75 protein-coding genes and 4 tRNA genes are annotated in these 88,890 nt (G+C 72.0%); 16 read left to right on the top strand and 63 right to left on the bottom strand.

Features of this window, described 5'->3' with window-relative positions:
- Positions 1 to 22: 22 nt before the first annotated feature.
- The 8 genes from ACIO5D_RS33260 to ACIO5D_RS33295 form a co-directional block, all read right to left on the bottom strand.
- Positions 23 to 95, bottom strand: a tRNA-Ala gene (locus ACIO5D_RS33260).
- A gap of 37 nt (positions 96 to 132) precedes the next feature.
- Positions 133 to 205 (bottom strand) — tRNA-Ala (locus ACIO5D_RS33265).
- 139 nt (positions 206 to 344) lie between these two features.
- Positions 345 to 992: a histidine phosphatase family protein gene (locus ACIO5D_RS33270; protein ID WP_400652329.1), complete on the bottom strand. Its 648-nt coding sequence runs from the start codon at positions 990 to 992 to the stop codon at positions 345 to 347.
- Entirely contained in the window at positions 989 to 1,462 is a 474-nt protein-coding gene (rsfS, locus tag ACIO5D_RS33275) for a ribosome silencing factor (protein WP_363607529.1), read from the bottom strand. The genes ACIO5D_RS33270 and rsfS overlap by 4 nt, the downstream gene beginning before the upstream one ends.
- 125 nt (positions 1,463 to 1,587) lie before the next feature.
- Positions 1,588 to 3,273 (bottom strand): LCP family protein, encoded by a 1,686-nt coding sequence (locus tag ACIO5D_RS33280; RefSeq protein WP_400799709.1) that lies wholly within the window; start codon positions 3,271 to 3,273, stop codon positions 1,588 to 1,590.
- A gap of 45 nt (positions 3,274 to 3,318) precedes the next feature.
- Positions 3,319 to 3,951, bottom strand: a complete 633-nt coding sequence (nadD, locus tag ACIO5D_RS33285; RefSeq protein WP_363607531.1) for a nicotinate-nucleotide adenylyltransferase — start codon at positions 3,949 to 3,951, stop codon at positions 3,319 to 3,321.
- Between the two features lie 134 nt (positions 3,952 to 4,085).
- A complete protein-coding gene (locus ACIO5D_RS33290; protein WP_400651971.1) occupies positions 4,086 to 4,244 on the bottom strand; it encodes a hypothetical protein in 159 nt (52 codons plus the stop codon).
- A 150-nt stretch (positions 4,245 to 4,394) separates the two neighbouring features.
- Positions 4,395 to 4,541: a hypothetical protein gene (locus ACIO5D_RS33295; RefSeq protein WP_363607533.1), complete on the bottom strand. Its 147-nt coding sequence runs from the start codon at positions 4,539 to 4,541 to the stop codon at positions 4,395 to 4,397.
- Between the two features lie 246 nt (positions 4,542 to 4,787).
- Between ACIO5D_RS33295 and ACIO5D_RS33300 the strand changes: the two genes are divergently transcribed.
- The gene (locus ACIO5D_RS33300; RefSeq protein ID WP_363607534.1) at positions 4,788 to 5,852 is read left to right on the top strand and encodes a M48 family metallopeptidase; all 1,065 of its coding nucleotides are present in this window, start codon (positions 4,788 to 4,790) and stop codon (positions 5,850 to 5,852) included.
- Between the two features lie 71 nt (positions 5,853 to 5,923).
- Here ACIO5D_RS33300 and ACIO5D_RS33305 read toward each other — a convergent pair whose 3' ends face one another.
- The 13 genes from ACIO5D_RS33305 to ACIO5D_RS33365 all read right to left on the bottom strand — a co-directional run bounded on the left by ACIO5D_RS33305 (position 5,924) and on the right by ACIO5D_RS33365 (position 21,358).
- Positions 5,924 to 6,985, bottom strand: coding sequence for a hypothetical protein (locus tag ACIO5D_RS33305; RefSeq protein ID WP_363607535.1), 1,062 nt, complete (start codon positions 6,983 to 6,985; stop codon positions 5,924 to 5,926).
- A 134-nt stretch (positions 6,986 to 7,119) separates the two neighbouring features.
- Positions 7,120 to 7,704, bottom strand: coding sequence for a hypothetical protein (locus ACIO5D_RS33310; RefSeq protein WP_400651969.1), 585 nt, complete (start codon positions 7,702 to 7,704; stop codon positions 7,120 to 7,122).
- A gap of 89 nt (positions 7,705 to 7,793) precedes the next feature.
- Positions 7,794 to 9,116 carry a glutamate-5-semialdehyde dehydrogenase gene (locus ACIO5D_RS33315; RefSeq protein WP_400651967.1) on the bottom strand — a complete coding sequence of 441 codons (1,323 nt, stop codon included), beginning with the start codon at positions 9,114 to 9,116 and terminating at the stop codon, positions 7,794 to 7,796.
- A gap of 77 nt (positions 9,117 to 9,193) precedes the next feature.
- A complete protein-coding gene (locus tag ACIO5D_RS33320; RefSeq protein WP_400651965.1) occupies positions 9,194 to 9,721 on the bottom strand; it encodes a hypothetical protein in 528 nt (175 codons plus the stop codon).
- Positions 9,722 to 9,853: 132 nt separating this feature from the next.
- On the bottom strand, positions 9,854 to 10,990 hold the full coding sequence (proB, locus tag ACIO5D_RS33325) for a glutamate 5-kinase (RefSeq protein ID WP_363607539.1): 1,137 nt from the start codon (positions 10,988 to 10,990) through the stop codon (positions 9,854 to 9,856).
- A 263-nt stretch (positions 10,991 to 11,253) separates the two neighbouring features.
- Positions 11,254 to 12,732: a GTPase ObgE gene (gene obgE, locus ACIO5D_RS33330; RefSeq protein WP_363607540.1), complete on the bottom strand. Its 1,479-nt coding sequence runs from the start codon at positions 12,730 to 12,732 to the stop codon at positions 11,254 to 11,256.
- A gap of 106 nt (positions 12,733 to 12,838) precedes the next feature.
- On the bottom strand, positions 12,839 to 13,096 hold the full coding sequence (gene rpmA, locus ACIO5D_RS33335; protein WP_209416555.1) for a 50S ribosomal protein L27: 258 nt from the start codon (positions 13,094 to 13,096) through the stop codon (positions 12,839 to 12,841).
- Positions 13,097 to 13,108: 12 nt separating this feature from the next.
- On the bottom strand, positions 13,109 to 13,426 hold the full coding sequence (gene rplU, locus ACIO5D_RS33340) for a 50S ribosomal protein L21 (RefSeq protein ID WP_030058249.1): 318 nt from the start codon (positions 13,424 to 13,426) through the stop codon (positions 13,109 to 13,111).
- Between the two features lie 224 nt (positions 13,427 to 13,650).
- A complete protein-coding gene (locus ACIO5D_RS33345) occupies positions 13,651 to 17,265 on the bottom strand; it encodes a ribonuclease E/G (protein ID WP_400799712.1) in 3,615 nt (1,204 codons plus the stop codon).
- Between the two features lie 397 nt (positions 17,266 to 17,662).
- A complete protein-coding gene (locus tag ACIO5D_RS33350) occupies positions 17,663 to 18,463 on the bottom strand; it encodes a TIGR03936 family radical SAM-associated protein (protein ID WP_363607542.1) in 801 nt (266 codons plus the stop codon).
- A gap of 173 nt (positions 18,464 to 18,636) precedes the next feature.
- Entirely contained in the window at positions 18,637 to 19,062 is a 426-nt protein-coding gene (locus tag ACIO5D_RS33355; RefSeq protein WP_363607543.1) for a PIN domain nuclease, read from the bottom strand.
- Positions 19,063 to 19,269, bottom strand: coding sequence for a hypothetical protein (locus tag ACIO5D_RS33360; protein WP_400651955.1), 207 nt, complete (start codon positions 19,267 to 19,269; stop codon positions 19,063 to 19,065).
- A 163-nt stretch (positions 19,270 to 19,432) separates the two neighbouring features.
- Positions 19,433 to 21,358, bottom strand: a complete 1,926-nt coding sequence (locus tag ACIO5D_RS33365; RefSeq protein WP_363607545.1) for a TIGR03960 family B12-binding radical SAM protein — start codon at positions 21,356 to 21,358, stop codon at positions 19,433 to 19,435.
- A 419-nt stretch (positions 21,359 to 21,777) separates the two neighbouring features.
- On the opposite strand from ACIO5D_RS33365, the gene ACIO5D_RS33370 reads away from it, so the two are divergent.
- Positions 21,778 to 23,088, top strand: a complete 1,311-nt coding sequence (locus ACIO5D_RS33370; protein ID WP_400799714.1) for a M14 family zinc carboxypeptidase — start codon at positions 21,778 to 21,780, stop codon at positions 23,086 to 23,088.
- Positions 23,089 to 23,210: 122 nt separating this feature from the next.
- On the opposite strand, the gene rodA is transcribed toward ACIO5D_RS33370, so the two are convergent.
- The 8 genes from rodA to ACIO5D_RS33410 form a co-directional block, all read right to left on the bottom strand.
- The gene (rodA, locus tag ACIO5D_RS33375) at positions 23,211 to 24,410 is read right to left on the bottom strand and encodes a rod shape-determining protein RodA (RefSeq protein ID WP_363607547.1); all 1,200 of its coding nucleotides are present in this window, start codon (positions 24,408 to 24,410) and stop codon (positions 23,211 to 23,213) included.
- Positions 24,407 to 26,662 (bottom strand): penicillin-binding protein 2, encoded by a 2,256-nt coding sequence (mrdA, locus tag ACIO5D_RS33380; RefSeq protein ID WP_400799717.1) that lies wholly within the window; start codon positions 26,660 to 26,662, stop codon positions 24,407 to 24,409. Before mrdA ends, rodA begins: the two co-directional genes overlap by 4 nt.
- 49 nt (positions 26,663 to 26,711) lie before the next feature.
- Entirely contained in the window at positions 26,712 to 27,353 is a 642-nt protein-coding gene (gene mreD / locus ACIO5D_RS33385) for a rod shape-determining protein MreD (RefSeq protein WP_363607549.1), read from the bottom strand.
- Positions 27,354 to 27,356: 3 nt separating this feature from the next.
- Positions 27,357 to 28,298 (bottom strand): rod shape-determining protein MreC, encoded by a 942-nt coding sequence (mreC, locus tag ACIO5D_RS33390; RefSeq protein ID WP_363607550.1) that lies wholly within the window; start codon positions 28,296 to 28,298, stop codon positions 27,357 to 27,359.
- Positions 28,299 to 28,396: 98 nt separating this feature from the next.
- Positions 28,397 to 29,422 (bottom strand): rod shape-determining protein, encoded by a 1,026-nt coding sequence (locus ACIO5D_RS33395; RefSeq protein ID WP_030256393.1) that lies wholly within the window; start codon positions 29,420 to 29,422, stop codon positions 28,397 to 28,399.
- A gap of 293 nt (positions 29,423 to 29,715) precedes the next feature.
- Entirely contained in the window at positions 29,716 to 30,129 is a 414-nt protein-coding gene (gene ndk, locus ACIO5D_RS33400) for a nucleoside-diphosphate kinase (RefSeq protein ID WP_400651945.1), read from the bottom strand.
- A 103-nt stretch (positions 30,130 to 30,232) separates the two neighbouring features.
- Positions 30,233 to 30,577: a DUF4233 domain-containing protein gene (locus ACIO5D_RS33405; protein ID WP_400651943.1), complete on the bottom strand. Its 345-nt coding sequence runs from the start codon at positions 30,575 to 30,577 to the stop codon at positions 30,233 to 30,235.
- 1 nt (position 30,578) lies between these two features.
- Complete coding sequence (locus ACIO5D_RS33410; RefSeq protein ID WP_400799719.1) at positions 30,579 to 31,970, bottom strand: bifunctional folylpolyglutamate synthase/dihydrofolate synthase; 1,392 nt, start codon at positions 31,968 to 31,970, stop codon at positions 30,579 to 30,581.
- 174 nt (positions 31,971 to 32,144) lie between these two features.
- On the opposite strand from ACIO5D_RS33410, the gene ACIO5D_RS33415 reads away from it, so the two are divergent.
- From ACIO5D_RS33415 to ACIO5D_RS33425, 3 genes are all read left to right on the top strand, one after another.
- Entirely contained in the window at positions 32,145 to 33,578 is a 1,434-nt protein-coding gene (locus ACIO5D_RS33415; RefSeq protein WP_400651940.1) for a glycosyltransferase, read from the top strand.
- Between the two features lie 25 nt (positions 33,579 to 33,603).
- Complete coding sequence (gene wecB, locus ACIO5D_RS33420) at positions 33,604 to 34,740, top strand: non-hydrolyzing UDP-N-acetylglucosamine 2-epimerase (protein ID WP_400799722.1); 1,137 nt, start codon at positions 33,604 to 33,606, stop codon at positions 34,738 to 34,740.
- Positions 34,741 to 34,908: 168 nt separating this feature from the next.
- Positions 34,909 to 36,432, top strand: a complete 1,524-nt coding sequence (locus tag ACIO5D_RS33425; protein WP_363607556.1) for a glycosyl hydrolase family 18 protein — start codon at positions 34,909 to 34,911, stop codon at positions 36,430 to 36,432.
- Positions 36,433 to 36,464: 32 nt separating this feature from the next.
- Here ACIO5D_RS33425 and ACIO5D_RS33430 read toward each other — a convergent pair whose 3' ends face one another.
- From ACIO5D_RS33430 to ACIO5D_RS33465, 8 genes are all read right to left on the bottom strand, one after another.
- Positions 36,465 to 36,992, bottom strand: coding sequence for a hypothetical protein (locus ACIO5D_RS33430; RefSeq protein ID WP_400651934.1), 528 nt, complete (start codon positions 36,990 to 36,992; stop codon positions 36,465 to 36,467).
- 260 nt (positions 36,993 to 37,252) lie between these two features.
- Positions 37,253 to 39,892, bottom strand: a complete 2,640-nt coding sequence (locus ACIO5D_RS33435; protein ID WP_363607558.1) for a valine--tRNA ligase — start codon at positions 39,890 to 39,892, stop codon at positions 37,253 to 37,255.
- Between the two features lie 171 nt (positions 39,893 to 40,063).
- Entirely contained in the window at positions 40,064 to 41,353 is a 1,290-nt protein-coding gene (clpX, locus tag ACIO5D_RS33440) for an ATP-dependent Clp protease ATP-binding subunit ClpX (protein ID WP_063347569.1), read from the bottom strand.
- A gap of 281 nt (positions 41,354 to 41,634) precedes the next feature.
- Positions 41,635 to 42,297: an ATP-dependent Clp protease proteolytic subunit gene (locus ACIO5D_RS33445; protein WP_363607559.1), complete on the bottom strand. Its 663-nt coding sequence runs from the start codon at positions 42,295 to 42,297 to the stop codon at positions 41,635 to 41,637.
- A gap of 56 nt (positions 42,298 to 42,353) precedes the next feature.
- Positions 42,354 to 42,971 carry an ATP-dependent Clp protease proteolytic subunit gene (locus tag ACIO5D_RS33450; protein WP_305067940.1) on the bottom strand — a complete coding sequence of 206 codons (618 nt, stop codon included), beginning with the start codon at positions 42,969 to 42,971 and terminating at the stop codon, positions 42,354 to 42,356.
- A gap of 269 nt (positions 42,972 to 43,240) precedes the next feature.
- Entirely contained in the window at positions 43,241 to 44,653 is a 1,413-nt protein-coding gene (gene tig / locus ACIO5D_RS33455) for a trigger factor (RefSeq protein ID WP_363607560.1), read from the bottom strand.
- 255 nt (positions 44,654 to 44,908) lie between these two features.
- Entirely contained in the window at positions 44,909 to 46,363 is a 1,455-nt protein-coding gene (locus ACIO5D_RS33460) for an MDR family MFS transporter (RefSeq protein ID WP_363607561.1), read from the bottom strand.
- 109 nt (positions 46,364 to 46,472) lie between these two features.
- Positions 46,473 to 46,546 (bottom strand) — tRNA-Pro (locus tag ACIO5D_RS33465).
- Between the two features lie 145 nt (positions 46,547 to 46,691).
- On the opposite strand from ACIO5D_RS33465, the gene ACIO5D_RS33470 reads away from it, so the two are divergent.
- Positions 46,692 to 46,765 (top strand) — tRNA-Gly (locus ACIO5D_RS33470).
- 92 nt (positions 46,766 to 46,857) lie between these two features.
- Here ACIO5D_RS33470 and ACIO5D_RS33475 read toward each other — a convergent pair.
- Positions 46,858 to 47,472, bottom strand: coding sequence for a hypothetical protein (locus tag ACIO5D_RS33475; protein ID WP_363607562.1), 615 nt, complete (start codon positions 47,470 to 47,472; stop codon positions 46,858 to 46,860).
- 186 nt (positions 47,473 to 47,658) lie between these two features.
- On the opposite strand from ACIO5D_RS33475, the gene ACIO5D_RS33480 reads away from it, so the two are divergent.
- On the top strand, positions 47,659 to 48,456 hold the full coding sequence (locus tag ACIO5D_RS33480; protein ID WP_400651925.1) for a DUF6348 family protein: 798 nt from the start codon (positions 47,659 to 47,661) through the stop codon (positions 48,454 to 48,456).
- 50 nt (positions 48,457 to 48,506) lie between these two features.
- On the opposite strand, the gene ACIO5D_RS33485 is transcribed toward ACIO5D_RS33480, so the two are convergent.
- The 4 genes from ACIO5D_RS33485 to ACIO5D_RS33500 form a co-directional block, all read right to left on the bottom strand.
- Positions 48,507 to 48,701: a hypothetical protein gene (locus ACIO5D_RS33485; RefSeq protein WP_363607564.1), complete on the bottom strand. Its 195-nt coding sequence runs from the start codon at positions 48,699 to 48,701 to the stop codon at positions 48,507 to 48,509.
- Positions 48,702 to 49,193: 492 nt separating this feature from the next.
- Positions 49,194 to 50,348 carry a PP2C family protein-serine/threonine phosphatase gene (locus ACIO5D_RS33490; RefSeq protein ID WP_363607565.1) on the bottom strand — a complete coding sequence of 385 codons (1,155 nt, stop codon included), beginning with the start codon at positions 50,346 to 50,348 and terminating at the stop codon, positions 49,194 to 49,196.
- Positions 50,349 to 50,808: 460 nt separating this feature from the next.
- Positions 50,809 to 51,294, bottom strand: a complete 486-nt coding sequence (locus ACIO5D_RS33495; protein ID WP_363607566.1) for a ribose-5-phosphate isomerase — start codon at positions 51,292 to 51,294, stop codon at positions 50,809 to 50,811.
- Between the two features lie 47 nt (positions 51,295 to 51,341).
- Positions 51,342 to 51,941 carry a biotin transporter BioY gene (locus tag ACIO5D_RS33500; RefSeq protein ID WP_363607567.1) on the bottom strand — a complete coding sequence of 200 codons (600 nt, stop codon included), beginning with the start codon at positions 51,939 to 51,941 and terminating at the stop codon, positions 51,342 to 51,344.
- A gap of 289 nt (positions 51,942 to 52,230) precedes the next feature.
- Between ACIO5D_RS33500 and ACIO5D_RS33505 the strand changes: the two genes are divergently transcribed.
- On the top strand, positions 52,231 to 53,640 hold the full coding sequence (locus ACIO5D_RS33505) for an amino acid permease (RefSeq protein ID WP_400799724.1): 1,410 nt from the start codon (positions 52,231 to 52,233) through the stop codon (positions 53,638 to 53,640).
- Positions 53,641 to 53,710: 70 nt separating this feature from the next.
- Here ACIO5D_RS33505 and ACIO5D_RS33510 read toward each other — a convergent pair whose 3' ends face one another.
- The gene (locus ACIO5D_RS33510) at positions 53,711 to 54,343 is read right to left on the bottom strand and encodes a DsbA family protein (protein WP_363607569.1); all 633 of its coding nucleotides are present in this window, start codon (positions 54,341 to 54,343) and stop codon (positions 53,711 to 53,713) included.
- Between the two features lie 221 nt (positions 54,344 to 54,564).
- Here ACIO5D_RS33510 and pepN point away from each other — a divergent pair, with 221 nt between their 5' ends.
- Entirely contained in the window at positions 54,565 to 57,129 is a 2,565-nt protein-coding gene (gene pepN, locus ACIO5D_RS33515; protein ID WP_400761730.1) for an aminopeptidase N, read from the top strand.
- 85 nt (positions 57,130 to 57,214) lie between these two features.
- Here pepN and ACIO5D_RS33520 read toward each other — a convergent pair whose 3' ends face one another.
- Both ACIO5D_RS33520 and acnA read right to left on the bottom strand, forming a co-directional pair.
- Positions 57,215 to 58,516, bottom strand: coding sequence for a glycoside hydrolase family 18 protein (locus tag ACIO5D_RS33520; protein WP_400799726.1), 1,302 nt, complete (start codon positions 58,514 to 58,516; stop codon positions 57,215 to 57,217).
- Positions 58,517 to 58,692: 176 nt separating this feature from the next.
- Complete coding sequence (acnA, locus tag ACIO5D_RS33525; RefSeq protein WP_400799730.1) at positions 58,693 to 61,350, bottom strand: aconitate hydratase AcnA; 2,658 nt, start codon at positions 61,348 to 61,350, stop codon at positions 58,693 to 58,695.
- 405 nt (positions 61,351 to 61,755) lie between these two features.
- Here acnA and ACIO5D_RS33530 point away from each other — a divergent pair, with 405 nt between their 5' ends.
- Complete coding sequence (locus ACIO5D_RS33530) at positions 61,756 to 62,163, top strand: type II toxin-antitoxin system VapC family toxin (RefSeq protein ID WP_400651912.1); 408 nt, start codon at positions 61,756 to 61,758, stop codon at positions 62,161 to 62,163.
- Between the two features lie 133 nt (positions 62,164 to 62,296).
- Positions 62,297 to 62,863, top strand: a complete 567-nt coding sequence (locus ACIO5D_RS33535; protein ID WP_363607574.1) for a superoxide dismutase family protein — start codon at positions 62,297 to 62,299, stop codon at positions 62,861 to 62,863.
- A 1-nt stretch (position 62,864) separates the two neighbouring features.
- Here ACIO5D_RS33535 and argF read toward each other — a convergent pair whose 3' ends face one another.
- The 3 genes from argF to ACIO5D_RS33550 all read right to left on the bottom strand — a co-directional run bounded on the left by argF (position 62,865) and on the right by ACIO5D_RS33550 (position 68,371).
- Entirely contained in the window at positions 62,865 to 63,866 is a 1,002-nt protein-coding gene (argF, locus tag ACIO5D_RS33540) for an ornithine carbamoyltransferase (protein ID WP_363607575.1), read from the bottom strand.
- A gap of 126 nt (positions 63,867 to 63,992) precedes the next feature.
- A complete protein-coding gene (locus ACIO5D_RS33545; RefSeq protein WP_400799733.1) occupies positions 63,993 to 66,716 on the bottom strand; it encodes a polynucleotide kinase-phosphatase in 2,724 nt (907 codons plus the stop codon).
- Positions 66,713 to 68,371 carry a 3' terminal RNA ribose 2'-O-methyltransferase Hen1 gene (locus ACIO5D_RS33550; protein ID WP_400799736.1) on the bottom strand — a complete coding sequence of 553 codons (1,659 nt, stop codon included), beginning with the start codon at positions 68,369 to 68,371 and terminating at the stop codon, positions 66,713 to 66,715. The genes ACIO5D_RS33545 and ACIO5D_RS33550 overlap by 4 nt, the downstream gene beginning before the upstream one ends.
- A gap of 163 nt (positions 68,372 to 68,534) precedes the next feature.
- Here ACIO5D_RS33550 and dapD point away from each other — a divergent pair, with 163 nt between their 5' ends.
- Complete coding sequence (gene dapD / locus ACIO5D_RS33555) at positions 68,535 to 69,524, top strand: 2,3,4,5-tetrahydropyridine-2,6-dicarboxylate N-succinyltransferase (protein WP_400651904.1); 990 nt, start codon at positions 68,535 to 68,537, stop codon at positions 69,522 to 69,524.
- A gap of 161 nt (positions 69,525 to 69,685) precedes the next feature.
- Here dapD and ACIO5D_RS33560 read toward each other — a convergent pair whose 3' ends face one another.
- The 6 genes from ACIO5D_RS33560 to ACIO5D_RS33585 form a co-directional block, all read right to left on the bottom strand.
- Entirely contained in the window at positions 69,686 to 70,426 is a 741-nt protein-coding gene (locus ACIO5D_RS33560) for a DUF6099 family protein (protein ID WP_400651902.1), read from the bottom strand.
- A gap of 167 nt (positions 70,427 to 70,593) precedes the next feature.
- Positions 70,594 to 70,977, bottom strand: a complete 384-nt coding sequence (locus ACIO5D_RS33565) for a nucleotide pyrophosphohydrolase (RefSeq protein WP_400799744.1) — start codon at positions 70,975 to 70,977, stop codon at positions 70,594 to 70,596.
- An 83-nt stretch (positions 70,978 to 71,060) separates the two neighbouring features.
- Positions 71,061 to 72,467: an AAA family ATPase gene (locus ACIO5D_RS33570; RefSeq protein ID WP_400799739.1), complete on the bottom strand. Its 1,407-nt coding sequence runs from the start codon at positions 72,465 to 72,467 to the stop codon at positions 71,061 to 71,063.
- A 117-nt stretch (positions 72,468 to 72,584) separates the two neighbouring features.
- Positions 72,585 to 73,415, bottom strand: a complete 831-nt coding sequence (locus tag ACIO5D_RS33575) for a putative RNA methyltransferase (protein ID WP_400651896.1) — start codon at positions 73,413 to 73,415, stop codon at positions 72,585 to 72,587.
- A gap of 50 nt (positions 73,416 to 73,465) precedes the next feature.
- Positions 73,466 to 74,377 carry a RimK family alpha-L-glutamate ligase gene (locus tag ACIO5D_RS33580; protein WP_400651893.1) on the bottom strand — a complete coding sequence of 304 codons (912 nt, stop codon included), beginning with the start codon at positions 74,375 to 74,377 and terminating at the stop codon, positions 73,466 to 73,468.
- Positions 74,374 to 75,363 carry an ATP-grasp domain-containing protein gene (locus tag ACIO5D_RS33585; protein ID WP_363607583.1) on the bottom strand — a complete coding sequence of 330 codons (990 nt, stop codon included), beginning with the start codon at positions 75,361 to 75,363 and terminating at the stop codon, positions 74,374 to 74,376. Before ACIO5D_RS33585 ends, ACIO5D_RS33580 begins: the two co-directional genes overlap by 4 nt.
- Positions 75,364 to 75,614: 251 nt before the next feature.
- On the opposite strand from ACIO5D_RS33585, the gene ACIO5D_RS33590 reads away from it, so the two are divergent.
- Positions 75,615 to 76,508 carry a GNAT family N-acetyltransferase gene (locus ACIO5D_RS33590; RefSeq protein ID WP_400799742.1) on the top strand — a complete coding sequence of 298 codons (894 nt, stop codon included), beginning with the start codon at positions 75,615 to 75,617 and terminating at the stop codon, positions 76,506 to 76,508.
- 45 nt (positions 76,509 to 76,553) lie between these two features.
- Here the strand turns inward: ACIO5D_RS33590 and ACIO5D_RS33595 are convergent, their stop codons facing one another.
- From ACIO5D_RS33595 to ACIO5D_RS33605, 3 genes are all read right to left on the bottom strand, one after another.
- A complete protein-coding gene (locus ACIO5D_RS33595) occupies positions 76,554 to 76,976 on the bottom strand; it encodes a fic family toxin-antitoxin system, toxin component (RefSeq protein ID WP_363607585.1) in 423 nt (140 codons plus the stop codon).
- Entirely contained in the window at positions 76,973 to 77,215 is a 243-nt protein-coding gene (locus ACIO5D_RS33600) for a toxin-antitoxin system HicB family antitoxin (RefSeq protein WP_363607586.1), read from the bottom strand. The genes ACIO5D_RS33595 and ACIO5D_RS33600 overlap by 4 nt, the downstream gene beginning before the upstream one ends.
- Positions 77,216 to 77,423: 208 nt before the next feature.
- Positions 77,424 to 78,005: a hypothetical protein gene (locus ACIO5D_RS33605; RefSeq protein WP_400651885.1), complete on the bottom strand. Its 582-nt coding sequence runs from the start codon at positions 78,003 to 78,005 to the stop codon at positions 77,424 to 77,426.
- Positions 78,006 to 78,355: 350 nt separating this feature from the next.
- Between ACIO5D_RS33605 and ACIO5D_RS33610 the strand changes: the two genes are divergently transcribed.
- Positions 78,356 to 78,553, top strand: a complete 198-nt coding sequence (locus ACIO5D_RS33610; RefSeq protein ID WP_363607588.1) for a hypothetical protein — start codon at positions 78,356 to 78,358, stop codon at positions 78,551 to 78,553.
- Positions 78,554 to 78,646: 93 nt separating this feature from the next.
- Here the strand turns inward: ACIO5D_RS33610 and ACIO5D_RS33615 are convergent, their stop codons facing one another.
- On the bottom strand, positions 78,647 to 79,951 hold the full coding sequence (locus ACIO5D_RS33615) for a class I SAM-dependent RNA methyltransferase (protein ID WP_363607597.1): 1,305 nt from the start codon (positions 79,949 to 79,951) through the stop codon (positions 78,647 to 78,649).
- Positions 79,952 to 80,307: 356 nt separating this feature from the next.
- On the bottom strand, positions 80,308 to 82,371 hold the full coding sequence (locus tag ACIO5D_RS33620; protein ID WP_400761719.1) for an APC family permease: 2,064 nt from the start codon (positions 82,369 to 82,371) through the stop codon (positions 80,308 to 80,310).
- A gap of 236 nt (positions 82,372 to 82,607) precedes the next feature.
- Here ACIO5D_RS33620 and ACIO5D_RS33625 point away from each other — a divergent pair, with 236 nt between their 5' ends.
- The gene (locus ACIO5D_RS33625; protein ID WP_400651883.1) at positions 82,608 to 83,276 is read left to right on the top strand and encodes a potassium channel family protein; all 669 of its coding nucleotides are present in this window, start codon (positions 82,608 to 82,610) and stop codon (positions 83,274 to 83,276) included.
- Positions 83,276 to 83,947, top strand: coding sequence for a TrkA family potassium uptake protein (locus ACIO5D_RS33630; protein ID WP_363607591.1), 672 nt, complete (start codon positions 83,276 to 83,278; stop codon positions 83,945 to 83,947). Before ACIO5D_RS33625 ends, ACIO5D_RS33630 begins: the two co-directional genes overlap by 1 nt.
- 71 nt (positions 83,948 to 84,018) lie before the next feature.
- On the opposite strand, the gene ACIO5D_RS33635 is transcribed toward ACIO5D_RS33630, so the two are convergent.
- From ACIO5D_RS33635 to ACIO5D_RS33650, 4 genes are all read right to left on the bottom strand, one after another.
- Positions 84,019 to 84,762, bottom strand: a complete 744-nt coding sequence (locus tag ACIO5D_RS33635; RefSeq protein WP_363615271.1) for a DUF3159 domain-containing protein — start codon at positions 84,760 to 84,762, stop codon at positions 84,019 to 84,021.
- Between the two features lie 2 nt (positions 84,763 to 84,764).
- Complete coding sequence (locus ACIO5D_RS33640; RefSeq protein WP_363615269.1) at positions 84,765 to 85,172, bottom strand: OB-fold nucleic acid binding domain-containing protein; 408 nt, start codon at positions 85,170 to 85,172, stop codon at positions 84,765 to 84,767.
- Between the two features lie 65 nt (positions 85,173 to 85,237).
- Positions 85,238 to 85,918: a response regulator gene (locus ACIO5D_RS33645; protein ID WP_363615267.1), complete on the bottom strand. Its 681-nt coding sequence runs from the start codon at positions 85,916 to 85,918 to the stop codon at positions 85,238 to 85,240.
- A gap of 46 nt (positions 85,919 to 85,964) precedes the next feature.
- Positions 85,965 to 88,571 (bottom strand): sensor histidine kinase KdpD, encoded by a 2,607-nt coding sequence (locus ACIO5D_RS33650; protein WP_363615265.1) that lies wholly within the window; start codon positions 88,569 to 88,571, stop codon positions 85,965 to 85,967.
- Positions 88,572 to 88,890: the final 319 nt, after the last annotated feature.

Here is an 88,890-nt window from a genome sequence, read left to right on the forward strand (position 1 = left end):
GGGAGGCGGCCCTCGACTGCTGTGGAGCTACGGGGAATTGAACCCCGGACCTCTTGCATGCCATGCAAGCGCTCTACCAACTGAGCTACAGCCCCGCGACACGCACGGCCCTCGCGGACCGCAGGTGCGGAGTGGAGCTACGGGGAATTGAACCCCGGACCTCTTGCATGCCATGCAAGCGCTCTACCAACTGAGCTACAGCCCCGCACTTCACCGGATTTTCCGCTTCCCTTCCGGGCCGCGTTTTCCTCCGTGCGAACGAGGAAGACTCTAACTGGTCAGGCCCGGAACTGCGAAATCCGTCCCCGCCGGCCGCTCGGCGGATCACCGCCGGCAGCCCCCACTCAGGTGTCGTCGCCGATCACCGGCTGCGGCAGCGTGCCCGCGTTGTGCTCCAGCAGGCGCCAGCCGCGCACGCCCCGGCCCAGAACGGACCAGCAGCAGTTGGACAGGCCGCCGAAGCACTCCCAGAGCGCCGGCTCCAGGCCGAGCAGCCGCCCGAGCATGGTCCTGATGGTGCCGCCGTGGCTGACCACCACCAGGGTGCCGTCCTCCGGCAGCTTCCCGACCGTGTCCAGCACGACCGGCACCGAGCGGTCGGCCACCTCGGTGGACAGCTCACCGCCACCGCGCCGGACCGGTTCGCCCTGCGCCCAGGCCGCGTACTCCCCCGGGAAGCGGGCGCGGATCTCGGCGTTGGTCAGCCCCTGCCAGGTGCCCGCGTAGGTCTCACGCAGGCCGTCGTGGTGCTGCACGTCCAGGCCGGTGATCTTCGCCAGCTCCTCGGCGGTGCGCCGGGCGCGCTGGAGGTCCGAGGAGATCAGCAGGTCGGGGTGGAGGCCGGCGAGCAGCCTGGCGGCCCGCTGGGCCTGCTGGACGCCCTGCCCGGTCAGCTCGATGTCCGTGCTGCCCTGGAACCGCGATTCGAGGTTCCAGGACGTCTGGCCGTGCCGCCAGAAGACGATGCGCGGACCTCGCGCGTCCCCGCTCAGCTGTAGTCCTCGGCGCCGAAGTCGTCGGCCGGGGCGACCTCGGCCGGGGCGACGGCGTTGCCGGCCGCATCGGTCCGCACGTCCTCGGGGCGGTTGCGGGTGGCCAGCGCGTCGGCCGGCAGCGGGAGTTCGGGGCAGTCCTTCCAGAGCCGGTCGAGCGAGTAGAAGGAGCGCTCCTCGGAGTGCTGGATGTGCACCACGATGTCCAGGTAGTCGAGCAGGATCCAGCGGCCCTCGCGCTCGCCCTCCCGGCGCACCGGCTTGACGTCCAGCTTCTCGCGGAGCTGGTCCTCGATCTCCTCGGCGATGGACTTGACCTGGCGGTCGTTGTTCGCGGAGGCGATCACGAAGGCGTCGGTGATCGACAGCACCTCGCTGACGTCGAACGCGATGATGTTGTGGGCCAGCTTGTCGGCCGCCGCCTGGGCGGCGACGGTGATGAGTTCCTGGCTGTGCTCGGTGACGGTCACGGTGTTCTTCCGGCTCGACGGCTTGGGGGCGGTCCCCGGCACCCGGCCGGGGATCGCCTTCCAGGATCTCACGCCGCCCGGGCGGCCCCGGAACCGTTTTCCGGGGCCGCCGCGCACACCCGGGGCTACTGCGTCTTCGGCGCCTGGTAGTCCTTGCCCAGCACGACCACCAGATCCGCGTTCTGGGCGTCGGTGACCTTCTTCGCCGCCGTCTCCGGCAGGTTGAGGCTGAGCGCCAGCGACTTCGCCGCGGCCTGCCGGGCGTCGTCGGTGTAGCGGATCTCACTGACGGCCTGCGGGGCGGTCTTCGACCCGCCGGGGATGAAGGTGAGGCCCGCGTTCATCACCTGGACCTGGGCGGCGGCCGCCGCCTGGTCGTTGCCGCTGGCGTCCTGGATGCTGACCCGGGCCGGGGCGTCGCCCGAGGCGGCGGACTTCACGGTGCCGCCCAGCACGTCCTTGACCTGCTTGCCGGCCGTGGCGTCGTCCAGGGTGCCGTCCGGCTTGACCGTCAGTGCGGTGGTGCCGAAGTGGCCGTCCTTGGCCTGCTGGGAGAGCTGGACGAGCACCCCCGCCAGGGCGTCCTCGGGCAGCGACGGGTCGAGCACCGCGTTCATCCGGTGCACATCGTCCTTGGCGTCCTTGAACTCGGTCGGCATGGTGCGCACCACCGCGTCCATCACCTGTCCGAACCGGGCCAGTTGGGCGTCCCGGTTCTCGGTGGGCGCCTGGTAGGTGGCGTAGGCGACCGCGGCCTTGCCGTTCAGCAGGGTGTTCTTGCCCGCGGCGGCGAGCAGCTTGCCGTCCGGCTTGCCGCCCTCGTGGGCCTCGGCGTTGGTGTCCACCCGGACCCCGCCGAGCTGGGCGACCAGCAGTTCCAGGTACGGGGTGTCCAGCCGCCAGGTGCCGGCCACCGGGGCACCCAGCACGGTGGTCAGGCCTTCCCTGGTGGCGGACGGCCCGATGCTGTCCATCGCCTGGCCGACCGTGGTGACCGGCGGGTCGCCCGGGCCGGGCAGCCGGAGGGTGTCGGGCAGCAGCAGCACGGTGCCCTTGTGCCCGGAGGAGTCGTTGACCAGCAGCGCGCTGGAGACCTTGCCCTGCAGGTCGCGCAGGTGCACCACGTTGACCTGGCGCGGACCGGCCGCGGTCGCCGCGGTCTGCTTGTCCCCGGTGAACCAGAGGTAGCCGCCGGCCCCGGCCGCCGCGAGCGCCACCACCACGCCGGCGCCGATCAGCCGGTTGCGCAGCTTGCGGCGGCGCTCGGCCCGCACCTCGCTGCGGGACTCGGCGAACTTCAGCCAGTCGATGACGTCCTCGGACTCCTCCGCCTCCTCGTCGACGAAGGTGAACTCGTCCGTGGGGTAGTCGTCCTTGGACGTCTTCCCGGCGCCCGCACCGGACTTGCCCGCACCCGGCTTGCCGGCGGCGGACCTGCCCGCACGGCCCCCGCCGACCTGCTCGGACGGCGGCTCCGGTTTGGCCGGAGCCGCCTCGGTGGCGGCGGGCCGGGCCGCGCGCGGACGCGGCGGCGCGGGCGCCGGCGCGGCCGGAACGGGCTCGGGCTCGGTGACCACCGGCTGCGGCGCGGTGGCGTACTGCTGCTGGGGGTACGGGTCGTAGGCCTGCTGGTACTGCTGCTGCTCCTGGTAGCCGTACCCGCCCTGCTGCGGGTACGCCGACGGCACCGGCTGCCCGTACTGGTCGTACTGCTGCGGCTGTTGCTGCTGCGGGGCCTGCTCCTGGTAGGGCTGGTACTGCTGGTACTGGCCGGTGGACCAGTCGTCCTGGCCGCCCGTGCGCTCGCTCATGCGCCCACCTCGCTCCGCTCGCTCATGCGCCCGCCCCTCCGGGATTCAGATCCGGTGCGGCGCGTAGAGCGCACGCTTGTCGATGTAGCGGACCACGCCGTCCGGGACGAGGTACCAGACCGGCTCGCCCTTGGCGACCCGGTTGCGGCAGTCCGTGGAGGAGATGGCCAGGGCCGGGACCTCCACCAGGGAGACCCCGCCCACCGGAAGCCCGGCGTCCGAAAGAGTGTGCCCCGGGCGGGTACAGCCGATGAAGTGCGCGAGCGAGAAAAGCTCGTCGGAGTCCCGCCAGGAGAGGATCTGGGCAAGCGCGTCGGCACCGGTGATGAAGAAGAGGTCGGCGTCCGGGTGCAGTGCGTGCAGGTCGCGCAGGGTGTCGACGGTGTACGTCGGACCCTCGCGGTCGATGTCGATCCGGCTGACCGAGAACTGCGGGTTCTCCGCGGTGGCGATGACCGTCATCAGGTAGCGGTCCTCGGCCGGGGTGACATGGCGGTCGCTCTTCTGCCACGGCTGCCCGGTCGGCACGAAGATCACCTCATCGAGGTGGAACGCGCTCGCCACCTCACTGGCGGCGACCAGGTGCCCGTGGTGGATCGGGTCGAAGGTGCCACCCATGACGCCGAGGCGCTTCTTCACCGGTACCGGTCCGCCGGGATTCCCGGCCTGCTCTCCCATGGCGCCACACCTTACGCGACACGCGTTACGGTGCGGGAACGCCCGGGTGGGGGCCGCCCCGGACACGCGCGAGGGAGCGGCCGGCACTCACACCGGACGCTCCCCTGGCCACCACCGGGACGGCTCGGCGGGACTCAGCGGTCCCGGTTGAAGCGGGTGGTGACGTAGAGCAGCAGCAGCAGGATGAACAGCGCGGCGCCGCCCGTCAGGTACGGGTTGAGGCTCTCGTGGTTGCCCCCCTCGCCCTCGGAGGCGAGCAGGTTCAGAACGGGAAGTGCGGCGGCAGTGTTCATGGTCGGCGGGACCTTCTCGGCTCGGGTGACGGACCAGGGTGTCGGGCCGGTGAGGGCCCCACCCGCCATCGTACGGGTGGTTACACGGCAACCGCTCGGCGGCCCACCGCGTCTGATCAGGCGTGAGCCGGGTGCCCGGCGGGGGTGTGCTCAGTTGTTGCGGCCGGCCCGCAGCAGGATCCAGGCGAGCAGTCCGACGCCCACGAAGGAGGCCACCACGATGATGCGCAGGAACAGCCCCGGGCCGTCCTCCGTGGAGATCGGGCCGGCCAGGCTGACAAGGGCGTCGGTGGACATCTGCGGGCTCCTCGAACTGCTCGGTACCGCGGCCAGGTCTGGTCTCGGCTATCCAGGACATTCAGGGTAGACCGGCTTCACATCCGCGCCGCCCACCGCCCCCTGCGGCGCGGCCCGCACCGCGCGTAGGGTGGCCGCGGGGACGAGTACGCAACCACGGACGTTGCACAGACAGTCGTTGCAGACGAAGAGCAGCGGGGGCCGGCCAGCGGCCGGGGCCGCCGTCGAGCAGGAGGTACTCACACCATGACCGATACGACCGAGAAGACCCCGAGCCGGCGCCGCCAGCGCTTCCCGGAGATCTCCACCCGGGCCTGGGAGCACCCCGCGGACCGCTCCGCCCTGGTCGCGCTGCGCAAGCTGACCGGCTTCGACGACGTGCTCAGGAAGCTCGCCGGTCTGGTCTCCGAGCGTTCGATCCGGCTGATGTTCCTGGCCACCGCCGTGAAGACGTCCGAGCGCCAGTTCCCCGAGCTCTACAACATGGTGCGCGACGCCGGCTACGTGCTCGACCTGGAGCGGATCCCGGACCTCTACGTCACCCAGGACCCGACGGTCAACGCGTACTGCATCGGCATCGACACCCCGATCATCGTGGTCACCAGCGGCCTGGTCGAGCTGCTGGACGAGGAGGAGCTGCGCTCGGTCATCGGCCATGAGGTCGGTCACGCGATGTCCGGCCACGCGGTCTACCGGACGATGCTGCTGATCCTCACCAACATCGCCACCCGGATCGCCTGGGTGCCGCTCGGCAACCTGGCGATCATGGCGATCGTCACCGCGCTCAAGGAGTGGTTCCGCAAGGCCGAGCTCTCCAGCGACCGGGCCGGCCTGCTCGCCGGGCAGGACCTCCAGGCGTCCATGCGGGCCCTGATGAAGCTGGCCGGTGGCCACAACCTCGCCGAGATGAACGTCGACGCCTTCCTGGAGCAGGCCGCGGAGTACGACAAGGCCGGCGACCTGCGCGACGGCGTGCTGAAGCTGCTCCAGGTGCTGCCGCAGAGCCACCCCTTCGCGGTGGTACGGGTCGCCCAGCTGAAGAAGTGGTCGGAGAGCGACGAGTACCGCTCGATCCTGGCGGGCGCCTACCCGCGCCGCGGCGAGGACCCGGAGACCTCGGTCGGCGACCAGTGGAGGGCCGCCGCCGACCACTACACCACCTCGGTGAAGGAGAGCAAGGACCCGCTGATGGGCCTGATCCGCGATGTCGCCGGCGGCGCCGCGACCGTCGGCGGCAAGCTCCGCGACACCTTCACCGGCGCCTCGCGCGGCAACGGATCCACCGGCGGCCCGACCCGCGACGACGACTGACCCCACCGGTACCGCCCCGGCGGACGGCTCCCGGCTCCCCGCCGGGGGCCGTCGGCGGGCCCGGGGAGCGGTCAGCCTCCCGCCAGCACCCCGCAGACCTGCCAGGCGGGCTGGGCGTGGTTGCCCGGGTCGATCCCGGGCGGGGCGGGCACCGAGGTGCCGCCCGCCGTGGCGAGCACCGGCTGGAGGAACCCGGCCATCGAGCCGGTGCACGGGGCCGGACCGGCCTGGAGCACCGAGTCCACCAGCCGCAGCTGGGTGGCGGCCAGGTCGACCCGGTCGAAGTCGAACGTCAGCTGCCGCCGGACGGTCTCCAGGGTGACCGGTGCGCCGCTCGACGCGCCGGCCGGCTTCAGCGCGTAGACGAAGGTGTGGTCGGTGGCGATCTGCAGCGTGCCGCTGTCCGCCTCGTCGATCCGCATCGCGCCCGCGACCTTGACGGTGCCCGAGGCCAGCGCGACCTGGCCGGGGTCGAAGCGGACCAGCCAGCCGGTCAGCGCGTGGTGCCGGTCGTCGGCCGGCTGGGCCACGCTCGTATCGAACTGGGCCTGCTCACCCGGGGTGACGAAGGCCCGCACATCGCCGGTCGCCCCCTGGATCAGGGCCGCGGGCGCCAGCGAGGAGGCGACCAGATAGCGCTGGACGGTGTCGAGCGCCTTGGTCACCTCGGCCTTGCTGAAGTGCTCGGTGGCCGCTCCGGCGGGCGTCCCGAGACCGATCGCGCCGTCGCTGTAGCCGGGCGGCAGCGAGGCGAAGGGGCCGGCCGGGTCGGCGACCGGCCTGACCGCCGAAGCCGGGCTCAACGCCACCAGACTGGTGGTCAGTTGACTGCCCGAGGGCTGGGCCGACTGCCGTTCGGGCGAGCTGATGCCGAAGTACACCGCGGCCGCGAAGGCCACCAGGATGAGCAGCAGCAGGGCGAGCGCCTGCCGGGGCACGGTGCCCAGCGGGCCGAGCCGTACGCGCGGGCGGGTGGCCCGGCCGAAGGAGCCGGCCAGCCGCTCCCGGGCGGAGAGCTCCTGGATCCGGGCAGCCCGGACGAAGGATTCGTCGAAGACGACGGACCGGTACTCGTCCTCATTTCCGGAACCACCGTCGGGCGCACCCTCCGGAGGCTCTCGCGGGTCACCCATAACACCAGGGTAAGCCGCACCCCGGCCCCGCCACGAGAGTCCTGCCACAGATTCCCGGGGCCGCTCCGTGACCGCCCGGAGCGCCCCCGTACGGCCCCGGGCACACCGGCCCCCGGCTCCGCCGGATCAGCGGCTCAGCCCGCCGGAGCGGTGACCACGAGCGACGGTTCGGCCGGCGAGGGCACCGGATCGGCCCCCACACTGCTGTTGCCGGACTCGGGCCGGGGCGCCGGTCCTCCGTCGGCCCCGCCCACGCCCTGGTAGACCGCCGCGACGGCCACCGCGACCAGGCTCACGCCCATGATCACGGCGAGCACCCAGGCCACCGGCCGGTGCCAGCGCTGCTGGGCGACATAGCGCCCGCGCCCGGCCCGGACCGGGTCGTAGACGCCGCTCCGGCCCCACCGGCGCCCAGTCGCCCGGCCGGGCGCCGACCACGGGTCGGAATAGAGGCGGTCGTCGTCCAGCCCGCTCGGGTGCGGGCGCAGCTCCAGCGGCAACCCGTCACCGGCCGGAATGTCATAGCCCCAGCCCGGTCCCACCGTGTCCGGCTCGAACCGGGCCTCGGCGGCGGCGAGCTGCCGCTCCTTGGCCGTCGGCTCGTGCACGGCGGCGGACCGCACGAAGGCCTCATCGAAGACCACGGTGGCGAACTCGTCGTCCGCACCACCGTGGTCGGCGCCGTCGGGGTACGGCGAGCCCCCCACATCGTCAGCCACGGATTCAGCGTATTACCGGGCGGCCGTTTTGTCTGTGGCTCCTCCCAGTTGGTTCGTCACCCGTGTGAAGCGAGCCGTCCCGGGCGCGCTCAGCCGGCGTCGGCGGCCCCGCCCACGGTCTGCGTCGCCTCGCCCCGGACATGCCCGTCACCGGTGACGATGTACTTGGTGCTGGTCAGCTCGGGCAGGCCCATCGGGCCGCGGGCGTGCAGCTTCTGGGTGGAGATGCCGATCTCGGCACCGAAGCCGAACTCACCGCCGTCGGTGAACCGGGTGGACGCGTTGACGGCCACCGTGGTCGCGTCGACCAGTTGCGTGAAGCGGCGGGCGGCCGCCTGCGAGGTGGTGACGATCGCCTCGGTGTGGCCGGAGGACCAGCGGCGGATGTGCTCGACGGCGGCGTCCAGCGAGGGCACCACGGCGGCCGCCAGGTCGTAGGAGAGGTATTCCGTCCCCCAGTCCTCCTCGGTGGCCGGCACCACCGTCGCCGCCGTGCCCTCGGCGGCCTTGAGCACCGCGTCGTCGCCGTGCACGGTCACCCCGGCCTCGGCGAGCGCGGCCAGCGCCAACGGCAGGAAGGCGTCCGCGACGTCCTGGTGGACCAGCAGCGTCTCGGCCGAGTTGCAGACGCTGACCCGCTGGGCCTTGGAGTTCAGCAGGATGCCGACGGCCATCGCGAGGTCGGTCCGGGCGTCCACGTAGACATGGCAGTTGCCGGTGCCGGTCTCGATCACCGGGACGGTCGAGCCCTCGACCACGGTCCGGATCAACGAGGCGCCGCCGCGCGGGATCAGCACGTCCACCAGACCGCGGGCGCGCATCAGCTCCCGCACCGAGTCCCGGCTCTCACCGGGGACGAGCTGGATCGCGTCGGCGGGCAGCCCGGCCGCCTCGACCGCGTCGCGCAACACCGTGATCAGCGCGGTGTTGGAGCGGTAGGCGGAGGCCGAGCCGCGCAGCAGCACGGCGTTGCCGGACTTCAGGCAGAGCGCGGCGGCGTCCACCGTGACGTTGGGACGGGCCTCGTAGATGATGCCGACGACGCCGAGCGGCACCCGTACCTGGCGCACGTCCAGACCGTTGGGCAGGGTGTAGCCGCGCACCACCTCGCCGACCGGATCGGGCAGCCCGGCCACGTCGCGGACGTCGGAGGCGATCGCGGCGATCCGCTCGTGGTCGAGGGTCAGCCGGTCGACCACCGACTCGGCGGTGCCGGCCGCGCGGGCCCGCGCGACGTCCTCGGCGTTGGCGGCGGTGATCTCGGCGCTGCGGGCCACCAGGGCGTCCGCGATCGCCAGCAGCGCGGTGTCCTTCGCCCGGCGCGGCAGCGGGGCGAGCGCGGCGGCGGCCTCCCGGGCTCGGCGCGCTACGGCGAGGACGGGGCTGTCGGCGGTGGCGAGGTCGCTGGTCATGTGCCAAGGGTAGCGACTGCGCGGGCGGCGTCCGGCGGGCATTTCGCCCGGTGAGACGGAGCCCGCGGCAGGGCGGCTCAGTACGGGTGGACCCCGCCCAGGTGCGGGGGCGGATCGCCGAAGCCCTCGGCCACCCGCTTGTGGTACGTCGCGCGGTCGACCACCTCCAGGCCGACGATCTCCCACGCCGGCAGGCTCGCCGTCACCTTGTGCTCGCCCCACAGCCGCAGCGCGATCGCCGCCGCGTCGTGCAGGTCCCGCGCCTGCTCCCAGTAGCGGATCTCGGCGTGGTCGGCGGCGTAGCGGGCGGTCAGGAAGAACGAGTGGTCGTGCGCCAGCCGCTCCAGCCCGGCCCGCAGCTCCGACAGCGGGGTGACCTGCCCGGCGACGCTCAGCACCACGTGCCAGAGCCGGGCCTGCTCGGGCACCGTGGGCGGGTCGCCCGCGTCCCGCCGGTCCGGCCGCAGCCTGCGCACCCCGCCGGGCCCCTGCGGCGGCGGGCCTGACGGCCCGGCGGGGCCGTCGCCACCGCGTCCGCCGTCGATGCTGGTCAGCCGCCGGCCCGCCGGCCCTCCGGTCAGCGCTGCCTCGCGCCTGCGTTCCACCGGCGGCCTCCTGTTCGGCGATGTCGTGTCGTCGTACCCGCCGGCCCGGCCCGACGCGTAAGGCTGCGTGCCTCCCCGCCCGCGGCCGGGCGTGAACCCCGTGCGGAGTGGCCCGCCGCCCGCGCTGGCCGGTCAGCCGCGCAGGACGACCAGGTCGTCGCGGTGAACGACCTCACGCTCGTACGCGGCGCCGAACTCCTGGGCCAGGTCTCGGGTGGACCGGCCGAGCAGGCGGGGCAACTCCCTCGCATCAAAGTTGACCAGTCCGCGCGCCACGATGTGGCCGTTTTCACCAAGAAGGTCCACCGGATCACCCGCGGCGAACTCCCCGTCGACCTTGGTGACCCCGGCCGGCAGCAGCGAGGCGCCACCGGAGACCACCGCCGCGACCGCGCCCTCGTCCAGGTGCAGGGCGCCGCGCGGGCTGCTCGCGTGGGCCAGCCAGAGCAGCCGGTCGGAGGAGCGGCTGCCGGTGCGCAGGAACAGCGTGCCGGTGGGCCGGCCGGCCAGCGCGTCGGCGGCGTGGCTGGCGGCGGTGAGCACCACCGGGATGCCCGCGCCGGTGGCGATCCGGGCCGCCTCGACCTTGGTGACCATGCCGCCGGTGCCGACACCGGCCTTGCCCGCGCTGCCGATCTGGATGCCGTCCAGGTCGTGCGGTCCGGCCACCTGGGCGATCCGGCTGGTGCCGGGGCGGCTCGGGTCGCCGTCGTAGAGGCCGTCCACGTCGGAGAGCAGCACCAGCAGGTCGGCCCGGACCAGATGGGCGACCAGCGCGGCCAGCCGGTCGTTGTCACCGAACTTGATTTCGGCGGTGGCGACGGTGTCGTTCTCGTTGACGATCGGCATCGCGCCCATCGCCAGCAGCTGGTCGAGCGTCCGGTAGGCGTTGCGGTAGTGGGCCCGGCGGCTGGCGTCCTCGGCGGTCAGCAGCACCTGGCCGACCCGGATGCCGTACCGCGCGAAGGAGGCGGTGTAGCGGGCGACCAGCAGGCCCTGCCCGACGCTGGCGGCGGCCTGCTGGCGGGCGAGGTCCTTGGGCCGCCCGTCCAGGCCGAGCGGGGCGAGGCCCGCCGCGATGGCGCCGGAGGAGACCAGGACCACCTCGGGCGCCTCCGCCCGGGTGCGCACCTTGGCCAGCGCGTCCACCAGGGCGTCGACCCGGTCGGCGTCCAGGCCGCCGGCGGCGGTGGTGAGTGAGGAGGAACCGACCTTCACGACGATCCGCCGCGCGGTCAGCACCTCGTCCCGCAGTGAGTCCTCGCTCATCTCGCTGTACGCCCTTCCGGTGTGGTGCGGGTACGACGGGCCCCGGGCCCGGCCGTTACCCCCGCAATCTACGCGACCGGCGCACCCCATCCGCAGGTCATGTCACCCGCTGGACGGGCCGCCCGGCGACCGCCCGGCCCGCGGCGGACCGGCCTGCCCGGCCAAGTTCCGTGCCGTCCCGGCGAAGTGACGTTTCACCAGACCGAACGCGGCGCGGCCCCCGCCTCCCTTGCGGGTGGCGGGGGCCGCGTCGAACCGCCGGCTCAGCTGTCCTCGTCGTCGCCCTCGATGGCGGCCTGGCGGCCGCTGGAGAGCGCCTCGAAGGCGAGGAACTCGGCCTCGGCCGCGTCCTTGCCCTTCTGCTTGTCACGGCGGCGGTCGACGGCCGGACGCGGGCTCTCGAAGCGGTGGTCCTCACCGCGGCGGCCGAGCATCTCGGCACCGGCGGCCATGGTCGGCTCCCAGTCGAAGACGACGGCGTTCTCGTCCGGGCCGATGATGACGGTGTCGCCCTCCTGGGCGCCGACCTTCCACAGCTTCTCCTCGACACCGAGGCGGGCGAGCCGGTCGGCGAGGTAGCCGACGGCCTCGTCGTTGGAGAAGTCGGTCTGGCGGACCCAGCGCTCCGGCTTGCCGCCGCGGATGCGGTAGGCGCCGTCCTCCTCGGTGATGGTGAAGCCCGCGTCGTCCACGGCGGCGGGCCGCAGCACGATCCGGGTGGACTCCTCCACCGGCTTGGCGGCCCGGGCCTCGGCGACGATCTGCGCCATCGCGAAGCTCAGTTCGCGCAGGCCCTTGCGGGAGGCGGCGGACACCTCGAAGACGCGGTAGCCGCGCGCCTCCAAAGACTCGCGGGTGAGGTCGGCGATGTCCTGGCCGTCCGGCACGTCGATCTTGTTGAGCGCGACCAGGCGCGGCCGGTCGTCCAGACCGCCGTACTGGGCCAGCTCGGACTCGATGGTCTCCAGGTCGGTCAGCGGGTCACGGCCGGGCTCCAGCGTGGCGCAGTCCAGCACGTGCACCAGCACCGAACAGCGCTCGACGTGCCGCAGGAACTCCAGGCCGAGGCCGCGGCCCTGGCTGGCGCCGGGGATCAGACCGGGCACGTCGGCGACGGTGTAGACGGTCTCGCCCGCGGTGACCACGCCCAGGTTGGGGATCAGGGTCGTGAACGGGTAGTCCGCGATCTTCGGCTTGGCGGCCGAAAGCACCGAGATCAGCGAGGACTTGCCCGCGCTCGGGTACCCCACCAGGGCGACGTCGGCGACGGACTTGAGCTCCATGACGATGTCACGGGCCTCGCCGGGCTCGCCGAGCAGCGCGAAGCCGGGCGCCTTGCGGCGGGCCGAGGCCAGCGCCGCGTTGCCCAGGCCGCCGCGGCCGCCCGCGGCGGCGACGAAGCTGGTGCCGTGGCCGACCAGGTCGGCGAGGACGTTGCCCTCCCGGTCCAGCACCACGGTGCCGTCCGGCACCGGCAGCACCAGGTCGTGGCCGTCGGCTCCGGTGCGGTTGCCGCCCGCGCCGGGCTTGCCGTTGGTGGCCTTGCGCTTGGGCGAGTGGTGGTACTCGAGCAGGGTGGTGACCTGCGCGTCCACGATGAGGATGATGCTGCCGCCCTCACCGCCGTTGCCACCGTCCGGCCCGCCGAGCGGCTTGAACTTCTCTCGGTGCACGGAGGCGCAGCCGTGGCCCCCGTTACCCGCGGCGACGTGAAGCTCGACGCGGTCCACGAAGGTGGTCATGGGTGTGCCTCCAGTACGTGTACGACAAACGGTCTTTACCTGCTCTAAAGCATGAAGGGTGGACCGGAACATTCCGGCCCACCCTTCACTGTGAGTCTGGTGAGACTCAGGCCTCGGTGGCCACGATGTTGACGACCTTGCGGCCGCGGCGGGTGCCGAACTGCACGGCACCGGCGGTCAGCGCGAACAGGGTGTCGTCGCCACCGCGACCGACGCCCGCACCCGGGTGGAAGTGGGTGCCGCGCTGGCGGACGAGGATCTCGCCGGCGGAGACAACCTGGCCGCCGAAGCGCTTCACGCCGAGGCGCTGGGCGTTCGAGTCACGGCCGTTACGGGTAGAGCTTGCGCCCTTCTTGTGTGCCATCTCGCTATCCCCTTACTTGCTGACGGAGTCGATGCTCGTGATCCGCACAGCGGTGTGCTGCTGGCGGTGACCCTGGCGGCGACGGTAACCGGTCTTGTTCTTGTAGCGCAGGATGACGATCTTGTCGCCCTTGGTCTGGTCGACCACCTCGGCGTGAGCCTTCACGCCAGCGAGGACCCAGGGGTCGGAGGTGACAGCGTCACCGTCGACGATCAGGATGGTCGAGAGCTCGACCGAGTCACCCGGCTTGGCCTCAATACGGTCGATCTCCAGCACGTCGCCGACGGCGACCTTGTGCTGGCGGCCGCCTGCGCGAACGATCGCGTACATGCGGTACCTACTTTCCTACTCGGTCGGAACTCTCGATGCCAGCCACCTGGGTACGGACACAGGGGCCTCCCCCGGGCCTTCTCACGAAGGTCTCAGGAGGTGATGTGCTCGGGAGCATGGCGTAGACACGCCAGTGGTCAAGAATACGGACCGGGCGCCGCAGGGGCAAACCGGACCGTACAGGGCCCGGGGGCGGACGGTCGTCCGCCCCCGGGCACCGGGCACTACTCGGCTGCCGAATCACCCTCGGCGGCCGCGGCCTTCTTGGCCGCCGCGCTGGTCCGCTTGGTCGCGGTCTTGCGGGCGGTGGTCTTCTTGGCCGCCGCTGCCGTGGTCTTCTTGGCAGCGGTCTTCTTCGCGGCGGTCTTGCGCGCGGCCCGCTTCTTCGGGGCCGGCGCCTCCTCGGCGGGCTCCTCGGTCACGGCCGGCTCCTCGGCGACGGCCTCGGCCGCCTCCGGGGCCTCGACAGGCGCAGCGGGCTCGGCCACGGTCTCCACGACCACGGCCTCCTCGGCCGCGACCGGCTCGACCGGGGCCGGCTCCTCGGCGGCCGGGGCGGCGGCCTTGAGGGCCGCCTCCAGCGCCGCGTCGGCCCGGGCCTGCAGCACCACGATCTCGGCCTCGGCGGGCGCACCGGCCGGCGCCGTCGCCTTGCGCACCGCACGGCGACGGGTACGGCCGACGGGAGCCGCGGCGGCGGCCGGGATCTCGACCAGGCTCGGCTGGGCCGGCTCGGCGGCGGTCTCCACGACCACGGCCTCCTCGACCACGACCGGCCCGGCCGGAGCGGAGGTCTCGACGACCTCCAGCTCCTCGATCGCGAGCTGCCCCTCGACCTCCTCGTGGACGTGCTCGTCCGGCTGGGCCACCTCGACGGCCTGCGGCTCCTCCTGGGCCGCTCCGCCCTTGCCCCGGCGCCGGCGCTTGCCCGCGCCCGAGCCCGCCTCACCGGCCGCGACGGCCTGGCCGCCACCGCCCATGTGGACGCTCGGCTGCTCCATGTGCACGATCACGCCGCGCCCGTTGCAGTGCACGCACGGCTCGGAGAACGACTCCAGCAGGCCCTGGCCGACCCGCTTGCGGGTCATCTGCACCAGGCCCAGCGAGGTGACCTCGGCCACCTGGTGCTTGGTCCGGTCCCGGCCCAGGCACTCCAGCAGACGGCGCAGCACCAGGTCGCGGTTGGACTCCAGCACCATGTCGATGAAGTCGATCACGATGATGCCGCCGAGGTCGCGCAGCCGCAGCTGGCGCACGATCTCCTCGGCCGCCTCGATGTTGTTCCGGGTGACCGTCTCCTCCAGGTTGCCGCCCTGGCCGACGAACTTGCCCGTGTTGACGTCGATGACGACCATCGCCTCGGTGCGGTCGATCACCAGCGAACCGCCGCTGGGCAGCCAGACCTTGCGGTCCAGCGCCTTCATCAGCTGCTCGTCGATCCGGTAGGTGGCGAACACGTCCACCTCGGAGGTCCACCGCTGGAGCCGCTCGGCGAGGTCCGGCGCCACGTTGGAGACGTAGTCGTGGATCGTGTTCCACGCCTCGTTGCCGGAGACGATGACCTTGGTGAAGTCCTCGTTGAAGATGTCGCGCACGACCCGGACGGTCATGTCCGGCTCGCCGTACAGCAGCGCCGGGGCGTTGCCGGTCGCGGCCTTCTTCTGGATCTCCTCCCACTGCTGCTGGAGGCGCTGGACGTCACGGGTCAGCTCGTCCTCGGAGGCACCCTCGGCGGCGGTGCGCACGATCACGCCCGCGTCGTCCGGGACGATCTTCTTGAGGATCTGCTTCAGACGGGCGCGCTCGTTCTCGGGCAGCTTGCGCGAGATGCCGGTCATCGAGCCCTCGGGCACGTACACCAGGTAGCGGCCGGGCAGCGAGATCTGGCTGGTCAGACGGGCGCCCTTGTGGCCGATCGGGTCCTTGGAGACCTGCACCAGGACGGACTGGCCGGACTTCAGCACCGACTCGATCCGGCGCGGGCCGCCGTGGCCGCCCAGCGAACCGAAGTTGACCTCACCGGCGTACAGCACCGCGTTGCGGCCCTTGCCGATGTCGACGAAGGCGGCCTCCATCGACGGCAGCACGTTCTGGACCTTGCCCAGGTAGACGTTGCCGACGTACGAGGTGGCCTGCTCCTTGTTGACGTAGTGCTCGACCAGCACGCCGTCCTCAAGAACGCCGATCTGGGTGCGCTGGCCGTTCTGGCGCACCACCATGACGCGCTCGACCGACTCGCGGCGGGCCAGGAACTCGGCCTCGGTGATGATCGGCACCCGGCGACGGCCCAGCTCGCGGCCCTCGCGGCGGCGCTGCTTCTTGGCCTCCAGGCGGGTGGAGCCCTTGATGGACTGCACCTCGTCCGGGTCGAACGACGGCTCGGTGGAGCGGCGGCGCGGCTCGCGCACCTTCACCACCGTGCGGACGCCGTCCTCGGTGGTCTCGGCGCTCTCGGTGGCACCGGCCTCACCGCTGCGGCGGCGACGGCGGCGACGGCGACGGGACGAGGCCAGGCCGGAGGCCAGATCGTCCTCGTCCTCACCCTCCTCGTCCTCGACGGCCGGCTCCTCCGCGGGCTGCTCGGTCTCCTCGGCCTCGAACTCCTCGGCCTCACCGCGGCGGCGACGACGGCCGCCCCGGCGGCGACGGCGGGACGGACGGCCGTCCTCCCACTCGTCCTCGACCTCCGGGCCGGCCACGGGGGCCTCGACCACGGGCGTCTCGACGACGGGCACCTCGACCGGGGCCGGGGCCTCCTCGACGACGGCCGGCTTCTGAGCCGCGGCCTGCTTCTGGGCGGCGGCGGGCTTCTGGCGGACCGGGGCCTGCACCCGGACCTGGGTGCGGGTGCGACGGCGGCGGCCGACGCCGCTGTACTCGTACTCGTCCTCCTCGGACACCGCCGCCGGAGCCTGCACCGGGGCCTGCGCCTTGGCCCTGGCCCTGGACTTGGGCTCGGCCTTGGCCTTGGCCTCGATCCTGGGCTCGGCCTTGGCCTCGGCCTCGGCCTCGACAGCCGCCGGAGCAGCCGTCTGCGGGGCCTCGTAGGGGGCCGGCTCCTGGAAGACCGGGGCCTGGAAGATCGCGGTGGACGGACGGACCGCCCGGCGGCGCACCCGGTGGACCGGCTCGGCCTCGGCCACCGGGGCGGGGGCGGGCTGCTCGGCGGGGGCGGCCTGGACGGGGGCCTCGGCGGCCACCGGCTCGGCCTGCGGCTCCTGGGCCTCCTCCTCGGCGGCGGGCTCCTCGACCGGGGCCTCGACCACCGGCGCGGCCTCCACCACACGGCGGCGGCGGGGTCGGCGGGCCGGGGCGGCCGGGGTCTCCTCGGCGGGCGTCTCGGTGGCGGGAGCCTCGACGGGCACCTCGGCGACCGGCGCCTCGCTCGGCTTCTCGGCGGCGGCGGGCTCCCCGGCGGGGGCCTCGGCACGCTTGCGGGTCCGGCGGGCCCGGACCGGCTTCTCCGCCACCGGCTCCTCCGCCACCGGTGCGGCGGCAGCGGGAGCCTCGGCCGCGACGGCCTCCGGCTCGGTGACGACGATCGGGGTGGCCTCCGGCGCCCCGGCCGGAGCCTCGGCACGCTTGCGCGCCCGGCGGGCCCGGACCGGCTTCTCCGCCACCGGCTCCTCCACCGGCGCGGCGGCGGCCGGCATCTCGGCCTCGGCCGGGATCACCGTCTCGGCGGCCTCGGTGGCAGCCCCCTGCGGGGTGCCCGCCGGGCGGGACACCGCACGGCGACGGCGGCGCGGCGGCGCGGCGGTCGCGCCCTCGCCTGCGGCGACGGCGGATTCGTTCTGGTCCGGTGCAGCGTTCTGCTGCGAATCGGTGTTATCGAGCATGCGGGTGGATCTCCCGTCAGGCCCCCGGGCTCCGTATCCAGGCACGGCAGGGCACCGGTGGCCGGCCGGCATCGCGACGGATGCTCGGGCCGGACCTTTTCTCGGTGCCGCCGTGCGGACGCGAGGCCGCACAGGGGCTCGTAGTCTCGCTCGGCGCCCCGCACTCGGCGGGGTGTCGAAAGTCTTCTGGTCTGACCAGTCTTCTGAGGTTTTCCCAAGCTGTGCCGTTCCCCAACCCCGGGTGGCTCCCGGACGGGGTCCTCGGGCCCACCGACCATCGGGGTCGGCGGGCCACAAGAGGCCGGCCTGTGCTTCGACGACGCTCGCTCCCCTGGGGAGCCGCGGGGGCCTGGAGGGCCAACGGGTCCAGTGAGGCACTGGACCCGGCCTCCGCCCGCTAGGCGGACGCGGTTGCGCGCGGCTCGCCGGCCATCACAGGGCCGGCCGGGGCCGCGGCGCGGTCGAGCGCCAGCGGGTCGGTCACCGTGCCGGTCTCCTCGTCGAACGGCCCCTGCGCCAGCCTGGTCACCTCTGCGGGGACCGGCGGCGCCAGGTCGGCCGTCGCACGGAGACCGGACAATACGTCGTCGGGTCGTACGGCGGGTGTGGCGTGTCGTACTACCAGGCGCAGTATCGCACAGGGACGGCCGGTCCGAACATCGTGGACCCTTTCGCCCTCCGTGTCCGCACCGTCGTCCACCTGCGGCGAGGCGACCTCGAGCGCCGCCACCGCACCGCGCGCGTCAAAGACCCGCACGCCGTTCTTGGTGAGACGTTCGACCTCGACCCGCTCCTCGGCCAGGAAAACGGCGGCCGCGCGGGCCGCCTCCTCCGGGGTGACACCGTCCAGCCGGACCTGCCACTCGGAGGCCTCCAGGCGCTCCACGAAGTTCGGTGTCCTGACCTCGACCGCGTCGGTGATGTCCAGGCCGTTCGGCAGCGACTCGTCGAGCTGCGCACGCAGCTCCTCCGGGTCGCGGACGGCGGCGAGGCCGATCTCCAGGTACTCCGCCTCACTCGCCACCCCGGTCGGGGCGGCGTTGGCGTAGGAGACCTTGGGGTGCGGAGTGAAGCCGGCCGAATAGGCCATCGGCACGGCCGACCGGCGCAGTGCGCGCTCGAAGGCGCGCTGGAAGTCGCGGTGGCTGGTGAAGCGGAGCCGGCCGCGCTTGGTGTAGCGGAGACGGATCCGCTGCACCGTCGGCGCGGGCGGAGGACCGTCGGGCGTACGGCGTGCCAGGGTCGCTCAGTCCTTAGTCAGTTGTCCCCGTCCGACGTGGCGCTTTCCCGCCACTGTCCGGACTCTGTCACCTCAAAGGGTACGCGCCCCCGCACCCCCCTCGCTCCGCCCCTGCTCAGAGCCGGTGGCTGTCAGTCGAGCGAACCGGGCTCGGCCAGCCACTGAGCCCGGAGGTCGGTGTGCCTGGCGATGGTCTCGAAGTCCCGGTCGTAGTGCAGCACGGTCAGGCCGTGGTGCATCGCGGTGACGGCGACCAGCAGGTCGGCGATCCCGGCCGAGGGGTGCTGACCGGCCTCGACGAGCCGTTCCTGGATCGCGAGCAGCGTCCGCCAGGCGCCGTCCGGCACCGGACGCCAGACGTACATGTCGGCCAACGCCGCTTTGAGGTCGGCGAAATGCCCCTTGGATCTCGCCGAGTAGCACAGTTCCGCTTCGGTCGGCTCACAGAGCCCGACCCGCCCCTGGTCGATCACCTCGCCCCACACCTCGTCCAGGTCCGGCCTGACGATCCGGACGTGGGCCGATGTGTCGATCAGGAACTGCTCCGCACCGCTCATTCAGCGCCATACCTCTTCCTTGAACCCCGGTTCCAGCACCGCGTCGAACACACCGTCGGCCGCCAGCTCGCGCATGCGTTCCCGGGCCCGTCGGCGCCGCGCCCGGAGGCCCACCTCCGCCAGTGCGGCGTTGACCGTGTCCTTCTTCGTCTTGGTTCCCAGCGCCTGGGCCGCCAGGGCCAGCGCCTCTTCATCGACGTCGATCATGGTTTTGGCCATACGGTACACCACCCTTCATCCACCCATTGATTTGCGTAGATTCTATACTCGTGGCCGCGATTCATATATACCAACATCAAATCGAGTGATGTCCGGAAACGACCGATCCCCGGCCGGAGGTGTCCGGCCGGGGATCGAGGAAAGTCAGGCTCTACTTGACCACGGTCAGCGGCAGCAGCTTCTTGCCGGTGGGGCCGATCTGGATCTCCGTCTGCATCTGCGGGCAGACGCCGCAGTCGAAGCACGGGGTCCAGCGGCAGTCGTCGACCTCGACCTCTTCGAGGGCGTCCTGCCAGTCCTCCCAGAGCCAGTCCTTGTCGAGGCCGCTGTCCAGGTGGTCCCAGGGCAGCACCTCCTCGTAGGTGCGCTCGCGGGTGGTGTACCAGTCCACGTCGACACCGGTACCGGCCAGGCCCTTCTCGGCGGAGGCCATCCAGCGGTCGTACGAGAAGTGCTCACGCCACCCGTCGAAGCGGCCGCCGTCGTCGTAGACGGCCCGGATCACGGCGCCGATGCGGCGGTCGCCGCGGGAGAGCAGGCCCTCGACGATGCCGGGCTTGCCGTCGTGGTAGCGGTAGCCGATGTTCTTGCCGTACTTGCGGTCGCCGCGGATGGAGTCGCGCAGCTTGGCCAGGCGGGCGTCGGTGGCCTCGGCGGACAGCTGCGGGGCCCACTGGAACGGGGTGTGCGGCTTGGGCACGAACCCGCCGATGGAGACGGTGCAGCGGATGTCGTTCTGCCCGGTGACCTCGCGGCCCTTCTGGATGACGTTCTTCGCCATCTCGCCGATCTGGAGCACGTCCTCGTCGGTCTCGGTGGGCAGGCCGCACATGAAGTACAGCTTCACCTGACGCCAGCCGTTGCCGTACGCGGTGGCGACGGTGCGGATCAGGTCCTCCTCCGACACCATCTTGTTGATCACCTTGCGGATGCGCTCACTGCCGCCCTCCGGGGCGAAGGTGAGACCCGAGCGGCGGCCGTTGCGGGTCAGCTCGTTGGCGAGGTCGATGTTGAAGGCGTCCACCCGGGTGGACGGCAGCGAGAGGCCGATCTTGTCCTCCGTGTAGCGGTCCGCCAGGCCCTTGGCCAGGTCACCGATCTCGGTGTGGTCGGCGCTGGACAGCGACAGCAGACCGACCTCCTCGAAGCCGGTGGCCTTCAGCCCGCGCTCGACCATCTCCCCGATGCCGGTGATGCTTCGCTCCCGCACGGGGCGCGTGATCATGCCGGCCTGGCAGAAACGGCAGCCGCGGGTGCAGCCGCGGAAGATCTCGACGGACATCCGCTCGTGCACGGTCTCGGCGAGCGGGACGAGCGGCTGCTTGGGGTAGGGCCACTCGTCGAGGTCCATCACGGTGTGCTTGGAGACCCGCCACGGCACGCCCGGGGCGTTCGGCACCACGCGGCCGATCCGGCCGTCGGCCAGGTACTCCACGTCGTAGAACCTGGGCACGTACACCCCGCCGGTGCGCGCCAGGCGCAGCAGCAGCTCGTCGCGCCCGCCCGGGCGGCCCTCGGCCTTCCAGCCGCGGATGATCCCGGTGATGTCGAGGACGGCCTGCTCGCCGTCGCCGACCACCGCGCAGTCGATGAAGTCCGCGATCGGCTCGGGGTTGAACGCGGCGTGGCCGCCGGCCAGCACGATCGGGTCCTCGTCGGTGCGGTCCGCGGCGTTCAGCGGGATGCCCGCGAGGTCGAGCGCGGCCAGCATGTTGGTGTAGCCGAGCTCGGTGGAGAAGGAGAGCCCGAACACGTCGAAGGCCCGCACCGGCCGGTGGGCGTCCACCGTGAACTGCGGGACGTCGTGCTCGCGCATCAGCGCCTCCAGGTCCGGCCAGACGCTGTACGTCCGCTCGGCCAGCACGCCCTCGCGCTCGTTGAGCACCTCGTAGAGGATCATGACGCCCTGGTTGGGCAGGCCCACCTCGTAGGCGTCGGGGTACATCAGCGCCCAACGGACGTCGCAGGCGTCCCAGTCCTTGACGGTCGAGTTGAGCTCGCCGCCGACGTACTGGATCGGCTTCTGGACGTGCGGGAGGAGGGCCTCCAGGCGTGGGAAGACCGATTCGACAGTCATGTACTAGGAACCCTTACGACGTTGAAAGGTGTCGCGCGCATCTGATCCCGGTCGGGTGGTGGGCGACTGTTTTGGGAGGGGTGACCCTCAAGGGTAGCCGAATCCCGGAGCCTTCCGACGTCCGCGTCCGGCCACCCGGGAGCGGTCCGGGCACGGCCGGGGAGTGGTCCGGCGGGGCCGCACTCCCGGCGCCCCGGCCCCGCCCCGGGGCCCGACCACCGCCCGATGTCCCCGGGCCATCGGCTGTTGACATGCCCGGAAGCCGCGTGCGGTACTGGCAAGGCTCCAATCCGGAAGCTCTGCGTCCCGTCCCGACAAGGGAGTTGCGGCGACCGGCCGCGCCACCGCCACGCCGGACGGTCACCGGCCGCGCACAGCGGTGACGCGCCACCCGCCGGGCGCCCGACGCAAGGAGAGCCATGACCGACACCGGCTGGCGGGTACGCCACACCGGCCACCCGCACGGGCCCGTGGACCGGTACCCCGGGGTGGCGGAGGTGGACGCGGCGGCCCACCGGCTGGCCCGGCGGCACCCCGACCGCTGCCGGCTGCGCGAGGCCGGCCGGTCCCGGGCCGGGCGGCCGCTGACGCTGCTCTCCGTGGACGACGGCCCACGGGCCGTCCTGGTGGTCGGCGGCCCGCACCCCAACGAGCCGGTGGGCGTCGCCAGCGCACTGCGGCTGGCCGGGCAACTGCTGGACCGGCCGGCCAAACCGGGCGTCTCCTGGCACATCCTGCTCTGCCTGGACCCGGACGGCGCCGCCCTCAACTCCGGCTGGCTGGACGGGCCGCTCACCATGCGCCGCCACTACGAGCACTTCTTCCGGCCCGCGTTCGAGGAACAGCCCGAGCTGCTGCCGCCCGCCGACGCCGACCGGGCGCCGATGCCGGAGAGCCTGGCCCTGACCGGCCTGCTCGACGAACTCCGCCCGTTCCTCCAATGCTCCCTGCACGGTGTGGACTTCGGCGGCGCGTTCGTCCAGCTGACCCGGCCCGTCCCCGGCCTGTCCGAACGGTTCACCCGCTCGGTGGCGCACGGCGGCATCCCGCTGGACGTCGACGCCTACGACGCCGTCGGCTGGGCCAGCCCCGCCCCCGGGACGTATCTGATGCCCGCGCCCGGCGGCGCCGGCCTCTCCCGGGCACTGCCCGACGAACCCGAGCTCTCCACCTGGTCGTACGCCGGTCGGCACGGCGGGGTGACGGCCGTACTGGAGGTGCCGATGTGGGCCGTCGACGCGGTCGGCGACGCCCGCCCGCACCCGGCCGCCCGCCGGGCCGTGGGCGCCGCCGCCCGGACGCTGCGGGAGCGCGCCGAGGAGCTGACCGCACTGCTCGCCCACGTCCCGCCGCACGCCCGGGCCGCCTACGGTCCACTGGTGCGCACCACCGAGTTCAACCTGGAGGTCTGCCCGCCGCTGGCCGACGAGTGGCTGGCGCGGTGGTGCGAGCAGCCCCTCTCGGTCTCCCGGGTGGCCACCGCCGGGATCGTCGCGGCCCGCATCCCGGTGCGGGTGGCGTCGATGCTGCTGCGGCTGCTGGCGGACACAGGCGGCCCGGCCGCGGACGCGGCCCGCGAACGCGCACACGGGATCGTCGCCGAGAGCCTGGACCAGCTGCGCCACCGCTTCGGTGCCCGCTGGGTCCCGGTGGAGACCCAGACCGCCCACCAGACCCGCGCCGTCCTGGCCGCCGCCGACTGCCTGCACCCCTGCCCGGCCACCCCCTAACGACCAGACTCAGCAGGCGAGTTGACGGTCGCCCCGGACGAGACAGCGGCACCGCGCACGGAAAACCGGCGGGGCCGGCCCGGAGATCCCGGACCGGCCCCGCCGGCACATCCCGCAACCGCTCAGGCCGCTATCGGCCGCTGGCTCTGCACCGCCTGCAACAGCCCGATCGCCACCCAGACCGCGAACATCGACGACCCGCCGTAGGAGACGAACGGCAGCGGGATGCCCGCCACCGGCATGATGCCCAGGCACATCCCTATGTTCTCGAACGCCTGGAAGGAGAACCAGGCCACCACCCCGGCCGCCACGATGGTGCCGTACAGGTCGGTGGCGTGCCGCGCGATCCGGCAGGCCCGCCAGAGCACCACGCCGAGCAGCAGGATGATCGCCAGCGCCCCGAGGAAGCCCAGTTCCTCACCGGCCACCGTGAAGACGAAGTCGGTCTGCTGCTCCGGCACGAACTGGCCGGTGGTCTGCGTCCCGTGGAACAGGCCCTTGCCGGTCAGCCCGCCCGAACCGATCGCGATGCGGGCCTGCGCGGTGTTGTAGCCGACCCCGGACGGGTCCAGCGCCGGGTTGGCGAAGGCGGCGAAGCGGTCGATCTGGTACTTGCTCAGCACCCCGAGCTTCCAGATCGCCACACAGCCGCCCGCGCCCGCCAGCAGCAGCCCGAACACCCAGCGGTTGGCGGCCCCGGAGCCCAGCAGGATGCCCAGCACGATGGCGGCCATCACCATCACCGAGCCGGCGTCCGGCATCAGCATCACGACCGCCATCGGCACGGTCGCCCAGACCAGCCCGCGGAACACCGCCCGGTGCGAGGGGAACTCCCGCTCCCCCGCGTCCACCTGGTCCGACAGCACCACCGCCATCGCCAGCACGATCGACAGCTTGGCGAACTCGGCGGGCTGGATCGAGAAGCCGCCGCCGAACTGGATCCAGGAGTGCGCGCCGTTGATGGTCGACCCCAGCGGGCTGAGCGTCGCCAGCAGCATCAGGATCACGCCGACGTACAGGAACGGCACCAAGGTCCGGAAGCGCCGGCTCCCTATCCCTATCACCACCGCGCACAGCGCCAGCCCGACCAGCAGGTTGGTCAGGTGCCGGTACAGGAAGTACTGCGGGTCGCCGTGGGTGAGCGAGTCCCGCCCCCGGGTGGCCGACCAGATCAGCAGCGAACTGCCCGCCGAGAGGGTCAGCGCGGCCAGCAGCAGTATCCAGTCCAGCCGCCAGATCGGCGAGTCCTTGGCGAGGGCCTTCGACACCCCGCTGCGCTGCGGGGCGAGCCGCAGCTGACGGTACGAACCGTAGAAGGTCACGCCCGGCTCCTTCCTGTGCCCCGGGTGGGTTCGAGCGCGGCGTCCGCCGCGGTGAAGACGGTCAGCGGGCCGGTCGGCTGCGCCGGGTCCAGGAAGACCCGCGGCGAGCCGCCGGTGACACCCGGGTCGCCGTCCGCCGTGAACGCGGCCGGCTTGATGATCGCGGTGCCGTCCGGGTTGAACTTCGGCAGCTCGGCCTGCGGCTTGGGCAGCAGCGCCTTGCCGTTGTCGATGTTGCCCTTGTCGTCCACGCCGTACAGCGACTGGTAGATCCGGCGGATCGCGTCACCGGAACCGCCGGAGCCGGTGCCACCCTGGCTTATCGTCATCACGACCGCGTAGTCGTCGCTGTACGTGGTCAGCCAGGAGGTGGTCTGCTTGCCCTCGACCTCGGCGGTGCCGGTCTTGGCGTGCAGCTCGATCTTGCCCTGCGGCCAGCCCGCGCCGGTGAACTTCCAGGCGGCGGTGCCGTTGTTGACCACGCCCGCGGTGGCCTGGTCGATGTAGCTCAGCAGCTTCTGGTCGCCGGGCAGCTTGCCGTCCTCGTGCGGGGCGATCTCACGGACGAGGTCCCCGCTCGGGCTCATCACCGCCTTGGCGACGGTGGGCCGGTAGAAGGTGCCGCCGTTGGCCAGCGCCGCGTAGATCCGGGCCATCTGGATCGGGGTGACGAGGGTGTCGCCCTGGCCGATCGCGAAGTTGACCGAGTCACCGGCACGCATCTGGTAGCCGTCGACGCAGTTCTCCCGGGCGATCTGGTCGGAGAAGCTGTTGCCGCCCTTCTCCGCCTGCTTGCACCAGGCGTCCTTGTTGTTGTCGTAGAAGGACTGCTTCCACTGCCGGTCGGGCACCCGGCCGGTGACCTCACTGGGCAGGTCGATGCCGGTCTTCGCGCCGAGGCCGAACTCGTGGGCGGTCTTGTAGAACCAGTCCGCCGGGTCCTTCTTCGGCTTGATGCCGCCGTCCTTCGTCCACTGGTCGTACGCCAGACCGTAGAAGACGGTGTCGCAGGAGACCTCGAGGGCCTTCTCCAGGGAGATCGAGCCGAAGCTCTCGCTCTCGAAGTTCTTGAACTCACGGCCGCCGATGGCCATGCTCTTCGGGCACGGGTACGTCCCGTCCAGTGGGTAACCGGCCTGCACGGCGGCGGTGGTGGAGATCACCTTGAAGGTCGAACCGGGGGCCGACTGACCCTGTATGGCCCGGTTCAGCAGCGGGAAGTTGGAATCCTTGCTGGTCAGCGACTGGTAGTCCTTGCCGCTGATGCCGCCGACCCAGAGGTTGGGGTCGTACGTCGGGGCGCTGGCCATCGCCACGATCCGCCCGGTGTGCACGTCCATCACGACGGCGGCGCCGGAGTCGGCCTCGTAGTTGCGGTTGGTCACCTTGTCGAAGGTCTTCCGGGCGTCGGCCATCGCCTGCACCAGGTTGTCCTCGACGACCTTCTGCACCCGGGCGTCGATGCTGGTGACCAGGTTGTTGCCGGTCTGCGGTGCCTCCGTGCCGGCGGTGCCGATCACCCGGCCGAGGTTGTCCACCTCCAGCTTGGTGATCCCGGCGGTGCCGCGCAGGTCGCGGTCGTACACCGACTCCAGCCCGGCCCGGCCGATCTGGTCGGCCGGCAGGTAGCGGTCCAGACCGGTCTTGTCGGCGGTCTTGCCGACCTCGTCGTCCGTCACCGGCGAGAGGTAGCCGAGTACCTGGGCCATGTTGGCGCCCTCGACGCCGGTGTAGTGGCGCAGGGCGGTGGGCTGCGCGGTGACCCCGGGGAAGTCCTCGCGGCGCTCCATTATCTGCATCGCCTGCTGGGTGGTCGCGTCCTTGGTGACCGGGATCGGCTGGTAGGGCGAACCGTTCCAGCAGGGCTGCGGCGTCTTGGCGTCACAGAGCCGGACCTTCTCCTGGACGTCCTTCGCCGGCATGCCGAGCACCTCGGCCAGCCGGCTGAGCACCGCCTTGCCGCTGTCCTTCTGCTGCATCAGCGACGTCCGGCTGACCGAGACCACCAGCCGGGTCTCGTTGCCGGCCAGGACGCGGCCCGAGGCGTCCAGGATCTCGCCGCGCACGGCCGGCTCGACCACCTCGCGGATGTGGTTGCCGGTCGCCTTGGCGGTGTAGACGCTGGCGTTGCGGATCTGCAGGTACCAGAGCCGTCCGCCGAGGGTGGCGAGCAGCGACAGCACCAGGATCTGCAGCACCACCAGACGGATCGTCACCCGCCGGGTACGGCCGGTCTCGGGGATGTTGCTCACGTCTCGTGCGCTCCAGGGTGCGGGGTTCCGGGGGTCATGGTCGGACGGGCTACGGGCGCTTGGCGAAGCCGAGCGAGCGCCGCTTCCGGTACGACGGGCCCTTCGAGGTCTCACGGGTGGTGCGGTAGCGGGCCAGCGAGCCCATCCCCGGACCGCCCTCGTCGTCACCGCTGGCGGCGGCCACCGGGTCGCGCCCGAAGCGGCGCCCGATCAGCATCACCACCGGTACCACGAACGGCGCCAGCAGCAGGTCGTACAGCAGGGCGCTGAAGACCAGTCCGCCCAGGCCGACATGGCGGGCGGCGGTGTCGCCGACCAGGGCGCCGACCATCGCGTACAGCAGGGTGGAGGCGACCGCCGCGGCGGCCACCACCAGCAGCGCGCCGGAGACCGAGCGCTGGCGGCCGTGGTCCTGGCGGAGCAGTCCAGCGGCGTAGCCCATCAGGCAGAGCACCAGCGCGTAGCGGCCGATCGCGTGGTCGGACGGCGGCGCGAGGTCGGCCAGCAGCCCGGCGGCGAACCCGACCAGGCAACCGCCGGTGGGCCCGTACACCATGGCCAGGCCGACCACCACGAGCAGCAGTATGTCCGGTGTGGCGCCGGGGAGTTGGAGCCGACCGAAGACGCTGACCTGGAGGATCAGGCCGAGCAGGATCAGGACGGCGGAGACGGGGATGCGGGCGAGGCGCATGGCTCAGTTCCCCCCAGTGGTCTTGGCGGGCGGGACGGCGGCGCCGGGGGCCGCGGGGGCCGGGGCCTGCCCCTGGGCGGCGGCCGGCACGGGCGGCAGGACGGCGTCGCGAGGGTCGGTGCGCGGCGCCACGACCACCACGCCGACCAGGTCGAGCCGGGTGAACTGGACGAAGGGCTCGACCAGGATGGTCTTGGTCAGCTGGCCCGGGTTCGCCTCGACCTCGACCACCTTGCCGACCGGGACGCCGGGCACGAACGGGCGGCCGCTCTGCGAGCCGAAGGAGACCAGCCGGTCCCCCTCCTTGACCTGGGCCTTGCCGTTGAGCAGGGAGACCTTCATCGGGCCGGTTCCCTGCCCCGAGGCGAACCCGATCTCGCCGGTGCCCTCCAGCCGGGTACCGGCGCTGAAGCCGGGATCGGAGGCCAGCAGCACGGTGGACGTGGTCGGCGCCACGGTGGTGATCCGGCCGACCAGCCCCTGACCGTTGATCACCGTCATGTCCCGGCTGAGCCCGTCGTCGCTGCCGGCGTCGATGGTGATGGTCCAGGAGAAGCCCTGGGCCGGACCGATCGCGATCACCTGGGCGGCCTTGACCGTGTAGCCGCCGGAGCCCGCGGTGCGCAGCAGGTCGTCGAGCTGCTTGGTGCGGCCTGCCGCCATGTCGGAGGAGGCGAGCTTCTGGCGCAGCTCGGTGTTCTCGCGCGCGAGCTGGTCGGCGCGGCCGCTGTGGGTGGCGGTGTCGCGGAACGCGCGGACGGTGTCGGCCACCGGGTCGACCACGGTGGCGGCGGCGCGCTCGACGGGGCCGAGGACGGCGGCGGCGGTGCGCCGGGCGCCGCCGAGCGGAGAGCTCTCACCGCCCTTGATGTCGACGGTGATCAGCGCGAAGGCGACGGCCACCAGCAGGATGAGCAGCAGCCGGCTCTCTCGTGTATCCCTCACGGTGCTGGTACTGCCCCTTCGTACCTTGGCTCCCCACCCCTGGCTGTGGGGCCCGGGCGGGGGCCGTTCAGTTGACTGACAGGTTTTTCTCGGTACTGCTAACGACGCGGCTGGGCGTCCAGCACCTGCTGAAGCGCCTCGAACTCCTCGACGCACTTGCCGGAGCCGAGGGCCACCGAGTCCAGCGGGTTCTCCGCGATGTGGATCGGCATGCCGGTCTCGCGGCGCAGCCGCTCGTCGAGACCGCGCAGCAGGGCGCCGCCGCCGGTGAGCACGATGCCCCGGTCCATGACGTCGCCGGCCAGCTCGGGCGGGCACTGGTCGAGGGTGGTCTTGACCGCGTCGATGATGGAGTTGACCGGCTCGTCGATGGCCTCACGGACCTCGGCGGCCGAGATGACGACGGTCTTGGGCAGGCCGCTGACCAGGTCGCGGCCGCGGATCTCGGCGTGCTCGTCCTTCTCGCCCTCCAGCCCGAAGGCGGAGCCGATGCTCATCTTGATCTGCTCGGCGCTGCGCTCGCCCAGGAGCAGCGAGTACTCCTTCTTGATGTGCTGGACGATGGCGTTGTCCAGCTCGTCGCCGGCGACCCGGATGGACTGCGCGGTGACGATGCCGCCGAGTGAGATCACGGCGACCTCGGTGGTGCCGCCGCCGATGTCGACCACCATGTTGCCGGTGGCCTCGTGGACGGGCAGCCCGGCGCCGATCGCGGCGGCCATCGGCTCCTCGATGATGTGCACCTGGCGCGCGCCGGCCTGCGAGGAGGCCTCGATCACGGCGCGGCGCTCGACCCCGGTGATACCGGAGGGCACGCAGACCACGACCCGCGGGCGGGCCAGGTAGCGGCGGCGGTGGATCTTGAGGATGAAGTAGCGGAGCATCCGCTCGGTGATCTCGAAGTCGGCGATCACGCCGTCCTTCAGCGGGCGGATGGCGACGATGTTGCCCGGCGTCCGGCCGATCATCTTCTTCGCCTCGGCCCCGACCGCCAGGATCCCACCGGTGTTGGTGTTGACCGCGACGACGGACGGCTCGTTGAGGACGATCCCCTTGCCCCTGACGTACACCAGCGTGTTGGCAGTTCCGAGGTCGATCGCCAAGTCGCGGCCGATGAACGACAGGTTGTTGGCCATGGGGTGTAGGTGCCTTCCCGGGCTCGGAGTCATTGCGGGGGGGTGGACGAAAGCGCGTGCCCAGGGCGGAGACCGGCTCGGCAGCCGTACCAAGCCCTTGAGTCGCGTCCATCGTAGTCACGCCTGCCCGTACGGACGTCGACGTGGGGCGTACCGTCCATTGTCCGGAGCGTGATCGCTTCTCCGGGCATTGGGACGCCGTGTCGGCACCCCTAGTTCCCTATTTCACGATAAGAATGCCCCGGCCGGGCCAATGGTCCCGACCGGGGCAGTCCAAGGTCCTAGGCGTGCGCCGGGAAGAAGATCTTGATCTCGCGCTCGGCGGAGGCCTCGGAATCCGAGGCGTGGATCAGGTTCTCCCGGGTGATGGTCGCGTAGTCGCCGCGGATGGTGCCGGCACCGGCCTCCAGCGGGTTGGTCGCACCGGCCAGCATGCGGATGCCACGGACGACCTCCTCGCCCTCGACGATCAGCGCGAGCGACGGGCCGGAGGTCATGAACTCCAGCAGCGGCTCGTAGAACGGGCGGCCGATGTGCTCCGCGTAGTGCTGCTCCAGCGTCGCCCGGTCGAAGGTGCGCAGTTCGACCGCGGTGAGCCGCCAGCCGGCCTTGCGCTCGATGCGGCTGATGATCTCGCCGGCCAGGCCGCGCTTGACGGCGTCGGGCTTGAGCAGGACGAGAGTGCGCTGGGACACGGTGCGTCTCCTGGGTAATCGGTTCGGCGTGCGATATACGCGACTACCCCAGAGATTACCTTGCGTGAGCAGCCCGGAAGCCCGTCCGGGCTGCCCCCGTGGCCTAGGCCTGGGCGGCCTCGGCCGCCGTACGGGCGGCCTTGAACTCGTCGATCTTGCGGCCGTAGTGCACCGAGCACCACCAGAGGCCGGCGAAGACCACGCCGAGGCCGAACATCGTCGGCAGGACGAACCCGCTGGCGACCAGGCCGACCTGCAGCGCCCAGCCGATCGCCACCGCGCCGGGGCGGTTGATCATGCCGCAGAGCAGGATGCACAGCGCCATGGCGACACCGGTGACCGTCCACACCGTGGCGGTGGGGACGTCGGAGAGCTGCATCGCCACCAGGGCGGCGAAGAGCACCACCAGCGCCTCGCCGATCAGCGTCGAGGAGCAGAGCGTCCTCATGTCACTTCCTCCCGAGCAGCAGGCGGGCCTCGCCCACCGTGATGACCGAACCGGTGACCAGCACCCCGGCGCCGCCGAGGTCGCCCTCCTCCTCGGCCAGGGTGACGGCGGCGGCGATGGCGTCGTCGAGGCGGGGCTCGACCTGGACGCGGTCCTCGCCGAAGATCTCGACGGCGATCGCGGCCAGGGCGTCCGCGTCCATCGCGCGATGGGTGGAGTTCTGGGTGATCACGACCTCGGCGAGGACCGGCTCGAAGGCCTCCAGCAGGCCCGCCACGTCCTTGTCGCCGCTGGTGCCGATCACGCCGACCAGCCGGGTGAAACCGAAGGACTCGCCGATCGCGGCGACGGTCGCCTCGGCACCGTGCGGGTTGTGCGCGGCGTCCAGCAGAATCGTGGGGCTGCGGCGGACGACCTCCAGGCGGCCCGGGGAGGAGACGCCGGAGAACGCGTGGCGCACCTTGTCCACGTCCAACTGCCCGCCGCGGGCGCCGCCCACGCCGAAGAAGGCCTCGACCGCGCCGAGCGCGAGTGCCGCGTTGTGCGCCTGGTGGGCGCCGTGCAGCGGGATGAAGACATCCTCGTACTCCTCGCCGCCGAGCCCACGCAGCGTCACCAGCTGCCCGCCGATGGCGACCTCACGGCGGATCACGCCGAACTCCATGCCCTCGCGGGCCACCGTGGCGTCCACCTCGACGGCGCGCTTGAGGATGGTCTGGGCGGCGTCCAGCTGCTGCTGGGCGACGACGGCGACCGCGCCGGACTTGATGATCCCGGACTTCTCGACCGCGATCTCGCCGGTGGTCCCGCCCAGCTTGTCGGTGTGGTCCAGGGAGATCGGGGTGATCACCGCGACGGCGGCGTCGATCACGTTGGTGGCGTCCCAGGAGCCACCCATGCCGACCTCGACCACGGCGACGTCCACCGGGGCGTCGGCGAAGGCCGCGTAGGCCATGCCGGTCAGCACCTCGAAGAAGGACATCGCGACCGGCTCGCGCTCGTCGACCATCCGCACGTACGGCTCGATGTCCCGGTAGACCTCGACGAACCGCTCGGGGCTGATCGGGGCGCCGTCCAGGGAGATCCGCTCGGTGACGGACTCCACGTGCGGGCTGGTGTAGCGGCCGGTGCGCAGCTCGAAGGTGTTCAGCAGCTGCTCGATCATCCGGGCGGTGGAGGTCTTGCCGTTGGTGCCGGTGATGTGGATGGAGGGGAAGGACCGCTGGGGCTGGCCCAGGATGTCCATCAGCGCCTCGATCCGGTCGAGCGAGGGCTCCAGCTTGTTCTCCGGCCAGCGCTTGGACAGCTCCAGCTCGACGTCGCGCAGGGCGTCGCCGGAGCCGCCGTCGGCGGGGCGGAGGGTGTACGGGTTCGGGTCGGCCTTGTCGCTCACGACCACAGTCTACGGAGCGACGGCGGCCACCCCTCACGGGGTGAGAACGGCCACTTTGCCCAGACTTTCCGATTTACCCCTTTTACTATCGATTCGGCGAGTCTCAGACGCGATGAAGCATCGATTCGCACCCCAAGGAGACAAATCACCTTTGATCATGAGGAGAGCAGCGCAATGCCCGACGCCGTGCGCGACTACATCCTGGACAACCGGAACGGGATCGTCTGGGTCGCCGAGCTGGCCTCCCTGGCGCTGCTCGCCTACATGGTCTTCGTGTTCGGCCGCTTCCTGCTCTACTGGGCCGGCTCGCGGCACGCGTTCACACACGCCAGGCCCGCCGAGCCCGGCGACCCCTCGGCCTTCCGGTGGCACCTGGTGATCCCCTGCCGCGACGAGGAGGCGGTGGTCACCCAGACCCTCGCCGGTCTGCGGCGCAGCGCCCCCGAAGCCCATCTGTGGGTGATCGACGACGACAGCGAGGACGCCACCCGCGACCTGGTACTGGCCGCCGCCGGGCACGACCCGCGGATCCACCTGGTCCAGCGCCGGCGCCCGCACGCCCGGATCGGCAAGGGCGCCGCGCTGAACGCCGCGTACCGCGAGATCTCCGCCTGGCTGCCCGAGGGCACCGACCGCTCCCGGGTGGTGCTCGGCGTGGTCGACGCCGACGGCGAACTGGACCCGGGCACCCTGGAACAGGTCTGCGCCGACAAGGCGATGGGCCGCCCCGACACCGGCGCCGTGCAGATCGGCGTCCGGATGCGCAACGCCGACGACGAACGGCCGCTGCCCGGCCGCGGCCGGCTCGTCAACGCCCTGGCCCGCGCCCTGGTACGGCTGCAGGACATCGAGTTCCAGGCCAACAACACCGGCATGCAGCTGCTGCGCCGGCGTACCGGCAGCGTCGGCCTCGGCGGCAACGGGCAGTTCGTCCGGCTCACCGCGCTGGACTCGCTGACCGCCGAGGAGGGCCGGCAGAACCGGCCCTGGCCGGAGCGGGCACTACTGGAGGACTACGAGTCCGGCCTCGAACTGCGGCTGGCCGGCTGGCGGTTGACCCACATCACCGAGGCGCAGGTCTCCCAGGAGGGCCTGGTGTCGTTCCGGCGCTTCCTCACCCAGCGCACCCGGTGGGCCCAGGGCAACATGCAGTGCCTGCGCTACACCGGGCGGGTGCTGCGCTCGCCGCACTACCGCTGGGCCGGCAAGGCCGAGGTGATGTACACCTTCCTGCAGCCCGTGGTCTGCGTGCTGCTGGTCGTCCTGACCCCGCTGTCGATCGGGATCACGCTGGCCGGCCTGGCGCTCTTCCCCGAGGAAACCGCCGACTTCCACCTCCGGTTCGGGCCGTTCATGGCCGCCGCCTTCGTGCTCGCGACCCTGCCGATGGTGTTCTGGGGCTTCGCCTACCGCAGGCGCGTCCACCCCGGCCGGCGCCGGCTCACCGGGCTGCTCTGGGGCGCGCTGCTCTGGCTGTACGCCTATCACCTGTTCGTGGTCGCGACCCGGGGCGCCGTCCGGCTGCTGCTCGGCCGCAACGGCTGGGCCAAGACCAGACGCAACGCCGAGAAGGTCGTCCTCGGCGCCCCGACCGCCCTCGAATCCTGAGAACCACCGGAGTCACCCCGTGAGCATGTGCCTTCCCCCCGCCAGCGTCGCCGTCGTCCTCGGCACCCGCCCCGAACTGGTCAAGCTCGCCCCGCTGATCCACGAACTCGGGGACGCCACCCGGCTGGTGCACACCGGCCAGCACTGGGACGAGGCGATGTCCGGCCGCTTCCTGCGCGACCTCGGCCTGCCCCGGCCCGAGCTGCTGACCGGCGTCGGCGGCCGCCCGCGCGCCGGGCAGATCGCCCAGTCGCTCGGCCAGCTGGACGCGGCGTTCGCCGAGAACCGCCCGGCCGCCGTGGTCGTCCAGGGCGACACCAACGCCACCCTGGCCGGGGCGCTCGCCGCCAACGCCCGCGAGATCCCGCTGGTGCACGTCGAGGCCGGGCTGCGCAGCTTCGACCGGGCGATGCCCGAGGAGCACAACCGGGTGATGGTCGACCATGTCTCCGACCTGCTCTGCGCCGCCACCCGGGAGAACGCGGCCAACCTGCGCGCCGAGTCGCTGCCCGAGGAGCGGATCGCCGTCACCGGCAACACCGTCGTCGAGGTGGTCCGGCGGCAGCTGCCCGACGAGGCCGGGCGGGCCCGGCTGCTCGCCGCGCACGGGCTGCGCCCGGACGGCTATGTGCTGGCCACCGTCCACCGGCCGGAGAACACCGACACCGCCGAGGCCCTCGGCGCGGTGCTCGCCGAGCTGGACCGGACCGCCCGGGCCGGCACTCCGGTGCTGTTCCCGATGCACCCGCGCACCCGCGCCGCCGTCGAGCGGTTCGCGCTCGACGGGCTGCTGGAGCGGATCGCCGTCACCGAGCCGGTCGGGTACGCGGAGTTCCTGGGCCTGGCCCGGCACGCCGCGCTGCTGGTCTCGGACTCCGGCGGGGTGCAGGAGGAGTGCACCGTCCTGGGCCGTCCGCTGCTGGTGGTGCGCCGCTCGACCGAGCGGCCGGAGGCCGTGGAGGCCGGCTTCGCCGCCCTGGTACGGCCCGGCGAGGAGTTCGGCGAACTGACCCGGGCCTGGCTCGCGGACGCCCCCGAGCGGCTCGCCCGGCTGGCGGCCACCCCCAGCCCGTACGGGGACGGACTGGCCTCGGCCCGCATCGCCCGGCTGACCACGCGGCTGGCCCGAGCCGCCGAACCGGCCGGGGCGCTCGCGGCCTGAGCCCGCCAAGGTCCTCTTGACAGCCGGATTGGTCTACTCCACCTTGTGAGGCAAGTCTCCTTCCCCGACAGGGACTTGATTTGTCGGTAGCTCCCGCACGCGCACCATCGACACCCGGACGGCCCGCCCCCACGCGAGCCGACGGCCTCCCCCACAGGAGATGGAGTCATGCCACCTGCCCGACACCGGCGCCCACGCGCCGTCCACACCCTGCTCGCCGGAGCCGGCGCGATCGCGCTGGGCCTGAGCGGCCTGGTCCTCACCACCGGCGCCTCCGGTGCACCGAGCGCGGACGTCGACCTGATCGAGAACGGCGGCTTCGAGGCCACCAGCCACCTCGGCGGCTGGACCTGCCCCACCGGCAGCACGGCCCAGACCACCACCGTCCACTCCGGCTCGTACGCGCTGCGCGCCACCCCGGGTGCGGGCGACACCGGCGAGTGCACCCAGACCGTCACGGTGAAGCCGTCGTCGACGTACTCGCTGAGCGCCTGGGTGCAGGGTTCCTACGTCTACCTCGGTGCCCGCGGCACCGGCGCCGCCGCGGACCCGGGCACCTGGACCAACTCGGCGAGCTGGTCCAGGCTCGCCACCACCTTCACCACCGGTGCCACCACCACCAGCGTCACCGTCTACCTGCACGGCTGGTACGGCCAGCCCGCCTATCTGGCCGACGACATCTCGCTGATCGGTCCCGGTGACCCCAAGCCCACGCCGACCGACACCCCGACCCCCACCGACACCCCGACGGACTCGCCCAGCCCGACCCCGACGGACACCCCGACGGACCGGCCCGGTCTGCCCAAACACCTGCTGACCGGTTACTGGCAGAACTTCGACAACGGCGCCACCGTGCAGCGGATCAGCGATGTCCCGGCCGCGTACGACATCATCGCGGTCGCCTTCGCCAACGCCACCGGTACACCCGGCGGGCTGAGCTTCGCCGTGGACGGCAAGCTCTCCTCCCGGCTCGGCGGCTACACCGAGGCCCAGTTCAAGGCCGACATCGCGGCCAAGCGGGCGGCCGGCAAGAAGGTGGTCATCTCGGTCGGCGGCCAGGACGGCACCGTCTCGGTGAACAGCTCCGCCTCGGCCACCACCTTCGCCAACAGCGTCTGGTCGCTGATGCAGACCTACGGCTTCGACGGGGTCGACATCGACCTGGAGAACGGCATCAACGCCACCTACATGGGCCAGGCGCTGCACTCGGTGGCCGCGAAGGCGGGCAAGGGATTCATCCTCACCATGGCGCCGCAGACCATCGACATGCAGTCGACCGGCATGGAGTACTTCAAGCTGGCGCTGAACGTGAAGGACATCCTCACCATCGCCAATATGCAGTACTACAACTCCGGCGCCATGCTCGGCTGCGACGGCGGCGTCTACTCCCAGGGCTCGGAGAACTTCCTGACCGGGCTGGCCTGCATCCAGCTCAAGGGCGGGCTCCGGCCCGACCAGGTCGGCCTCGGCGTCCCGGCCTCCACCAGCGCGGCGGGCGGCGGTTACGTCAGCCCGAGCGTGGTCAACAACGCGCTGGACTGCCTGGCCGCCGGCACCAACTGCGGGAGCTTCAGGCCCGACACCACCTGGCCGGGGATCGGCGGGGCGATGACCTGGTCGACCAACTGGGACGCCGCGGCGGGCGGATCGATCGCGAGCAGCATCGGCGGACATCTGCACGCGATGCCGTAGGCACCGGGCTGGACCGGGGCCCGGGCCGGGGTTCAGACCCCGGCCCGGGCCTCCGGAATCTCGGGGCACGGACCGCAGTGCCGGCGGCGCAGCTCGGCGGTGATCTCGGCCAGCTCGCCCTCGGGCAGCAGCGGCAGCATCATCGCGACGCCCTGGAGCAGGCCGCCGAGCAGGAAGGTGGTGTCGGCGGTGGTGGACACCAGGCCGCGGACCTCGGCCACCTCGCCGGCCGCGACGGCCTCGATCAGCCGGGCCGCGTCGGCGGTCTCCTCGTCCACGGCCACCCCGCCGGTGTCGGCCGGGGCCCGCCGGGCCATCGCGTGCAGGACCCGGTCCCCGACCTCGGGCGCGTACGCCTTGCGCACCGCCTCGGCGGCGATCCAGGCCAGCAGGGTGGTCACCTCGCGTTCCGCGTGCTCCTCGAAGAGCCGGTCCAGCGCGTAGTCGAACGCGAGCTGGTTTCCGTGTCGAAACGCGAGCAGCAGCGTCGCCGCCCTGGCCTTGGCCTCCTCGACCGCCTCAGCAGACAGTTCGTCGGCCAACTCCTCGGTCACCACCACGCCATACCCTCCCGTCGGTCATCGGCTCTGCGGAACTCCTGCACACCGTACACATCCGACCTGTGAACTTCCGCGAACGCGCGCGGGCAAGACCCGAATGAATTCGGACGGAATAGGACCTCACCCGGTCCGGGATGAATATTCGCCGGAAGGGAGCAATGTGATTGGGCTATTAGGACGACGGATTAACGGGTGGCGGGAAATGGCGAGGGGCCGCACCCCGCCGAGGCGGGATGCGGCCCTGGTGAGCCGTCGGCCGGTCAGGCCTGCGGCAGCGCCGCGAGCTGGGCGGTGATCCGGGCGATGTCGGCCTCGGCGGCCTCCTGGCGGGCACGGATCTTGGCGACCACGTCGTCCGGCGCCTTGGCGAGGAACGCCTCGTTGCCGAGCTTGGCCGTGGTCTGGGTCTTCTCCTTCTCGGCGGCCGCGAGGTCCTTGGCGAGACGCTTGCGCTCCGCCGCGACGTCGATGGTGCCGGAGAGGTCCAGCGCCACGGTGGCGCCGGCGACCGGGAGCGAGGCGGTGGCCGTGAAGCCCTCGCCCGGGACGGTCAGCCGCAGCAGCGAACGGATCGCGTCCTCGTGGACGGCGAGCACGGTGCCGGCCAGGCCAAGCTCGGCCGGGACCTTCTGCGCGGGCTGCAGGCCCTGGTCCGAGCGGAACCGGCGGACCTCGGTGACCACCTGCTGGAGCGTGGCGATCTCCGCCTCGGCGGCGGTGTCCCGGTAGCCGCTGTCCTTCGGCCACTCGGCGATCACCAGGGACTCGGCGCCGGTGAGCGTGGTCCACAGGGTGTCGGTGACGAACGGGACGACCGGGTGCAGCAGCCGCAGGGTGAGGTCCAGGACCTCGCCCAGCACCCGACGCGAGGCATCGGCCTGCGCGCCGCCCTTGGCCAGGGTGGTCTTGGAGAGCTCGACGTACCAGTCGAAGACCTCGTCCCAGGCGAAGTGGTAGAGGGCGTCGGAGACCTTGGCGAACTCGTAGTCGTCATAGAGCGCGTCCACCTCGGCGACGGTGGCGTTCAGCCGCGACAGGATCCAGCGGTCGGCCGCGGTCAGCTCCTCCGGCGCGGGCAGCGGGCCCTCGACGGTGGCGCCGTTCATCAGCGCGAAGCGGGTCGCGTTCCAGATCTTGTTGCAGAAGTTGCGCGCGCCCTTGACCCAGTCCTCGCCGATCGGCACGTCGGCGCCCGGGTTGGCACCGCGGGCCAGGGTGAAGCGGACGGCGTCGGCACCGTAGGCGTCCATCCAGTCCAGCGGGTCCACGGCGGTGCCGGAGGACTTGGACATCTTCTTGCCGAACTCGTCACGGACCAGGCCGGTCAGCGCGACGGTCTTGAACGGCGCCTGGCCGTCCATCGCGTACAGGCCGAACATCATCATCCGGGCGACCCAGAAGAAGATGATGTCGTGGCCGGTGACCAGGACGTCGGTGGAGTAGAACTTCTCCAGGTCCGGGGTCTGCTCGGGCCAGCCGAGGGTGGAGAACGGCCAGAGGCCGGAGGAGAACCAGGTGTCCAGGACGTCCGGGTCCTGGTGCCAGCCCTCGCCGCTCGGCGGCTCCTCGTTCGGGCCGACGCAGACGACCTGGCCCTCGGGGCCGTACCAGACCGGGATCCGGTGGCCCCACCAGAGCTGGCGCGAGATGCACCAGTCGTACATGTTGTCGACCCAGTCGAAGTAGCGGCCCTCCAGGCCCTTCGGGTGGATCTCCACCTTGCCGTCGCGCACCGCGTCGCCGGCGGCCTTCGCCAGCGGGGCGACCTTGACCCACCACTGCAGCGACAGCCGCGGCTCGACCACCGTGTGGCAGCGCGAGCAGTGGCCGACGGCGTGCATGTACGGACGCTTCTCGGCGACGATCCGGCCCTGCTCGCGCAGCGCGCCGACCACGGCCGAGCGGGCCTCCAGGCGGTCCAGGCCGAGGAACGGCCCGTGCACGGTGATCAGGCCGCGCTCGTCCATCACGGCCAGCGACGGCAGGTCGTGGCGCTGCCCGATGGCGAAGTCGTTCGGGTCGTGCGCCGGGGTCACCTTGACGGCGCCGGTGCCGAACTCCGGGTCGACGTGCTCGTCGGCGACGACCGGGATCTCCCGGTCGGTCAGCGGCAGCTTGATGGTCCGGCCGATCAGGTGGCGGTACCGCTCGTCCTCGGGGTGGACCGCGACCGCGGTGTCGCCGAGCATCGTCTCGGCCCGGGTGGTGGCGACGACGATCGAGTCCTCGCCCTCCCCGTAGCGGATCGAGACCAGCTCGCCGGGGACCTCCTCGTGCTCCACCTCGATGTCGGAGAGCGCGGTGAGGCAGCGCGGGCACCAGTTGATGATGCGCTCGGCCCGGTAGATCAGGCCGTCGTCGAAGAGCCGCTTGAAGATGGTCTGGACGGCCTGGGAGAGGCCCTCGTCCATGGTGAAGCGCTCGCGCGACCAGTCCACGCCGTCGCCGAGGCGGCGCATCTGGCCGAGGATCCGGCCGCCGTAGTTCGCCTTCCACTCCCAGACCTTCTCGACGAAGGCCTCGCGGCCCAGGTCGTGGCGGGAGAGGCCGGACTCGGCGAGCTGCTGCTCGACCTTGTTCTGGGTGGCGATGCCGGCGTGGTCCATGCCCGGCAGCCAGAGCGTCTCGTAGCCCTGCATCCGCTTGCGGCGGGTCAGCGCGTCCATCAGCGTGTGCTGGAAGGCGTGGCCCAGGTGCAGGGCACCGGTGACGTTCGGCGGCGGGATGACGATGGTGTACGGGGGCTTGTCGCTCTTGGCGTCGGCGGTGAAGTAGCCCCGGTCCACCCAGCGCTCGTACAGCTCGCCCTCTACCTCCGCCGGGGCGTAGGTCGTCGGGAGGGTGGCTGCGTCGTCCCCGGCGTGAGTGCTCGCGGGGCGCTGGTTCGTCGTGTCGGTCACGACGCACAGTTTACGTAACCGGGGGGGCGGGTTACGAACCGCTTTCACCCGGCGGACGCCGCGCGTCCGGCCGGTCCGCCGCCGGGGACACCGCAGTCGTCGCCAAGTGGCCCTCCCCGCACGGCAAGAGCCCCGCACCGGCCGGTGCGGGGCTCTTCCGTCAGACCCGGGTCAGGCGCTCTTCTCGCGCCGCTCCCGCTTGATCATGTCGCGCGGGACGAGGGTCGGGATGGCGTGCTTGGAGACGACGTCCCCGGTGACCACCACGCGGGCGACGTCCTGGCGCGAGGGGACCTCGTACATCACGGACATCAGCACCTCCTCCATGATGGCCCGCAGCCCGCGCGCGCCGGTGCCGCGCAGGATCGCCTGGTCGGCGATGGCCTCCAGTGCGTCCCGGGAGAACTCCAGCTCCACGCCGTCCAGTTCGAAGAGCTTGCGGTACTGCTTGACCAGCGCGTTCTTCGGCTCGGTGAGGATCTGCAGCAGCGCCTCGCGGTCCAGGTTGTGCACGCTGGTGATCACCGGCAGCCGGCCGATGAACTCCGGGATCATGCCGAACTTGACCAGGTCCTCCGGCATCACCTGACGGAAGTGGTCGCTGGCGTCCGACTCCCGCTTGGAGCGGATGTTGGCGCCGAAGCCGATGCCCTTGGCACCCGCCCGGCCCTCGATGATCCGCTCCAGGCCGGCGAACGCACCGCCCACGATGAACAGCACGTTGGTGGTGTCGATCTGGATGAACTCCTGGTGCGGGTGCTTGCGCCCGCCCTGCGGCGGCACCGAGGCGGTGGTGCCCTCCAGGATCTTCAGCAGCGCCTGCTGCACGCCCTCGCCGGAGACGTCCCGGGTGATCGACGGGTTCTCGCTCTTGCGGGCGACCTTGTCGATCTCGTCGATGTAGATGATCCCGGTCTCGGCCTTCTTGACGTCGTAGTCGGCCGCCTGGATCAGCTTCAGCAGGATGTTCTCGACGTCCTCGCCGACGTACCCGGCCTCGGTCAGCGCGGTGGCGTCGGCGATCGCGAACGGCACGTTCAGCATCCGGGCCAGCGTCTGCGCCAGCAGCGTCTTGCCGGAGCCGGTCGGCCCGAGCAGCAGGATGTTGGACTTCGCCAGCTCGATGGCGTCCTCACGGCCGTTGCCGCCGCTGCGGCCCGCCTCGCCGGCCTGGACACGCTTGTAGTGGTTGTAGACGGCCACCGACAGCGCCTTCTTGGCGAGGTCCTGGCCGACCACGTACTGGTCCAGGAACTCGTAGATCTCGCGCGGCTTCGGAAGCTCCTCGAAACGCACCTCGGAGGTCTCGGCGAGCTCCTCCTCGATGATCTCGTTGCACAGGTCGATGCACTCGTCGCAGATGTACACGCCTGGGCCGGCGATCAGCTTCTTCACCTGCTTCTGCGACTTGCCGCAGAACGAGCACTTGAGCAGGTCGCCACCGTCTCCGATGCGTGCCACGAGGTGCTTCCCCTTCGCCAGGGGCCCCGCGGGGGTTCCGGGGCCTGGTGCTGTGGACCGTCAACGCCGTCGGCGATCGGTCTCGCTATCCGACGGTACTCTGCCGGGCCCCTGATTCCGTCCTCTTCGCCAGGTCTGCCCTACGCCCTGGGCGAATTGATACCGAACAGATGCCGACACCGATGCCGCCGGTGTGCCGGAGGCGGGGCGCGCAACGGCTTGCGCGCCCCGCCCCTGGACCCCTCCCGCCCGATGGCGGGCCAGGAAGGAAGGTGCCGGCCTCAGGAGGTCAGCGAGGACTTGCGGGTGGAGATGATCTGGTCGATCAGACCGTACTCGAGGGCTTCCTCGGCGGTGAGGATCTTGTCGCGCTCGATGTCGTCGCGCACCTGCTCCACCGGCTTCTTGGAGTGCTTGGAGAGCATCTCCTCCAGCTGCTCGCGCATCCGGAAGATCTCCTTGGCCTGGATCTCCAGGTCGGAGACCTGGCCGCGGCCGGTCTCGGTGTACGGCTGGTGGATCAGGATCCGGGCGTTCGGCAGCGCCATCCGCTTGCCGGGGGTGCCGGCCGCGAGCAGCACGGCCGCCGCGGAGGCCGCCTGGCCCATGCAGACGGTGGTGATGTCCGGCTTCACGTACTGCATGGTGTCGTAGATGGCCGTCAGGGCCGTGAACGAACCGCCGGGCGAGTTGATGTACATCTGGATCTCGCGGTCCGGGTCCATCGACTCCAGGCACAGCAGCTGCGCCATGATGTCGTTCGCGGAGACGTCGTCCACCTGCGAGCCGAGGAAGATGATGCGCTCCTCGAACAGCTTCGCGTAGGGGTCGTACTCACGGACGCCCTGCGAGGTGCGCTCGACGAAGCGCGGAACGATGTAGCGGCCCTCGGCACGCATGTCCTCGACGCGCGACTTGGCGCTGGAGAGGCTGGGGATGTTCATGGGGGTTCTTGTCCTCCGGAGCGTTGTGGCTGTGGTCTCGTCGGCCGGGCCGAGGCTCAGGCGCCGGTGCCGCCGCCGCCGGGGACGTCCGCGGCGCTGTGCATGATCGCGTCGATCAGGCCGTACTCCAGGGCCTCCTCGGGCGTGAACCAGCGGTCGCGGTCGGAGTCCGCGGTGATCTGCTCGAAGGACTGGCCGCTGTGGAAGGCGATCAGCTCGGACATCCGCTTCTTGGTGCGGAGCAGCTGCTCGGCCTGGATGCGGATGTCGGTGGCCGAACCGCCGAGGCCGGCGGACGGCTGGTGCATCAGGATGTTGGCGTTCGGCAGCGAGAAGCGCTTGCCCTTGGCGCCGGCGGTCAGCAGGAACTGGCCCATCGAGGCGGCCATGCCCATCGCGATGGTGACGACGTCGTTCTTGATGTACTGCATGGTGTCGTAGATCGCCATGCCGGCCGAGATCGAGCCGCCCGGGGAGTTGATGTAAAGGAAGATGTCCTTGTCCGGGTCCGCGGCCAGCAGCAGCAGCTGGGCGGTGATCTTGTTGGCGATGTCGTCGTCGACCTGCTGGCCGAGGAAGATGATCCGCTCGTTGAGCAGCCGGTTGTAGACCTGGTCCCCCAGGCCGCCGAGCACGTCACCAGAGGCGGCGTGCGGCGCCATCGGGCCAGGCATCTGCATCTGCGGGAACGTCACTTAGCCACCTGCTCAGTCGTTTTGGACGGTCGCTCCACGGCCGTCACGCTGTCGCACAGCTTCCGGGTATCACGTCGTGATTGTTGCTGTCCAAGGACCCTAACGCGCAGGCCGGGCCGCAGAATCCCTCACGCAGAACTGTTCGCTGTGAGCGCAGGGTCCGCGCGGCGCCCCGGGGGAACGCACAGCGGGCCCGGACACCACGTACGGCGTCCGGGCCCGCTGTCACGTCAGGGCGACCGGGGCGATCAGGCCTCGGTCTTCTCCTCGGCCTCGGCCTCGACGGCCGGGGTCTCGGCGGCGGCCTCGACGGTCTCGCCGGACTCGTCGGTCTCCTCGTCGTCCGCGAAGTCGACGACGTTGCCCTCGGTGTCGACGACCTTGGCGGCCTCGACCACGGTGGCGAGCGCCTTGCCGCGGGCGACCTCGCCGACCAGCAGCGGCACCTGGCCACCCTGGACGACCTGCTGCGCGAACTGGTCCGGGGTCAGGCCCGAGCCGGCGGCGCGGCGGATGAGGTGCTCGGTGAGCTCCTCCTGGTTAACACCCAGCTCCTCGTCGGCGACGATCTGGTCCAGGACGAACTGGGTCTTGATGCCCTTCTTCGCCTGCTCCTCGGTCTCCGCCAGGAACTCCTCCTCGGTCTTGCCCTGGGTCTCCAGGTACGAGGCGAGGTCGAGGCCCATCGGCTCCAGCTGGTGGTGCTCGAGGTTGTGCTTGCGGGTCTCGATCTCGTCCTTGAGGAGCTTCTCCGGGAACTCGATCTCGACCAGCGCCAGCAGCGCGTCCAGGACCTTCTCCTGGGCCTGGGTGGCCTGGTCGTACTCCTTCATGCGCTCGAGGCGCTTGCGGGAGTCGGCGCGCAGCTCGTCCAGGGTGTCGAACTCGCTGGCCAGCTGGGCGAACTCGTCGTCCAGCTCCGGCAGCTCCTTCTCCTGGACGGCGGTGACGGTGACGGTGACCTCGGAGGTCTTGCCCGCCTGGGTGCCGCCCTTGAGCTCGGTCTCGAAGGTGGCGGTGCCACCGGCCTCCAGGCCCACGACGGCGTCGTCGATGCCGTCGATCAGGCGGCCCGAGCCGATCTCGTAGCTGACGCCGTTGGCGGTGCCGTCCTCCGGCACCTCACCGTCGACCTTGGCGATCAGGTCGACGACCACGATGTCGCCGGCGGCCGCGGCGCGCTCGACGTCCTTGACCGAGGAGAAGCGCTCGCGCAGCTGCTCCAGCGACTTGTCGATGTCCTCGTCGGTGACGACGATCGGGTCGACCGTCACCTCGATGGTCGAGAAGTCCGGCAGGGTGATCTCCGGACGGATGTCCACCTCGGCGGTGAACTTCAGGTCGCCGCCATCGGCGATCTTCTCGACACCCTCGATGTTGGTGATGTCGGGCTGGCCGAGGACCTCGATCTTGCCCTCGTCGACGGCCTGCGTGTAGAAGCGCGGCAGGGCGTCGTTGACAGCCTCTTCCAGCACGGCACCACGGCCGAAGCGCTGGTCGATGACCCGGTTCGGGATCTTGCCCTTGCGGAAGCCCGGGACCGAGACCTGCTGGTTGATCTTCTTGTACGCCGCGTCGAGGCTGGGCTTGAGCTCCTCGAAGGGCACCTCGACGGTGAGTCGAACCCGGGTCGGGTTCAGAGTCTCGACGGCGCTCTTCACGGTTAGGTCTCCTATGGGCTTGCGGTCAGGTTGCCTCCGCCCTTCCCGGCCGCCGGCCGAGGCCGGTTGATGCGGGTCGGGCGAGACGGGCGATGGGCGGTTGGAGCTGCATCTCCCGTGGGGGGGGTGGACGGTGAGCGTGACTCCTCGCCCTCATGCGGTTGACCTGGGTGGACGCCGCAGGGACTACCGCCAGCGCCCCATCCTACCGGTACCACGAAAGGCGGACGCCAGGTCACCGCCGCCGGCGGCCGCTCAGGCCTTCGCGGCGGGCTCCGCGGCCGGCTCCGAAACCTGGCCCCCGGTACCCCCGGCCGGTACCTGCCGCATGGTGGCGACGGCGTCGGAATCCCTTACCAGCAAGGCGATCACGGCCGCGGCCAGGGCCAGACCGGCGGCGGTCAGGAAGGCGGCGCGGTAGGCGGCGAGGTTCGCCACAGGCGTACCCGAAGCGTTCACGGTGACGGCTCCGACGGCGGTCAGCACGGTGCCGAGCACCGCGACCCCGAGCGCGGAGCCGAGCTGGCGCTGCGCGTTGTAGAGGGTGGAGGCGGCGCCGGTGGAGCGCGGGGTGATGGTGGCGAAGGCGGCGGTCTGCGAGGGCATGAAGACGTGCGCCATCGCGAAGCCGGTCACGAACATCAGCGCGCGCACCGCCCAGAGGTTGCTGTCCGGGCCGATGGCGGCCATCAGGGCGAGACAGCCGGCCACCACGACGGCACCGGCGGCCAGGATCCGGCGCGGGCCGATCCTCGGGTAGAGCCGGCTCGCCACCTGGGAGGCGAGCATCACGCCGAGCGCCTCGGGGAACACCATCAGACCGCTGTGCAGGGCGTCCATGCCGAGCGCGTCCTGCATCAGCAGCGGGAAGAGGTAGAGCATGCCGAGGAAGGCGGCGCCGGAGAACAGCGAGAGCAGGTTGGTGGTGCGGAAGATCCGGTCCCGGAAGAGCCGCAGGTCGAGCATCGGCTCCGGGAGGCGCAGTTCGACCACCACCAGGGCCACCAGCGCGAGCAGGCCGACGAGCGCCGACACCAGGATCCGCGCGCTGGCCCAGCCCTCGGACGCGCCCTCGGAGAGCGCGTACATCGCGGCGCCGAAGCCGACCGCGGAGAGCAGGAACCCGGCCGCGTCGAACCGGCCGGCCCGCTCGGCGCGGTAGTCGGGCAGGAAGAGCAGGCCGAAGACCAGCGCGGCGATGCCGACCGGGACGTTCACGATGAAGACCCAGTGCCAGGACCAGCCGTCCACCAGCCAGCCGCCGAGCACCGGCCCCGCGGCGGGCGCGACGGCGGTCGGCAGCATCAGGATCCTGGTCGCCCGCATCCGCTCCTCCTGCGGGAAGGCGCGGAAGAGCATGGTCATCCCGACCGGGGTGAGCAGGCCGCCGGCCGCGCCCTGGAAGATCCGGTAGAGGGTGAGCGAGGTCATCGAGCCGGCCGCGCCGCAGAGCAGCGAGGCGAGGGTGAACAGGGCGAGCGCGACGAGGAAGACCCGGCGGGTGCCGAAGCGGTCCCCCAGCCAGCCGGAGAGCGGGACGAAGACCGCCAGGCTGACCAGGTAGCCGACGTTGATCACGCCGACCCCGGCCGGGTCGGTGCCGAACTGGCGGCCGATCGCGGGCAGCGCGACGTTGACGATCGTGGTGTCCATGATCGACATGAACAGCGAGGCGACGAAGACGACTCCGACCGCGATCTTGGGACTCATCCTCATCGGGGCTCCAGCATTTGGGTGAAAAATCAACGACCCACGATGCCGGACCGGGCGGGGAAACGACAACAGGGCCCCGCCGACGGCGAGACCCTGCCGCACACTGTCGGGGTGACCGGATTCGAACCGACGGCCTTCCGCTCCCAAAGCGGACGCGCTACCAAACTGCGCCACACCCCGTGGTGCCGAGAGGAAGCGTACACGCCGGGCCCTCCCCGTTCGGCGACATGTCCGAGGCCCTTGGAACGAATGTGGTGTGCGCGCAGCCGACCGGACCAGGTACGCTGTTCCCCGACCTTCCGTCCGGCGACGGCCGGAGGATCATGCGGGCGTAGCTCAATGGTAGAGCCCTAGTCTTCCAAACTAGTCACGCGAGTTCGATTCTCGTCGCCCGCTCCAACTGCCCGGCCCCGGGGAGACGGTCACCGTCTCCCCGGGGCCGTTCGCGTTCCCGAGGGCCCGTCAGGGCCGGCCGGTCGCCGCCCGGGTCTTCAGAGTCCCAGTCGCAGCGCGCGGGCGGCGGCGCGGTCGAGCAGCCGGTGGATGTCGGACTGCCTTGTCGCGGGGCGGTCGTTGAACTCGTCCGGGGAGGCGACCGGACGGCCGGTGGCGTGCAGCACCTCCATCAGCTGGACCCTGGCGATGCGGACGGTGACCGGGGTCCCGTAGCCGTGGGCCAGGACCGCGGCCTGGGCGCCGAGCAGGCAGACCCGGCCGGCGGTGTCCCACATCGCGCCCTGCACCCAGCCGAAGGCGCCGATGTAGCGGGAGGCGAGCCGCAGGTGGTCGGCGGCGGTCACCGGCACCGGGCGGGCCGGGCGGCGAAGCACCCGGTCGAGCAGGGTGGCCCTGGGCAGCGGCCAGCCGGCGTGCCAGGGGCTCAGGGCGGAGCCGAGCGGACAGACGTACGGCGGCGGGGTGCGCGCGGGGGCGGGCAGTGAGGCCAGGTACGCCTCGATCTCGGCGACCAGGCCGGAACCGAGCAGGCCGGGCCCGAGCGGACCGGGTCCGGCCGCAGCGGCTCCGACCGGGCCGAAGCCGTCCGGAGCGGAGCCGTCCGGGGCGGGCGGGAGCAGCGGAGACGGCCTCGGGTCGGTGCGGGGCATGCGGGTTCTCCAGGCGGTGGCCTACGGTTACCGCTACCCAAAATGGTGCATACAGGGCATTCCCGCGACCGGAGGGCCCCGCGTCATGACCCCGCGACAGTTTCCCGGCGGGGCTCCGGGCCGATAGCCTCGGCGGCGTTCGACCGTAGTTCGAGAGCGTTGCGAACCCGAGGTGAAGGAGTTCCGGTGCGTCCCCAGGACCGACTGGCCGTCATACAGCGCTGTGTGGTCCGCGAGATGGCGCGCCTCGGGCAGGAGTTCACCGCCGACGGCGAGGTGGTCCGGGGCCCGGGGACGACCGCGGTGGCCGTCCGGGAGCACCCCGGCGACGAGGGCACCGGCCATGTCGACCTGGGCTTCGTGCTGCACCTGGGCCGCGCCGACGCGCCGGTGGTCTGGGACTGCGCGGCGGGGCTCGGGAAGACCGAGGAGGAGAAGCTCGCCAACGCGGTGCGGATGTGGGCGACCACCACCGCCTCGGTGCTGGTGGAGCTGCGGGACGGGCACGGTGGGCTCGCCGACCACGCCGACCACCCCGAACTGCCCGGCTGGCACGCCGTCCAGGGGCCGGCGGCGGTCTTCGGCTTCGGCAACGAGCGGCTGGCGGGCTGGCTGGCGGAGCACCGGGTGCTGCCCGCGCTGGCGCCCGCGCTGCTGCCGGAGCTGGCCGGCCGGAGGCTGCACGGGGTGAAGCTGTTCCTCGGCGGCAAGTCGGGGGACGACGTCGCCGAGGTCAGGGTGAACGGGGAGGTGTCGGAGGCGGCGTCGGCGGCGCTGCGCGCGCTGGACTGGCCGCGTGGTGAACGGCTCTGCTGGGCCCGGCTGTTCGTCCTGCTGGCGGCCCCGGGCGCTGCGGACCCGGGCCCGGAGACCTCGTCGGCGGGCGCCCTGACGCCCGCCCCGACCCGCCCCGGGACCCCGGCGGCGGCGCGCCCCCGGGGACTGTTCAGCCGCTGGCGGCAGGCCAGACGGGCCGGCCGGTGACGCGCACGGACGGCCCCCTCCCCCACCGGCCCCACCGGGGGCCCGGCCGGTCAGCCGGCGATGTTGGAGATGCTCTTGGCGATCTGGCTCAGGAAGTCCTGGATCGGCTTGGCGGCCGTGCTCTGGTTGAGCATGAAGCCGAAGAGGGCGGCCAGGATGGCGTGCCCGACTTTCAGCTGCTTGTTGCGGATGAAGATCAGGCAGATGACGCCGAACAGGACCAGCGCGGAGACGGAGAGTGCCACCCGGACTCACTTCCTCGTTTCATAGCGGGACGCCATCGGCTGGCAGCCCCTGCGAAGCCGGACCCCGGCCTGTCCGACGGTCCCGAGGCGGAATTGGGGATCGTCCGACACGTCGCGGTCGGAGAGGGAGCCCGCTATGGCCGCACGGTGTCTGTCCTGCCGCACGTGACGCCCCCCATCCCCCGAATCCTGACCAGTCCCGCCCGGACTCAGTGTGGTCGAACGTGCCGATTGCGTAAAGGTCTGACTGTCAGTCGAACGCCGATATCCTGCGATGCGAGACGACTTTCCGCCGACCGAGACGATAGTCGAGTCGTTCTGACGAAACATCGGCGGGGCGCCGCTGAGCGGCCGGAAAACGCCCGGCGGGCCGGAGCGGAACAGGCTGGTCCGCTCTGCTGACGGCGGACCGGAAATGGCTGAAGATCAGCTACCAGGCTTGACAGCGGCTGCCCTTGGCATGTGCCCCGTTCAAGGGCGGCCGAGGAGGCGTCAGTCACGCCAGAGCAGCAGCACCGCGCGGTCGTCGTTGATGTCCCGGGCGACCGTCTCGATCAGCCGGGAGGCCGCGCCGCTGCCGGCGTCGGGACCGCTGCCGGGGACCAGCCGGTCGGCCTCGCCCATCAGCCGGTCCATCCCCTCGGAGAGGTCCCGGCCGGGCGCCTCCACCATGCCGTCGGTGCAGAGCAGCAGCACGTCACCGCGGTTCAGCCGGCCGCGGACGCCCTCGAACTTGGCGCCGTCGTAGATGCCGAGCAACGGGCCCTCGGTGGCCTCCTTGATCTCCCAGCACCCCGCGCCCGCGAGCCGCTGCATGCCCGGCAGGTGCCCGGCCGAGAGCAGCTCGTACTCACCGGTGTCCAGGTCGAGCACCAGGTGGACGGCGGTGGCGAAGCCCTCCTCCCAGGACTGGCGGAGCAGGTAGCCGTTGGCGGCGGGGAGGAAGTCGTGCGCGGGCAGCGAACCGACCAGGCCGCCGAAGGCGCCGGAGAGCAGCAGCGCCCGGGAGCCGGCGTCCATGCCCTTGCCGGAGACGTCCGCGAGGACCACCTCCAGCACCCGCTGGCCGGGGCCGGTCCGGGCGGCGACCACGAAGTCCCCGGAGAAGGACTGCCCGCCGGCCGGGCGCAGCGCCATGTCGGCGTGCCAGCCCGCGGGCAGCTCGGGGACGCGGCTCTGCACCCGCAGCCGCTCGCGCAGGTCGAAGAGCATGGTCGAGCCGCCCCACCAGGGCACGCCGACCCGGCTGCGGAACTGGGCCAGCAGCAGACCGCCGACCCCGGCCGCACCGACCACCAGGGCGGCGCCGGGGGTGACGCCGTAGGTGTAGGCGTCCGGGTTCTCGCTGGCGACCCGCTGGCCGGTGTGGATGACGGACTCGGCGGAGAGGCCGAGCGCGGCCAGCGCGTACAGCACCACCAGGGAGCCGGGGCGAAGCAGCAGGGCGGCGGCCAGGATGGGCAGCACCAGGGAGGTGGGCGGGGCCCAGGCGGGGATCCAGATGTTGAGCAGGATCAGCAGCGGGACCAGCAGGGACAGTGCGCAGAGCACGGGCCAGTCGGCGGCGCCGCCGCGGAAGTAGTCGACACCGGCGGTGCGCAGCCTTCGGCGGACCCGGCGGAGCCTCTTGCGCAACCGGGCCGTCACGGGGTCCGACACCACAGCGGCGCCGGGCCTCGTCGCAGTCGTCTGGGGCGGTGCGCCCGGCGGTCTGCCAGCCATGGGGCCCGACCCTATCCAGCGGTACGGGTCGGCGTCGACGGCTCGCGCACGGGCGGCAGCGGCGTGGCGCGGGCGCGTCAGCGGGTTTCGGCCGATTGCGGCGGTCGCAGCCGCTGCGTCAGGAAGCATGCGCCGGTTGGGCGTACGAACCACACGGACGGCGCCTGCGCCCCGCGCGCACCATTGTTTGCGCGCCGGCCAGGCGGAGTGGGCGCCGTGGGCGCTGTGGCCGATGACACAGCCGGTGACACAGCCGTCGGCGGGGCCGGTGACGGCGGCGGTGACAGCGTCGGTGACTCCGCCGCCGGCGCTCGCTCCACCGCACGCACGACGGCCGGCCGCGGTGGGGACACGCGGCCGGCCGTCAAGGAGTCGGGAGGGGTGATCAGCCCTGCGGGTGATGGGCCGGGATGGGCGGGAGCTCGCCGGTGGTCTCGTAGTCGCTCAGCATCTCGATCCGGCGGGTGTGCCGCTCGTCGCCGCTGTACGGGGTGTTGAGGAAGACCTCGACGAACTTGGTCGCCTCCTCCCGGGTGTGCATCCGGCCGCCGATGGAGACCACGTTGGCGTTGTTGTGCTCGCGGCCGAGCGCGGCGGTCTGCTCGCTCCAGGCCAGCGCCGCCCGCACGCCCTTGACCTTGTTGGCGGCGATCGCCTCGCCGTTGCCCGAGCCACCGATCACGATGCCCAGCGCCTGCGGGTCGGCGGCGGTGCGCTCGGCGGCCCGCAGGCAGAACGGCGGGTAGTCGTCGGCGGCGTCGTAGATGTGCGGCCCGCAGTCGACGGGCTCGTGGCCGGCCTCCTTCAGCCACTCCACGAGGTGGTTCTTCAGTTCGTATCCGGCATGGTCGGAGCCCAGGTACACGCGCATGCCCATGAGTGTGGCATGCGCGCGCGCCCGGGCCGCGCAGGGGGCGCTCAGCGGCGGCCGAGAAGCTTCCAGGCGAGCGGCAGGGCCCCGGCCGCGAAGGCGGCCTTCAGGGCGTCGCCGACCAGGTACGGGTAGAGGCCCAGCTCGGCGGCCCGGGCCAGCGGGACGTCCAGCGAGAAGGCCAGGTACGGCACGCCGACGGCGTAGATGGCGAGGCTGCCGAGGACCATGGTGGCGGCGGTGTTCAGCGGGGTGCGGTCGGCGCCGCGGCGGGCCAGCGCGCCGGTGAGGCCGGCCGCGAGGACGAAGCCGAGCACATAGCCGAGCGAGGGCATCGCCCAGCCGGAGGTGCCCTCGGCGAACCAGGGCAGGCCCGCCAGGCCGGCGAGCAGGTAGAGGCCGAGCGAGGCGATGCCCCGGCGGGCCCCCAGCGCGGTGCCGACCAGCAGCGCGGCGAAGGTCTGGCCGGTGACGGGCACCGGCGAGCCGGGGATGTTCACCGAGAGCTGGGCGGCCACACCGGTCAGGGCGGCGCCGCCGGCCACCAGGGCCAGGTCGCGGACCTGGGCGCCCAGCCGGGTGCTCGCGGCGGGCAGCAGGTCGGCCAGAACGGCGCGGCTCGGTATCGGGGTGCTGGCAGTGGCCATCGGGGTTCCTCCGCACGGTGGGGACGGGTCGGCGATCGGATGATCAGGTGAGTGAACATCTGTGAACCTACGCGCTGATCCACTTCGTCACCGTCGGGGAACCTGACAAACCGCCGCGGGCGGACGTTGTCGGGTCCGGCCGAGACGACGCAATGTGACCTCCTGTGCCGCTTACCGTCACCGGCCGGTCCGCATCGTGGTCCGGAATGGGGCATTCTTGGCATGGACAGCCGTGTCACCGGATATTGGGCAAATCGCACCGCATTCCGAACAGTCTGGATCCACCCTCATGGCCCGTACCACCGCGCCGTCGACGCCGGGGACGACCTCCACCGCTTCCCCGGCCGGCGGCCAGCAGCTCTCCCACGGCCTCAAGCAGCGTCACCTCTCGATGATCGCGCTGGGCGGGGTGATCGGCGCCGGCCTCTTCGTCGGCTCCGGGGCGGGCATCGCGGCGGCCGGGCCCGCCATCATCCTGGCGTTCACCTTCTCCGGCCTGCTGGTCATGCTGATCATGCGGATGCTCGGCGAGATGTCGGCCGCGCGCCCGGCCTCCGGCTCCTTCTCCGTGCACGCCGAGAAGGAGCTCGGTCCCTGGGCCGGGATCACCGCCGGCTGGATGTACTGGGTGATGCTCTGCTGCGGCGTCGCCGCCGAGGCCACCGCCGCCGGGCGGATCGTCAACGGCTGGGTCCCCGGCGTCTCGTCCTGGGTCTGGGTCGCCCTGTTCATGGTCTTCTTCTGCGCCAGCAACCTCACCGCGGTGAAGAACTTCGGCGAGTTCGAGTTCTGGTTCGCCGCCATCAAGGTCGCCGCGATCATCGCCTTCCTGGTGCTCGGCGCGCTCGGCGTCACCGGCGTGCTCGGCCCTGGCGCGCCCGGCACCCACAACCTCACCGGCCAGGGCGGCTTCCTGCCCACCGGCGTCAGCGGGCTGATCGTCGGCCTGCTCGCCTCGGTGTTCGCCTACGGCGGTCTGGAGACCGTCACCATCGCCGCCGCCGAGTCCGACGACCCCAAGAAGAACGTCGCCAACGCGGTGCGCACGGCGGTCTGGCGCATCGCGATCTTCTACATCGGCTCGATGGCCCTGGTCGTCACCCTGGTCTCCTGGAAGGACCCGGCGGTCGTGCAGAACGGCCCCTACGTGACGGTCCTGCGCCACCTGGGCGTGCCCGGTGCCGGGACGATCATGGAGGCCGTGGTGCTGATCGCCCTGCTCTCCGCGATGAACGCCAACATCTACGGCGCCTCCCGGATGGCGTACTCGCTGGTCGGCCGCGGCCAGGGGCCCAAGGCGCTGGCGAAGGTCGGCGGCGGGGTGCCCCGGCGGGCCGTGCTGGCCTCCTGCCTGTTCGGCTTCGCCGCGGTCCTGGCCGCCAAGTTCTGGCCGGACACCGTCTTCACCTGGCTGATGAACACCACCGGCGTCGCCATCCTGGTGGTCTGGCTGTTCATCTGCGTCGTCCAGCTGCGGATGCGCCGCCGGCTGGAGCGCGAGGCACCCGAGCTGCTCAGCGTCAGGATGTGGGGCTACCCGTACCTGACCTGGATCGCGATGGCCGCCGTGGTCGGCATCCTCGGGCTGATGACCACCACCGAGGGCAACCGGCAACAGCTGTACGCGGCCGGTGTGCTGGTCGCCGTACTGTCCGCGGCGGGCCTGCTCAAGCAGCGCCGGGACGCCCGGGCGCACTGAGAACGGCACAGCACGAGGGCCCGGTACCGCTCGCGTCGGTACCGGGCCCTCGTGGTGTGCGCTGCCGGGGCTACTCGAAGGACGGGCCCGCCGTGCGGGTGCGCTTGATCTCGTAGAAGCCGGGGGTGGAGGCGACCAGCAGGGTGCCGTCCCACAGCCGGGCGGCGGCCTCGCCGCGCGGGGCCGGGGTGACCACCGGGCCGAAGAAGGCGACCCGCTCGCCGTCCACGCCCTCGACCGCGATCACCGGGGTGCCGACGTCCTCGCCGACCAGGGTGATGCCCTCCTGGTGCGAGGCGCGCAGGGCCTCGTCGTACGCGTCGGTGTCGGCCGCGTCGGCCAGCTCGGCCGGCAGGCCGGCCGCGACCAGGGCGGCCTCGACGGTCTCGCGGTTCTGCGGCAGGGCCTGGTTGTGGAAGCGGGTGCCCAGCTCGGTGTAGAGCCGCCCGAGCACCTCCTCCCCGTGCTTCTGGGCGGCGGCGACGCAGACCCGGACCGCGCCCCAGGCGTTGTCCAGCAGGTCGCGGTACTCCTGCGGAAGATCACGGTGCTCGTTCAGCACGGACAGGCTCATCACGTGCCAGTTCACGTCCACCGGGCGGAGCTGCTGGACCTCGATCAGCCAGCGGGACGTCATCCAGGCCCACGGGCAGGCCGGGTCGAACCAGAAGTCGGCGGTCTTGCGCTCAGCGGCAGTCGTCACGGCTGTCGTCCTTCGTGAGTGGTGAGGCGGGCCCCGCACGGGGTCTTCCCCGGACCCAACGCCCGCCCCGCACCGCTGATTCCGGGACGACGGAGTCGGCCTGTGCAATGGTACCGGCGTGGCGAGCCGTGAAAGGATGCCATCGGTGCGTACGACACCGCACCCAGACCGCATCACCCGATGAACGCACCACCATGCGAGCCGGACAAAGGAGTACCGCCGTGCCGGGTAAGAACCTGAGCCGCGACGAAGCCCAGCAGCGGGCCAGCATCCTGGCCGTGGACGGCTACCAGGTCCGGCTGGACGTGACCTCCGCCCCCGACCCGGCGGCCGCCACCTTCCGCTCCACCACCACGATCGCCTTCCGCTGCACCGAGCCGGGCGCCTCGACCTTCCTCGACCTGCTCGCCCCCACCGTGCGCTCGGTCGTCCTCAACGGCCGCGCGCTCGACCCGGCCACCGCCTTCGACGGCGCCCGGGTGCACGTCGACGGCCTGGCCGCGGAGAACGTCCTCGTCGTGGACGCCGACTGCGCGTACAGCCGCACCGGCGAGGGCCTGCACCGCTTCACCGACCCGGTGGACGGCGAGACCTACCTCTACACCCACTACGAGCCGGCCGACGCCCGCCGGGTCTTCGCCGACTTCGAACAGCCCGACCTGAAGGCGCCGTTCACCTTCACCGTCGCCGCGCCGGCCGCCTGGGACGTCCGGTCCAACGCCGTCCACGAGCGCGTGACCGACGAAGGCGCCGCCCGCGTCTGGGAGTTCGCCCCCACCCAGCCGATCTCCACCTATCTGACCGCCGTCGTCGCCGGCCCGTACCACGTCGCCCGCGACCACTACAGCCGCGTGCTGCCCGACGGCACCACCCTGGAGATCCCGCTCTCCGCGCTGTGCCGCAAGTCGCTCGCGCCCTACTTCGACGCGGACGAGATCCTCGGCGTCACCAAGCTCGGACTCGACTTCTTCCACGAGGAGTTCGACTACCCGTACCCCTTCGGCAAGTACGACCAGGCCTTCGTGCCCGAGTACAACATCGGCGCGATGGAGAACCCGGGCTGCGTGACCTTCCGCGAGGAGTTCATCTTCCGTTCGAGGGTCACCGACGCCGCCTACGAGAGCCGGGCCAACGTCATCCTGCACGAGATGGCCCACATGTGGTTCGGCGACCTGGTCACCATGCGCTGGTGGGACGACCTGTGGCTGAAGGAGTCGTTCGCCGACTTCATGGGCTCCTACGCGCTGATCGGCGCCCGCACCCGCTACTCCGGCGCCTGGGTCACCTTCGCCAACCAGCGCAAGGCCTGGGCCTACCGGCAGGACCAGTTCCCGACCACCCACCCGATCACCGCGGACATCCGCGACCTCGAGGACGCCAAGCTCAACTTCGACGGCATCACCTACGCCAAGGGCGCCTCGGTGCTCAAGCAACTGGTGGCGTACGCCGGTTCGGAGGCCTTCTTCGAGGGCGCCCGCCGCTACTTCAAGCGGCACGCCTTCGGCAACACCGAACTCACCGACCTGCTGGACATCCTGGAGGAGACCAGCGGCCGCGACCTCAAGTCCTGGGCCGCCACCTGGCTGCAGACCGCCGGTGTCAACTCGCTCACCCCGCAGGTCACGGTGGACTCCGAGGGCCGGATCACCGAACTCGCCCTCCTCCAGGACGGCGAGACCCTGCGCCCGCACCGGATCGCGGTCGGCCTCTACGACCGGGACGCCGACGGCACGCTGGTGCGCACCGAGCGGATCGAGCTGGACGTCACCGGCGCCCGCACCGTGGTCGCCGAGGCCGTCGGCCGCGCCCGGCCCGCGCTGGTGCTGCTCAACGACGACGACCTGACGTACTGCAAGATCCGTTTCGACGCCGAGTCGTTGGAGACGCTGCGCACCGGTCTCGGCGACATCCGGAGCGACCTGGCCCGGGCGCTCGCCTGGTCCGCGGTGTGGAACCTGACCCGCGACAGCCTGATGCCGGCCCACGACTACGTCGCCCTGGTGCTGCGCTTCGCCGGGCAGGAGTCCAACATCGGCGTGCTGCAGTCACTGCACCAGCAGGCCAGGAGCGCCGTCGACCTGTACGCCGACCCGGCCTGGCGCGGCGAGGGCGGCCGGCTGCTGGCCGACGGCGCGCTGCGCGAGCTGCGCGCCGCCGCCCCCGGCAGCGACCACCAGCTGGCCTGGGCCCGCTTCCTGGCGCAGACCGCCAGTGGTTCCGAGCACCTCGGCCTGGTGCGCGGTCTGCTGGCCGGCACCGCCCGGATCGACGGCCTGGACGTGGACCAGGAGCTGCGCTGGTCGCTCTGGCTGGCACTGGCGGTGGCCGGCCAGGCCACCGACGAGGAGCTGGCCGAGGAGCTGAAGGCCGACCACACCGCCAGTGGGAAGCGGCAGTACACCGAGTGCCTGGCCGCCCGGCCGACCGCCGAGGCCAAGGCCGCCGCCTGGTCGGCCGTGATCGACTCGGACGAACTGCCCAACGCCCTGGTCGAGGCGAACATCGCGGGCTTCGCGGTGCCCGCCCACCGCGACCTCACCGCGCTGTACGCGGCGCCGTACTTCAAGCTGCTGGAGCGGGTCTGGGCCGAGCGCACGATCGAGATCGCGATGCGGATCGTCGGCGGCTTCTTCCCCCGCGCGCAGACCAGCGAGCAGACCCTGGCCGAGGTGGACGGCTGGCTCGACGGCCACCCGGGCGCCGCGCCCGCGCTGCGCCGGCTGGTGCTGGAGTGCCGTGACGACCTGGCCCGGGCGCTCTCCGCGCAGGCCTGCGACCGCGGCTGAGCCCGGCCGTCCGAAGGGAGGACCCCGCCGCGAACGTTCGCGGCGGGGTCCTCGGTTTGCGGGGCCTGTCAGCCTGCGGCGGGCCTCAGTTGCCGCGCAGACCGCGGTCCAGGGCGGCGATCCCGCTGCCCTGGGCGTCGTCGCCGTCCAGCGACCAGACCATCACACCGGCCAGGTCGTTCCAACGGGCGTAGCGGGCCTTCTCGGTGAGCACCTCGGCGTTGTCGTAGCTGTAGAAGGTGCTGCCGTCGTACTTCCAGGACGCGCCGTGGTCGCGGTCGACGTAGACCTTGCCGGGCAGCGCGTTGATCTCCTTGTAGGACAGGTCGGGGGCGGCGCTGCTGGCCGGCTGGTGCAGGCCGTTGCGGTTGCCGGCCGGGACGTTCGTCCAGCCGTGGCCGTAGAGCGGCGTGCCGAGCACGGTCTGCTGGGACGGCAGGCCGAGCTGGGCGTAGTGGTCGACGGCCTTGTCCGCGCTGCGCTGGCGCGGCTCGGGGTCGTGCGGGTCGGAGTAGAGGTTGGCCTGGTGGTTGGTCGGGCCCTTGCCCTCCCACGGGCCGTGCAGGTCGTAGGTCATCAGGTTGAGCCAGTCGATCGACCGGGCCAGCTCCGGCAGCTCCAGCCGGTCCGCGACGGTCTCGTTGGCGGCCACGGCGGCGGTCAGCAGGTAGTGCGGGCCCTTCTTGCCGCTGAGCGCGTCCAGCTGGCGGCGGAACTCCTGCACCAGCAGGGTGAAGTTGCGGCCGTCCTCGGGCCGGACGATGTTGCCCTCGTCACCGCCGCCGCCCGGGTACTCCCAGTCGAGGTCGATGCCGTCGAAGACGCCCGCGGCCACACCCGTGCCGCCCTCCGCGGTACCGAGGCGGGGCAGGTTGCCCTTGAGGTAGAGGTCGACGCAGGAGGAGACGAACTTCTTGCGGGAGGCGTCCGTGGCGGCCGCGTCCGAGAAGTACTTGGACCAGCTCCAGCCGCCGAGCGAGATCACCGTCTTCAGCTGCGGGTTCTTGGCCTTGAGCTTGCGCAGCTGGTTGAAGTGGCCCTTGAGCTGCTGGTCGGCGGTGTCGGCCACGCCGTCCACCGACTCCGCGGCGCTGAACGGGCGCTGGTAGTCGTTCAGGGCGTCGCCCTGGCCCGCGTCGTTGGTCTCGAAGCAGGTGCCGTCGGCGGAGACGTTGCCGAAGGCGTAGTTGATGACGGTGATCTTCCCGGCCTGGCCGGACTCCTGCACCCGCTTGGCGGAGCTGTCGGCGCCCCACTGGGTGAAGTAGCCGACCCGCTGCCCCTTGAGCTTCGGGCCGTTGTCACGGTCCTGGGCCTGGGCCGTGGGGGCGGCGATCGTGGCGGCCACCGTGGCGGCGGCGATGAGGGCAGCGGTACGACTGAGCATGCGCATACGAGAAGACCTGCGGCTTTCTCTGATTCAGCATCAAATGGTCTGGACCAAGCTGACACAGAGGTTTAGTCCATTTGATCGAGACGCACAAGAGGCCGGACCACAGTGACGCGATCCGGCCTCTTGACTGTCTCTTTACCGACGGGGGATCAGCCCCGCCGCCCCGGCTGTCAGCCGATCAGGCTGCGCAGCACGTACTGCAGGATGCCGCCGTTGCGGTAGTAGTCCGCCTCACCGGGGGTGTCGATGCGGACGACCGCGTCGAACTCGATGGTCGCGGCCGCGCCGACCGCCTTGACCTTGACGGTCGCCGGGGTGCGGCCCTCGTTGAGCTCGGTCACACCGGTGAAGGAGAAGGTCTCCTCGCCGGTCAGGCCGAGGGAGTCGGCGTTCTCGCCCTCCGGGAACTGCAGCGGCAGGACGCCCATGCCGATCAGGTTCGAGCGGTGGATGCGCTCGTACGACTCGGCGATGACGGCCTTGACGCCCAGCAGCGCGGTGCCCTTGGCGGCCCAGTCACGGGACGAACCGGAGCCGTACTCCTTGCCGGCCAGGACGACCAGCGGGGTGCCGGCGGCCTGGTAGTTCTGCGCGGCGTCGTAGATGAACGACACCGGGCCGTCGGCCTGGGTGAAGTCGCGGGTGTAGCCGCCCTCGGTGCCCGGCGCGATCTGGTTGCGCAGACGGATGTTGGCGAAGGTGCCGCGGATCATCACCTCGTGGTTGCCACGGCGCGAGCCGTACGAGTTGAAGTCGCGCTTCTCCACACCGTTGGCGGTCAGGTACTGCGCCGCCGGGGTGCCCGGCTTGATGTTGCCGGCCGGGGAGATGTGGTCGGTGGTGACCGAGTCGCCCAGCTTGGCCAGGACGCGGGCGCCGGCGATGTCGGTCACCGGGCTCGGGGTCTTGGCCATGCCCTCGAAGTACGGGGGCTTGCGGACGTAGGTGGACTCGGCGTCCCACTCGAAGGTGTTGCCGGTCGGGACGGGCAGCGACTGCCAGCGGTGGTCGCCCGCGAAGACGTCCTGGTAGCCCTTGTCGAACATGGCCTCGTCGATGGAGCCCGCGACGACGTCGGCGACCTCCTTCTCGGACGGCCAGATGTCGGCGAGGAAGACATCGTTGCCGTCGGCGTCCTGACCCAGGGCGTCCTTGGCGATGTCGATGTTCATGTTGCCGGCGAGGGCGTAGGCGACCACCAGCGGCGGCGAGGCCAGGTAGTTCATCTTGACGTCCGGGTTGATCCGGCCCTCGAAGTTGCGGTTGCCGGAGAGCACCGAGACGACCGCCAGGTCGGCCTCGTTGACGGCGGCCGAGACCTCCTCGGGCAGCGGGCCCGAGTTGCCGATGCAGGTGACGCAGCCGTAGCCGACCAGGTTGAAGCCCAGCTTCTCCATGTACGGGAGGAGGCCGGCCTTCTCGTAGTAGTCCATGACGACCTTGGAGCCGGGCGCCAGGGTGGTCTTGACCCAGGGCTGGACCCGCAGGCCCTTCTCCACGGCCTTCTTCGCCAGCAGGGCGGCGCCCAGCATGACGGAGGGGTTGGAGGTGTTGGTGCAGGAGGTGATCGAGGCGATCACGACCGCGCCGTTGTCGATCTCGTACGTCGAGCCGTCGGGGGCGGTGACGGTGGTCGGCTTCGAGGCCTCGGCGGAGTAGGCCGGCAGCGCCTCGGCGAACTTCTCGGCGGCCTCGGCCAGGATCACGCGGTCCTGCGGGCGCTTCGGGCCGGAGATCGACGGGACGACGGTGGAGACGTCCAGCTCGAGGTACTCGGAGTAGGCCGGCTCGACCGACGGGTCGTGCCAGAGGCCCTGCTCCTTGGCGTACGCCTCGACCAGGGCGAGCTGCTGCTCGTCGCGGCCGGTGAGCTTCAGGTAGCTGATGGTCTCGGCGTCGATCGGGAAGATCGCACAGGTCGAGCCGAACTCCGGCGACATGTTGCCGATGGTGGCGCGGTTGGCCAGCGGGATCGCCGAGACGCCCTCGCCGTAGAACTCGACGAACTTGCCGACCACACCGTGCTTGCGCAGCATCTCGGTGATGGTGAGCACCAGGTCGGTGGCGGTGGTGCCGGCCGGCAGCTGGCCGTTGAGCTTGAAGCCGACCACGCGCGGGATCAGCATGGAGACCGGCTGGCCCAGCATCGCGGCCTCGGCCTCGATGCCGCCGACGCCCCAGCCCAGCACGCCCAGGCCGTTGACCATGGTGGTGTGCGAGTCGGTGCCGACGCAGGTGTCCGGGTACGCCTGGCCGCCGCGGACCATGACGGTACGGGCCAGGTGCTCGATGTTCACCTGGTGGACGATGCCGGTGCCGGGCGGGACGACCTTGAACTCGTCGAACGCGGTCTGGCCCCAGCGCAGGAACTGGTAGCGCTCCTTGTTGCGGCCGTACTCGATCTCGACGTTCTGGACGAAGGCGTCCGGGGTGCCGAACTTGTCGGCGATGACGGAGTGGTCGATGACCAGCTCGGCCGGGGCCAGCGGGTTGATCTTGGCCGGGTCGCCGCCCAGCTCCTTGACGGCCTCACGCATGGTGGCGAGGTCGACCACGCACGGCACACCGGTGAAGTCCTGCATGATCACGCGGGCCGGGGTGAACTGGATCTCCTGGCTCGGCTGGGCGGTGGCGTCCCAGTTGCCGAGGGCGCGGATGTGGTCGGCGGTGATGTTCGCGCCGTCCTCCGTGCGGAGCAGGTTCTCCAGCAGCACCTTGAGGCTGTACGGCAGCCGCTCGGAACCCTCGACGGCGGAGAGCTTGAAGATCTCGTACGACTCGTCGCCCACCTGCAGCGAGCTGCGGGCGTCGAAGCTGTTCGCGGACACGACTGACTCCTTCTAGGTGCTTCGTGCGGTATCCGGCCCACGCGGTGGTAAGGTCAGCCTTACTTAGGCTTACCTTTCCCGCATCGCCGGCGAGCGCCTCTCGGCAAGTATCTTGATGTCGAGATATATCGTAGTGGGCAGTTATCTCGATGTCGAGATAAACCATAGTGCATGGTGCCGCGTTCACCACGTCGGCACCACCCCCCACTCCACCCTCCGCCCACCAGCGGCCTTCGCGCAGCTTTTCGACGGCCTTCCCGTCGCCGGAACACCCCCTCCGGGCCTCCCCTCGCACCCCGCGCTCCCCTCCCTCCGGGCTCTCCCCCCCCCCTCCCCTCCCGGCGGCTCCGCGCCCGGGTACGGTGGCCGTCAGTTGACACGCTGGGACAGGCCGGGGGCCTACTGATGATCGTGGTGGACGCGTCGGCACTGGTGCTCGCGCTGGCGGACGAGGGCGAGCGCGGGGAGGCCGCCCGGGCCGAACTCGCGGCGGGCGGCGAGTGGGTCGCCCCCGAGCACCTGCTGATCGAGGTGATGCAGTCGCTGCGCGGGCTCTACCTGGCGAAGGAGCTCACCGCCGAACGGGTCGGCGAGCTCGCGGCCCGGCTGCCCTCACTGGCGATCCGGAAGGTCGAACTGGCACCGCTGCTCGGCCGGATCTGGGAGCTCAAGGACAACCTCACCCCGGACGACGCCGCCTATGTAGCGGTCGCCGAACAGTACGGGGCGCCGCTGGTGACGGCGGACCTGCGGCTGATGCGCGCCAGCGGACCGCGCTGCGAGATCCGGGGCATCCGGCGCTCGGCGGAGTGAGACCGGGCGAGGTGCGGGCGGGCGGGCCGGGGCGGACTCATGGGCGGGGGTGTCCGTTGGCGGGGGTGTCCGTTCGGGGCGGCGGCCGTTGAGCAGGGGGCACGCCCGTTCCGCAGCCCCGAAAGGCCCTCCGATGCCCGCTTCGTACGCCGCCGCGCTGCTCCCGCTCGCCCTGCTGGCGCCCGCCGCGCCCGCCGCAACGGCTTCGACCGCCGTCCCCGCCCTGCCGCTCCTGGTGATCGAGGCCGACTTCGATCCGGCCACGGCCTTCGTCCCGCCGGCCGCCATCAGCCACGCACCGGACCTGGTGCCCTACGGCTCCCACGTCCGGGTGGTGGTGGACCGCACGGTGGCCGGGCGGACGGTGCTGACGCTGACCACCGCCGGCCTCGCCCCGGACCATGACTTCCCGGCCCATCTGCACACCGGTACGTGCGGCGCCGACCCGGCCGCGTCCGGCCCGCACTACCAGGACGCCGTGGACCCGGTGCAGCCGTCCACCGACCCCGCGTACGCCAATGAGAGCAACGAGCTGCGGCTGACCCTGCACACCGACGACCGGGGCGACGCCGCTGCGACGACCTCGGTGGCCTGGCACCCCCGGCCGGGCGAGGCGCGCTCGCTGGTGCTGCACGCCGGCAGCCCGGCCGGCCCGCACGGCGCGGGCGACCGGGCCGCCTGTGTGAACCTGGAGTTCTGAGCTACGCCCCGAGAGTGGCGACCAGCACGGCCTTGATGGTGTGCAGGCGGTTCTCCGCCTGGTCGAACACGATGGAGTGCTCCGACTCGAACAACTCGTCGGTGCACTCCAGCTCGGACATCCCGGTCGCCTCGTGCATCTGCTGCCCGACCACCGTGCCGAGGTCGTGGAAGGCGGGCAGACAGTGCAGGAACCGCACGGCCGGGTTGCCGGTGGCCCGGACGGTGTCCATCGACACCTGGTACGGCTTGAGCAGGGCGATCCGCTCGGCCCAGACCTCCTTGGGCTCACCCATCGAGACCCAGACGTCGGTGTAGAGGAAGTCGGCACCGGCCACGCCCGCGTCCACGTCCTCGGTGAGGGTGATCCGGGCACCGGTGGACTCGGCGAGCGCGTTGGCCGCCTTCTGGACGTCCTCGGCCGGCCAGAGCGCACGGGGCGCGACGATCCGGATGTCCATACCGAGCAGGGCGCCGGTCACGAGCAGCGAGTTGCCCATGTTAGAGCGGGCGTCGCCGAGGTAGGCGAGGGCGACCTCGGTGAGCGGCTTGGCGGTGTGCTCCTTGATCGTCAGCACGTCGGCGAGCATCTGGGTGGGGTGCCACTCGTCGGTGAGGCCGTTCCAGACCGGAACACCGGCGAACGCGGCCAGCTCCTCGACGATCTCCTGGCCGTGGCCCCGGTACTCGATGCCGTCGAACATCCGGCCGAGCACCCGAGCGGTGTCCTTGATCGACTCCTTGTGGCCGATCTGCGAGCCGGCCGGGTCCAGGTAGGTGGTGGTCGCGCCCTGGTCGTGGGCGGCGACCTCGAAGGCGCAGCGCGTCCGGGTGGAGGTCTTCTCGAAGATCAGCGCGATGTTCTTGCCGCGCAGCCGGGGCTGCTCGGTGCCCGCGTACTTCGCCGCCTTGAGCTGGGCGGCGAGGTCCACCAGGAAGCGGAACTCCTGGGGCGTGAAGTCGAGCTCCTTGAGGAAGTGCCTGTTCCGGAGGTTGAACGCCATGCCGGGCTCCTGGGGTGACGGGACGGGGATGAAGCGGAAATTGTATACGATACTCGGAATTTGTATGCAATAACTACGGTGGTACGGGCCCCACGGAACGACCGTAGGGCCCGTACACCTCTGCCGCTACAGCCGGGGGTCGACCGGCTCGGACTCCAGCGCGAGCACCGCGAAGACCGGCTCGTGCACCCGCCAGAGCGGCTCGCCGGCCGCCAGCCGGTCCAGCGCCTCCAGGCCGAGCGCGTACTCGCGCAGCGCCAGGGAGCGCTTGTGGCCGAGGAAGCGCTGCCGCAACTGGTCCAGGTACTCGGTGTAGTCCGGGCCGTAGATGATCCGCAGATACTCCCGACCGCGTACCTTCACCCCGGGCTGGACCAGCCCGCCCGGCCTGCCCTCGCCCGCCTTGCCGCGGACCAGGGACGCCAGCGGCTTGACCACCATGCCCTCGCCACCAGCCCCGGTCAGCTCCTCCCACCAGGCGATGCCCGCGGCGACGGACGCCTCGTCGGTGGTGTCCACCAGCAGCCGGCCGGTCCGGTGCAGGATCGGGGTGCGCGAGCCGTCGCCGCCGTCATCGCTGTCCGTGCCACCGGCGTGGTCGGCCTCGACCAGGCGGTCGGCCCAGGCGAGGTGCTCGTCGTGCGGGCGCACCGCGAGGTTCGCCCCCTCGGCCGCCAGCACCTGGAACGGCGCCAGCCGGATGCCCGACAGGCCCTCGGTCGGCCAGCAGTACCGCCGGTAGGCCTCGACGAACGCCTGCGCGTCGGCGGCGCGCTGCCGCTGGCGAGCGGTCAGCCCTGCCACGTCCAGCCCACGGCCGGCCGCCTGCTCAAGCACGGAGAGCACCGGGGGCAGCGCCGCGCCCGCCGCCGCGCCGACCGCCGCGTACTGGCGGCGCAGCAGCTCGACGGCCTTGAGCGACCACGGCATCAGCTCGGCGTCCAGCAGCAGCCAGCCGGTGCCCAGCTCCTCGAACAGCCCGGAGCGCTCGGCCGCGGCCCGCACCCTGCCCAGCACGGCCGAGGTGAGCTCGTCGTCACTGAGGAACGCCCGGCCGGTCCTGGTCCAGATCGCGCCCGGCCCGGCGATGCCGAACCGCTTCTCCAGCGCCGTGTCGTCCCGGGCGACCAGCACCACCGCGCGGGAGCCCATGTGCTTCTCCTCGCAGATCACCTGCTGGACGCCGTCCTCGCGGTAGGCGAAGAAGGCCTCCTCCGGGTGTTCGAGGTAGCCGGACCGGCGCGAGGTGGCGCTCGGTGCCATCGTCGGCGGGAGGTACGCCAGCAGCCGCGGGTCGATCGCGAACCGGCTCATCACCTCCAGCGCGGCGGCCGCGTTCTCCTCCCGGACGGCGACCCGGCCGTGCAGCGTCGTCTCGACGACCCGACGGCCCGCCACATCGGCGAGGTCCAGCGGACGGCCCTCGCGTGAGCCCGGCGCGTCCGTGAGCATCGGCCGGACCGGCTCGTACCACTCCCGCTCGGCCTCGACGCCGACCAGCTCGCGCTCCGGGTAGCGCAGCGCGGTCAGGCTGCCGCCGAAGACGCACCCGGTGTCCAGGCAGATGGTGTTGTTGAGGAAGCTCGCCATCGGCACCGGCGTGTGGCCGTAGACCACCAGCGCCCTGCCCCGGTACTCCTCCGCCCAGGGGTAGCGCACCGGCAGCCCGTACTCGTCGGTCTCGCCGGTGGTGTCCCCGTACAGCGCGTGCGAGCGCACCCGGCCGGAGGCGCGGCCGTGGTACTTCTCCGGCAGACCGGCGTGGCAGACCACCAGGGCGCCACCGTCCAGCAGGTAGTGGCTGATCAGACCACGCATGAACGCCCGGACCTCGGCGCGGAACTCCTCCGACTCACCCGCCAGCTGGTCCAGCGACTCCTGGAGGCCGTGCGAGACGGTGACCTTCTTGCCGTCCATCGCCCGGCCGAGCTTGTTCTCGTGATTGCCCGGGACACAGATCGCGTGCCCGGCCGCCACCATGCCCATCACCAGGCGCAGCACACCCGGCGTGTCCGGGCCGCGGTCGACCAGGTCACCGACGAAGACCGCCGTCCGGCCCTGCGGGTGCACGGCGTCCACCGGGCGGTTCACGGCGTCCCGGGTGAGCGTGTAGCCGAGGCGGGTGAGCAGGGTCTCCAGCTCGGAGCGGCAGCCGTGGATGTCGCCCACGATGTCGAACGGGCCGGTGAGGTGGCGCAGGTCGTTGAAGCGCTTCTCCGGCACGATCTCGGCGGACTCCACCTCGGCCTCACCGCGCAGGATGTGCACCTTGCGGAAGCCCTCACGCTCCAGCCCGCGCAGCGAGCGGCGCAGTTCCCGGTTCTGCCGCGGGATCACGTGGGCCGGCAGCTGCCGGTCCGGCCGGGTCTTGTTGCGCTCGGCGCAGACACCCGGCGGGATGTCCAGCACGATCGCGATCGGCAGCACGTCGTGGTCACGGGCGATCCTGACCAGCTGCTTGCGCGCCTCCTGCTGGACGTTGGTGGCGTCCACCACGGTCAGCCGACCGGCGGCCAGGCGCTTGCCGACGATGTAGTGCAGCACGTCGAAGGCCTCGGAGGAGGCCGACTGGTCGTTCTCGTCGTCCGCCACCAGGCCCCGGCAGAAGTCCGAGGAGATCACCTGGGTCGGCAGGAAGTGCTTGCGGGCGAAGCTGGACTTGCCCGCGCCGCTGGTGCCGATCAGCACGACGAGGGAGACGTCCGTGACCGGCAGCCGACGGCCCCGGCCGGAGGCATCCGGCTCGGCGGGGGTGGCCGGCTCGGCGGGGTTCACGGCCCCGGCGGTGCCCGCCTGCCCGGCAGGGGCTGCCTCGTCCAGCGGCGACTCGGACAGTACGTCGTCGGTCATCGGGTCTCGCCCCCTTCGGGCGTCGTGCGGGCAACAGCGTCGGTGTCAGTGTCGGTGTCGGTGTCAATGCCGGTACCAGTACTGGTACCGGCAGGGGTAGTACCGGCGATGGCGGTACCGACGACGGTAGCCGCGACCGGGGTACCGATCCGGAAGAGGGCGAGCTGAGTCGGCGCGCCCACCTCCGGGTCTTCCGGGCCGACCGGGCGGACCACGACCGTGTAGCCGTACGTCGCCGCGACCCGCTCGGCCCAGGCACGGAACTGTGCGCGGTCCCACGCGAAGCGGTGGTCGGCGTGCCGGACGTGACCGGCCGGCAGGCTCTCCCAGCGGACGTTGTACTCGGCGTTCGGCGTGGTGACGACGACCGCCGCCGGGCGGGCCGCGCCGAGCACCGCGTACTCCAGGGCCGGCAGTCGGGGCAGGTCCAGGTGCTCGATGACCTCGCAGAGCACGGCCGCGTCGAAGCCCTTCAGCCGCGCGTCGGTGTACGTCAGCGCGCCCTGGACCAGCGTGACCCGGGCCGCCTGGCGCTCCGACATCCGCTCCAGCCTCAGCTTGCGCGCGGCCGCGGACAGCGCCCGCGCGGAGACGTCCACGCCGAGGACCTCGGCGATCCGGGGGTCCTTCAGCAACGCGCCGATCAACTCGCCCTGCCCGCAGCCGAGATCGGCCACCCGGGCCGCCCCGACCTCACTCAGCGCGGCCAGGATCGCCACCCGGCGCCGCTCGGCGAGGGAGATCTGCTTCTCCTCCTGCTCGCCCGGCCGCACCGGGGCGTCGGCCGCAGCGGCCCCGGCGTCCGGCGTGCTCCCGGTCCGGTCGGTGTCGTCGACCGCGTTGTCGATCTCCTCGACCTCGCGGTCGTCGGCCTCCGCCAGCCGGGCCAGCTCCAGCCGCTCCATCGCCGTCCGGGTGAGCGACCAGCGCCGGGACAGATAGCGACGGGCGATCAGAGCCCGCTCGGGGTGGTCGGCGAGCCAGCCCTCCCCGGCCGCGAGCAACTTGTCGACCTCGTCCGGGGCGACCCAGTAGTGCTTGGCCCCGTCGAGCACCGGCAGCAGGACATAGAGCTGCTGGAGCGCGTCCGCCAGGCGCAGCGCGTCGGAGGTCAGCTCGATCCGGACGTAGCGCGACTCGCCCCACTCGGGGAAGGCCGCGTCCAGCGGGATCGCCGCCGCCTCGACCTGCCAGCCCAGCGGCTCGAAGAGCCTGGCCACCATCGCCACGCCACCGCCCTCGCCGACGCCGTTGGCGGGCACCGCGGGCAGGGAGATGCGCAGTGGCCGGGCCTGGTCGGCCAGCCCGGGGCGGCCCTCGCAGACGCCCTTCATCGCCGTCCGGAACACCGTCCGCAGGGCCACCGCCAGCAGTGAGGACGCGGCGTAGGGGCGGTCGTTGACGTACTGGGCGAGCGCGAAGTCCGGGGAGCCGCCGCGGCCCTTGCCCCGGCCCCGGCGGACCAGCGCGATCGGGTCGACCTCCAGTAGCAGAGCGGCCGTGCAGAGCTCGTCGCTCGCCTCTGGGTAGAAGACATGGGCCTCGCCGTGCGAAGTCCCGAACCGCTGGACCTTGCCCGGGTGCTTGTGGAGAAGAAAGCCGAGGTCGGTGGCAGGGCTCTCGGCGGTGCCTGTGGTGGAGATCGACATGAACACCTGCACGAGTATTGCCCAGCACCACCCCTCTGAGCACCGGGTTTATCCGAGGTCCGGAGCCGGCGCGGGCGGCCGCGCGGCTCCCCCGGCGGACGGCGGGCCGCCGCGTCCGCACGGTGAGCGTGTTCGGCACCGACGGCCCGCATTCGTTAACGTGCACGATGTGACTGCTGAATCCACCTCCCGCGCAAGCGGCGCCGTCGCCGCCGGTCTGGCCACCATCGCCGCCGACGGCACCGTCCTCGACACCTGGTACCCCACCCCCGCGCTGGCCGCCGAGCCCGGCCCGGCCGGCACCGTCCGTCTGACCGCCGAGCAGGCCGAGGCCGAGCTGGGCGCCGGCGCCGCCGAGGCGCTCCGCACCGACGTACGCCGCGGCGTCGAGGTGGTCGCCGTGCGCACCACGATCGCCTCGCTGGACGAGAAGCCGATCGACGCGCACGACGCCTACCTGCGCCTGCACCTGCTGAGCCACCGTCTGGTGAAGCCGCACGGCCAGAACCTGGACGGCCTGTTCGGTCTGCTGGCCAACGTGGCGTGGACCAGCATCGGCCCGGTGCAGGTGGACAAGGTCGAGCAGGCCCGTCTGGCGGTGCGCGCCCAGGGCGGCCAGCTCGCCGTCTACGGCATCGACAAGTTCCCGCGGATGACCGACTACGTCGCCCCCTCGGGTGTGCGCATCGCCCACGCGGACCGCGTCCGGCTCGGCGCCCACCTGGCCACCGGCACCACCGTGATGCACGAGGGCTTCGTCAACTTCAACGCCGGCACGCTGGGCACCTCGATGGTCGAGGGCCGGATCAGCGCGGGCGTCGTGGTCGGCGACCACAGCGACATCGGCGGCGGCGCCTCGATCATGGGCACCCTGTCGGGCGGCGGCAAGCAGATCGTCTCGGTCGGCGAGCGCTGCCTGCTCGGTGCCAACGCGGGCATCGGCATCTCGCTGGGCAGCGACTGCGTCGTGGAGGCCGGCCTGTACGTGACCGCCGGCACCCGGGTGACCACCCCGGACGGCAAGGTGGCCAAGGCGGTCGAGCTGTCCGGCCAGGACAACCTGCTGTTCCGCCGCAACTCCCAGACGGGCGCGGTCGAGGTGATCGCCCGCTCCGGCTCCTGGGGCGGCCTGAACGCCGAGCTGCACGCTCACAACTGACCGCCTCTCGTGTTGCCGCATCAGCGCTGCGGCAACACGACTGTGCGGGGTGGCCCCGGTGCCGGGTGACGGCGCCGGGGCCGCTGCGCTTGCCGTCCGCCCGCCCTGTCGTCCAGCCGCCCTGTCGTCCGCGCGGCCCGACCGGACCGCCGCCGGCCGCATCACCGTGCACGGCCGACCGAAACGGCGGCCCTCCGCTCCGAACCCTGTTCCGAGGCGGCCGCCGCGCCCGACGCCCGACAGCCCGGCGGAGCGGCCCTGCCTTCCGCGGCCCCACCCTGCTCAGCCCCGCCCTCCGCAGTGCCACCGACCGGAGGACCGAGCCGGAGGACCAGTGGCGGCGATGCCCGCCCGGTCGCCGAAGCCCAGGGCGGCGGTGGACCGGCCGCGCCGTCCGCCACCCCGCCGGGACCGGATGCGGTATCGGCGCCCTCCTCCCCCGCCGCCGCGCCGACGGTCTGTCTCAGCCGACCTACCACGTCCTTGCACTCCGCCCCGGCGTCGACCCCGTCGATGCAGGTCCAGTACAGGCTCTCGGTGTCGGCGCCGCAGGCCAGCACCACCAGCGCCTCGCCGACGTCCTGCAGCAGGCCGCCGAGTTCACCCAGGGCCGGGGCGAGCTCACCGAGATCGGTGAGCCGCCCGGCCCGTCCGCTGCCACCCCAGCCCGGCGGGGCGCACCGGTCGGACCAGGTCTGGTCCAGGCAGCCGGCCGCGTGGGCGCCGGCCTCGGACAGCTGCCGGCCGAGCCCGGCCAACTCGCCGTCGTCCAGCTCGGACAGCCGAGCGCCCACCGCCTCGGTGAGCAGCGCGGCCTGCCGCGCCTCGGCCAGCACCTCCGGTACCTCCCTGGCCTCGGCCAGCGCGTGCCTGGCCGTCCTGATGAGTCGCAGCGCCTCCATCGGCCCGCCACCCCCTTCTCGCTCGTTTCGCCGTCGACCGCGACCGCCGGTATGGCGGTCACGTGGTCACGGCGAAAGCGTGCGTCGGGGCGCGGCCGGATGCGGCCACCTCGTCAAAGCCTGTGGAAAAGCCCGGGGGTGTGGATAACTTCCATCCCCCACAAGGGTTAATCGCCTACGTTCGAGTCGACGCCGAACCCCGATCCGCCCCCTGCCCCACTCCCCGATCCCAACCCCAACCCCGACCCAGGCCCAGGAACCGGGAAGCGCAGTTCGTTCCGTTCGATCTTGGCCGCGAGGGCCGCCAGCGGATCCACTCCCAGCACCGAACAGAACTGCACCAGATACGCGAGGACATCGGCCACCTCGTCGCGCACCCGATGGGCGCTGTCCGGATCGGACATCACCGACGCGGCCTGTTCCGGTGTGAGCCACTGGAAGATCTCCAGCAGCTCGCCGGCCTCCACGGTCAGCGCGGCGGCCAGATTCTTGGGCGTGTGGAAGGGCTCCCAGCCACGCGCGGCGGCGAACTCCACCAACCGCTGCCGCAGGCTCTCCAGCGTGGGGACCGCGGCCTCGCCGGACGCCGCTCCGGGCTCCACCGGGCCAGCCCCGGACTCCGTCACTCGTTCACTCACCCGTCCAGGTCTACCGCATCCACCACCGTCTCCGGCACCGCCCCCGGCTCCGTCCCCACGGTCACCCCGGGCTCCCCTACCGGCCCGCACCCGCGCACCGCCTGGGCCGGTACCCGCGCCGTCTCCGTCCGCAGCACGGTGTGGCCGGAGCCCGGGTCCCGTCGGCACTCGACCAGCGTGGCCCCCGGCGGCAGCCCGCCCGACCCGCCGAACGCCTCCCGGGCGGCAGCCGGTTCCTGGAGCGCCGCCAGCACGCGCAGCTGGTTGCGCCCGGACATCTCACGGGCGAGCCGCAGCAGCGAGGCGGCCTGCTCGGTGCTGAGCCCGGCGCCGAGGTCGTCGGCGAGCACGGTGAGCTGCCGGTGCGCCCAGGGGACCTCGGCGGCCGCATCCAGGTCGAGCACGCCGGCCCCGGTGAGCAGCACGGCGGCGAACGCGAGGTGGCGCAGCATGCCGTCGGAGGCCTGGTCGACGCCGGTGCGGCCGAGGACGCCCTCGTCGAAGACGGCCAGGACCCGCTGGTCGGCGCCGGTACCCCGGTGCGCGAGGTCGAGCCCGAGCAGCGGGTGCGGCGCGGCGGACTGGACGACGCGCAGCAGTTGGCCGTACCGGCGGCCGCATTCGTTGCTGAGCCGGGCGATCACGGCGGAGATGTTGGCGGCGGTGCTGAGCAGCCTGGCCTGCGGGTTCGGGCGGGCCCAGCCGCGCATCAGGGCGGGTACGGGGTGGACGGGGAAGACCTCGCGCAGGGCGGTGAGCAGCTGTTCGGCGGCGGCCAGCACCTTGCGCTCGCCGGGGGAGGATCCGGCCACCCGCAGGGGGATCTGCGAAGTGATCATGGTGTTTCCGGGGAAGGGCGCCCGGATGTCGCCCTGGCGGGTGTCGTTGTGCCAGCTGACGTTGACCCGCTGGTTGCGGACGTCCTGTTCACCGGTCTCGACCAGGGTCCGGCCGTCGAGGGTGAGCCGTTCACGGGCGATCCGGACGGGCCCGTCGGTGCGGATCACGAGCTCCAGGCGGATCGGCCCGTCACCGGAACGGACGGTGCAGCCGAGGATGATCGCGTTCCGGCCGTGCGGGACGCAGCCCTCCAGGCCGCCGCGCACGGGGACGGCCAGTGGTCCGGTCCGGCCCGGCAGGCCGTTGAGGGAATCGGCGATCTCCTCGCCGAGGGCGAGCCGGGAGAGGACGGCGAGCCCGTCGAGGACGTTCGACTTGCCGACGCCGGCGGGGCCGTGCAGCACGGTCAGGGGCGCGAGCGGCAGTGTCGCGCGCCGGTAGGACTTGAAGGAGGCGAGCCGGATCTCCTCGACGATGGGGCGCTGGACGGGCGGTCGACCGGGCCCCGGAGCGCTCGGACGGGGGTGGGCCGGCACGGCGGGCCGGGTGGCGTCGCGGTTCACCCGTCGGACGTTAGCCGCAGGTCGGACGGGAGAAACGTGCCTGCTCGGCAGATTCATCCCAACGAGGTCCCGGGGACAAAGCGCTCGTCGCCCCGACAGCCACCACCCGCCGTACCGTCAGCGCCGATAGACCGCCACCGTCACCGAGGCGGTCACCTCGACCGGGTCGGCCAGCGCGGCGAGCCGGTCCTCCAGCACCTCCCGGTCGGTGTGCCAGGCGCTCGGGCCCATCCCGACGACGGTGCGGACGTCGGCCGCCGACAACCGCATCGTGAACTCGACCTCCCGCTGCCCGGCCGGGTCGAGGTAGGGGCCGAGCTTCTCCTCGATCCGGCGCTGTTTCTCCTCGTCGACCGAGAGCAGGCCCAGGGCGGCGACGAGTTCGCGCAGGTGGCGGGAGGTCGGCGAGACCAGCAGCAGCGTGCCGCCGGGGCGCAGCACACGGCGGATCTCCGGACCGTTGCGCGGCGCGAAGACGTTCAGCACGAGCCCGGCGGACCCGTCCCGCAGCGGCAGCGGGCGCCAGGCGTCACAGACGACGGCCCCGATCCGGGGGTGGGCCCTGGCGGCCCGGCGCAGCGCGTACTTGGAGATGTCCAGGGCCGCGCCGGGGCTGCCGGGAAGGGCGTCGAGGACATGGGCGAGATAGTGGCCGGTACCGGCGCCGAGGTCCGCGACGAGACCCTCCGGGGCGGCCGCCGCGGCGGCCTCGGCGAGGGCGTCGGCGATCGGCCGGTAGTGGCCGGCGGCGAGGAAGTCGCTGCGGGCGGCGACCATCCCGGCGGTGTCGCCGGTGCCGGTGTGGGCGTCACCGGCGAGCAGGCTGACGTAGCCCTGCCTGGCGATGTCGAAGCTGTGCCCCGACGGGCAGCGCAGGGTGCGCCCGTCCGGGGTGAGCGCCTGCGCGCAGTGCGGGCAGGCCAGGTAGGGCTCGATGTCCTGCAGCAACGTCCGTCTTCTCCCGCCATCCGGTTCGCCGTCCGACCGGAAGGGCAAGCCTAACGACTGCTGGTGGGCCACCCCGCACCGCGCGGTCCGGGCACCCGGGGGCCGCCGGCGCCGCCCCGGCCCGCCACCCGCAGCGCCAGCGCGGCCAGCGCCTCGGGCGCGCCGGCCTGCCCGCGGACGCCGGGAAAGGCGTTGACATCGACGATCACGGGTTCGGCGGGCCCGTCGAGCAGATCGACGCCGTACACGTCGAGGCCGAACACCTCGCCGACCCGCCGCGCGAGGTCCACCCGCTCGGCCGGCAGGTCCCCCGGCCCGAACGGGCTGCCGTGGGCGGCTCCCGCGGCGGCCCCGGCGGGTGCCGGCTCGACAAGCACCGGCTCGACAAGCGCGGGCTCGGCGAGCTCGGACCGGCGCCGGGCGCAGAACACCTGCCCGGCGATCACCCACAGCTTCTGGTCCCAGCCGGAGTTGGCGAGGTACGGCTGGGTCACCACGGGCTCGTCGGGCCAGCGCTCGGCGAGGGCACGCAGCCCGGCGGCGTCGTCGACCCGGGCGACGAGGTCGTGGCGGCGGCTGTAGCGGCTCTTGACGACCAGCGGGAAGCCGGGTTCGGCCAGGTCGGCGAGGCGGGCCGCGGTACGGGTGGCGGCGAACGGCAGACCGGCCGAGCGGGCCAGCTCGGCCATGCCGGTGCGGTCCTGGCAGAACCGGGTCGCGGCGGCCGAGTTGATGACCGGGGCGCCCCGCTCCTCCAGGTGGCGGGCGAACGCGAGGGCCCGGGGCGTACGGGCCTTGAGCAGGTAGACGTCGGCGAGCGGGCCGGGGCCGAGCCGGTCGGCGGGCGGACCGTCGCCCGCGTTGGGGTCGAGGCTCTCCACCAGGTGGCGGGGCCTCAGCAGCCCTGCGGTGGCGGCGAGCAGCGGGTGACCGGGGTCGGGGGTGAGCAGGCAGATCCTCATATCGAGCCGCCGAGGCGGGCCCCGTCGTACCCGGCTCCCCCGAAATCGGCGCCGAACGCGGAACCGCCCACCTGAGCGGGCACCCCGAGGGCGGCCCCTTGCGCGGGCAGCCGTACGACCCCCGGCGCCGGGGCGGGAACGGACTCCAGGGCGGGCGCCGGGGCGGAGACGGCCGTCCCGGTGCGGGCCAGTCGCAGCACCGCCCGGGCGACCCGGGCGACCGCGTCGGGCACCTGACGGAAACTCGGGAAGTCGTTGATGTCGACGACCACCGGACCGTCCGGGCCGAGCAGCACGTCGACCCCGTAGAGATCGAGACCGAACACCTCCCCGACCTGGGCGGCGATCCGCGCGACATCGCCGCTGAGCGGCACCTGCCGTTCGCGTACGCCCTGGCCGGGGTGGAGCGGCGAGCAGCGCTCGGTCGCGTACAGCTCGCCGTCGACGCAGTACACCTTGAGATCGGTACCGGAGTTGGGCACGTACGGCTGGGCGATCAGCAGGCTCTCGCCGTCCAGTTCGGGACCGAGTTCGGCGAGGTGCTCCGGGGTCGGGACGAGCCTCACGGCCCGCCCCGAACTGCCGTCGGCGGGCTTCACCACGAGCGGGTACTCGGAGGCGGGGATCTCCGCGAGCCGTTCCCAGCGGGCGGCCGCGTAGGTGACCGGGACGGGCAGACCCCGGGTACGGGCGATCACCGCGGCGAGCGCCTTGTCCCGGACGCCGCGGATGGAGCGGACGTCGTTGATCGTGGTGAGGCCGACGGCGGCGGCCGCCTCCAGCAGGGTCAGGCCGGGACCACCGGAGACGGTCTTGAGCACCCAGGCGTCATGGCTGCCCGCCCGGACCGCCTCGGAGATCGCCATCAGCGCGTTGCCGGGGCGCAGCAGGTCCACCCGGTGGCCCCACGCGGTGAGTTGGCGCGCCACGTCGAGCGGCATGCCGTCGTGCCGGTAGTGCTCCTCCACCAGAAAGCAGAGCCTCATGAGCCTGTCATCCCCCTCGCCTTGCCCAGCAGGACGTCCGCCGTCCCGTCCGGCAGAGCTGTAAAGGCCCCAGAATGCCACGCCGCCCACACACAAGATCGCCCGGCCTGTAAGCATTGGGCAACAATCGATCCGAAATGCCCCTGTCGGAACGGCCCCTGACGAACCGCCGGACCGCCTCACCGCCGCCGGTCCCGCCCGCATCCCGACGGCGCCCAATGCGGTGGCAGGAGCGGCGGCCGACTGCTTGGATGCACGGCGTGACTACTGCTGCTCCTGACTCCGTCCACCCCGACCACCCTGGCCACCGGACCCTCCTCGACGAGATCGAGCGGTACTACGACGCCGTACCGCGCAGCGCCGCCCGGGTCGAGGACTTCGGTCCGCTCAGCCTGTTCGTCCGCGAGGGCGAGGGCTGGCCGTACTACGCCCGGCCGGCGCTGGGCCGCAGCGGCCCCGCGGCCACCGCCGAGGACGTCCGCCTGGTCCTGGCCCGCCAGCGCGAGCTGGGTCTGCCGGAGGCCTTCGAGTGGGTGGCCGAGCACGATCCGCTGCTGCGCGCGGCGGTGGAGGAGGCCGGGCTGGTGGTGCACGAGCACCCGCTGCTGGTGCTGGGCCCCGAGGACGCGGCGGCCGGGCCGGCCGGGCCGCCGGACGGGGTGTCGGTCCGGGTGCTGGCCGCCAGCGACCCCGACCTGGCGAGCGCGGTGACCGTCCCGCACCTGGCCTTCGCCGAGCCGGGCACCGGCGTGGGCGGCGCGGGTACGGACGAGCTGGCGGCGGCGGCCGAACGCTCGGTGGCCGACGGCTCCGTCGCGCGGATCGCGGAGCGGATCGCCGCCGGGCGCACCGTGCTCGCCGCGGCCGTCCAGAACGGCTCGGCGCTCTGCGCGGGCCAGCACAACCCGGTCGGCCCGGTCACCGAAGTGGCCGGTGTCGGCACCCTGCCGTCGGCGCGCCGCCGCGGCCTCGGTCTGGCGGTCACGGCGGCGCTGGTCGCCCACGCACGGGCGAACGGCGTGCGGACGGTGTTCCTGTCCGCCGCCGACGAGGACGTCGCCCGGATCTACCGCCGGGCCGGCTTCCGCCCGTTCGCGACGGCCCTGATCGCCGAGCCCGCCGGGACCGGCCCGGCCGGCGCGTAGACCGTACGGCGCACCCCGCACAGGGTGCGCCGTGGGGGGAGGTCGTCAGTCCGAGTCCTCGTCGTCCTCGCCGCTGACGCCCTCCCCCTCGGCCTCGTCCACCACCCAGGCCGCCAGCCGTTCCGCGACCCCGGCCACGCCGAGCCGCCCCTCACGGATGGCCCGGGCGAGGCTGCGCACCTCGCGGGCGGTGGTCGCGACCGTGCAGCCGCTGGCCACCAGGTAGGCGTAGGCGACGGCGGTGGCGTACAGCTCGTTGGTCTTCTCCAGGGCCGGCACCCGGATCAGCTGGTGCATCAGGGCGGCGGCGCGGTCCTGCGGTTCGGGGTAGACGGCGATGTCGAAGATCTCGGCCTGATGGCGGGAGACCGCGGCGAGCAGCGACCCGTAGTCGGTGACCTGCGGGTCACCGGGTGTGTACTGCTCGGCGGTCATGAGCAGCCACGAGAGGTCGACCTCCAGGTTCAACGGCGCACGTCCTGCAGGTCGGCGCCGCCCCGCTCGCCGAACTCGGCCAGGAAGGCCGTCTCGTACTCCTTCATGAACTGCGCCGCGGCGTCGACGAACGCCCGCCCGGCCTCGCCCATGTCCTGCTGGACCAGGCGCTCGATGTACTGGTTCATGCTGATCCCCTGCTGCTCCGCCCGCTCCCGGGCCATCTCCGCGGTGGTGGCGTCCACCCGGACGTTCAGCTGCTTCTTACCCATGAATCTCAAGCTAGCGCCGATGTGCTAGCACAACAAGGGCGCATGCAAAGCCGTCGCACGCCCTCCCCGTTGTCGGGCGGCGCGGAGGAGTTCCGTTCGCGAGCCGGGGGAAGCGCCCACCGGACTCTTCGCTCCGGCAGGAAGTCGACCGGTCCGGCGTCCTGCGCCACGGGTCCCGGATCCGGCTCACCGACCCGGTGGGCCGGGGTCAGTTCGACCAGAAGGGGTCGTCGTCCCTGGGGAGGATGTCGGGATTGCCGTTGGACATGGTCGGCTCGGGGGTGGGGGTGCCGAAGGAGTCGTGGCCGTCGGCCACCGGGACGGGGCCGACCGACGCCCCGATGTCGATGTTGCCGGCGGGGTGGATGGTGATTCCCACGCCGGAGCCGTCCGGGGTGGTGGCGGACACGGCAAGCCGGTCCGGGGCGGCCGAGTTGACCGTGTAGCCCCTGGCCTGCAAGCCGCGCCGGACCATGTCCAGCAGGACGCCGTACTTGGCCGGCGAGACCTTGGTCATGATGTGGCGCCGGCGGGAGGCGGTCGCGTAGCCGAGGGAATGCTCGTCGAGCCCCCTGGAGTACTGCTCGGTCGAGCGGGGCCACTCGTCCCGGTACCGCAGCTTCGGCCGGACCTCGGACAGCGACTCGTCGAGCAGGGCGCTCAGCTGCTGGACGGCCTGCTCGGGAGGGATGAGCCGCTTCGAGGCCTTGCCCGTGGCGCCGGACGAGCAGGCGGTCAGAGCGAGCGCCAGTGCGGCGGCCGCGATGCCCAGCCGGCGTGTACTCCGCAACGACCCGTTCATCGCCGCCCCCTCGCTGTCATGTTGCACCTGCCCGCCACGATCCGGCACGCAGGCAGGTGGCCACTCTCTTCACGCCGAGGCACGGCACGGCGAAACTAGCAGATCAGCCATGCCGCGGGCCGCGCCCGGTGCCGCGAGGGCGGAGCCCGGGCGACCGGGACGAGAATGGCGGTGCCAGTGACGGCCGGACCACCGGCCAGGACATCCGGGGGTGAACACCGCCGGGCGCACCGGAGCGGTACCGATCGGAGCGAGACTTGAAGAGTTCTTCACCTTCGTAGACTCTGAATTGCCCTGAGCATTCCCTGGAGCGGCACCGACCGGTGTGGAGGCCGGCAATGACAGCCATGTTCGACCAGGAGCTGCGCGAGCAGCTCGACCAGGCCCGCAAGGAACTCGCGGCCGCCCGGGCCGACGGGGACGCCGACGGCGTCCAGGCGTACGAGGGCCGGATCGCCGGACTGCTCCGGCTCGCCGCCCAGCACGGGATCACCCTGCCGCCCAGCGCCGACGAAGGGGAGCCGGACCAGCGCTGAACGGCACGCCCGCCCGGGCGCTCACACCCGCGGACACACGGAGGCGGCACCCGGGAAACCCCGGATGCCGCCTCCGTCACAACTGGGCCGCCGCTACTGCGCGAGCTCCCCCACCGGCTCCAGGATCGCCACGCACTCGAAGTGGTGGGTCATCGGGAACAGGTCGAAGGCCCGCAGCGAGACCGGCCGGTAGCCGCCCTCGCGGAAGTACGCCAGGTCCCGGGCGAGCGCGGCCGGGTCACAGGCCACGTACGCGATCCGGCGGGCCGCCAGGCCGGCCAGGTGCGCGACGGTCTCCCGCCCGGCGCCCGCCCGCGGCGGGTCCAGGACGATCAGGTCGGTGGCGGTGATGCCGGTGCGCGGCAGCAGCGTCTCCACCCGGTCGCACTCGATCCGGACGTTGTCCAGCGCGGCCAGGTTGTGCCGGGCGTCCTCCACCGCCTGCTTGGCGGACTCGATGCCGAGCACCGCGCCGTCCTCGCCGACCCGGTCGGCCAGCGCGCCCGCGAACAGGCCCACACCGCAGTACAGGTCGAGCGCGTTCTCGCCCCACTGCGGGTCCAGGCCGTCCAGGACCGCGTCCACCAGGGTGTCCGGTGCCTCGGGGTGGATCTGCCAGAAGCCGCCGTTGCTGACCCGCCAGGTCCGCCCGGCCGCCCGCTCGCGCACGAAGGCGCGGCCGTGCACCCGGTGGACGTTGCCCTGCTCGTCGATCCGGCTGATCGACACCGGCTTGTCCAGCTCCACCAGCGGCAGCTGCGCGCCCGGCGCCGGGGTCAGCACCACCTGGCGGTCCGAGGAGCCGGAGGCGGCGATCACCTCGACCGAGGCGACGCCCGGCCAGTCACGGGCCTCGATCCCCAGCTCGCTGACGCCCTCGGCGGCGATCAGGCAGTGGTCCACCGGCTGGATGTCGTGCGAACGGTGCTTGCGCAGGCCGACCTTCCCGGTCCCCGCGTCCACCGTGTACTGCACCCGGGTGCGCCAGGCCGGCACCTGCCCGGCCGGGAGCTTGCCGCCGACCGGCTCGACACTGCCGTCCCAGCCGGCCTCGGCCGGGGTGAGCCCGGCCAGCTTGGCCAGCTGCTCGGTGAGCACCTGCACCTTGAGCTTGCGCTGCCCGCCGGGGGTGACGTGCTGCCAGTCGCAGCCGCCGCACTTGCCCGGCCCGGCGAACGGGCACGGCGGGGCGATCCGGTCCTTGGCCGGCTCCAGGATCTCCACCGCGTCGGCCCGCAGGAAGCGGGACTTGGTGGTGCCCTCGGTGACCAGCGCGATCACCCGCTCACCGGGCAGCGTGTGCCGGACGAACAGCACCCGGCCCTCGTGCCGGGCCACGCAGTGCCCGCCGCCGTGCGCGACCGGGCCGACCTCGACCTCGTACCGCTCGCCGACCAGCGGGTCGCCGCCGGGTCCCTTGGGGGCGGCCTCGGCGCGCGGCGGGCGCGGGGTGCGCAGCGCCTTGGGCGGGCGGACGGTCTGCTTGCGCGGACGGTCGCCCGTGGGCTTTGCCGACTTCGCCGACTTCGCCGACTTCGGCTGCTTGGCCGCGCCCTCGGCGGCTTCCGCCGGGCGCTCGGGGGCGCGCTCGCCCGGGGCGAGCGGGGCGGTCTGCGCGGTGAAGCCCTCGCGGTCGGTGGCAGCCGGACGCACCGGCTTGCCCCAGCGCGGACGGGCGACCTGGCCGGGCTTGGCACCGCCCTTGCGGGCGCCCTTGCCCGAGGAGCCGTTGGAGCGGGACGGGGTGTTGCGGGTCACTGGGAGGAGTCCTTGCTGCTGTCAGCGGTGGCGTCGGGCGTTGCGGAGACCTTCGACTTTACGGCCTTCGGTGCGCGTGGCTCACCACGCCGGACGGCACCGGGCGCCGACCACGCCTTCTGCGGCCTGCGCCGTTCGGAGGACTCCAACTGCCAGGGTACGGAGGTCACCATCACACCGGGCTTGAAGAGCAGGCGTCCCTTGAGCCGCAGCGCGCTCTGGTTGTGCAGCAGGTGCTCGTACCAGTGGCCGACCACGTACTCGGGGATGTAGACCGACACCACCTCGCGCGGGCTGCTGCGGCGCAGGTTCTTGACGTAGTCCAGCACCGGCCCGGTGATCTCACGGAACGGCGAGTCCAGCACCTTGAGCGGCACCTCGATGCCGCGCTCGTCCCACTCCTTGCGCAGCGCCGCGGTGTCCGCCGGGTCGACGTTCACGGTCACGGCCTCCAGCGTGTGGGCGCGGGCCAGCCGCGCGTACGCCAGGGCGCGCAGCGCCGGCTTGTGCAGCTTGGAGACCAGCACGATGGCGTGCACCCGGGTGGGCAGCACCACGTCGTCCGGCTCCTCCGCGGCGACCAGTTCCTCGGAGACCCGGTCGTAGTGCCGGCGGATGGCCTTCATCATCACGAACAGCACGATCATCGCGGCGATCGCGATCCAGGCGTGGCTGATCTTGGTGGCGAGGACGACGATCAGCACCGCCATGGTCATCACCAGGCCGAAGGTGTTGATCGCCCGGCTGCGCTGCATGTGGCGGCGGCGGGCCGGGTCGGTCTCGCCGCGCAGCTCCCGCGTCCAGTGCCGGATCATGCCGGACTGGCTCATGTTGAAGGAGACGAAGACGCCGACGATGTAGAGCTGGATCAGCCGGGTCGGGTCGGCGTCGAACGCGATGATGAACAGGATCGCGGCCAGCGCCAGCAGGATGATGCCGTTGGAGAACGCCAGGCGGTCGCCGCGGGTGTGCAGCTGGCGCGGCAGGTAGCGGTCCTGGGCCAGGATCGAGCCGAGCACCGGGAACCCGTTGAAGGCGGTGTTGGCGGCCAGCACCAGGATCAGGCCGGTGACGGCGGCGACGAAGAAGAACCCGGGCGTGAAGTTCGAGAAGACGGCCTCGCTGATCTGGGCGAGCGCGGTCTTCTGGTGGTAGTCGGCCGGGGCGCCGCCGAGCTGCTCGACGGGGTTCTCGGCCATCTGGACGCCGGTGAGCCGGGCCAGCCAGATGATGCCCATGAACATCACGACGGCGATGGTGGCCATCATCAGCAGGGTGGTCGCCGCGTTCTTGCTCTTCGGCTTGCGGAAGGCCGGCACACCGTTGGAGATCGCCTCCACACCGGTCAGCGCGGCACAGCCCGAGGAGAACGCCTTGAGCAGCAGGAACACCATCGCGAAGCCGGCCAGCGAATCATTGCCCGGGGTGGCCGCCAGATGGAAACCGGAGCTCTCGGCCGGCATCTCCTGCCCGAAGGCGAAATGCCGGATCACCCCGTAGACGACCATGCCGAGCACACCGGCCATGAAGGCGTAGGTCGGAACGGAGAAGGCCGTGCCGGACTCACGGACCCCGCGCAGGTTCATCCCCATCAGCAGGATGACCACGACGACGGACAGGGTCAGCTCGTGCCCGCGCAGCGCGGGCACCGCGGAGACCACGTTGGCCACACCCGAGGTGGTCGAGACCGCCACGGTCAGGATGTAGTCCACCATCAGCGCGCTGGCGACCACCAGACCGGAGTTCGGCCCGTGGTTGACGGTGGCGACCTCGTAGTCACCGCCGCCGCTGGGATAGGCGTGGACGTTCTGCCGGTACGAGGCCACCACCGCGAGCATCACGATGGCGACGACAACGCCGATCTGCCAGGAGAAATGGATGGCCGAGGCGCCCGCCAGGGAGAGCGTCAACAGGATCTCCTCGGGCGCGTACGCGACCGAGGAGAGCGCGTCCGAGGCGAAAACGGGCAGCGCGATGCGCTTGGGGAGCAGCGTTTCCCCGAGCTTGTCGCTGCGCAACGCACGCCCGATCAGGATGCGTTTCGGAAGGTCAGTCGGCATAGGCACGTTAAGGAATCGTAGGGGCTGTTCGGAGCGTGGTCTGACTTATCTCCCCCCCTTCGTCGCGACCGCGTTCGACGGACCGGCTAGCGTGTCGGATACGAGCAGGCGGGCAACACTTGGATTGTCGCGCCGAGCACCCCTGAGGACGCTCGCCCCGCACGGCGGGGCGGGGAAGGATGACGAACGGTGTTTGCGCAGGTCAAGAACCCAACGGGACGGGTGAGGTAGCGCCGGTGCACATCGTCATCATGGGCTGCGGCCGCGTGGGCTCCGCCCTCGCCAGGGCGCTGGAGAAACAGGGCCACTCGGTGGCCGTCGTCGACCAGGACCCGACGGCGTTCCGCCGGCTGGGCGCCGGGTTCAACGGGCGCCGGGTGACGGGCGTCGGCTTCGACCAGGACACCCTGCGCGAGGCGGGCATCGAGGAGGCCGGCGCGTTCGCCGCCGTCTCCAGCGGAGACAACTCCAACATCATCGCGGCCCGGGTCGCCCGGGAGAACTTCGGCGTGGAGAACGTCGCGGCCCGGATCTACGACCCCCGGCGCGCCGAGGTCTACCAGCGTCTGGGCATCCCGACCGTCGCCACCGTCCGCTGGACGGCCGACCAGATGCTGCGCCGGCTGCTGCCGAGCGGCGCCGAGCCGCTCTGGCAGGACCCGAGCGGCACCGTGCAGCTCGCCGAGGTGGCGTACAACCCGGTCTGGGTCGGCCACCGGCTGAGCGCGCTCGAGGAGGCCTCCGACACCCGGGTGGCGTTCGTCACCCGGCTCGGCGAGGGTGTGCTGCCCACGCCCCAGATGGTGGTGCAGGAAGGCGACCTGGTGCACGTGATGCTGCGCCGGGCCGACCTGACGGCGGTCGAGGCCGCGTTCGCGCAGGGGCCGAAGGAGGAGGGTCACTGATGCGGGTCGCCATTGCCGGAGCCGGGGCCGTCGGCCGCTCGATCGCGGGCGAGCTGCTGGAGAACGGCCACGAGGTCCTGCTGATCGACAAGAACCCCAACTCCATCTCGGTGGAGCGGGTCCCCATGGCGGAGTGGCTGCTGGCCGACGCCTGTGAGATCACCTCGCTGGACGAGGCGGCGCTGCATCGCTGCCACGTGGTGATCGCCGCGACCGGTGACGACAAGGTCAACCTGGTCGTCTCGCTGCTGGCGAAGACCGAGTACGGCGTGCCGCGGGTGGTCGCCCGGGTGAACAACCCGAAGAACGAGTGGCTCTTCAACGAGTCCTGGGGCGTGGACGTGGCCGTCTCCACCCCGCGTCTGATGTCCGCCCTGGTCGAGGAGGCGGTCAGCGTCGGCGACCTGGTCCGGCTGATGCGCTTCAGCCAGGGCAACGCCAACCTGGTCGAGCTGACCCTGGCCTCGGACACCGAACTGGTCGGCACCCGGGTCGGCGACGTGCCGTGGCCGCCCGACACCGCGCTGGTGACCATCATCCGCGAGGGCCGGGTGCTGACGCCGGGCAAGGACGACACCCTGGAGGGCGGCGACGAGCTGCTCTTCGTCGCCGCGCAGGAACGCGAGGAGGAGCTGGAGGACCTGCTGTCCGCCTCCTCCGGCGCCCAGTAGCGCCACCGCCACGCGAGAGGGCCCGCACTCGGTGAGTGCGGGCCCTCTCGCGTGGCCTGGTCGGACACGCCCTACGGCCGGTCGGCCTCTTCGGCCGGCTCGTCGTCCAGCTGCGCCTTGATCGGCGGCGGCGCCTTCAGCAGGATCTGCCAGGTGACGTACATCGCCAGCAGCATCGGCGGGATGCCCAAGGCGACCTTCAGCCAGCCGAGCAGGTTGACGTTGTGGGAGAAGTACAGCGGGAAGAGGATCAGCGGCTTGATGCCCATGATCACCACCCAGGCCCAGGTGGCCTTGGTGTAGGCGGCCAGTCGGCCCGGGTTCTCCTTGCGCCAGGTGAACATCTCCCCGGTGATCGGGCCCAGCATCACGCCGATCAGCGGCCAGCGGACCAGGGCCGAGACGGCGAAGCCGAGGCAGTAGCCGACGTTCCAGAGCAGGCCCGGCAGATAGAAGTCCTCGGCCTTGCCGGTCTTCATCGAGATCCAGACGCCGAGGCCGACCCCGAACACCCCGCTGAAGGCGTGCTGGACGGTCTCCCGCCTGGCGAGCCTGGTCACCACGAACAGCGCGCAGAGGCCGAGCGCCGCCCAGCCGGCCGGCGCCACCTCGTGGGTGATGTTGTAGGTGACGATGAAGACAAGGCCGGGCAGGGTCATGTCGATCATGCCGCGCACGCCGCCGAAGGCCTGCATCACGGTGTCGGCGGCCTCCTTGGAGGCGGCGGCCCGCCGGGCCGCCTCGTTCTCGGCGGCGTCGTTGATCCCGGCCAGGTCGAGCTGGGCGGCGGACTCGCCGCCGGGCTGGTTGCTCACGCTCATTCGCTCCCGTGTCCGACCGGACGCAGCTCATAGCGGGGGTTGAACAGCACGCGGCGCCCGCGTGCCAGGCTGATCCGGCCGCTGGCAACCAGCCGGCGGCCGGGCTCTATGCCCGCGATGGAGCGGCGGCCGAGCCAGACCACGTCCAACGCCTCGGTGCCGTCGAAGAGTTCGGCCTCCAGCGCGGGCACGCCGGCCCGCGGGCGGAGGGTCACGGTCCGCAGGGTGCCTGCCACGGTGACCACTTCACGGTCTCCGCAGCGGGCGATCGGGGTGCAGCCCGACTCCGCCGCGCTCTCCTGGCGCAACTCCTCGGCCTGCAGCTCCTCGGTGGAGGAGGTCAGCCGGCTGAGCATGCGGCGGAAGCGGCCCTGCGGCTGGTCGCTGCTGATGTCACCACTCATGCCGGAAGGGTACCGGTTTCGGGGGCCCCGAGGGCAGGCCGCGATATCGGGGCGGTGCCCGGGGCTCACCCCTCGAAGCGGTAGCCCATGCCCGGCTCGGTGATGAAGTGCCGCGGGTGCGAGGGGTCACGTTCCAGCTTGCGCCGCAGCTGGGCGAGGTAGACCCGCAGGTAGTTGGTCTCGGTGCGGTAGGCCGGGCCCCAGACCTCCTGGAGCAGCTGGGTCTGGCTGACCAGTCGGCCTGCGTTGCGGACCAGTACCTCCAACAGATGCCATTCGGTCGGGGTGAGGCGGACGTCGGTGCCGTCCCGGTTGACCTTCTTCGCCGCGAGGTCGACGGTGAAGCTGTCGGTGACCACCAGCGAGTCGTCCTCCCCGGCCACCGGCTCGGCCCGGCGGACGGCGGCGCGCATCCGGGCGAGCAGCTCGTCCATGCCGAACGGCTTGGTCACGTAGTCGTCCGCGCCGGCGTCCAGCGCCTCGACCTTCTCGTCGGAGGCGTGCCGGGCCGAGAGCACGATGATCGGCACCCTGGTCCAGCCGCGCAGGCCCTTGATCACCTCGACGCCGTCCATGTCGGGCAGACCGAGGTCGAGGACGACGACGTCGGGGTGCCGGGCGGCGGCCAGCTCCAGCGCGCTCGCGCCGTCGTGGGCCGCGTCGACCTCGTACTTGCGGGCCTTGAGGTTGATCACCAGCGCGCGGACGATCTGCGGTTCGTCGTCCACGACGAGGACCCGGGTCATACGGGCTCCGCCTTTCACAGCTGTCGGAAGGGAAGGTCTGACGTGGTCATACACGGGACGGGCTGGTCGCCGCCTCGGGCGGGGCCGCGTCGGGCGGCCCGCTCTCGTCCGGCTCCGGCGGGCGGTCGGCGGCGGGCAGGGTGACCACCATCGTCAGGCCCCCGCCGGGGGTGTCCTCCGCGGTGACGGTACCGTCCATGGCCTCGACGAAGCCGCGCGCCACCGCGAGCCCCAGGCCCACTCCGGCGCCGCGCGGGGCGTCCCCGTACCGCTGGAACGGCGCGAAGATCCGTTCCTTGGCGTCCTCGGGCACCCCCGGGCCGCGGTCGACGATCCGCAGCTCGACCCGGCCGGGGCCGCCCACCGGGTGCAGGGCGTCGGCCTTGACCAGCACCTTGACGCCGTCCGGGCTGTACTTGACGGCGTTCTCGACCAGGTTGGCGAGCGAGCGTTCCAGCAGCCCGCCGTCGGCCCGGATCATCGGCAGGGTCTCCGGGACGTCCAGCCGCACGGAGTCCGGCGGCACGCCGCCGAGCGCGAACGGCACCACCTCGTCCAGGTCGGTCTCCTGGATCAGCGGGGTGACGGTGCCGGTCTGCAGCCGGCTCATGTCGAGCAGGTTGTTGATCAGATGGTCGAGCCGGTCGGCGCCGGCCTCTATGCCGGCCAGCAGCTCCGCCTCGTCCTGCTCGTCCCATTCGACGTCCGCCGAGCGGAGCGAGCTGACCGAGGCCTTGATGCTCGCCAGCGGGGTTCGCAGGTCGTGCGAGACGGCGGCGAGCAGCGCGGTGCGGATCCGGTTCCCCTCCGCCTCCCGGCGGGCGGCGACGGCCTCCCCGGCCAGTCGGCGGCGCTCCAGCAGCACCGCGGCCTGGGCGGCGAAGGCGCCGAGCAGTCGGCGGTCCTCGGCGGGCAGCACCCGGCCGCGTAGGACCAGGGCCAGGGTGTCACCGACCGGCACGTCCACGTCGGCGGCCTCGGGACGCCCCGGCGGGTGCGGGCCGGCCGTCGCGACCGCCTGCCACGGGCCGAGCGGGTCCGGCCGTTCCAGCAGCGCGGCGGAGTCCTGCTGAAAGGTCTCCCTGACCTGCTCCAGCAGCGCCGTCAGCACACCCTCCCCGCTCGGCGCGCCACGCAGCACGGTGCCCGCCAGCGCGCTGAGCGTCTGCGCCTCGGTCTGGCTGCGGGCCGCCTGATGGGTGCGCCGGGCGGCCAGGTCCACCACGGAGGCGACCGCGATGCCGACGGTGGTGAATATCGCCACCGCGATGATGTTCTGCGGCTCGGAGATGGTGAAGGTGTGAATCGGCGGCGCGAAGTAGTAGTTCAGCGCCGAGGAGCCGACCAGGGCGGAGGCGATCGCCGGGAACAGCCCGCCGACCAGCGCCGCGCAGACCGTCAGCGACAGGAACAGCAGCATGTCGGTGGAGAGGCCGAGTCCGTTGGTGTGGGTGAGCAGCAGCGCCAGCAGCGGCGGCCCGCCCACCCCGATCAGCCAGCCGGTGACGGTCCGCGGACGGCCCAGGTCGGTGACCCGGCGGGTCGGGAGCCGGCCGCGCCCCTTGGCGGCGTGCTCGTGGGTGACGATGTGCACGTCGATGTCGCCGGAGTCCCGGGTCACGGTGGTGCCCACGCCCGGACCGTAGATGTACTGCCAGGCCGGCCGACGGCTGGTGCCCAGCACGATCTGGGTGGCGTTGACGCCCCGGGCGAAGTCCAGCAGCCCGGCCGCCGGATCGTCGCCCAGCACCGCGTGGAAGCTGCCGCCCAGGCTCTCCACCAGCGCCCGCTGTTCGATCAGTGCCTGCGGCGAGCCGGAACCGGAGCCGACCAGGCCGTCCGAGCGGGAGATGTGGACGGCCAGCAGCTCGCCGCCGGAGCCGCGCGCGGCGATCCGGGCCGCCCTGCGGATCAGCGTCGCGCCCTCCGGCCCGCCGGTGAGGCCGACCACGATGCGCTCACGGGCCTGCCAGGTACCTTCGATGCCCTGCTCGGCCCGGTACTTCTGCAGGTACTCGTCGACCCGGTCCGCGGTCCACAGCAGCGCCAGCTCGCGCAGCGCGGTCAGGTTCCCCGGGCGGAAGTAGTTGGCCAGGGCGGCGTCGATCTTCTCCGGCGCGTACACGTTGCCGTGTGCGAGGCGGCGGCGGAGCGCCTGCGGTGACATGTCGACCAGTTCGATCTGGTCTGCCCGCCGGACCACCTCGTCCGGGACGGTCTCCCGCTGCCGTACCCCGGTGATGCCCTCGACCACGTCGCCGAGCGACTCCAGGTGCTGGATGTTCACGGTCGAGATCACGTCGATCCCGGCCGCCAGCAGTTCCTCGACGTCCTGCCAGCGCTTGTCGTTGCGGCAGCCGGGGACGTTGGTGTGCGCCAGCTCGTCCACCAGCGCCACCTGTGGGCGGCGGGCCAGCACGGCGTCCAGGTCCATATCGGTGAACGCGGCGCCCCGATGGACCAGCTCGCGGCGCGGCACCACCTCCAGGCCGGCCACCAGCGCCGCCGTGTACCGCCGCCCGTGGTCCTCGACGAACCCCACCACGACGTCCGTGCCACGCTCCAGTCGCCGGTGCGCTTCGGCGAGCATGGCGTACGTCTTGCCGACCCCGGGGGCCGCCCCGAGGTAGATGCGCAGCCTGCCTCGTCCCATGAGCACCATTCTTGATCCGGCCCGGCCCGGGGGCCACCCCCGGACACCTGTTCCCCTCCCCTTCGAGACTACGGCGTGGGAGGCGATTTTCCGCTGATCAGGGCGCTGATCAGGCGGTTTTAGCGGCATATTGACGGCGGAGCGGCGCGCCGGGGTGCCCTGTCCGAGCAGCCGTCGCGACCGTGCCCTGCGCGTGATGCCGTAAATACACAGCAATACACGGCCGTAAACGCAGAGAACCCCCACCCGGAATCGGGTGGGGGTTCTCTGGAATAATTGTTCGGCGGCGTCCTACTCTCCCACAGGGTCCCCCCTGCAG

It is taken from the genome of Kitasatospora sp. NPDC087315, from assembly GCF_044744345.1.
In the GTDB taxonomy this organism is placed as follows: Bacteria; Actinomycetota; Actinomycetes; order Streptomycetales; family Streptomycetaceae; genus Kitasatospora.

Coding starts and splice junctions, on each gene's coding strand:
- ACIO5D_RS33280 (WP_400799709.1), bottom strand. CDS start 3,273: ATGAGCGAGCGCACGGGCGGCCAGGACGACTGGTCCACCGGCCAGTAC.
- nadD (WP_363607531.1), bottom strand. CDS start 3,951: ATGGGAGAGCAGGCCGGGAATCCCGGCGGACCGGTACCGGTGAAGAAG.
- ACIO5D_RS33290 (WP_400651971.1), bottom strand. CDS start 4,244: ATGAACACTGCCGCCGCACTTCCCGTTCTGAACCTGCTCGCCTCCGAG.
- ACIO5D_RS33295 (WP_363607533.1), bottom strand. CDS start 4,541: ATGTCCACCGACGCCCTTGTCAGCCTGGCCGGCCCGATCTCCACGGAG.
- ACIO5D_RS33300 (WP_363607534.1), top strand. CDS start 4,788: ATGACCGATACGACCGAGAAGACCCCGAGCCGGCGCCGCCAGCGCTTC.
- ACIO5D_RS33305 (WP_363607535.1), bottom strand. CDS start 6,985: ATGGGTGACCCGCGAGAGCCTCCGGAGGGTGCGCCCGACGGTGGTTCC.
- ACIO5D_RS33315 (WP_400651967.1), bottom strand. CDS start 9,116: ATGACCAGCGACCTCGCCACCGCCGACAGCCCCGTCCTCGCCGTAGCG.
- proB (WP_363607539.1), bottom strand. CDS start 10,990: ATGAGCGAGGACTCACTGCGGGACGAGGTGCTGACCGCGCGGCGGATC.
- obgE (WP_363607540.1), bottom strand. CDS start 12,732: ATGACCACCTTCGTGGACCGCGTCGAGCTTCACGTCGCCGCGGGTAAC.
- rpmA (WP_209416555.1), bottom strand. CDS start 13,096: ATGGCACACAAGAAGGGCGCAAGCTCTACCCGTAACGGCCGTGACTCG.
- rplU (WP_030058249.1), bottom strand. CDS start 13,426: ATGTACGCGATCGTTCGCGCAGGCGGCCGCCAGCACAAGGTCGCCGTC.
- ACIO5D_RS33345 (WP_400799712.1), bottom strand. CDS start 17,265: ATGCTCGATAACACCGATTCGCAGCAGAACGCTGCACCGGACCAGAAC.
- ACIO5D_RS33355 (WP_363607543.1), bottom strand. CDS start 19,062: ATGAGCGGTGCGGAGCAGTTCCTGATCGACACATCGGCCCACGTCCGG.
- ACIO5D_RS33360 (WP_400651955.1), bottom strand. CDS start 19,269: ATGATCGACGTCGATGAAGAGGCGCTGGCCCTGGCGGCCCAGGCGCTG.
- ACIO5D_RS33365 (WP_363607545.1), bottom strand. CDS start 21,358: ATGACTGTCGAATCGGTCTTCCCACGCCTGGAGGCCCTCCTCCCGCAC.
- ACIO5D_RS33370 (WP_400799714.1), top strand. CDS start 21,778: ATGACCGACACCGGCTGGCGGGTACGCCACACCGGCCACCCGCACGGG.
- mreD (WP_363607549.1), bottom strand. CDS start 27,353: ATGCGCCTCGCCCGCATCCCCGTCTCCGCCGTCCTGATCCTGCTCGGC.
- ACIO5D_RS33405 (WP_400651943.1), bottom strand. CDS start 30,577: ATGAGGACGCTCTGCTCCTCGACGCTGATCGGCGAGGCGCTGGTGGTG.
- ACIO5D_RS33415 (WP_400651940.1), top strand. CDS start 32,145: ATGCCCGACGCCGTGCGCGACTACATCCTGGACAACCGGAACGGGATC.
- wecB (WP_400799722.1), top strand. CDS start 33,604: ATGTGCCTTCCCCCCGCCAGCGTCGCCGTCGTCCTCGGCACCCGCCCC.
- ACIO5D_RS33425 (WP_363607556.1), top strand. CDS start 34,909: ATGCCACCTGCCCGACACCGGCGCCCACGCGCCGTCCACACCCTGCTC.
- ACIO5D_RS33445 (WP_363607559.1), bottom strand. CDS start 42,297: ATGAACATCCCCAGCCTCTCCAGCGCCAAGTCGCGCGTCGAGGACATG.
- ACIO5D_RS33450 (WP_305067940.1), bottom strand. CDS start 42,971: ATGCCTGGCCCGATGGCGCCGCACGCCGCCTCTGGTGACGTGCTCGGC.
- ACIO5D_RS33460 (WP_363607561.1), bottom strand. CDS start 46,363: ATGAGTCCCAAGATCGCGGTCGGAGTCGTCTTCGTCGCCTCGCTGTTC.
- ACIO5D_RS33475 (WP_363607562.1), bottom strand. CDS start 47,472: ATGCCCCGCACCGACCCGAGGCCGTCTCCGCTGCTCCCGCCCGCCCCG.
- ACIO5D_RS33495 (WP_363607566.1), bottom strand. CDS start 51,294: ATGCGCGTGTACCTGGGCTCCGACCATGCCGGATACGAACTGAAGAAC.
- ACIO5D_RS33500 (WP_363607567.1), bottom strand. CDS start 51,941: ATGGCCACTGCCAGCACCCCGATACCGAGCCGCGCCGTTCTGGCCGAC.
- ACIO5D_RS33505 (WP_400799724.1), top strand. CDS start 52,231: ATGGCCCGTACCACCGCGCCGTCGACGCCGGGGACGACCTCCACCGCT.
- ACIO5D_RS33520 (WP_400799726.1), bottom strand. CDS start 58,516: ATGCTCAGTCGTACCGCTGCCCTCATCGCCGCCGCCACGGTGGCCGCC.
- ACIO5D_RS33530 (WP_400651912.1), top strand. CDS start 61,756: ATGATCGTGGTGGACGCGTCGGCACTGGTGCTCGCGCTGGCGGACGAG.
- ACIO5D_RS33535 (WP_363607574.1), top strand. CDS start 62,297: ATGCCCGCTTCGTACGCCGCCGCGCTGCTCCCGCTCGCCCTGCTGGCG.
- argF (WP_363607575.1), bottom strand. CDS start 63,866: ATGGCGTTCAACCTCCGGAACAGGCACTTCCTCAAGGAGCTCGACTTC.
- ACIO5D_RS33545 (WP_400799733.1), bottom strand. CDS start 66,716: ATGACCGACGACGTACTGTCCGAGTCGCCGCTGGACGAGGCAGCCCCT.
- ACIO5D_RS33560 (WP_400651902.1), bottom strand. CDS start 70,426: ATGGAGGCGCTGCGACTCATCAGGACGGCCAGGCACGCGCTGGCCGAG.
- ACIO5D_RS33580 (WP_400651893.1), bottom strand. CDS start 74,377: ATGAGGATCTGCCTGCTCACCCCCGACCCCGGTCACCCGCTGCTCGCC.
- ACIO5D_RS33585 (WP_363607583.1), bottom strand. CDS start 75,363: ATGAGGCTCTGCTTTCTGGTGGAGGAGCACTACCGGCACGACGGCATG.
- ACIO5D_RS33590 (WP_400799742.1), top strand. CDS start 75,615: ATGCACGGCGTGACTACTGCTGCTCCTGACTCCGTCCACCCCGACCAC.
- ACIO5D_RS33600 (WP_363607586.1), bottom strand. CDS start 77,215: ATGGGTAAGAAGCAGCTGAACGTCCGGGTGGACGCCACCACCGCGGAG.
- ACIO5D_RS33610 (WP_363607588.1), top strand. CDS start 78,356: ATGACAGCCATGTTCGACCAGGAGCTGCGCGAGCAGCTCGACCAGGCC.
- ACIO5D_RS33620 (WP_400761719.1), bottom strand. CDS start 82,371: ATGCCGACTGACCTTCCGAAACGCATCCTGATCGGGCGTGCGTTGCGC.
- ACIO5D_RS33630 (WP_363607591.1), top strand. CDS start 83,276: ATGCGGGTCGCCATTGCCGGAGCCGGGGCCGTCGGCCGCTCGATCGCG.
- ACIO5D_RS33640 (WP_363615269.1), bottom strand. CDS start 85,172: ATGAGTGGTGACATCAGCAGCGACCAGCCGCAGGGCCGCTTCCGCCGC.
- ACIO5D_RS33645 (WP_363615267.1), bottom strand. CDS start 85,918: ATGACCCGGGTCCTCGTCGTGGACGACGAACCGCAGATCGTCCGCGCG.
- ACIO5D_RS33650 (WP_363615265.1), bottom strand. CDS start 88,571: ATGGGACGAGGCAGGCTGCGCATCTACCTCGGGGCGGCCCCCGGGGTC.